The sequence below is a fragment of the Pseudomonas sp. AP3_22 TE3818 genome (genome assembly GCF_053628995.1).
Genome location: NZ_JBRJHL010000001.1, coordinates 5,130,361 through 5,242,916, shown reverse-complemented (window position 1 = coordinate 5,242,916; position 112,556 = coordinate 5,130,361). Strand labels below are relative to the sequence as shown.

Here is a 112,556-nt window from a genome sequence, read left to right as displayed (position 1 = left end):
CGCTTACTCGATTGCCAGCCCGAACTGGGAAGAGCATCTCGAGTTCTTCAGCATCAAGGTGCCTGATGGTCCGCTGACTTCGCAGTTGCAGCATCTGAAGGAAGGCGACGAGATCATCATAAGCAAGAAGCCTACCGGCACGCTGGTGCTGGATGACTTGAAGCCTGGCAAACATTTGTACCTGCTCAGCACCGGTACCGGTCTGGCGCCGTTCATGAGCGTTATCCAGGACCCGGAAACCTACGAGCGTTTCGAAAAAGTGATCCTGTGCCACGGCGTGCGTTACGTCAACGAAGTCGCTTACCGCGAGTTCATCACCGAGCACCTGCCGCAGAACGAATTCTTCGGCGAAGCCCTGCGTGACAAGTTGATCTACTACCCGACCGTGACCCGCGAGCCGTTCGAGAACGAAGGTCGCCTGACCGACCTGATGCGCAGTGGCAAGCTGTTCAGCGATATTGGTCTGCCTCCGATCAACCCGCAGGACGACCGCGCCATGCTGTGCGGCAGCCCGAGCATGCTCGACGAGACCAGCGAAGTGCTGAACAGCTTCGGCCTGAAGGTTTCGCCGCGGATGCGCGAGCCGGGTGATTACCTGATCGAGCGTGCGTTCGTCGAGAAGTGACCGCAGGTCACGTGTAGGAGCGAGCCTGCTCGCGATGGAGGTCAACGATAACGCGGGAAGCTTGATACCCAGCGGCGTCCTCAGGTTTTTCGCGAGCAGGCTCGCTCCTACAGTAGATTTGCAGCGCATCTGAAAAGCCCGCATGACTTGGGAAGGTCATGCGGGCTTATTCGTTTCCGGCGTTCAGCCCTTTGCAGGAATGACTTCCAGCACGCGGATCAGCTCCGGTGTCGGGTAATGCCAACGCACATCCAGATCCCAGAACTGCGCTCCGTATTCCCGCTCGGGTGCAGGTGTTTGATAGGCCGGGCGTGGATCCTGCGCCAGGCATTGCTCGATCAACTCAACCAAAGGCTCATCAAGGCGCCGGGCATGCTCGTGAGCCTGCAGCAGCGCTGAGTCCGTCCACTGCACGGGAATCAGCTGCGGCGCAGCGCTGGCGATGCTGTTGGCGGCTGTATCGATGATGTCGGCGTAGGGCACGTAGGGCTTGATATCGAGAATCGGCGTGCCATCCAGCAGATCGATGCCCGAGATCCACAGGCGGTTGGCTTCGACCCTGTCCAGTTTCACCACTGATTGCCCGATGCCATTGGGGCGGTGGGTGGCGCGGGTGGCGAACACGCCCATGGATTTGTTACCGCCGAGGCGAGGAGGGCGGACCTTCAGGCGAGGCTTTTCCTCCAGGGCCTGGTGGAACAGGAACAGCAGCCACACGTGGCTGACTTGCTCCAAGCCCTGCACCGCGTCCCCTTGATCGAACGGTGCCACCAGTTCCAGCACCCCACGGGCGGCGGGGGCCAGTTGTGGCTGGCGCGGAATGGCGAACTTCTCCTTGAAGCAGGAGCGCACGAAGCCGATGGGGGAAACGCTGTAGGTCATGGTTTGCGGTCGAGGCGGGAAGAGGGTGGGCATGATAACCCGATCAACCATTGCTTAGGCGGTGCCTGTCATTCCGTCATCGCGGGCAAGCCACGCTCCCACAGGTTTTATATTGGGCACAAATTTTGTTTGCGCTCCAGAACCCTGTGGGAGCGGGCTTGCTCGCGAAGACCGCGCCGCCGATTTCAGAGACTGAACCCGCCATCCAGCGGAATGATATTCCCGGTCATATAGGCTCCGGCAGTGCTCGCCAGACTGATCGCCAGCGCCGCCATCTCTTCCTCGCGGCCCCAACGCTTCATTGGAATCAGCGCCGTATCCTCAGCCAGTGCCTGTTCATCATCGCCAATGTGCCGGGTCATTTTGCTCGGAAAGCGACCCGGGGCGATCACATTGACGTTGATGTGCTGGCTCACCAGTTCGCGCGCCAGAATCCTCGACAGTTGATGCAGTGCCGCCTTGCTCGGCCCGTAGGCATACGCCTGTTCGCCGAAGGATGAAATCCCGGCCACCGAACCAATGTTGATGATCCGCGCGGGATTCTGCGCTGAACCGGCCTTGCGCAGCAGGGGCAGGAATTGCTGGATACAGTTGAATACCGATGTCACGTTGAGCTGCATGACTTTTTCCCAGCCCTTGATCGGGTAGCTCTCCAGTGGTGCACCCCAGGTGGTGCCGGCATTGTTCACCAGGATGTCCAGATGGGAAATCTGCTCGCCCAGGCGTGTGGCCAGTTGCAGGACGCCCTCTTCGGTGGCGAGGTTGGCCACCATGGCGTGGCAGTGTCCAAGCGCTCCGAGTTCGTCGGCGGTTTGCCGGCAGGCTTCGGCGTCGCGGGCGCAGACGTACACGGTGGCGCCCGCCTCGACGTAGGCCTTGGCGATCATCTTGCCGATACCACGGGTGCCGCCGGTCACCAGGGCGGTGCGGCCTTGCAGGGAAAAGTAGGGATGCATGGCGAATCCTGAAAACTGAGGTCTTTACACCCTAGTCGTCAGCCGTTCGAAACGGAGCCACTATTTTTGCGCGGAATGGGGGGTTATTCGGCCCTGTAGGAGCTGGCTTGCCAGCGATGGTCGCTAACGTTGACGCGTATCAACTGGATCAACGCGGCGTTGTTGAGTCCTTCGCTGGCAAGCCAGCTCCTACAGGGGTAGCAATCAGCCTGGAGGTTTACTGCGGGCGTACGCGCAGGGTCAGGCCCTTGAGGAAATTGCGCAGCAACTGGTCGCCGCACGGGCGATAGTTGGTGTGGCCGAATTTGCGGAACAGCGCGCTCAGCTCAGGCTTGGACACCGGGAACTCGGCAGCCTTGAGGATCGCGTGCATGTCGTCCTCTTTCAGCTCGAACGCCACCCGCAGTTTTTTCAGGATGATGTTGTTGGTCACCGGCACTTCGATCGGCTGCGGCGGACGGCTTTCGTCCTTGCCGCGCTTGAAGATCACCAGGCCATCGAGGAAATGCGCCATGACTTCGTCGGGGCAGCGTACAAAGCCTTCCTCGTCTTCCTCTTTCTTGTCGAGATAGGTCACCAGGTCTGCCAGGGTCACGTCCAGGCCACCGAGCTTGATGATCTCGATGACTTTCTTGTCGCTGATGTCGAGCATGTAGCGCACGCTGCGCAGTACGTCGTTATGAATCATGTGTGCAGTCCTGATAATTCAGCTATGGGTGCTGCCGAAAACAGCAGCACCGAAAAGTGTGGCGGTGCGCAAAGCCTTAGAACTTCTCTTTGCCGGACAAGTAGCGCCATTGCCCCACGGGCACTTTGCCGATGGACACGCCGCCGATGCGGATGCGGCGGATGGCGACGACCTTCAGGCCGACGGCCTGGCACAGCAGGGCGATGATGCCCGGTTGCGGGTTCTTCATGGCAAAGCGCAGGCGGTTTTCGTTCTGCCAACTGGCCTTGACCGCCGGCAACTCCTTGCCCTTGTAGGTCAGGCCATGGTTCAGGCGGTTGAGGCCGTGAGCCACCATCTCGCCTTCAACCTCGACCACATACTCTTGCTCGATCTTGCTGGAGTCAGCGGTGAGCTTGCGCAGGATTTTCCAGTCCTGGGTGAACACCAGCAGACCGCTGGCGTTGGCCTGCAGGTCGGTGCTGGCGGTCAGGCGCAGGAAGTGCCCGCGCAACGGACGCTTACCGTAGCGGTGTTCTTCGCTCAGGGTCTCGGCGCCGAGGGTGGCCATGGCGGTGTCTGCGTCCATGCCGGCCGGCACGTTGAGCAGCAAGGTCACCGGTTCCGGCGCGGAGGCCTTGGCTTCTGGATCAAGCTCGACTTTCTGGGTGTCGACCTTGAATTGCGGCTCGTCGATGACCACGCCGTCGACGGTGACCCAGCCGCCCTCGATGAACAGCTCAGCCTCCCGACGGGAACAGCCGACGAGTTCGATGAGACGTTTGGAGAGACGAATCGGGTCAGTCATGTCAGGGCCGTAACAAAAAGGGGGTGGGCATTGTACCTGCCTGGCGCCGGTTAATCCCGGTTCCATTTGCACCGTGTGGCTTTTACTGTAGGAGCTGGCTTGCCAGCGATGGATTCAAGTGCGCCGCTTTTTTCCTGAGACGGCGCGTTATCGTTAGCCACCATCGCTGGCAAGCCAGCTCCTACAGTTGTCGGTGTTGTGTCAGCCATGTCGGGAGTGTTGCTGGTTTTGACGCATACGCATGTGCAACAACGGATACGGCTGCCCCATGCCATCGACTTCCGAGCGACCGATGACCTCGAAACCCTGCTTGAAGTAAAAACCGAGGGCTTGCGGGTTCTGTTCGTTGACGTCCAGTTCATCGGCGTTCAGGTGTTCCAGGGCATAGCGCAACAATTTCTTGCCCAGGCCCTGGCCGCGATGGTCGGGGTCGATGAAGAGCATTTCGATCTTGCCTGCCGCGACGCCGGCGAATCCGGTGATGCGCTGGCTCGAATCCTTGGTGCAGATCAGCATCACCGAGTCGAGGTAGCGGGTCAGCACCAGGTTTTTCAGCAGTTCGATGTAGCTGTCGGGCAGGAAGTCGTGGGTGGCGCGCACCGAGGCCTCCCAGACCCGGGTCAATTCTTCGTAGTCGCCGAGTTTCGGCGTGTGGATGACCGAATGCTGACGCATGCCCGTCTGCCTCTTATGCAGTGGTTGATAGGAATCCTTCCATGTGCAAACGATAGCCGTAAAAAAGCCCCGCATCTCGTCAAGAGAGCGGGGCTTTTTGTATTTTTTGCGTTTAGATCTGTTCAGCCCACAGGTCGTATTCGTCGGCGTCGGTCACTTTGCACCAGACCTTGTCGCCTGGCTTGAGGTTGCTGCCGTTGTCGATGAATACGTTGCCGTCGATTTCCGGGGCGTCGAAGAAGCAGCGGCCCACGGCGCCTTGCTCGTCGACTTCATCGACCAGCACTTCGATCTCGCGGCCGATGCGCATTTGCAGGCGCGCCGAGCTGATGGCCTGCTGGTGCGCCATGAAGCGCTCCCAACGGTCCTGCTTGACGTCGTCCGGGACGACTTCCAGATCCAGGTCATTGGCCGGTGCGCCTTCGACCGGCGAGTACTGGAAGCAGCCGACACGGTCGAGCTGGGCTTCGGTCAGCCAGTTCAGCAGGTACTGGAAGTCCTCTTCGGTTTCGCCCGGGAAGCCGACGATGAAGGTCGAACGGATGATCAGGTCCGGGCAGATTTCGCGCCAGTTCTTGATGCGTGCCAGGGTCTTGTCTTCGAAGGCGGGGCGCTTCATCGACTTCAACACCTTCGGGCTGGCGTGCTGGAACGGGATGTCCAGGTACGGCAGGATCTTGCCGGCGGCCATCAGCGGGATCAGCTCGTCAACGTGCGGGTACGGGTAAACGTAGTGCAGGCGAACCCAGACGCCGAGGGTGCTGAGGGCTTCGCAGAGTTCGGTCATGCGGGTTTTCACCGGCGCACCGTTCCAGAAACCGGTGCGGTATTTCACGTCGACGCCGTAGGCGCTGGTGTCCTGGGAGATCACCAACAGCTCCTTGACGCCGGACTTGACCAGGCGCTGGGCCTCGTCGAGCACGTCGCCCACCGGACGGCTGACCAGTTTGCCGCGCATCGACGGGATGATGCAGAAGCTGCAGCTGTGGTTGCAGCCTTCGGAGATCTTCAGGTAGGCGTAGTGGCGCGGAGTCAACTTGATGCCTTGTGGCGGCACCAGGTCGATCAGCGGGTTGTGGTCCTGGCGTGGCGGCACGACTTCGTGCACGGCGTTGACCACTTGCTCGTACTGCTGCGGACCGGTCACGGCCAGCACGCTCGGGTGTACGTCGCGAATGTTGCCTTCTTCGACGCCCATGCAGCCGGTCACGATGACCTTGCCGTTTTCCTTGATGGCTTCGCCGATCACTTCCAGGGACTCGGCCTTGGCCGAATCGATGAAGCCGCAGGTGTTGACCACCACGACATCGGCGTCCTGGTAAGTGGAGACAACGTCATAGCCTTCCATGCGCAGCTGGGTAAGGATGCGCTCGGAGTCGACCAGTGCTTTGGGGCAGCCCAAGGAAACGAAGCCAACCTTTGGATTGGCCGACGCAGGAGTGGTGGACATGTCTAACCTCGGTATTTTGTGACGCCTCGTGCCGAGTGCGGCAAGACGACGGACGGGCGCTTATTTGGCGCCTCTGGTCAAAAAGTGCGCAATTCTAGCGATGGTAAGCCCACTTGACCAGCTTTATGCAGGGAAATACGACGAGTGCTGCGCTATGCTTCGCGCCGTTACGCTTTACTGGTTTTTTACAGTCAACAAAACGTCTGTAACCTGATGTAAAACAGCGCATGCTGCACGACAAAGCATAGTGCTTCTTTCAAAGAAGCCCGGGTCTGAGAAGTAGGAGTGGTGGATGGGTCAGGCAAGTAGTCAGGCTGCCGGTGCCGAGCATTCGGCGGTGAAGCCGATCGGTATGCTGGTCGCGGCAGTCGGGGTGGTTTATGGCGATATCGGCACCAGTCCGTTGTACACCCTCAAGGAAGTGTTTTCCGGAGGCTATGGCGTGCCGGTCAACCATGACGGGGTGCTGGGGATTCTGGCACTCATTTTCTGGTCGCTGATCTGGGTCGTGTCGATCAAGTACATGATGTTCGTACTGCGCGCTGACAACCAGGGCGAAGGCGGGATCATGGCCCTGACCGCACTGGCCCGGCGGGCGGCGGCGGGCCACGCGAAGTTGCGCACGTTGTTGGTGGTTTGCGGGCTGATCGGTGCGGCGCTGTTCTATGGCGACAGCATGATTACCCCGGCGATTTCCGTACTGTCGGCGATTGAAGGCCTGGGGCTGGCCTTCGAAGGCATCGACCATTGGGTAGTGCCATTGTCGCTGGTGGTGCTGGTCGCGCTGTTTCTGATCCAGCGTCACGGCACGGCGCGCATCGGCATTCTGTTCGGGCCGATCATGGTCACCTGGTTCCTTGTGCTGGGTGCACTGGGCGTCTATGGCATCAGCCAGCATCCGGAAGTCCTGGAAGCGATGAACCCGGTGTGGGGCGTACGTTTCTTCATGGACCATCCGGGCATGGGCGTGACGATTCTCGGCGCCGTGGTGCTCGCACTGACCGGTGCCGAAGCGTTGTACGCGGACATGGGCCACTTCGGTCGCAAGCCGATCGCTCGTGCCTGGTTCATCCTCGTGCTGCCGGCGCTGGTGCTGAACTACTTCGGCCAGGGCGCGCTCCTGCTGGGTGATCCGGAAGCTGCCCGTAACCCGTTCTACCTGCTGGCACCGAGCTGGGCATTGATCCCGCTGGTCGGCCTGTCGACCCTGGCCACGGTGATTGCCTCGCAAGCGGTGATTTCCGGTGCGTTCTCCCTGACCCGTCAGGCGATCCAGCTCGGTTACATTCCGCGCATGCATATCCAGCACACTTCCAGTGCCGAACAGGGCCAGATCTACATCGGCGCGGTGAACTGGGCGTTGATGGTCGGCGTGGTGCTGTTGGTGATTGGTTTCGAATCCTCCGGCGCCCTGGCCTCGGCCTACGGTGTAGCCGTGACCGGGACCATGCTGATGACCAGTATCCTGGTGTCCGCGGTGATCCTGTTGCTATGGAAGTGGCCGCCGGTGCTTGTGGTGCCGATCCTGTTGGGCTTCCTCTTGGTAGACGGTGTGTACTTCGCCGCCAACGTGCCGAAAATCGTTCAGGGCGGTGCATTTCCGGTGATCGCCGGTTTCGCGCTGTTTGTGCTGATGACCACCTGGAAACGCGGCAAGCAGTTGCTGGTCGAGCGCATCGATGAGGGTGGTTTGCCGCTGCCTATCTTTATCAGCAGCATCGCGGTACAACCGCCCCATCGCGTTCAGGGGACTGCCGTGTTCCTCACGGCGCGGCCAGATGCCGTGCCCCACGCGCTATTGCACAACCTGCTGCATAATCAGGTGCTGCACGAGCAAGTGGTGCTGCTGACGGTGGTGTACGAAGACATCCCGCGGGTGCCGCCGACGCGGCGCTTCGAGGTGGATTCCTACGGCGAAGGTTTCTTCCGGGTGATCCTGCACTTCGGCTTCACCGACGAGCCGGACGTACCGAAGGCGCTGAAGCTGTGTCACCTCGATGAACTGGACTTCAACCCGATGCGCACGACGTACTTCCTCAGCCGCGAAACGGTCATCGCTTCCAAACTCGAAGGCATGTCTCGTTGGCGCGAGGCGCTGTTTGCCTTCATGTTGCAGAACGCCAATGGCAATTTGCGCTTCTTCAATCTGCCGCTGAACCGGGTGATTGAGTTGGGTACTCAGGTCGAGATGTAAGCCTCATCAAAAAGCCCCCGTTGCCATTGCGGTAGCGGGGGCTTTTTTGTGGGCGATTGCGAAACTGGAAGGCTATGAAGATCCAGTGTGGGAGCGGGCTTGCTCGCGAAAAGGTATGTCAGATACATCTATGTCACCTGACACGCCCCCTTCGCGAGCAAGCCCGCTCCCACAGGGGATCTGTGGTATTCCAGAATGAGAAAGCCCCCGGAACTGTAAGTAGCGGGGGCTTTTTTGTGGGCGATTGCGAAACTGGAAGGCTATGCAGATCCAGTGTGGGCTTGCTCGCGAAAGCGGTGGGGCAGATACATCTACGTCGCCTGACACGCCCCCTTCGCGAGCAAGCCCGCTCCCGCAGGATCTGTGGTATTCCAGAATGAGAAAGCCCCCGGAACCGTAAGGCAGCGGGGGCTTTTTGCAGGCTGTCAGATCACTCTGCAGCCGCCGTTTCCTTCGGCTGGCGCTTCTCGATCACCTCCACCAGGCGCTTGGCCAGCGCCGGGTAGTTCTCGTCGAAGTGGTGGCCGCCAGGCAGTTTGATGGCTTCGCCCACCGCCGTCTTGTCGGTGCAGCCACTCTCGTCGGTTTCTTCTTCGCCGTAGATGCACACCACTTTGGCGGCTGGCAGCTTGGCCATTTCCGGGCCGGTGGCGGCTTCCTTGCCGGCGTTGCCGAGCCAGCCTTCGACTTCGATCTCGAAGCTGCCGGTGCGGGCGAAGGCCAGCAGGATGATCGCGTCGACGCGTTGCTGTTCCGATTCGGCCAGGCGGTTATAGATCGCCGGCAGAACGTCGGCACCGAACGAGTAACCGGTCAGGATGAAGCGCTTGGTGCCCCATTTCTGCCGGTAGTGCTGCATCAGTTCGGCCAGGTCCAGCGCGCTTTGCTCAGGGCTCTTGTGCTGCCAGTAGTAGCGCAGGGTATCGATGCCGACCACCGGGTAGCCGATCTTGGCCATCTCGCCCGCCACGTCGCGGTCGAGGTCGCGCCAGCCGCCGTCACCGGACAGGAACAGGGTCACGGTGTCCCTGGCCTGACCGGCGGGCACTTCGACCACCGGAATCTGCAGGCCGCCAGCCGCTTTGTCGCCGCCGACGAGGATCTTGCGCAGTTCGTTGTTCAGCACTTGCGGCAGGTTGATGTCGTAGTCGCTGATGCTGGTTTCGGCGTTCGGTTGATCGCGCACGAAACCGGCACTGGTGTCATCCGGGTTGTCGTTCCAAGCGACCAGCCAGTGACCATGGGCAGCGCTTTTGGGCAACAGGTGAGTACAGCCACCCTTTTCCAGGGCCAGGTCGACCGAAACGGCCTGGGCCTTGTCATTCTTCTGCTCGGACAACCAGCGCCAGGCCAGCACGGCACCCGGGCCGATGCCGCTGACCAGGGTCGCCGGGCCTTTGAGTTCTCTCAGGCCCGATTGCAGGGCGCGGCTTTGCAGCAGGCAGTCCTTGGGCAGGATCACCTGGACAATCTGCGCCGAACCACTGCGGCTCAGGGTCATCAATTGCTTGTCGCTGAGTTTCTGGTCTTCGTTGACCGCCACCAGCACCTGGGCGCGTGGCGTGGTGCCGGGGATGACACGGGTCATCGCCGCACCGTCGGCCGGGGTCAGGGATTCGAGGGTCGGTTCCGGCGCCGGACGTTTCAGGTACCAGAAACCGCCACCGAGAATCAGGGCCACTATCACCAGTGTGCCCAATACATACCGCAAGGAGCGTTGAATCATCAGCGTTTCACCAATCCGGTCAAGCCGCCCGCGATCAGGGCAGCAGTGTCGGCCAGCGCAACCAGCGGATCGAGTCCGGCGGGCACGGCCATATAACGGGGTTCCCAATCAGGCTGGAACTTGTCTTTGAAGCGGCGCAAGCCTTGGAAGTTGTACAGCTGCTCACCACGGCGGAATACCATCGAGCCCAGGCGCTGGGTCAATGGCGCGCCGCGACGGGGTTGCAACCCCGACAATGGCACCATGCCCAGGCTGAAACGCGCGTATCCATGGTTTTTATAATGTTGAATCAGGCCGACCATCATGAATTCCATGGTCAGCTTCGGGGCGTCCGGGTGCGCGCGCATCAGGTCGAGGCTGGCCAGGTCGTGGCCGTAGGTCTCGAGCAAGTTGGCGAACGCGACCGGGCGTCCTTCGAAACGAATCACTGCGATGCGGAAATACTTCAGGTAGTCGTCGCTGAAGCGGCCCAGCGAAAAACCTTTCTCGCGGACGTTCTTGCCGGTCAGCCAGGCATCGGAAATCACCTTGAGGTCATCCATTGGCGCCTGGCCCGGTTCGAAGATTTCCAGCGACAGGCCATCGCGGGTGCCACGGTTCCAGGTGTAGCGCAGGTCTTTCATCTCTTTGCCCTTGGCTTCGAGATCAAAACGCTTGAGATCGACCCGGGCTTCTTCGCCGAGCTTGATCGCGGTCAGGCCGATGTCCATGTAGTACGGCAGGTTCTCTGCGCGTACCTGATAGAACACGGGGCGGGCGTGGTGGATGTCGCACAGGTCGCGGAACTGCCAGATCATTTCCGCCCGTTGCTGGCCCGGGCCGATCGGATCATACAGCGCCACCAGGCTGCGGCCGCGACGGGCGTACATCAGGAACGCCTCGTCGTTGGGGTGGAACAGCAGCGCCTTGTCACCGGTCAGGGCCAGGCCGCCATCGGGTTGCGCGGAGGCCATGAGGATCTTGCTGGCGCGCTCCAGCTCCTCGGGGGTCGGCAGGTGAATGACCGGGCGCGCGGTGCGCAGCAACCAGGTCAGCGACACCACTACCAGCAGCACGGCAGCCCCGAGCAGCGAACGCAGGCCGCGAGGGGCATCGGCGTCCAGAGTGAATTGCCACCAGAGTTGATGGCTGTACGGAACGTCCTGATAGGCGAACAGCAGCAACCAGATCGACGCCCCGAGCACGCACAGGCTGGACACCAGGTACAGCGGCGAGAACGGTACTTCGGTCAGGCGGCTGGGGCGGTAGAACGAGCGACGGAATACCCCGAGCAGGCTCGCCGTCAGCACCATCAGGCTGGCTTCTTCCCAGTCGAACCCCTTGAGCAGTGAGAGCAGGGCGCCGACCAGCAACAGGATGGTGGTCAGCATCCACGCGGCCGACAACCGGCGGCGCAGGCCCTGGGCCAGCAACAGGCAAAGCACGCCGACCAGGCTGGCGCCAAAGTGCGAAGCATCGACCAGACGATGGGGGATCAGAAAACCGATGTGTTCCAGGCGGGTGTCGATTTCCGGGGTGGCGCCGGAGAACAACAGGACAACACCGGACAGAAACACCAGCACCGCCAGTATCGGCGCCGCCAGGCCCGAGGCTGCGCGCAATGTCTGGCGTGTCTGGAACAGGCGCTGACCTTCGTTGACCAGCAACAGCAGGCAGGCCACCAGCAACGGCAGGACCACGTAGATCAAGCGATAGAGCAGCAGGGCGGCCGCCAGCGGCGCAGCACCCAGGGTGTCGGAAAAGGCCGCCAGCAAGATCGCCTCGAACACCCCGACACCGCCCGGCACATGACTGAGCACGCCAGCGGCCAGTGCCAGCAGGTAAACCAGAAGAAACGCACCGAAGGGCGGCGTTTCCGGCAGCAGCAGATAGAGCACCGTTGCGGCGGCGGCAACGTCCAGGGCGGTGATGATCAATTGCAGGAACGTCAGGCGAGTCCCGGGTAGGCGCAGGGTGCGGCGCCCGATCCTGACCAGCAGGTTGTCCGGGTAAGGCTGTTCCGGCAGTCGGCGACGGTAGATACCGATGGCCAGCACCGAAAACAGCACGAGCACGGCGCTCGCCACTACGCCAAGCAATGTTTCGGAGAGTCCCAGGGCGGTGGCGGCGGCAGGCAGGTCGCTGAGCGTCGCCAGGGCGGCCAGCGGCGGCAGGGCGCAACCCAGCGAGAGGCTGGCGAACAGCGTCATGCGGGCGACTTCGGCCGCTCCCAGGCCATGACGGGCATAGAGGCGATAGCGCACCGAGCCGCCCGACAACATTGAAAGGCCGATGGCGTTGCCGATGGCAAAGGCCGTGAAACCGCCCAGTGCCAGCGTGCGTGGCGCCAGGCTCACCCCGGCATAGCGGCTGGCCGACCATTCGTAGCCGAGCAGAATGATGAAGCCCACCACGGTTGCACCCAGCGCGCCCAACAAGGCAGGTTTCGGAACTTCGAGGATCGAGTCGTGCAGCGCGTAAAGGTCGAGCTCGCTCAGCAGGTGGCGACAGGCAATCAGCGCGATCGCGAACAACAGCAGGGTGACCGCCAGGCCAATGGGTTGACGGTATTTGCTCAATCGATCAAGCAGGCGCAAACGCTCAGCCTTGATCGGTTGTGTCGCTGTGACAGTGTCTTGTGAATCAGACGAGTTGGCGCGCATCAATCACCTCTTGGATTGTGCGCGACAGGATGGGGGTATCCAGCCAAGTTACCAATCCCTGTAGAAAAAAATAATCACAAATATTAACGCCTATCACCGGGCGGCGGAGACGGCGCGACATCAGTCGTGAGGGCTTCAGCCTGCGATAGAGCATAGTCTGAACCCGGCGCATGGATGGCCCCAAACGGCTTGCTGCACAGTGACAGATCATTGTTGCGAAAGGACTTTTTCAACAGATACAAAAAAGGCCACTCTTTCGAGTAGCCTTTTTTGATGTTTGGTTGCGGGAGCCGGATTTGAACCGACGACCTTCGGGTTATGAGCCCGACGAGCTACCAGACTGCTCCATCCCGCGTCTGTGTGGCGGCATTCTATAGAGAATCGTCAGGGTGTCAACCGTTAATCCAGAACCAGGTCAAATAAACGTTAAGGCGCGGCAAACGGTCGCAGCCTTTGCCTAAGTTTCGGAATCAGAACGATTTCTGCTGATAGCTCGGGCCAGTAGGGATGGTGGGTTTCGGTGCCGGCGCTACAAAACAGGCACACACAAAAAAGGCCACTCTTTCGAGTAGCCTTTTTTGATGTTTGGTTGCGGGAGCCGGATTTGAACCGACGACCTTCGGGTTATGAGCCCGACGAGCTACCAGACTGCTCCATCCCGCGTCTGTGTGTCGGCATTCTATAGAGATACGCGGGGGTGTCAACCTTCAATTCAGATAAAACCTGTTCATCTTCAATCGGTTAGCTTGCCGATGAGCGGATTGGTCAGCCTGTGAGGCAGACGGGGCAAGGCCTGCAGCTCTATCGGGAATGTTTTTCTGATTGAAAAAATAAATTTACCAACGACATTTCCCACGCCTCGAAAAGAACATTCAGACTACTGGTGCTATATACAGGTGTCAGTGAGATACTGGATGTCCGTCACACCAACACGCCTTTTCCTTGCCATGAACTCTGCGTTGCCATGACTCAGCGAAAGATCATCCACGTCGATTGCGACTGCTTCTACGCCGCCATTGAGATGCGTGACGACCCACGTCTGGCCGGCAAGCCATTGGCGGTGGGCGGGTCGGCGGACCGACGCGGGGTGATCGCCACCTGCAATTATGAGGCGCGGGCTTACGGGGTGCGTTCGGCGATGTCCTCGGGGCATGCCTTGAAGCTGTGCCCGGACCTGACCATCGTCAAGCCACGTATGGATGCCTATCGAGAAGCATCCAGGGAAATCCACACGATCTTTCGCGATTACACCGAGATCATCGAGCCGCTCTCGCTCGATGAGGCCTACCTCGATGTGTCGGACAGCGCGCATTTCGCTGGCAGTGCAACGCGAATTGCCCAGGACATCCGACGCCGGGTCTCCAATCAGTTGCACATCACCGTGTCGGCGGGCGTGGCGCCGAACAAGTTTCTGGCCAAGATCGCCAGTGACTGGAAAAAGCCCAACGGGCTGTTCGTCATCACTCCGGACCAGGTCGAGGACTTTGTCAGTGGTTTGCCGGTGAGCAAGCTGCACGGGGTCGGCAAAGTCACTGCCGACAAGCTTGGCAAGCTGGGTATCACTGATTGTCTGCAATTGCGCGAGTGGGACAAGTTGGCGCTGGTGCGTGAGTTCGGCAGCTTTGGCGAACGACTCTGGAGCCTGGCCCGTGGGATTGATGAGCGTGTGGTGCACAACGACAGTCGTCGTCAGTCAATCAGTGTCGAAAATACCTACGACATAGACCTACCGGACCTGAAGAGTTGCCTGGATAAGTTGCCCGAGCTGCTGGAGACCCTCGCCGGTCGCATGGCGCGAATCGACAGCAGTTATCGTCCGGGCAAGCCATTCGTCAAAGTGAAATTTCACGACTTCACGCAGACGACATTGGAGCAGGCCGGAGCAGGGCGGGATCTGGGAAGTTATCAGTTGATGCTGACCCAGGCCTTCAATCGTGGCGGTAAACCGGTGCGGTTGTTGGGCGTGGGCGTGCGGCTGGAGGACTTGCGGGGCGGGTTCGAGCAGATGGAGTTGTTTGAGAGGTAGTGGAAGATTGAGGTTGGGCGGTGAATGTCTGGCCGCCTTCGCGAGCAAGCCCGCTCCCACATCGGATTAATGTGGGAGCGGGCTTGCTCGCGAAGCTTTTTGGCTTTAATTGAGTCCCGGATTCGCCACCAGTCGCTCGCCATTGCGGGCCAGCGACTTCAGGAACTCGGTCTGCAATTCCGGATCGTTGCGCGTCAGCTCGATCAGGCTCTGTTCCAGCTCACTGGCTTCTTCTTCAAGACCCAACTCCGACAGGCGTTTGACCCGGTGGACCCACTGGCTGACTTCGTCGCCTTCGAGATCGTCATAAATCAGCCCGTGGGCCTCATAGAGCTTGCTGCGCAAAGTGCTGCTGACGGCCAGGGTGGAATCGGTGTGCACGTTGTCCTGGGCAGCCTCAACACGAATCAGCAGGCGGCTCAGATGATTGATGTCATGTTCGGCGAACGGGTTATCCAACAGATTCAGGCGCAACACGCCGTTTTTGTCGGTGGTCAGTTCGAAGGTTTCCTTGCCGGCCTTGACCTCGACCGGGCGCTCGCTCCAGGGCAGGCTTGAGTACTCCGTGCGTTTGTCGCGCTGGACTTCATCAATACCGGCCAGGTTCTGCTGCGCGCGGCCATGGGACTGCACGTTCATGAACGGGTTGAGCCCGGCGAAACCGTAGCTCAGCCAGTCCTTGGTCACGCTGTCCGGCAGATTGCCGAGGGCGAACACATTGACCACGTTGGCACCGACACCCGCCACCACGGCCACCGCGCCCAGCGGGATTTCGTAGATCTCCCGCCAGGGCTGGTACGGCGTATAGCGGTCATAGTGACGCGTGACTTCGTACTCGGTGACTTCGAAAGTCTTCTGCTCGTGGATTTTCACCCGCCGTTGCGGCAGCTCAAGCACCTTGGGCTCACCGACATCGATCTGCAGGCTGTGATCGAGCAGTTTGCGCTCGACCCGTTCCTCGTGCTCGCTGCGTTGCGACATGTGGTTGGCACAGCCGCTGACCAGCAGGGTGCCGCACAGGGCGGCACCACCGAGGCCTAAGGTGTTTCGCTTGAACATGACGTCTCTATATCTGCTATCAGCGGCGGATGCGGGCCTGAAGGAAGGACAGCACGTCGGCGACCGGCAGCGCTTGTGCGTCGGCCTCGGTACGGCTCTTGTATTCCAGGTTGCCTTCGGCCAGACCGCGGTCGCTGACCACGATCCGGTGTGGAATGCCGATCAGTTCCATGTCCGCGAACTTGATGCCCGGGCTGGTTTTCTTGTCACGGTCGTCCAGCAGCACTTCGAAGCCGGCAGCGGTCAGTTCCGCGTACAGCTTGTCGGTGGCTTCGCGAACCTGCTCGGTTTCGTAGCGCAGCGGCACCAGGGCAATCTGGAACGGCGCCAGGGTGTCGCTCCAGATGATCCCGTTTTCGTCGTTGTTCTGCTCGATGGCCGCCGCCACCACGCGGGACACGCCAATGCCGTAGCAGCCCATTTCCAGGGTGACCGGCTTGCCGTTCTCGCCCAGTACTTCGCACTTCATCGCTTTGCTGTACTTGTTGCCCAGCTGGAAGATGTGCCCGACTTCGATGCCGCGCTTGATTTCCAGGGTGCCTTTGCCGTCCGGGCTCGGGTCACCGGCCACGACATTGCGCAGGTCGGCAACGGTCGGAACAGGCAGGTCGCGCTCCCAGTTCACGCCGAAGTAGTGTTTGTCGTCGATGTTGGCACCGATGCCGAAGTCGCTCATGAGTTCGACCGAGCGGTCGATGATGATCGGCAGCGGCAGGTTCAGCGGGCCGAGGGAACCGGCACCGGCGCCAATGGCTTCGCGCAGTTCGCTTTCCGAGGCCATGACCAGGGGGCTGGCCACGCCTGGCTGGTTGGCGGCCTTGATTTCGTTCAGCTCATGGTCGCCACGGATGATCAGGGCGATCAGCTTGCCTTTCTCCTCGGCGTGCACCACGAGGGTCTTGATGGTTTTCTCGATCGGCAGGTTGAAGCCTTCGACCAGTTGCGCAATGGTCTTGGCGTTCGGCGTGTCGACCAGGCGCAGTTCTTCGGTCGCAGCGGCGCGCGAGGTTTCCCGTGGCACGGCTTCGGCTTTCTCTATGTTCGCGGCGTAGTCGGAGCCGTTGCTGAACACGATGTCGTCTTCACCGGACTCGGCCAGCACGTGGAACTCGTGGGAGCCGGCACCGCCGATGGAGCCGTTGTCGGCTTCAACAGGGCGGAACTTCAGGCCCAGACGGGTGAACACGTTGCAGTAGGCCTGGTGCATGCGGTCGTAGGTGATCTGCAGCGAAGCCTGGTCAGCGTGGAACGAGTAGGCGTCCTTCATGATGAATTCGCGGCCGCGCATCAAGCCGAAGCGTGGGCGGATTTCGTCACGGAATTTGGTCTGGATCTGGTACAGGTTGATCGGCAGCTGCTTGTAGCTGCTCAACTCGTTGCGCATCAGATCGGTGATCACTTCTTCGTGGGTCGGGCCGGCGCAGAAGTCGCGGCCGTGGCGATCCTTGAAGCGCAGCAATTCAGGGCCGTACTCTTCCCAGCGCCCGGATTCCTGCCACAGCTCGGCCGGTTGCGTGCTCGGCATCAACACTTCGAGAGAGCCGGCGGCGTTCATTTCTTCACGAACGACGGCTTCGACCTTGCGCATTACCCGCAAGCCCATCGGCAGCCAGGTGTACAGGCCAGAGGCAAGCTTGCGGATCATGCCGGCGCGCAGCATCAGCTGGTGGCTGATCACGACCGCGTCGGAAGGCGTTTCTTTTTGTGTGGCGAGCAAAAATTGACTGGTGCGCATGGTTGGCCGTTATCGATTGCTGATGACGAGAAATGACGGAGCATTGTACGGGCGAGATCCGCTGGCGTACAGGCGTGCGGTCGGTGGTGTGGCAGGAGGGCGCGATTGACTCGGCCCTCCGCGATGCTTCCTGCGTAAAAAAACCTACGATTCTTCGGTGACTGGGGTCTGCAGCGGTTCCGGGGTGGGTGTCGGACCTGCGCGGCGGCTCTCCTGGAACCAGTGCAGGGCGATCAGCAGCAGGGTCGGGACGCCCAGCAGGGCGGTAATCAGGAAGAAATCGTGATAACCGAACTTCTCCACCATGACCCCTGAGTAGCCGCCGATCAGGCGTGGCAGCAACAGCATGATCGAGCTGAGCAGGGCGTACTGGGTGGCGGAGAACTTGAGGTTGGTCAGGCTCGACAGGTAGGCCACGAAGGCCGAGGTGGCCAGGCCTGAACTGAAGTTGTCCAGGGAGATGGTCAGTACCAGCATGTTCAGGTTGGGGCCCATGTCGGCGAGCATCAGGAACAGGATGTTGGTCGCCGCGGATGCGATGCCGCCGATGAACAGGATTGGCAGGATGCCGAAACGCACGATCAGCAGGCCGCCCATGCCGGCGCCGACCAGGGTCATGATCAGGCCGAAGATTTTGCTCACGCTGGCGATCTGGTCCTTGGTGAAGCCCTGATCGATGTAGAACACGTTGGCCATCACGCCCATGACCGTATCGGACATCCGATAGGTGGCGATCAGGCCGAGCAACAGCAGCGCTTGCCAGCGGTATCGCAGGATGAAGTCGTTGACCGGCGTCAGCACTGGCGCCAGGCCGCGACGGCCCATGGCCGAGAGGCACAGGGCGGTCAGCGTGATGTAGAGGATGGCTCGCAGGAATGCGCGGTCTTCGAGCAGCAGGTCGAGCAGGCTCACGCCTTCGAACAGTACGCTGGCGAAGTCGGTGTTGTAGAGCTGGGTGAACATGGCCGGCACGGACACCAGCAAGATGATCAGCACGAACACCGAGGCCAGTTGATGCATGAAGCTGTAGCGCCCGGCCTGCAGTTGCGTGCGCAACGGAACGGGTGGTTCACGCATGAACAGGGACGTCAGCAGTGCCGGGACCATCAGCGCGCCGAACAGGATGTAAGTGCCGGCCCAGGCCGAATGTTTGTAGTTGAAGCCGGTGGAGCCAAAGCCTTCGGCGAAGTACAGCGCGCCTGCGGTAGCCAGCAGCGCAGCGACCCGGTAACCGGACATGTAGCTGGCGGCCAGGGCGGCCTGGCGATTGTCTTCGGCGATTTCCAGGCGGTAGGCGTCCACTGCAATGTCTTGCGTCGCTGATGCGAAAGCGACGACCACGGCAATGGCGATCAGCCAGGACAAATGCTTTTGCGGGTCGCAGAAACCCATCCCGATCAGGCCCAGGACGACCAGTGCCTGGGACAATACGAGCCAGGATCGTCGTCGGCCGAGTTTGCCGAGCAATGGCAGTCGCCATTGGTCGAGCAAGGGCGACCAGACCCATTTGAAGGCATAGGCCAGGCCGATCAGGCTTGCATAGCCAATGGTTTCACGAGCCACGCCGGCTTCACGGAGCCAGACCGAAAGAGTCGAAAACACCAGCATGTAGGGCAGGCCGGCGGCGAAGCCAAGCAGCAACAGCACGAGTGTCGAGGGGCTGGCATAAGCGGCGAGCGCGGCGCGCCAGGTTTTACGGGGCATGGGCTGGAGTCTGCCTCAAGAAATACGGAAACAAAGCGCGCACTCTAACCGCTGTGCTCTACCGGACGCCAGCCATGGCGCTGAATATCAACACGATTATTCAGGACACTGATGCCCTCCATGCGTAATCGTGCGCGCTGCTCATCGCCTGAAGGGCTGCCCACCGGCAGGCTGATACGCCCGTTTGCGCCCAGAACGCGATGCCAGGGCAGCTTGCTGTCGCTCGGCAATTGGCTGAGTGTGCGGCCCACCCAGCGAGCGGCGCGACCCAATCCTGCAAGTTCGGCCAACTGGCCGTAGCTGACGACTTTGCCCTCGGGAACTTGCGCCAGAGTCAGATACAGCGCCGTGCGTCGGATTTGCGCTGCGCTCTCGGGTTCATCGGTTGGATCGGTCACGTCCGTCAGTCCTGAAGAAGTCTGCTTTACCGTCTGTAGAGTAATTCCTGCACGGGCGCTTGAGAAATGAACTCAACAGAAATAGTCGGGTCACTCCTTGTCAGGGCCTTATTCCTACGGATAATGCCGATTTTTTTCGCAATCCCGAGCCTGTATTTTGCTTATGTTTTGCAGATCCCTGCTATGTCTCGCTGTCCTTGGCGCCTCCACTCCCTTGCTAGCCGATACCGTGTGGTTGAAGAACGGTGACAAGCTCAGTGGCAAGATCACGCTGTTCGATGGCGGCAAGCTGCTGATCCAGACCGAGTATGCCGGTGCGGTGACGATCGACTGGAAGCAGGTCAAGACCCTCGACAGCGATCAGGAGTTGCTGGTCAAGCAGGATGCCTACACGGGCGAGAAAGCCAAGTCGCTGAAAGCGGCAGGCGCCGGCAAGGTCACGCTGGCCAACGGCGAGGCACCGAAGACGGTCGAACTGGCGAGCATTCAGCAGATTCTCAAGCCAAAACCGGTGGTCGAGGATCTGGTGTGGAAAGGCAATGTCGATGTCGCGCTGGATTATCAGCGGGCGGAAAACGACACCGATGACTACGACATCGATTTCAAGACCACTGCGCGCCACGGGCGCTGGCGGCATACCGCCGAAGGCGAATACAACCGCGAGTTCCAGGACGGCGTGGTGACCACGGACAACTGGCGGGCCGAGTACTCCATCGACCGGTTCCTGACCGAGCAATGGTTCTGGCAGGGGCGCCTGGTGTACAAGCGCGACAAGGTCGAAGACCTTTCCCGTCAGCGCACCGTTGGTACGGGCCCCGGCTATCAGTTCTGGGATAACGAACTCGGGGCGTTCTCCCTGGGTTCGCTGGTCAACCGTACGGACTATGAGTTCGCCGATGGCAGCAAGGAAAATTTCTACGCCCTGGCCATGACGTGGGACTACAACCGCTACCTGGTCGGCAAGCGTGTCGAGTTCTTCACCAATGGTGAGGTCGGCAAGCCGCTGTCGGGTGTGGCCGACTACGCGCTCGATGCAGAGATGGGGTTGCGCTACAAGGTGACTGACTGGGCGTCGCTTAACCTGAAGGCGGAGCGGGACATCATCAGCGGCACCGACGATGCGGATCTGGACAAGACACGCTACACCGCAGGGTTTGGCGTGACCTGGTAAGACGCTGAAAGATCGCAGCCTGCGGCAGCTCTGTAGGAGCTGCCGCAGGCTGCGATCTTTTTTACCTGTGAAAAACACACAGGCACAAAAAAGCCCCGCTGTTGAGGGCGGGGCTTTTTACTAAAGCAAGTACAAGTTAGATAACTTGTACTTCTTCAGCTTGCATGCCTTTCTGACCGCGGGTAGCGATGAAAGAAACCTGTTGGCCTTCTTTCAGGCTTTTGAAGCCGTCGGACTGGATAGCTTTGAAGTGAACGAACAGGTCGTCACCGGATTGTGGGGTGATGAAGCCGAAGCCTTTTTCATCGTTGAACCACTTAACGGTACCGGTTTGGCGATTAGACATGGTGTAACTCCTTGAACAAAGATAACTGCGACTCAGGAAGAACCCTGGCCGAGACTGAGTGCAAAGAGCAGGAAAAATTCTTGTAGATGGTTGGATCGAAATTCAACATATCGTGTAGAGATTCTCAGTGACACAAGCAGCACAGTGACGCCACCTTAACCCTTTTTCCGGGACGTGCCAATGCTTCTTGCGAAGGTTTCTCTGTTTTAAGGATCGGCGGTGTGACGGTTCGTCGCCAACGCGCGTAATTCCTGCCTGTTCGGCGAGAATTGCACCCCGGACTTTGAACCCGGCGGCGCGCCCGGTAAGATGCCGGACAGAATTTTTCGACCTCGCAATTCAGGACACCCGCCATGAGCATCAAATCGGACAAGTGGATTCGCCGCATGGCGCAGGAACACGGCATGATCGAGCCTTTCGTCGAGCGCCAGATGCGCGGCAGCGACGATAGTCGTGTGATCTCCTACGGCGTGTCGAGCTACGGCTACGACGTGCGTTGCACCAATCATTTCAAGGTGTTCACCAACATCAATTCGGCCATCGTCGACCCGAAAAACTTCGATGCCGGCAGCTTCGTCGACATCCACAGCGACGTGTGCATCATTCCGCCGAACTCCTTCGCCCTGGCCAGCACCGTCGAATACTTCCGCATTCCGCGCAATGTATTGACCATTTGCCTGGGTAAAAGCACTTACGCGCGCTGCGGCATCATCGTCAACGTCACGCCGCTCGAGCCTGAGTGGGAAGGTCACGTGACCCTGGAGTTCTCCAACACCACCAATCTGCCGGCGAAAATCTACGCCAACGAAGGCGTGGCGCAGATGCTGTTCCTCGAGTCGGACGAAGAGTGTGAAGTGTCCTACAAGGACCGTGGCGGCAAGTATCAGGGCCAGCGTGGCGTGACCCTGCCGCGCACCTGAGTCAACCGTCCGACAAATGTCGGGAATTCCTGAGCGGGCGTACACTCTATGGAGTGTACTGTTCCGATCCGCGCAAGGCGGGTCGGACCATCGCCCAGGAGTGCCGAATGAAGATCGATCCGCGAATCAGTGCCGAACTGGCAAGGCTTGAACCCAATCAGGTTGGCGTTCTGGCCTGGTCGTTGCTGGCACATCCGCCCGTCAGCATGGCAGGGGGCATTCCCGGCCAGCCTGATCCTGATACCCCTAACGAACAGCCTAACGAGCCAGGTGAGCCTACTCTGCCGGATGAGCCACCGCCTGCGCCTGTTGCCTGATTTTCGATGTCCGCCATTCATGGCCGGTGAACGGGGGTAGCAGGCCTGTGTCTGTTGTTGCCGTTCACGAACCTGGCGTCTGAATCAGCCTGCACATATTCGGAAGTAACTGTGTCTGTCGTCGAAACCAATCGACGGGTATGGCCGTGGTTCTATCTGTGAGCCGCGTGCCCTGTGGCCGTTGGCAATGGGGGCGCCAGTCAGTTAACGACGAATATGAAAAGGAACATTCAGATGAGTGCAAATCGATCGGGACATATGCGTGCCGAGGTCATCACGACAGACGGCTCCATGCAGTTTCGCGTAACGGATGGACTCGATTTTTACCAGCAGTCAAACATTCATTGCATTGAGGCGGATAACGGTCAGGGGACAGCGTTTTTAGTGTACTTGCCGATAGGCATCCAGAGTGGCAGCTTCAGCTTGGAGCTCAACGGGACAACTCCCATGGTCATCCATGTGAGCGGCAACTCGGAGGCAGAGCTTTATCCGGGAACGCTTGAGTTGACGGTGGGCGGTGACGCGCAGTTTGCCGGGCGCTTCAGCGGGACGGACGCTAATGGTCTGCAAGTGAGTAATGGCAGTTTCAGGTTGGAAAACGAAGCGGGGGCATAACGGTTGATGGATGGTGGAAGCCGGGCCAGCCGGCTTCCACTCTTGCTGCCGGTGGTTATTTCAGGTTACCACTGAGGAACTGCTTCAACCGCTCGCTTTTCGGGTTGCCCAGCACGTCTTCCGGCGCGCCTTCTTCCTCCACCAGGCCCTGGTGCAGAAACAGCACCTGGCTCGATACTTTGCGGGCAAAGCTCATTTCGTGGGTCACCATGATCATGGTCCGGCCCTCTTCGGCCAGGCCCTGGATCACCTTGAGCACTTCGCCCACCAGTTCCGGGTCCAGCGCCGAGGTCGGTTCGTCGAACAGCATGACTTCCGGTTCCATGGCCAGTGCGCGGGCAATCGCCACCCGTTGTTGCTGGCCGCCGGACAGGAATGCCGGGTACTGGTCCGCCACACGGGAGGCCAGCCCCACCTTGTCGAGGTAGCGGCGGGCGCGGTCCTCGGCTTCTTTCCTGTCGCAGCCCAGCACCCGGCGCGGCGCCATGGTGATGTTTTCCAGCACCGTCATGTGGCTCCACAGGTTGAAGTGCTGGAACACCATGGCCAGGCGGGTGCGAATCCGCTGCAGTTCATCGGCATCGGCCACATGCATGCCGTGGCGATCCTTGATCATGCGGATGTTCTGCCCGTCGAGGCTCATGGCGCCGTCATTGGGTTGTTCCAGGAAGTTGATGCAACGCAGAAAGGTACTTTTACCCGAGCCGCTGGCGCCGATCAGGCTGATGACGTCGCCGGTACTGGCCTTGAGCGAAACACCTTTGAGGACTTCATGGTCGCCATAGCTTTTATGCAGGCCTTCGATGGTCAATTTGTACATGGGGCGTGCATCCTCAAGGCGAAAGTAGATAGCCGCTGCGATAGGCTTCGGTGCCCGCGACGTGGGCGATCACCATGCCTGCAGTGGCCATGCGGCGCAGCGAGCGGGCGTACATCAGCCCGGCGGCGGAGCAGTGGACGGGAGTGACGCGATCGTTGAGCGGATCAATGACCTCGGCGATCAATTGCCCGGCTTCCAGGTATTGCCCCGGCAGCGCGGTGAACACCAGCAGCCCGCCGGCAGGCGTGGCTACCGGTTCTACACCGGCCAGCGGTGTCGCCGGATAGGGCAGGTCGGGCAGGGGCGCGTATTCGCCGGCGATCGCGCCGAAATGGATCAGGTAATCGATCAGTGCCTGGCAATCGCGGCTCGCCAGCGGATGATTGACGTCGCCCTGACCGCGCAATTCGACGGTCACCGAAAAACTGCCCGGCGGAATGTCGAAGTGTTCGCCGAAGCGCTCTTTCAACTGCCACCACAGCAGGGTGAAGCATTCATCGAACGACTGACCGCCAGAGTCCGTCGCCAGCAGGCTGGCTTCGGCGCCGATGTAACGGGCCAGCGGCTCGACCTGCGGCCAGGCATCCGGGGTGGTGTACAGATGCGCGACCGCTTCGAAGTCGCAATGCAGGTCGAGCACCATGTCGGCGTCGCAGGCCAGTCGTTGCAGGGTCAGGCGCTGGGATTGCAATTGGGTGTCGGCAGTCTGCCGGGCCAGCGCTTCGCGCAGGCTGCTGCGGATCAGTTGCTGGTTGCGCTGCGGATCGTCACCGAGCTTGCCCTCGATCGCATTGCCGACTTCTTCACTGAGGTCGACGAACCAGCGGTTGAAGTTCTGACCGCTTTCCAGCTCGTAGCGGCCCAGCGGCACATCCATCAGCACCTGTTCCAGGCCCACCGGGTTGGCGATGGGCACGAGCACGATTTCGCTGCGCAGGCGACCGGCGGCTTCCAGCTCTGCCAGGCGTTGCTTGAGGTGCCAGGCCACCAGCATGCCGGGCATTTCGTCGGCGTGCAGGGAGGCCTGGATGTAGATCTTGCCGTTGGCCGGTTGTGGGCCGAAGTGAAAACTGTGGATCTGTCGTGCGGTCCCCGGCAGCGGGGCCAGCAGGTCATGTTTCTGGTGGCGCATCTGTTGTTCCTGAAGCAGGTTGAGACCTAGTGGGTCGGCCCGAGGAAGGCCAGCCATCGGCGTTCGGCAAGGCGGAACAGGCCGACCAGCGCAAAAGTGACGGTCAGGTAGATCAGCGCGGCGATGCCGAACGACTGGAAGGTCAGGAATGTCGCCGAGTTGGCGTCCCGCGCGACTTTCAGGATGTCCGGGATGGTCGCGGTGAAGGCCACGGTGGTCGAGTGCAGCATCAGAATCACTTCGTTGCTGTAGTACGGCAACGAGCGACGCAGGGCCGACGGCATGATCACGTAGGCATACAGCTTCCAGCCTGTCAGGCCGTAAGCCTTGGCCGCTTCCACTTCACCGTGGGCCATGCTGCGGATTGCCCCGGCGAAAATCTCCGTGGTGTAGGCGCAGGTGTTCAGGGCGAAGGCCAGGATCGTGCAGTTCATCGCATCGCGAAAGAATGCGTCCAGTACCGGCTGGGCCCGAATGGCGGCCAGGCTGTAGATCCCCGTGTAACAGATCAACAACTGGATATAGAGCGGCGTACCACGGAACAGGTAGGTATAGAACTGCACCGGCCAACGGATGTAGAAGTGCGGCGATACACGGGCGATGGACAGCGGGATCGACACGAGAAAACCGAAGAAGATCGACGCGCTGAGCAGCCACATGGTCATGGCCAGGCCGGTGATGTTGTTGCCGTCGCTATAGAGGAAGGGTTTCCAGTATTCCTGCAGAAGTTCGATCATCGTACGGCCTCCCGGGTACCGGCGGAGTAACGACGCTCAAGCCAGCGCAGAATGAAGTTGGACGCGCTGGTGATCACCAGGTAGATCAATGCGGCAAGCACCAGGAAGTAAAACAGCTGATAGGTGCTTTTACCGGCGTCCTGGGCTGCCTTGACCAGGTCGGCAAGGCCGATGATCGACACCAGGGCGGTGGCCTTGAGCATCACCATCCAGTTGTTGCCGATCCCCGGCAGGGCATAACGCATCATCTGCGGGAACACCACGATCCAGAAACGCTGGCCGCGCTTGAGGCCATAGGCGGTGGCCGCTTCGACCTGGCCCCGCGGGACGGCGAGGATCGCACCACGAAAGGTTTCGGTGAAATACGCACCGTAGATGAAGCCCAGGGTAATGACGCCGGCACTGAACGGGTTGATCTCGATGTATTCCCATTCCATGTAATCGGTAAAGGAGGTCAGCCAGGTTTGCAGGCTGTAGAAGATCAACAGCATCAGGACCAGGTCCGGAACGCCGCGAATGAGGGTGGTGTAGAGCTGGGCAGGCACGCGCATCAGTTTGACTTTTGACAGCTTGGCACTGGCACCGAGCAGCCCGAGCAACACGGCCACCAACAGCGACAACGCCGACAACTTGATCGTCATCCAGGTGCCTTGCATCAGCAGCGGACCGAAGCCCTTGAGGCTGAAGGCAGAGAGCCCCAGATTTTCTAATAGGTTTTCGAACATAAATCAGCAACCTGATCGGATGAAAAAAGCGCCCATCGCGAGATGGGCGCCGGGCATTATTTGCCGCTGTACAGATTCAGATCGCCAAAGTGTTTCTTCTGAATGGTGGCGTAGGTGCCATCATCGTGTAACGCTTTGATACCTTTATCCAAAAGTGCTTTCAGCTCGGTGTTACCTTTCTTAATGCCGATGGCTGTCTTGGCGGGCAGCAAAGCGTTGTCGACCGGCTTGCTGACATCGTAGTCGGCGCCCTGTGGCGACTTCAGGAAGCCCAGTTCGGCTTGCAGCATGTCCTGGATCCCTGCATCGAGACGACCGGAAGTCAAGTCGGCGTAGACCTGATCCTGGTTGGCGTAGGCCTGGGTTTTCACGCCGGCCTTGTCCAGAACGGCTTTGGCATAGGCTTCCTGAATGGTGCCTTGTTCGTAGCCGACGGTCTTGCCCTTGAGCGAGGCGACGTCTTCAGTCACGCCAGAACCTTTCTTGGACACGTAGGCGGTTGGGCCGGAGAACAGCTCGCTGGAGAAGTCGATGACTTTTTCACGGGCCTCGGTAACGGTCATCGACGAGATCACGCCGTCGAATTTGTTGGCTTTGAGGCCAGGGATCATGCCATCGAAGTCACTTTCGACCCACTTGCACTTGACCTTCAGTTCGGCGCAGATCGCGTTCCCCAGATCGATGTCGAAGCCTACCAGGCTGCCGTCGGCTGCCTTCGACTCGAACGGTGCGTAGGAAGGGTCAACGCCGAAACGCAGTTCTTTGTATTCTTTCGCCATGGCGGAGCCAGCAGCCATGCACAACGCCAGTGCAGAAAGGGTCAGCAATGCTTTTTTCATTATTCAATCCCTAAAACCAATATGAGCGCTCGTGGCGCAGAATTATTGTTACTGGAAAGCGTAAGACCTGTTGAAAGTAGCAATTTCCGAACCAGAGTGCCGAACAAGCGTTTTAAAAGGTGTCTGGAAATAGCCGGAGACAGATTTATGCACGAAAACGGGCGCAGGGAAATGGCCGCACCAGCTCGACTCAAAAAGAAAAATATTTGAGGATGGGTTGAGGGGTTAGCTGAGCAGATTTTGCAGGGTCGTCAAACTGTCGGCTTCGTCGACCGGCTTATCCTTGCGCCAACGCAACATACGCGGAAAGCGCACGGCAATGCCACTCTTGTGGCGACGGGAGAGGGCGATTCCCTCAAAGCCCAATTCAAACACCAGGCTTGGCTGGACGCTGCTCACGGGGCCGAATTTTTCCACTGTGGTCTTGCGTACGATGCTGTCGACCTGGCGGATTTCGTCATCGCTGAGCCCTGAGTAAGCCTTGGCAATCGGCACCAGGGTGCGTTCACTGGCTTCTGGCGGGCCGTCCCAGACGGCGAACGTATAGTCGCTGTAGAGGCTGGCCCGGCGCCCTTGCCCCCGTTGCGCATAGATCAGCACGGCGTCAACGCTGAACGGGTCGACTTTCCATTTCCACCACACACCCATGTCCTTGGTCCGGCCGACGCCATACAGGGCATCGCGCGCCTTGAGCATCAGGCCTTCGACACCGAGGGCGCGGGATGCCTCGCGCTGGCGGGCGAGGTCGAGCCAGGTGTCGCCGGTCAACAATGGCGAGAGACGTAACCGTGGGTTGGCGCAGTCACCGGCCACCCGTTCCAGTTGTGCACGACGCTCGGCCTGACTCCGGTTGCGCCAGTCTTCCCCCTGCCATTCGAGCAAATCGAAGGCGAGCAGCACCACCGGCACTTCATCGAGGATTTTCCGGTCCAGGGTTTTGCGACCGATTCGTTGTTGCAGGAGGGCGAAAGGTTGCACTGCGGGTTCAGAAGCCGTTTCGACGCCGGTTGGCGCAGACTTCCAGGCGACGATCTCGCCGTCGATCACTGTCCCGTCGGGAAGGCCCAGAATCAAACTTTCCAGTTCAGGGAAGCGTTCGGTGACCAACTCTTCACCGCGCGACCAGATCCACAGTCGTCCGCCGCGCTTGATCACCTGGGCGCGGATGCCATCCCATTTCCATTCCGCCTGCCAGTGCCGGGCAGGACCGAGCAGCGCTTCGAATTGTTCCACGGACGACGACAAGGCATGGGCGAGAAAAAACGGGTAGGGCTGGCCGCCACGCTGGGCATGTTCATCCGGGGATTCGGCGGCGATCAGTTTCAGGTAGCTGGCGGCACTGGGGCGGTGGGCCTGATCGGTGTAACCCACCAGCCGCTGCGCCACGCGTTTGCTGTCGAGACGGGCCATGGCTGCCAGGGCGCGGGTGACCAGTAATTTGGACACCCCGACGCGAAAGCTGCCGGTGATCAGTTTGATGCAGACCATCAGGCTCACCGGGTCCAGTTGCGCCCACAGCACCGGTAACCTTTGCGCGAGGGCTTGCGGTGTTTCGCCGCGCAGTGGTAGCAGTTTGTCCTCGACCCACGTGGCCAGCCCGTCGGTTGAACGGTGCGGCGCTTGCGGCAAGACCAGCGAAATGGTTTCCGCGAGGTCACCGACAGCCTGGTAACTCTCTTCGAACAGCCATTGCGGCAAACCGGAAAGCGCCACCGCCAGTTCGCGCAGTACCCGCACGGGTACCAATTGCCGGGGACGTCCTCCCGACAGGAAGTACACCGCCCATGCGGCATCTTCCGGTGCAGCCTCGGCGAAGTAGTTTTGCATCGCCGCCAGTTTCGCATTGTTCGATGTCGAGGCGTCGAGCCTGGCATACAGCTCAGCGAATGCTTTCATGGCAGCACCGCAGCCAGTTCGGCCTCGGCGAGGGCGCGGTCTTCTTCGTCTTCACCGTATCGGGTATCGAACGCCATGGCATCAAGCTCCTGCTCGCGCAGATAACGTACCAGGGCGCCGGTCGATCCATGGGTCACCATGACCCGTTCGGCACCGGTCTGTTTGATGGCCCACAGCAAACCTGGCCAGTCGGCGTGGTCGGACAGGACGAAGCCTCGGTCTACACCGAGCCGCCGACGTGTTCCGCGCAAACGCATCCAGCCACTGGCGAAACCATCGCTGTAATCGACAAAGCGACGCATCCAGCTGCTGTTCGCCGCCGAAGGCGGTGCGAGCACCAGCGCCTTGCGCATCATCGGGTCGCTCTTATTGATGTCGGCGGCATCAATCGTGGGCGGCAAATGAACCCCCGCTTCGCGGTAGATCCGGTTGATGGGTTCCACGGCGCCATGCACGAGAATGGGGCCCAGTCGTGCGTCGATGCCATGGAGAATGCGCTGGGCCTTGCCAAGGGAATAACAGAACAGCACGCTGGTTTTTTCGACCGCCGCGTTGGCTTGCCACCATTGATTGATCTCGGCAAACACTTGCAGCTGGGGTTGCCAGCGGTAGATCGGCAGGGCAAAGGTCGACTCGGTGATGAAGGTGTCGCAGCGTAGCGGTTCAAACGCTGCACAAGTGCCATCGGGCTCGGTCTTGTAGTCCCCGGAGACTACCCAGACTTCTCCACCGTATTCCAGTCGTACCTGTGCCGAGCCGAGTACGTGGCCGGCGGGATGAAAACTGAGGAACACGCCGTGATGCAGCAGGCGTTCGCCGTAGCGCAGGGTTTGCAGGTTGATGTCCTGGCCCAGTCGCACGCGCAGAATGGCCTCGCCGGGCGCTGCCGCCAGGTAGTGCTGATTGCCGGCGCGGGCATGGTCACCGTGGGCGTGGGTGATCACGGCGCGCTCGACCGGTCGCCACGGATCGATATAGAAGTCGCCGGCAGGGCAGTACAAACCTTCGGGACGCGAGATAACAAGGTCCATGGCGTTGCCAGATTGGAGAGACTTGTTAGCTATGAGGTTGGCGCGGGGCGAGAAGTTCTATTTGATTTAGGGGGACCAATAACAGCTCCTGTAGGAGCGAGCTTGCTCGCGATGGCGATTCAACAATCAACATTCATTTTGAATGTCAGACCGCTTTCGCGAGCAGGCTCGCTCCCACAGGCAGGGGGCCTGGTTATTTTCCTGGTGTCAGCGTCAGTCGATTCTTGCCATAGGCGTTGTCGAAGTTCTGCGGCTGTATCGGCAGGCTCATGTACTGGCCCTTGAGCCAGGGTTCGATGCTGTTGAGGTAGTTCGCACTGGCCGGGTTGCCGGACTGACCGGTACCGTTCTGCGCCATCAGCGGTTCGGACTGGCCGAAATCGACGATAAAGCGCATGGCGGGCGCCAGCGTGGTGTTGAAGTCCTGGCCCCAGGCGAAGGCGGCGGTGTTGAGTGTGGTGTGATCGCCACCGGCCGGCAGCGGACCTCGTACCGTCTGGCCGCTGCTGTTCTTCCATTCATAGCGATGCAGTTTGCCCCACTGCCAGGCCTTGTGATCGCCGCCCAACTGACTGTCGCCGGCGCTGATCGCTGCGGCGAGGCTGCGCGCGAGGATCGCCGGTTTGTCTTCTTTTTGCGCGGTGCGCACGTCATCCCAGAACGGGCTGTCCTCACGCCCGAGCAAGTGATCGGCCTGGGCCGCGTAGGACAACTTGCCATCGGTGACAAAGGCCTTCCACGCCGGGCTGCTATCCGGGCCCAGTTCGTCGAGGAAGATCTGCCGGGTGCTTTCCTGCAGGAACAGTTCGTAGATGGCCGCATCGGTGGATGTCGGGATGAGCTTGCCATCGAACGCCATCAAGCGGCTGTAGGCTTCGTGTGCCTTGGCGCGATCGGCCGCCGGCAAGCCGTCGATGGCTTGTTTGAGTGGCTGGGCCATGCCCGGCGCTTCGAACATTTTCTTCAGCTTGGCCGCGAAGGTCGTGGTCTGGTCGTACTGCATGGCGATCAGGCTGCGGCTGTCGTGTTTGCCTGCGCCGGCCAGTTCGGCCAGACGCTCGCCGCGCTCCGGAGCGGCCCAGGAATTGGACAACTGCATGCCGTAGCCATGAGGGATGACCCGCTGATTGGCGGTGCCGAGCCAGCCTTGGGCCGGGTCCTGGTCGTATGGGTGCAACATCGGGTCGGCATAACCGTCCCAGTCGTAGCGACCTTCCCAACCCGGCGAGGGCAGCAGGCCTTCGCCTTCGCGGCGGTTCGGGTAGCGGCCGGTGACCTGCCAGCCGATGTGGCTGGCGTCAGCAAACACCAGGTTCAGTGCGATGGCGCGGATTTCGCGGCTGGCATCCGACGCTCTCTCGGCGCTCTGGGCGCGGGACAGGTCGAAGAACGCGTCCAGGGTCTTGTCGTCGGTGAAGTTCGGCATCTGCAAGGCCAGGCCGAAACCATTGGCCAGCGTGGTGCCTTGGGCGCTGTTGAGCAGCGGGCCATGGCGGGTTTCGTACACCGCCTCGCGAATCGGCCGCTGGCCTTTGACGAAATAGGTTTCGTTGCGCACGATCGCCGGCTGCCACTTCCCGGCGTTTTCGTAGGTAAGCCCGTTGCCCTGGCGCTTGATCTTCTCCAGGAACAGGTCCTGGTTGTCGCCCATCACGGACGCCATGCTCCACGCCACTTTACCGTTGAAGCCACCGAGCACCATCGGCAGGCCCGCGATGGTCACGCCGGACGCCTGATACTTCGGCGCGCGAATCTGCACGTAACTGAACAATGAAGGCACGCCCAGCGGGCCGTGACTGTCACTGGCCAACAGGCTCTTGCCGCTGCGGCTGCGTTGCGCGGCAATGGCCCAGTTGTTCGACGAGGTGGCGCCCAGCAGGCTCCGGTCCGACAGTTGTCCCGTGGCTTTGCTGAGTTCGGCCAGGCCCGGTACTTGCCCGTTTAGCTTGAGGCCTTGGAGTTTTTCGCTCTCGGCGACCGGCAGTTTTTCGTCGGGGGCGGACGGCGTCAGCCACGCCAGTTTGTCGGTGGTGACGGTCTGGGCTAGTACCAGCGAGGAAATCTCTTCCGGCAGGTTGGTCGACTGGCTGAAGTTCAACAGGCAGAAAATCAGCGCCGAATCTTCCGGCTGCCAGTATTCAGGCTGGTAGCCGGTGGCCGCGAGGTCCGCCGGCAGTTTGTCGCGGTAGCGGAACAGGTAGGCATTGACGCCCCGCGCATAGACTTCGAAGAAGCGCTTGAGGCGCGGCGAAGAGGCCTTGTACAACTCGCCGGCACTTTTCTTCAGGTTGACCGCTCGCATGTAGCGGTCGACATCCAGCAGGTCCGCACCGTGCATCTCGGCCAATCGGCCCTGGGCCAGCAGGCGCAGGGTGACCATCTGCGTGATGCGGTCGCTGGCATGCACGTAACCGAGGGTGAACAGCGCGTCGTGGAAGCTGTTGCTTTCGATCAGCGGCATGCCCATGGCATTGCGGCGCACCGAAACGTTCTGCGCCAGGCCCTTGAGCGGCTGCACGCCGAAGGTCGGCGGGAGGGTGTCCTGGGCATTGAAGTTCTGACAACCGGTCAGGCTCAAGACGCCCGCCACTGCTGCGGCAACGCCGAACCGGGGTAGAAAATGAGTAAGGGCTGGCGAGGCCATGGCAAAGCTCCTGCGGGGGGTAGAGGCGGTGGGGCGCAATAAAGGCGCTACGTTAGTGAGCGGGAGGTGGCCGCGCAAGCGGGGTACAAGGTTATTTCGGGATTTGTCTGATAAACCGAAAGATCGCTGCCTTGCCAGTCGCCATGGGTGATGTTGAAGTGCGACACGGTCAACAATCCTGGAGAACGGGTGGTATGGAGCTAAAGGCAAACGCGGCACTGATCATCATCGATCAACAAAAAGGCGTCCTTCACCCCAGGCTTGGCCGCAGGAATAATCCTCAGGCCGAAGAGCGCATCCTGGAATTGCTCGGTCATTGGCGGCGCACCGCTCGGCCGGTGATCCATGTGCAGCACCTGTCCCGCTCGGAGGACTCGGTGTTCTGGCCGCAGCAGTCAGGAGTGGAGTTTCAGGAGCGGTTCGCGCCAATGACCGGTGAACGCTTGATCCAGAAGCAGGTGCCGGATGCGTTTTGTTCGACGGGGCTGGAGACGCAGTTGCGCGAGGCGGGGATCGGGCAGTTGATCATCGTGGGCGTCGCGACCCACAACTCGGTGGAGTCCACGGCGCGCACCGCGGGCAACCTGGGATTTGATACCTGGGTGGCCGAGGATGCGTGCTTTACGTTCGACAAGGCTGATTTTTTCGGTCATGCCCATAGCGCCGAAGAGGTGCATGCGATGTCGCTGGGGAATCTGCACGGCGAGTATGCGACGGTGGTCAGCACTGCCACCCTTTTAATGGATGACTGACAACTATTGTGGGAGCGGGCTTGCTCGCGAAGAGGGCCTCAGCTTCAACATCGTTTTTGCCTGACACACCGCTTTCGCGAGCAAGCCCGCTCCCACAAGGGAACTGCATTCACAGCACAGGTCTGCTCGCGAAGACGATTCAACAGGCGAAGCTAATCTTCGCCCGAATCATCAAGCGCCGTGGCACTTCTTGAATTTCTTGCCGTTGCCGCATGGGCACGGATCGTTGCGGCCGACGTCTTTCAGGGCATTGCGCACCGGTTCCTGGTGAGCGTGGCCACAGTTCGGACCGTGGACATGGCCGTGGTCGTGATCATGGTGGTCATGATCGTGATCGTGGTTGCAGTCAGGGCCGTGGACATGAGGTTGCTGGGTCATCGGTGTTGCTCCGGAATTAAATCGGCAGCGATTATCACGCCATTGCGCGTCAGGTGCACGTAGTGGGCGATGAATATACCGGTTTCCAGTTCACCTTCCAGACGATAGGGAATGGGTTGATCGGATTTTTTCAGCAGTTTGGCCAGATCCCGGACCTTGGACCACAGGTTGGTGCGGATCGGCACCTTGAAGTAGGCACTGTGCCTGGGGCTGATGGTGAACCAGTGTTCGTACTCGCCGTCGGCCAGCAGTATGTCACCCAGGTGAACGCGGTACTCCAGACTGCGCACCGTCAGGTCGCTGTCGTTGGGGTTGTCGATGCGAAAATGCAGGAGGAATTTCTGTTCCAGCAGTTTGGCGCTGACCACCTCGACCTTCACCAGATGGACCTCGGGGTCCGGCAAGTCGTCGTCGAACCACGACGCACAGCCGCCGAGTCCCAGTGTCAGGAATACGGTGAGCAGACAGCGTGTGCAGCAGCGGATGATCATCGAGGTGTTTCCCCCTTGAGTTCCAGTCTAGACCCAAAGGATCGCAGCCTTCGACAGCTCCTGCGTGGTGGGCAGTCATTCCATGTATTAGCTGCTGAAGTAACCCGCACAACATTTCTTGAACTTCTGTCCACTGGCACACGGGCAGGGGTCATTGCGCCCGAGTTTGAGTTGCACGGTCGGGTCGATGAAATACCAGCGCCCGGTGTTCTGTACGAACGATGAGCGCTCTCTATGACTGTGCTCGCCACTGCTGTCGTGCCACCGCGCGGTGAAGGTCACGAAAGCGTGTTCAGGCTGACCACCCAGCACTTCGGAGCTTTCCACCTCAAGCCCCAGCCACGTACTTTGCGCGCTCCAGTCGCTGATCGATTGACGGTCCAGGCCGGCCTGTTGGGCGGGCAGGGTGGTGGCTACCAGATAGTCGACCAACCCCAGCACGTAGGCGCTGTAGCGCGAGCGCATCAAGGCTTCGGCGCATGGCGCCGGGTGTCCGGCATGGTAGTGGCCGCAGCAGGCGTCAAGCAGGGTGCCGCTGCCGCAAGGGCAAATGGATGTACTCATTGCATTACCACCAGTATTTCCCGAAGTTTTCCGGATTGGCCCAGAAGCGCGAATTGAGCCAGTCAGGGACTTGTTTGTATTCAAGCAGATCGTAGGTAAACAGGGTCAAGACCTGTTCGTCCCGTTGAAAGCGTTCGCTGGCTTGCAGGGCCAGGGAGAAAAAGTCCGTTTCCTGCCAGCCACAGGCCGGCAGATCCGCCAGCACGGCGATGCGGCTGGCATTGAGGTTGCGGATGCCGCCCAACAGGTTCAGGCCGTCGCGCTTGGGCAAATGCTCCAGGCAATCGACCACCAGGGCCAGGTCGAACCGGCGGGCCGCCAACTCGTCGGGCAAGGGGCCAGGGGCCGCGAAAGCCACGCAGCTGTCCGGGTGCGCGAGTTTGAATGCTTCCAGTGCCGGGAACTCGCTGGCACCGATCAACAACAGGCGCGCGGGGGCATATCGGTCAAGTAATGCGGCCAGTGCCTGCTGCGGCGTGCGTGAAGAAATACCTGCAATCATCGAAGATCCTCAATCAGATCTGCCAAGACTAGCCTGCCCGGCCGTTCGGGCCTAGAGCGGCTTGACGACAAATGCGCCAAGCTGCCGTTAATGCCTGAATAAACAGCATGGCCTATTGCTGGCGGAGATTAATACTCGGGTCTTTACTACCTGAATCGGTTCTAAGCCGATCCTTCAGGAGAAAACTAGATGAGCATAGTTCGGACAGCATTACCCTTGGTTCTGCTAACCAGTGTGTTGACTGGTTGCGCAGGTTTGCAGAAAACCGACTGGCCGACCTGTGCGGCGGTTGGTGGTGTCGTGGGTGCGGGCCTCGGTGCGACCGAAAGCTCGGCATGGGCAGGGTATGGTGCTCTGCTCGTTGGCGGTACGGCAGCGGCTTATTGCTGGGTGCACGGTGATGGCGACGAAGACGGCGACGGTGTGCCGGATAGTCGCGACAAGTGCCCGGGCACGCCTAAAGGCGTTCATGTCGATGCCAATGGTTGCCCACCACCAGCGCCTGTGGTCGAAGAGGCGGTTGTGGTCAAGGAAGAAACCATCGTCATCCGCGACGTTCACTTCCAGTTTGATAAAGCCACGCTTACCTCGTCCGATAAACAGGTCCTCGACAAGATTGCCACTCGCCTGAAAGCTGAAGCCCCGACTGCTCAACTGACCGTAACCGGTCATACCGACAGCGTGGGCAGCGACGCCTACAACCAGAAACTGTCGGATAAACGCGCCCACTCGGTGGTTGAATACCTCATCGAGCAAGGCGTACCTCGCAGCAACTTCGTATCGGTGGTCGGTGCCGGTGAAAGCCAGCCGGTTGCGGACAACAAAACCGCTGATGGCCGCGCACAAAACCGTCGTACGGAAATCAAAATCCAGCGTTAACGCCCCCTCGCATCCGCGCCTTGTGCAGTCGCGGATGCAGGTCTTTACTCCTGTGTAACCGGTATGGGCCGGTGACACAGGAGCTTTCAATATGATCGTTCTCACAAGGACCGTCTTGCCGGTTCTGCTACTTGGCAGCCTCTTGACCGGCTGCGCGACCCACAGCGATGGCACTGCCCCCCTCAATCAACGCACCTGGCCTATCTGCAGCCTCATCGGCGGCCTGGTCGGCGGTGGCCTGGGCGCAATCGAGAGTGGCGCCTGGGCCGCGGGTGGGGCGGCGTTGGGTATCTTGTCCGGCGGCTTGATCTGCTATGCCCAGGATGGTGACGAAGACGGCGACGGCGTTTTCGACCGGCGCGACCGTTGCGCTGATACTCCCGCCAATACCCCGGTCGACCATCGCGGTTGCCCGGTGCCGCAGTACCCGGACCGCGTCCAGACCGAGCCTGCGCAAACCGAAGTCATTACGCTGAGCGATGTACTGTTTGTCTTCAATCAATCCGACCTGACCCCGAGGGCCAAGAGTGAACTGGATGCGTTGATGAGCCAGTTCGAGGATGCCGATGTGGTCAGCATCAAGGTGGTCGGCCATACCGACAGCGTGGGGTCGGATGCCTATAACCAGGCCTTGTCTGAGCGACGCGCCAGCAGCGTGGCGGAATACCTGATCAGCCAGGGTGTGGCGCCGAACAAAGTCACCAGCGAAGGCAAGGGCGAAAGTCAGCCGATTGCCGACAATGAAACGGACGAAGGTCGTGCGAAAAACCGTCGCGTGGAACTGCATATAAATCGCTGAGCCAAGAGATAGAGCCGTCGAGCGACAGTTGTGAACGCTGCGACGGCCGTTCGGCGGCCTTCATGAAGATTTTTCCGTTGCCCTCTGGCTTATCCCGCGCGGAAGCCGTTACTGTGCGCCCAAACAATAATTCTCATCGGGGGAGCGTATGAAGGTCTTATGGGGGCTGGGGCGGTTATTGACCCTGCTGTTCTGGTTGGTGCTGCTGGTCAACCAGCTCACGCCATTTGTCTTTCCGCTGCACCTGTTGGTCAATCTGGCCGGCGGTCTGTTGGGGGTCATCCATCTTCTGGAAGCACTGTTGTGCTATCGCAGCCTGCGAGGTCGCGCCCATCCCTGGCTTGACCGCCTGAAGATCGTCATTTTCGGTGTATTCCACCTGCAAACCATTCCAGCCCCCAGCGCTTCGAAGGCTTCCCATGCGTAAACTCTGTCTGCTCGCCGCACTCATCAGTCCATTGGCCAGCGCACAGGTGGTGAGTGTCGAACCCAACTCGCTGATGCGCTTGCCCAACACCGCCAGCACCCTGCAACTGGAACGCCTGGAAGTAGCCGATTACGGCACCTTGCTGATTCCTTCGAACGTCACCGAAGTCACCGTGGGGGAGTTGCATCTGGGGCGTGAAGCGCGCATCGCCATTGTGCCGGGAGAGCAGGCACTGGCGCTGAAGGTCCGTCGCGCTGATTTGTCCGAAGGCAGCCAGATCACCGCGCGTGGCGCGCCCGGGACCTATCAGAAGGCCGCGCGATCCGGGCGCAATCTTGATTTGCAGATCAAAACTCTGAATGCGCCGCAATTGTTGGTGGACGCACGAGGCGGCGCAGGCGCACCGGGATTTGTCGGCCTGGATGGCGCCAACGGTCAGGACCCTGGCTGTACCTGGGGCCAGGCCGGTCGCGGTGCCGATGGCAGTGATGGCAGCAATGGTCAACCAGGCGCGCCGGGTGCGCTGGTCAAGCTGGCAGTGCCGCACGACTTTCCGGCAGACCGGATCAAAGTGCAGGTGGCTGGCGGTGCCGGTGGCCTGGCCGGCCCCGGCGGCAAGCCGGGTGCTGGCGGCAAGGCCAAGGGCTGCCTCGTCTACAAGGCCGATGGTGGCAAGAGCGGCAAACCTGGCGCCGACGGACAGCCTGGGTCTGAAGGTGCGGCGGGTTCGGTGACTGTGCAGCGGTTGTAAAGTTAACCAGGAACTACTGTGGCGAGGGAGCTTGCCTGTGGCGAGGGGGCTTGCCCCCGTTGGGCCGCGAAGCGGCCCCAATTCCGGCAATCACAATACTGCTGAAGGTTAGCGGTGTCTGGTTTTACGACTGCTTCGTAGCCGAGCGGGGCGGTACGGCGATCCGACAAGCCCCCTCGCCACAAAAACTCGGCAGATTCAAAACATCGGCCGAGCCGCCGCAATCGCCACCACAGCCAACCCCACCAACAGATTGATCCCCACCAACCGGCGAATCCGCCCCAGCACACTGGCACCCACCGGCCAATCCTGTTCGGCCACGGCGGTACGCAGCTCCGGCAGCATCAGCGCCTGAATGCGGATAAACAGCGCGGTCATCACCACATACAGGCCCATCATCACTTGCACATAGCGCGGTGCGGCTTCAAAGCCGTTGAAGTGCATATGCAGCATGCCCACGCCGCTGACCGGCAACAGCACCACCGCGACCCAGACCCAGCGGAAAAAACCTTGAAACACTTCTACCCACAACTTCAGCCGGGCAGGTCCTTCAAGGGCCGTGATCGCGGCGGGGCGCAGGACCATCCAGGCGAAAAACATGCCGCCGACCCAGACCAGGGCCGCCAGTACATGCAGGCTATATATGAGGCTAAAAGGTGTCATTCGGGTACTCCGTTCTGCGCAGGATTCATTAGCGGGGTATGATAGCCGTCGATCCGAACCACTGAAAATTTATCCAGCGTTTTTTGCGCCCGACAATCCATGATCAGCACCGAACTCAAAACCACGATCCAGGGCGCCTACTCGCGTTTTCTCGAAGCCAAGAGCCTCAAGCCGCGCTACGGCCAACGCCTGATGATCGCCGAAATCGCCAAGGTCCTGGGTGACATCGACACCGACGACGAAGGCCGGCGCAGTGGCGACCCCGCGATTGTCGCGGTGGAAGCCGGCACCGGTACCGGCAAGACCGTGGCCTACAGCCTGGCGGCGATTCCCACGGCCAAGGCCGCTGGCAAGCGCCTGGTGATCGCCACGGCCACCGTGGCCCTGCAGGAGCAGATCGTCTACAAGGACTTGCCCGACCTGATGCGCAACAGCGGGCTGAACTTCAGCTTCGCCCTGGCCAAGGGGCGCGGGCGCTACATGTGCCTGTCCAAGCTCGACATGTTGCTCCAGGAAGGCCACGCGCAGACCGCCACTGCGCAACTGTTCGAAGAAGAAGGCTTCAAGATCGAGGTCGACGAGGCCAGCCAGAAGCTGTTCACCAGCATGATCGAGAAGCTCGCCGGCAATAAGTGGGACGGCGACCGCGACAGTTGGTCCACCGCCCTGGAAGACGCCGACTGGGCGCGCCTGACCACCGATCACAGCCAGTGCACCAACCGTCATTGCCCGAACTTCGGCCAGTGCGCTTTCTACAAGGCCCGAGAAGGCATGGGCAAGGTCGACGTGATCGTCACCAACCACGACATGGTCCTGGCTGACCTGGCCCTGGGGGGCGGCGCCGTACTGCCGGACCCGCGCGATACCATCTACGTGTTCGACGAAGGCCATCACCTGCCGGACAAGGCCATCGGCCATTTCGCCCATTACACGCGCCTGCGCTCCACCGCCGACTGGCTGGAAACCACCGCCAAGAACCTCACCAAATTGCTCGCCCAACACCCGTTGCCGGGCGACCTGGGCAAGTTGATCGAGCAGGTGCCGGAGCTGGCGCGGGAGATCAAGACCCAGCAGCAGTTCATGTTCACCGCGTGCGAGCAGATTGCCGATTTCAAACCCGGCGAAGACGTCGAAGGCCGCGAGCGCCCGCGTCACCGATTCGTCGGCGGGGTGATTCCCGAGCACATGCGTGAAATGGGCATTGAGCTGAAGAAAGGCTTCGCACGGCTGACCGACTTGTTCACCCGCCTGACCGACCTGCTCAAGGAGGGCATGGACGGCGAGGTCAACATTGGCATCGCCAGCAACCAGGCTGAAGAGTGGTACCCGCTGTTCGGCAGCCTGCTGTCGCGCTCTTCCGGCAACTGGGAGCTGTGGACCGCCTTCACCGTCGAAGATCCGGAAGACAACCCGCCCATGGCTCGCTGGCTGACCCTGGCCGAAAGCGGGTCGCTGTTCGACATCGAGGTCAACGCCAGTCCCATCCTCGCGGCGGAAATGCTTCGGCGCAACCTGTGGAACGTGGCGTATGGCTGCCTGGTGACGTCGGCGACCTTGACTGCCCTCGGCACCTTCGATCGCTTCCGCATGCGTGCCGGCCTGCCGAAAAAAGCCGTGACGGCCGTGGTGCCAAGCCCGTTCCATCACGCCGACGCCGGTGTGCTGCGGGTGCCGAACCTGAACGCCGATCCCCGAGATGCTGCGGCGCATACTGCCGCGATCATTCGAGATCTGCCGGAACTGGTCGAGGGCTCGCGGGGCACACTGGTGCTGTTTTCCTCGCGCAAACAGATGCAGGACGTGTTCGATGGCCTGGACCGCGACTGGCGCAAGCAAGTGTTCATTCAGGGCAATCTGTCGAAGCAGGAAACCCTGAACAAGCACAAGGCGCGGGTCGATGGCGGGGACTCCAGCGTGCTGTTCGGCCTGGCCAGCTTCGCCGAAGGGGTCGACTTGCCCGGTGCCTATTGCGAGCACGTGGTCATTGCCAAGATTCCATTCTCGGTACCCGATGATCCCGTCGAAGCGGCGCTGTCGGAATGGATCGAAGCCCGGGGCGGCAATCCGTTCATGGAAATCTCCGTACCGGACGCCTCGCTGAAACTGGTCCAGGCCTGTGGTCGCTTGCTGCGCACCGAAGAAGACCGCGGCACCATCACCTTGCTCGACCGGCGCCTGGTGACCCAGCGCTATGGCAAAGCCATCCTCAACGCGTTGCCGCCGTTCCGTCGAGAAATTTCCTGAAGCACCGGTGGGCAGTTTTGCCCACCGCGTTGTCTATCTCTCTGCCACCGCTTTTTCACTGGCCTGTTGAAGGTCGTTAGGGAGAATTTCGTTCTCATGATTTGCCGTTCGTTGCCTGCCGTATTTGCCCTGTTGTTCGCAACACCGCTGTTGGCCGCACCTGCCAGCCAGCAGACGCTGTTCAACTTCGTGCGCCCCGCCGACGTGGTCCAGGTGGCGACACAGGACGCCAGCCTGCCGCAATCCAACGCCGAGCAAACCCCTGAAGGCGAAGTGCTGCGCCGGGTGACCTTCAACCCGGTCGCCCGGCCGACGTTGCGCCTGGCCCCGCAAACCGGTGCCTGGGACTGGTCGCAGTCGGGTGTGATGAGCCTGCGGATCCAGAGTGCGATGAACTGGGCGTTGACCCTGTACGTGACCATCCAGAGCAACGACGGCAAGACCCTGGTCAGTCGCGTCGATCTGCCGGCCGGGCCTGCGCAAACCCTGTTGGTGCCGCTGCAAGCGACATCGCCGCTGAGCCAGGGCATGAAGGCCGGCCCGCCGATGCCGATGACCGTTGAGGGCCAGCGTGTGTTGCTGGCCAGCAGCGCTGGTGAGCTGGATCGCAGCCAGGTAGTGTCCGTGACGTTGTCGATGGACCAGCCCAAAGCCGCGCAAAGCATCCTGCTGGAGCGCTTTGGGGTGCAGGACGTCGAGTCGGTCAGCCAAGCCGTGTATGGCGGCTTGGTGGATGCGTATGGCCAGTCGACCCGGGCCAGATGGCCGGAAAAAGTCAGCAGCGACGAGCAGTTGAAAAGCGCCGCCGCCAAGGAACAGCAACAACTGAAAACCTGGCTGGCTGAGCGCGAGAAGTCTTCCCTGGACAAGTTCGGTGGTTTGAGCAAAGGCCCGTCATTCAAGGCCAGCGGATTTTTCCGCACGGAGAAGCGCAACGGTCGCTGGTATCTGGTGACGCCTGAAGGCCACCCGTTCTATTCCCTTGGGGTCAACACCGTGGCCCCGGATGTCAACCAGACCTATGTGGCCGGTCGCGAGTGGATGTTCGAATCCCTGCCCAAGGCTGACGAGGCGCTGGCCGGCCACTACGGCGAAGGCGACAACCGTGGCGGCAATGGTGCCGATCAAGGGCGCGGCTACAATGCCGGGCGCTGGTACGACTTCTACGGTGCCAACCTGCAACGTCTGTATGGCGATCCTTGCGCGTTGGGCAGCGAAACCAAAGCGGGCGTCGCTGCGGCGGCCAAGGCGGATGCGGTTGAAGCGACAGCGACCAAGGCTGCGGAGCAACCTGTCGCTCCTGCTACCGCCGAGTCTGGTGTCGCTGAATCCGCCAAGACTGAAGCGACGATAGCAACAGCGGCACAGCCAACATCGGTCGAACCGTGCAAAGCGTTGTTCGACGAGCAGCGCTGGGCCAGTCACACCCTTGATCGCCTGCAGGCCTGGGGCTTCAACACCATCGGCAACTGGAGCGCCCCGGTACTGGGCAACGCCGATCGCGTGCCCTACACCTTGCCGCTGTCGATCGTCGGCGACTACGCCAGCATCAGCACCGGTACCGACTGGTGGGGCGGCATGCCCGACCCGTTCGACCCGCGTTTTGCCATGGCCACCGAGCGTGCAGTGGCGATTGCCGCCCGCGACCATCGTGACGATCCGTGGCTGATCGGTTACTACGCCGACAACGAACTGGCCTGGGCCGGTCCCGGGGATGATCCGAAAGCCCGTTATGCCCTGGCCTACGGCACCTTGAAAATGACCACCGACGTGCCTGCCAAGCGTGCATTTCTCAAGCAACTGCGTGACAAGTACCGCAATCAGGCGGGCCTGTCGAAAGCCTGGGGCATTGATCTGCCCGCCTGGGAATTGATGGAGGATCCGGGATTCGTGCCACCGCTCCCGAGCGCCGAGCACCCGGAAATCGAAGCCGACTTCAAATACTTCCAGAAGGTCTTCGCCGACACTTACTTCAAGACCATTTCCGACTCACTCAAGTGGCACGCGCCAAACCAGCTGCTGCTCGGTGGCCGTTTCGCCATCAGCACGCCGGAAGCCGTGGAGTCCTGCGCCCAGTATTGCGACGTGCTGAGCTTCAACATGTACACCCTGCAACCCCAGGATGGTTACGACTTCGCCAAGTTGCGCAGTCTCGACAAACCGGTGCTGATCACCGAGTTCAATGTCGGTTCGGCTGATCGTGGGCCGTTCTGGGGCGGCGTCACGCCGTTGGCGAAAGAGGAGGACCGTGGTACGGCGTATGCCAACTTCCTCAAGCAGGCAATGAGCGAGCCGTCGATTGTCGGTGTGCATTGGTTCCAGTACCTCGATCAACCGGTCACCGGGCGCTTGCTTGACGGTGAAAACGGTCACTTCGGGTTGGTTGGCATCACGGATCTGCCGTTCCAGGGCTTTGTCGACAGCGTGCGCAAGAGCAACCTGGTGACAGTCGAACAATTGGGCAAAGAGGCCGGGAAGGCTACGGCTGACGCCGACAAAGCCAGCCACGATGCGGAGGGCGGTCGCAAGGCCGAGGCCGGCAAGGGGCCGGGGAAGGGCGCGGGTGGGCATTCCGGCAAAGGTCATTAAAAGCTGAAACCCTGTGGCGAGGGGGCTTGCCCCCGTTGGAGCGCGCAGCGCTCCTACATTTTTCGGCCGCGGCGAAACAACCGCCCGGCCCGCCCCTGTTCCCAAAACCCTCAAGGGCTGGAACAATGCCCGCCACTTTGTAGAGCGTTAATCCGGAGAGTTGCGGGTGCAGATTCAGGGTCATTACGAGCTTAAGTTCGAAGCGGTGCGAGAGGCTTTCGCGGCGCTGTTCGACGATCCCCAGGAGCGTGGCGCAGCATTGTGCATTCAGATTGGTGGTGAAACCGTCCTCGATCTGTGGGCCGGCACCGCCGACAAGGACGGGGCCGAGGCCTGGCACAGCGACACCATCGCCAACCTGTTCTCCTGCACCAAGACCTTTACCGCCGTCACCGCGCTGCAACTGGTGGCCGAAGGCAAGCTGCAACTGGATGCGCCGGTGGCGCGCTACTGGCCCGAATTTGCCGCTGCCGGCAAAGCGTCCGTCACCTTGCGTCAACTGCTCTGCCATCAAGCCGGCCTTCCGGCATTGCGTGAGTTGCTGGCCCCCGAAGCCCTCTACGACTGGCAAACCATGGTCGACGCCCTGGCTGGCGAAACACCGTGGTGGACGCCGGGCGAAGGCCACGGGTACGCGGCGATCACTTATGGCTGGCTGGTCGGCGAATTGCTGCGCCGTGCCGACGGTCGTGGGCCGGGGGAATCCATTGTCGCGCGGGTTGCCAAACCTCTGGGCCTGGACTTCCATGTGGGGCTGGCCGACGAAGAGTTCTATCGCGTGGCCCACATTGCGCGGGGCAAGGGCAATGTCGGCGATGCCGCCGCCCAGCGCCTGCTGCAGGTGACCATGCGTGAGCCAACGGCCATGACGACCCGGGCGTTCACCAACCCGCCCTCGATCATGACCAGCACCAACAAACCCGAGTGGCGACGCATGCAGCAGCCGGCCGCCAATGGCCATGGCAATGCCCGTAGCCTGGCCGGTTTCTACGCCGGCCTGCTCGACGGCAGCCTGCTGGAAAGCGAAATGCTCGATGAGTTGACGCGTGAGCACAGCCTCGGCGAGGACAAGACTTTACTGACCCGAACCCGTTTCGGCCTGGGTTGCATGCTTGATCAACCGGACGTTGCCAATGCCACCTTCGGCCTTGGTCCGCGGGCGTTTGGTCATCCGGGTGCCGGCGGCTCCATCGGCTTTGCCGACCCGGAGCACGATGTAGCCTTCGGATTTGTGACAAATACCCTGGGCCCCTACGTCTTGATGGACCCGCGCGCGCAAAAGCTGGTGCGGGTTCTGGCCACTTGTCTGTAAAAGCGGCTGTCGGTCTCCAGGGCTGGAACCCGATAGCCTTTTCAGTTTCAAAACGTCAGTTTGTGCGGGCCGACGTGGCCTGATTTTTTTGACTTCATTTTTGTGGATATCCAATGTCATCCAATAAAACCCTCGCTTTGGCCCTGTGCTTCGCCATTACCGGTTGCGCACAGACTCCACAGAAAGACGCGACGGCACCTGTCGCCAAGACTGAAAGCGCCAGCCACTGGTACTGGCCGTTCGGTTCCGACGACAGCGCCGGCAAGCCCGTGGCCAAGCCGGAGGTGAAACCTGAGGTCAAACCCGTGGCGGTGGCCAAGGCCGAAACCGATAGTGGCAGCAAGTGGTGGTGGCCGTTCGGCGGTAACGAGCAGAGTACCGCCAAGGCCGTGCCGATGCCGGACCCGAAAGTCACCCAGGCCTGGCTTGACGACTACGAACCGCGTCTGCGCGAGGCGGTCAAGGACAGCAACCTGCAACTCGAGCGCCGCGAAAACGTGCTGGTGGTGACTGCGCCGGTCGAAGGCTCGTTCAACCCTGATCGTCCGGCCATGCTGCTGCCGGTCACGCTCGGTCCGTTTACCCGCGTTGCCAAGATCCTTGAAGCCGATCCAAAGACCGCTGTGTTGATCCTCGGCCACAGCGATACGTCCGGTGCGGCGCCTGCCAACGTCAAATTGAGCCAGGAACGCGCCCAGGCCGTTGCGGCGATTTTCCGTCTCAGTGGTTTGCAGCGTGATCGCCTGATGCTGCGTGGCCTGGGCGGTGATGCGCCGCGTGCTGCCAACGACAGCGTGCAAGGGCGTGCGCTGAACCGCCGCGTGGAACTGCTGGTGACCCCGCAAAACACCATGGTCGCGCTGCTGAGCAAGTACAACATGCCGGCCCCAGCCCCTGTGAGCATGGTTGCAGCCGCTGACGTCAAGCCGGTCGCCAAGCCGGTGACACCAGCCCCGGCGACTAAAAAGGCTGCTGTTCCAGCGACGAAAAAAGCCCCGGCGAAAAAAGCGGCGGCCAAGAAAGCACCTGCGAAAACCGCAACGCCGGCGAAGAAAACCACGCCAGCCAAAGCCTCCACGGCTGACAAGAAAGTCGCCGCCACTGATACTGCAAAGCAGTGATTCGTTAACCAAAAGGAATGCGCCATGACCCAGGGCCTGGCTGATATGCGTCGTGACTACACCCGTGACGGCCTGACCGAGGCACAAGCCCCGGCCGAGCCGTTTGCGCTGTTCCACCAGTGGTTCGCCGACGCGGTGAAAACCGAGCAGGCGCCGGTGGAAGCCAACGCCATGACCCTGGCCACCGTCGACCAGGACGGTCGACCGCACTGTCGCATTCTGTTGCTCAAGGGCCTGGACGAGCAGGGCTTCACCTTTTTCACCAACTACGAAAGCGCCAAGGGCCAGCACCTGGCCGCGAATCCGTTCGCGGCCATGACGTTTTTCTGGCCGGCGCTGGAGCGCCAGGTGCGCATCGAAGGGCGGGTGGTGAAAGTGACGCCCGAGGAGTCCGACGCCTATTATCAGGTCCGTCCATTGGGCAGTCGCCTGGGGGCCTGGGCATCGCCGCAGAGCCGGGTGATCGCCGATCGTGGCGAGCTCCAAGCGCTGCTCAAGGACACCGAGCAACGTTTCAGCGACACACAGCCCCATTGCCCGGAACACTGGGGCGGTTATCGCCTGTTGCCGGAGCGCATCGAGTTCTGGCAGGGCCGCCCAAGCCGCCTGCACGACCGCCTCAATTACCGCCAGCAGGGCGCCGACTGGATTCTTGAACGTCTGGCACCCTGAGCAGTCTACCGATCGGGATAGCCTGCCGCAGCGGCCTCCAGCCACTTCGGCAGGTCTCGACGCTTGATTTTCTGCGCCTGGGCACTCGCCAACCGTTCGAGCATGAAGGCTTTTTTCTGCTCGTCCTTGCCCGCCAGCGCTAGCGCCAGGTCGCGGTCCATCCAGCGTTTGATCCGCACGTACAGCCACCAATGGAAGTACAGTCCAGCGACGGTAGTAACGAAAATGATAAAGTAGTCCATGAAAATCCTTGGCCGGTGGGGCGGTTTTCCGATTTTGCCGCTACTGTGTGAGTTCGTGGAGGCACCTTAACGGAGCCTGAATCAAAGCAATTTTACCCGGGCGGTGCCGTGACAGGCGTCAAGCTGCGGGGTTTAATGAACATCTGTTTCTTTGGAGTTGATGCTATGCGTAAGTCTGTTCTGCTGGTTGCTTCCTTTTCCACGATGGCGATGTTGCTCACTGGTTGCCAATCGAACCTGACCGGCGACTCCTACTCCCGTGACGAGGCGCGTCGCGTGCAGACCGTTCGCATGGGTACCATCGAAGCATTGCGTCCGGTGAAAATCGAAGGCACCAAAACCCCGATCGGCGGCGCTGCAGGCGCAGTGGTTGGCGGCGTTGGCGGCAGCGCCATCGGTGGCGGCAAAGGCAGTATCGTTGCTGCGGTCATCGGCGCAGTCGCTGGCGGCCTGATCGGTTCGGCCGCAGAAGAGGGCATGACCCGCACCCAGGGCGTGGAAATCACCGTGCGCGAAGACGATGGCAGCATGCGCGCCTACGTTCAGGAAGTTCAGCCGAACGAAGTGTTCCGTGTTGGCGAGCGTGTGCGCATCGCCAGTGTGAATGGCACCAGCCGCGTTTCGCACTAAGCGGCAAGACGCTTAAAAGGAAACCCCCGATCAGGCGACTGGTCGGGGGTTTGTCTTTTAGGGAGGGACCACGCTATCTTGGGGGGCTGAGATGTCGCCATCCTGCCAGTTTCAGTTTTTATGTAGATGGAAGCGTCAATCTGCGAAATCGCTATTTCTCAGGGCTATCTTGATAATCTGCTCCGCTGTGAGTTCGCGAGAATTGTCCCCATCGCCAAAATACTCCCCCCCGGCCAGAAAAAAAGATCGGATATGCGCGCATCTGGAATATTGAGTTCCAACATCTTTAACCAGAAATACTGGGCATGCTCCGGTATTTCGGCATCCATGACCCGTCCGGCCATTTCGATCAGTTCAGATTGAGTAATATCTGTCAGCCGGTACTCATACGGTCCTGCCAACACCTTGCGAACCCACGTATCGTGATCCTGGCCACCGTAAATGCCTTGAAAATCGAGAAACGTCAGATTTGTCATGGCTTCGCGATTAAACTCAGCCAACTGACTCGCGGTCCCATCCCTCTCTCCACCATCAATTTCGGCTGCGAGAGCTGCAAGTCGAACAACCCTCGTTTCGTCGAGTTGCGGGGGCATCAATTCTTGGCGTAGCTCCATCATTTTCTCCCTAACTGTTTTGCTGTCGATCTGTCCCGAGTCACAGGGGCCGGAACGCAAAGTTAGCCTGGAGATTTGGAGGTTGATGCCAGCAGCGTCCGAAATGACTGCAGTACGAATCCGACAATCCTGTAGGTAACGACAGAAAGAAAAAGAGGGAGCCAATAGCTCCCTCTTTTTCCAGACATACTGATGAAGCGATTCAAGATTATGCGGTTTGCAACTCACGCTTGCGACTCGCCATCGCCGTCACCGCATAACCGATCAGCGCGGCGAGAATCGAACCGGTCAGGATTCCCATGCGGTCCATCCCGGCGAAATCACTTACGCCCGGCTCGAAGGCCAGTGAGCCGACAAACAGACTCATGGTGAAACCGATACCGCAGAGAATCGCCACGCCCAGTATCTGGCCCCAATTGGCGCCTTGGGGCAGGGCGGCGATACCGGTTTTCACGGCCAGCCAGGTCAGGCCGAAAACACCGACAGTCTTGCCCAGCAGCAGCCCGATGGCGATGCCCATGGGAACGTGATGAGTGAAGCTTTCGACGGTGACGCCGCTCAGGGACAGGCCGGCGTTGGCGAAGGCGAACAGCGGCAGGATGCCGTAGGCGACCCACGGGTGCAGGGCATGTTCCAGGGTCAGCAGTGGCGAAGGTTCGGCATTTTTTGTGCGCAGCGGAATGCAGAACGCCAGGGTCACGCCGGCCAGGGTGGCGTGGACACCGCTCTTGAGCACGCAGACCCAGAGGATCAGGCCAATGATCATGTACGGCCCGAGCTTGACTACGCCAAGCCGGTTCATCCCGATCAGCGCCGCAATACAGGCTGCGGCCAGCGCCAGGGACAGGGTCGACAGGGCACCGGAATAGAAGATCGCAATGATGATGATCGCGCCGAGGTCGTCGATGATCGCCAGGGTCATCAGGAACAGTTTCAGCGAGACCGGAACCCGTTTGCCAAGCAACGCCAGTACGCCAAGGGCGAAGGCAATGTCGGTCGCGGTCGGGATCGCCCAGCCGTTGAGGGCCGGCGGCGTGTCGCGGTTGAGGTACCAGTAGATCAGCGCCGGCACCACCATGCCGCCAATGGCCGCCGCGCCCGGCAGGACGATTTGCGATGGCTTGGACAACTGGCCGTCGAGGACTTCGCGCTTCACCTCCAGGCCGATCAGCAGGAAAAAAAGCGCCATCAGGCCGTCGTTGATCCATAGCAGCAAGGGCTTGGCGATTTTCAGTGCGCCGATCTGGGCCACCACCGGAGTGTCCAGCAGGCCGTTGTACAACCACGACAGCGGTGAGTTGTTGATGATCAGAGCCAGAACGGCAGCGGCGATCAGTAACAGACCGCTGGCAGCTTCCAACTGAAAGAAACGCGTGAAAGTGCTACGCAGAGGCAAGGTCGCTCTCCATCTGTGAATTCAAAAGGTGTTACACCCTAACAAGTACTGTTAGTTGTTAAAACAAAAGTTATATTCTTTTTTGTTATATCCCGTTACAGAGTGATCCGTCGCCAGCGAGCTGAGCCTAGCAGTTGTCGGACGTATTGGATCTCAGCTGTACCTGTGCCGGATGCAGGATTTTTCCTAAGCTTGTGGGATGGGCCTCGTACAAAGGCCAACTCCTGCCCGATTCAACGAGAAAACCATCATGAGCGACAACCGACAGTGGTCCCGCGAGGCGATCCGGATCATCGAAGCCGATTTCCAGCGCAGCGCCGACACCCACTTGATCCCCTTGCCGCTCCCGGGTTTTCCCGGCATCGAGTTGTATTTCAAGGATGAGTCCAGCCACCCCACGGGCAGCCTCAAGCACCGCCTAGCCCGTTCGCTGTTCCTGTATGCGCTGTGTAACGGCTGGCTCAAACCCGGTGCGCCGGTCATTGAAGCTTCCAGCGGTTCCACCGCGATTTCCGAAGCGTACTTTGCGCGAATGCTGGGCTTGCCGTTCATTGCGGTGATGCCGGCGACGACCTCAAAGGAAAAGATCGCGCAGATCGCCTTCTACGGGGGCCAAAGTCATCTGGTCGACGACCCGACCCAGATCTACGCCGAATCCGAGCGTCTGGCTCGTGAGCACGACGGGCACTTCATCGATCAGTTCACCTACGCCGAGCGCGCCACCGACTGGCGAGCGAACAACAACATTGCCGAGTCGATTTTTCAGCAGATGCGATTCGAGCAGCATCCCGAGCCGAGCTGGCTGATTTCCAGCCCCGGTACCGGCGGCACCACGGCCACACTGGGCCGATACGTGCGTTATCGCCAGCATTGCACCCGCGTGCTGTGTGCCGATGCCGAGCGCTCGGTGTTCTTCGATTACTACCAGACCGGCGATGCGAGCCTGCGACTGGACCACGGTTCGCGCATCGAAGGCATCGGCCGGCCGCGTGTGGAAGCGTCGTTTCTGCCCAAGGTGATCGACGCCATGGTCAAGGTGCCGGATGCCCTGTCACTGGCGGCCATGCACTACCTGGCGGAGCGCTTGGGGCGCCATGTGGGCGGGTCGAGTGGGACCAACCTGATCGGCGCCTTGATGGCCGCTCAGCACATGAAAGCGGCAGGGGAGACGGGGTCGATGGTGGCGATTCTGTGTGACAGCGGCGAACGCTACGCCACGACCTATTACGATCCGCAGTGGCTCAAGGCCCAGGGCTATGAGTTGAGTGGTTTGATGGCTGCGGTCGCGGCGACGGTGGAGCGGGGTGAGCCGCTGCCGGACTCGGTTCTGCGCGCCAATATCTGACACCCATTACCTGTAGGAGCTGGCTTGCCGGCGAGACGGGTTCGGATTCAGCATGAATGTTGGCTGATCCACCGCTATCGCTGGCAAGCCAGCTCCTACAGGGTTCCGGTCAGGCCTCGAGACCGAGGATGTCGCGGGCAACGGCTTCTGCAATCCGAATCCCGTCCACACCCGCCGACAGAATCCCGCCCGCATAACCGGCACCTTCACCGGCCGGGAACAAGCCTTTCACGTTCAGGCTCTGCATCGACTCGTTGCGGGTAATGCGCAGCGGCGAGGAGGTACGGGTCTCGATGCCGGTCAATACCGCGTCGTGCAGCGAGTAACCACGAATCTGCTTCTCGAATGCCGGTAGGGCTTCGCGAATCGCTTCGATGGCGAACGCCGGCAGTGCCAGGGCCAGATCACCCAGGGCAACGCCAGGCTTGTAGGACGGCTCGACGCTGCCCAATTCGGTGGACGGTTTGCCCGCGATAAAATCGCCGACCAGTTGCGCCGGGGCTTCGTAGTTGCTGCCGCCCAGCACAAAGGCGTGGGATTCCAGGCGTTCCTGCAGTTCGATACCGGCCAGCGGGCCGCCCGGATAATCGACTTCCGGCGTGATGCCGACAACGATCCCGGAGTTGGCATTGCGCTCGTTACGCGAGTACTGGCTCATGCCATTGGTCACCACACGATTCGGCTCGGACGTCGCCGCCACCACAGTGCCGCCCGGGCACATGCAGAAGCTGTAGACCGAACGGCCGTTCTTGGCGTGGTGCACCAGTTTGTAGTCGGCGGCGCCGAGTTTCGGGTGTCCGGCGTACTTGCCCAGCCGCGCGCGGTCAATCAGCGACTGCGGGTGCTCGATACGGAAACCCACCGAGAAAGGCTTGGCCTCCATGTACACGCCACGGCCGTGGAGCATGCGGAAGGTGTCGCGTGCACTGTGGCCGAGGGCCAGAATCACGTGCTTCGAATGGATCTGTTCGCCGCCATTGAGCTCGACGCCGACCAGTTGGCCGTCTTCGATCAACACATCGGTGACACGCTGCTGGAAGCGCACTTCGCCGCCCAGGGCGCGAATCTGCTCACGCATGTTTTCCACCACGCCGGTCAGGCGGAACGTACCGATGTGTGGTTTGCTGACGTAGAGGATTTCTTCCGGTGCGCCGGCCTTGACGAACTCGTGCAGGACCTTGCGACCGAGGAACTTCGGATCCTTGATCTGGCTGTACAGCTTGCCGTCGGAGAATGTCCCCGCGCCGCCTTCGCCGAATTGTACGTTGGATTCCGGGTTGAGCACGCTTTTGCGCCACAGGCCCCAGGTGTCCTTGGTGCGCTGGCGCACTTCGGTGCCGCGTTCGAGGATGATCGGCTTGAAACCCATTTGCGCCAGCAGCAGCCCGGCGAAAATCCCGCACGGACCGAAGCCGACGACGATCGGACGTGCGCTCAGGTCGGCCGGTGCCTGACCAACCATTTTATAGCTGACATCCGGCGCCACGTTGACGTTACGGTCATCGGCGAACCTGTGCAGCACCGCCGCCTCGTCGCGAACTTCAAGGTCGATGGTGTAGATGAAGCACAGCTCGGAGGACTTTTTACGCGCATCGTAGCTGCGCTTGAACAAGGTGAAGTCGAGCAGGTCATCGCTGGTGATACCCAGGCGCTGCACGATGGCAGGGCGCAGGTCTTCATCGGGATGGTCGATCGGCAACTTGAGTTCGGTGATTCGTAACATGGCGGGATCCGGTTCGCGGGGCGCACAACTGCGCCAGGGCGTTTGAAACCCGCGATTATAAGCCGCAAAGGCGCAGGCCCGTGAGGCTTAAACGATCAGTCGTCGCGCGATCCGCCGAAATACCCGCAGCCGCGCTGTACCTGGCCGTCGATGCGCAGCTCGGCGCTCATGTGCTGGATGCTGCCGGTGCTGCTGTCGACGCAGCGTTGCGGTGCAACCCACAGTTCAATGTGCTGGTTGTTGGCTTCGGTGCTGAGGTTGAAACGACCATCGCCCAGTTGCTCTTCGACGTAAGGCACGGCCAGCGGCGGCTGGCCGGCCCGGTCGAGGACCATGCCTTTGCCGCTGACTTTCACGCTCCACTCCGGGGTGTGGCCGGCGGCGCGCAGGATCAGCAGCTTGAAATTCGGATCCTCACACGCGTTGCTCGAGCGCTCGACGCGGTACAACTGCTCCAGATCGAGCTGGCCGTCACCACCGCTGCCCGCCACAACCCGCCCGCGCACGTCGGCAAACAGCTTGCCTTGCTTGTCCGCCAGGCTGGCCGCCTGCTGCAGGACGCTGGTACCGCCGGTGTCGTTGACCACGTAGCGGGTTGCCTGGTTGCACGGCTGGAACAGCAGTTTGCCGTCTGCCGCGGTCAACTGGCCTTGCATGCGTGTCTGGCCGACATGGGAGGCGTTCTGCTGCTCACCCTCGAACAACTGGCAAGCGGCGAACAGCGGAAGCAGGGCAACGAGGACTAAGGAACGGGCAACACGCATCTTGGGGTCTCCTGACAAGTGCCGCCACGTTACTCAGGCTGACCGTTGATCACAACCCTGCATTGCCTCGCTTTATGTAGGAACTGGCGCAGGCTGCGATCTTTTGCTCCTGATCTTGTTTGTACCTCTGAGGATCAAAGGCCAGATCAAAAGATCGCAGCCTGCGCCAGCTCCTACATTAACCGACGTGAAAGGTCTGACCTGTCTGCAGGCCTTCCACACTCTTGGCATAGGCCAAGGCCACATCCGCCGCAGGCACCGGCTTGAAGCCACGGAAGTACGGCGCGTATTTGCCCATGGCTTCGACGAGGACGTTGGGGCTGATCGAATTCACCCGCAGGCCGCGCGGCAGTTCGATGGCGGCGGCGCGAACGAAACTGTCCAGTGCACCGTTGACCAGCGCCGCCGAGGCGCCACTGCGAATCGGGTCGTGGCTGAGTACGCCGGTAGTGAAGGTGAACGACGCGCCGTCATTGGCGAAGTCGCGGCCGATCAACAGCAAATTGACCTGGCCCATGAGCTTGTCTTTCAGGCCCAGGGCAAAGCTTTCTTCGGTCATCTCGTTGAGCGGTGCGAAGGTCACGTTGCCGGCGGCACACACCAGGGCATCGAACTTGCCGGTCTGCTCGAACAATTTGCGAATCGAGGCGCTGTCACTGATGTCCACCTGAAAATCGCCGCTGTTGCGGCCAATCCGGATGATTTCGTGGCGTTGCGACAGTTCCTTGTCGACTGCCGAACCGATGGTGCCGTTTGCGCCGATCAAAAGAATTTTCATGGGGGCTGATCCTCGTATGGGTTGAACGAGGTATCAGTTTAGGGTGGTTTTTTCCGTAGATAAGCGCACTAATAGGCAACCTTTGGTTTTCAAATGGAAACAATCCATGAGCGAGATGGATGACCTGGCCGCGTTCGCCGTATTGATCGAAGCGGGAAGTTTCACCCTGGCGGCGCAGCAGCTCGGTTGCAGCAAAGGCCAGCTGTCCAAGCGTATCAGCCAGCTGGAAGCGCAGTTTTCCGTGGTGCTGTTGCAACGTACCACTCGCCGCTTGAGCCTGACCGCCGCCGGTGCTGCGTTGTTGCCCCAGGCCCAGGCGCTGGTGGTGCAAGTCGAGCGGGCGCGTCAGGCCCTGGCGCGTTTGAAGGACGACATGGCCGGGCCGGTGCGGATGACGGTGCCGGTGTCGCTCGGGGAAACCTTCTTCGATGGCCTGTTGCTGGAGTTCTCGACCCAGTATCCCCAGGTGCAGATCGAGCTGGAGCTCAATAACAACTACCGCGAATTGTCCCGGGACGGATTCGACCTGGCGATTCGCTCTGACGTGGCCCTTGACCAGAGACTGGTGGCGCGCCCGTTGCTGGCGTGGCAGGAACTGACCTGTGCCAGCCCGGCTTATCTGGAACAATACGGTGAACCGCAAACTCCCCAGGCGCTGGCCGAACATCGCTGCCTGCTCAACAGCCATTACAGCGGTCGCGAAGAATGGCTGTATCACCAGCAGCATGAGTTATTGCGGGTTCGGGTGTCGGGGCCGTTCGCCAGCAACCACTACAACCTGTTGAAGAAAGCCGCGCTGGTCGGCGCCGGTATTGCGCGCCTGCCGTCCTACTGTTTGCCAGCGGAGCTGGCGGACGGGCGTTTGCGATGGCTGCTGCGCGACTATCAGACCCGCAGCATGCCGATGTACCTGGTGCATCCGTATCAGGGCGGATTGCCCAAGCGTACGCAGGTGCTGGCGGATTATTTGATCGGCTGGTTCAAGCGCAGTGGGGAAGCGTTGGACAGGCTTTGAACCTCCACACGGATCCTGTAGGAGCTGGCTTGCCAGCGATAGCGGTATGCCGTTCAACATCTCTGTTGAATGTTTAAATGCCATCGCTGGCAAGCCAGCTCCTACAGGGACTCGTTGTTTTTTCAGGCATAAAAAAACGGCCCGAAGGCCGTTTTTTTGTTTACCGCAAAGACTCAGCCACCGAGGTACGCTTCGCGCACTTTCGGGTCGGTCAGCAGCGCTTCACCAGTGCCTTGCATCACTACCCGGCCGTTCTCCAGAACGTAGGCGCGGTCAGCGATTTTCAGTGCCTGGTTGGCGTTCTGCTCGACCAGGAACACCGTCACACCGTCCTTGCGCAGCTGTTCGATGATGTCGAAGATCTGCTGGATGATGATCGGTGCCAGACCCAGCGACGGCTCGTCGAGCAGCAACAGCTTGGGCTTGCTCATCAGTGCACGGCCGATGGCGAGCATTTGCTGTTCGCCGCCGGACATGGTGCCGCCACGCTGGTTGAAGCGCTCTTTCAGGCGTGGGAAAAGTCCGAGGACCTTGTCCATCTGTTCCTGATAGTCGCCCTTGGCGGTGAAGAAACCGCCCATCGACAGGTTTTCTTCCACGGTCAGCCGGGAAAACACCCGACGACCTTCCGGCACCACGGCAATGCTCTTGCGCATGATCTGCGAAGAGTCCTGGCCGACCAGTTCCTCACCCATGTAGCGGATGCTGCCGCTGTGGGCGCGCGGCGAACCGCAAAGGGTCATCAGCAGCGTGGACTTGCCGGCACCGTTGGCGCCGATCAGGGTCACGATCTCGCCCTGGCGGACTTCGACGTTGACGCTGTGCAGGGCCTGGATCTTGCCGTAGAAGGTGGAAACGTTTTCGAACTGCAGCATTTACGCTTCCCCCAGGTAGGCTTTGATCACTTCAGGATTGTCGCGGATCTGTTCCGGCGTGCCGTTGGCCAGGGGCGTACCCTGGTTGATCACGACGATGTGGTCGGAAATGCTCATGACCAGTTTCATGTCGTGTTCGATCAGCAGCACGGTCACGTTGTGCTCTTCACGCAGCACACTGATCAGCGCCTTGAGGTCTTCGGTTTCCTTCGGGTTCAGGCCGGCGGCCGGTTCGTCGAGCATGAGGATCCGCGGACGGGTCATCATGCAGCGGGCGATTTCCAGGCGACGTTGCTGACCGTAGGCCAGGGTGCCGGCCGGACGGTTGGCGAACTCACGCAGATTGACCTTGTCCAGCCAATACTCGGCGTACTCCATGGCCTCGCGCTCGCTCTTGCGGAACGACGGGGTCTTGAACAGGCCGGACAGGAAGTTGGTGTTCAGGTGACGGTGCTGGGCGATCAAGAGGTTCTCGACCGCGGTCATGTCCTTGAACAACCGTACGTTCTGGAAGGTGCGCACCACGCCTTTGAGGGCGATCTTGTGACCCGGCAGGCCTTCGATCGGCTCGCCGTCCAGCAGGATGCTGCCGCCGCTTGGCTTGTAGAAGCCGGTCAGGCAGTTGAACACGGTGGTCTTGCCGGCGCCGTTAGGGCCGATCAATGCCACCACTTGTTTCTCTTTCACGCTCAAGGCCACGCCATTGACCGCCAGCAAGCCGCCGAAGCGCATGCTCAGGTTTTCTACTTTAAGGATCTCGCGGCTCATTTGCGCAGCTCCATGTGAGGACGTTGCATGGGCAGCAGACCCTGAGGGCGCCAGATCATCATCAGTACCATCAAGGCACCGAACATCAACATGCGGTACTCACTGAACTCACGCATCATTTCCGGCAACAGGATCATCACCGTGGCTGCGAGCACTACGCCCAATTGCGAGCCCATGCCGCCCAACACAACGATGGCGAGAATCGTCGCCGACTCGATGAAAGTGAAGGACTCGGGTGTCACCAGGCCCTGACGCGCGGCGAAGAAGCTGCCGGCGAAACCGGCGAAGCAGGCGCCCAGGGTGAAGGCTGAAAGCTTGATGATCGTCGGGTTCAGACCCAACGCACGGCAGGCGATTTCATCTTCACGTAGCGCTTCCCAGGCACGACCCAGGGGCATGCGCAGCAAGCGATTGATGACGAACAGTGCGAACAGCGCCAGGAACAATGCGACCAGGTAAAGGAAAATCACCTTGTTGATCGAGTTGTATTCCAGGCCGAAGTACTCGTGGAACGTCTGCAGGCCTTCAGCGGCTTTACGTTCGAAGGTCAGGCCGAAGAACGTCGGCTTTTCGATATTGCTGATGCCGTTCGGGCCGCCGGTGATGTCGGTCAGGTTACGCAGGAACAGGCGGATGATTTCACCGAAGCCCAGGGTCACGATCGCCAGGTAGTCACCACGCAAGCGCAACACCGGGAAGCCCAGCAGGAAGCCAAAAGTGGCCGCCATCAGACCGGCAATCGGCAGGCAGATCCAGAAGCTCAGGCCGTAGTAATGCGACAACAGCGCGTAGCTGTAGGCGCCGACGGCATAGAAACCGACGTAACCGAGGTCGAGCAGACCGGCCAGGCCGACCACGATGTTCAGGCCGAGGCCGAGCATCACATAGATCAACACCAGCGTGGCGATATCCACCGCACCGCGAGAGCCGAAGAACGGCCAGACCAGGGCACCGGCGATCAGCGCGATGATGATCCAGCGCTGAGTGGTCGGCAGGGTCAGGAAGTTACTGGCCTTGGCCGGCATAAGGGGCATGCTTGGCGAAGAACGCCAGGCCGAGCTGATCTGCTGGTCGAACAATACCCGCAGAAACATCAGTACCGAGCACACCGCGATGGTGATCAGGGTGGCGTCGCTGGTGCCATGAACTTCGAGATTGATGCCGACGATGGTCAGCTTCAGACCGAGTACCGGGTAGGCCACGGCCCACACCAGCAAAGCGCTGAACAGCGCTTGTTTAAGATTCCTAGTCATACCTTCTCAACCTCCGGACGGCCCAGCAGGCCGGTTGGCCGGAACAACAACACCAGAACCAGCAGGCCGAACGCCACGACGTCCTTGTACTGGTCGCCGAAGATATCGGCACCAAAGGCTTCCGCCACACCCAAAACGAGCCCGCCGAGCATGGCGCCCGGAATGCTGCCGATACCGCCCAGTACTGCTGCGGTGAAGGCCTTGAGGCCGACCAGGAAACCGGCGTTCGGGTTGATCACGCCGTATTGCATGCTCAGCAGCACGGCTGCGATGGCCGCCAGCGCGGCACCGATGACGAAGGTCAGGGCGATGATGTTGTTGGTGTTGATACCCAGCAGGTTGGCCATCTTGATGTCTTCGGCACAGGCGCGGCAGGCGCGACCCAGGCGAGAACGGGAGATGAACAGCGTCAGGCCGAGCATGGCGACAAAGGTCACCACGAACACCACGATTTGCATGTAGGAAATCAGCACTTCATGTGCACCACCTGGCCCAAAGGCAAAGTTGCCCGGAATCAGGTTGGAGATGGATTTGTCCTTGGAGTCTTGCGCCAGCAGAACGGTGTTCTGCAGGAAGATCGACATGCCGATGGCAGAAATCAGCGGGATCAGACGGTTGCTGCCGCGCAGGGGGCGGTAAGCGATCCGTTCGATGCTGTAACCGTAGGCACTGGTGACGACGATGGTCGCCAGGAAAGCGGCGGTCATCAACAGCGGAACACTGTCGAGTCCCAGCATGGCCAGCCCGGCGATGGCGATGAACGCCACGTAGGAGCCAATCATGTACACCTCGCCGTGGGCGAAGTTGATCATTCCAATGATGCCGTAAACCATCGTATAGCCGATGGCGATCAGGGCATACGTGCTGCCAATGGTCATGCCATTAACCAGCTGTTGGAAAAAGTGATAGATGTCAGGCATTACAGCGCTCCTAAAAACCTGATACGCATTTCACTGGTGGAGTCATTTTCCCGCCCGAGCCCCGTGGATCTGCATCCACTTCGAATTCGGGGTTTGCCAGCGAACCGCTGATGACGGTTTTGAGATTTTCAGGTGGGGAGACTGGCGGATCACGCCAGCGCGGCCCAATACGTTCGTAAAACAAAGCCCACGGCACGCCGTGGGCTTTATTGGCAGTCAGTCAGGCAACGCCTTACTGAGGCTTGGCTTCAGTTTTAGGTTTGCCGAAGTGCCACTCGTAAACCACAAATTTGAAGTCTTTCAGGTCGCCTTTCTCGTCGAAGCTCAGGTCGCCGGTAGGGGTCTTGAAGGTGCCTTTGTGGATGGCTTCAGCCACTTTGGCGGAGTCTTCGGACTTGGCCGCCTTGATGCCCTCGGCGATCACTTCCACAGCCGAGTAGGCCGGGAACACGAACGGACCGCTCGGGTCTTCTTTCTTGGCTTTGAACGCGTCAGCCAGGGCAATGTTGGCCGGATCCTGGTCGAAGGATTTCGGCAGGGTCACCAGCAGGCCTTCGGAAGCCTCCTTGGCGATCTGCGAAATGGAGTCGTTACCCACGCCTTCCGGACCCATGAATTTGGCTTTCAGGCCTTTTTCCTGGGATTGACGCAGGATCAGACCCAGCTCAGGGTGGTAGCCGCCGTAGTAAACGAAGTCGACGTTGGCTTGCTTGAGCTTGGCGATCATCGAGGAGAAGTCTTTGTCGCCGGCGTTGATGCCTTCGAACACAGCGACTTTCACGCCTTTGCCTTCCAGAGTTTTCTTCACGGCAGTGGCGATGCCTTCACCGTATTGCTGTTTGTCGTGCAGGACAGCAACGATCTTCGGTTTTACGAAGTCGGCAATGTAGTTACCGGCGGCAGGGCCCTGGGCGCTGTCCAGACCGATGGTGCGGAAGACCATTTTGTAACCACGGGCGGTGATGTCCGGGCTGGTGGCAGCCGGGGTGATCATGATCACGCCTTCGTCTTCGTAGATGTCCGAAGCCGGTTGAGTGGAGCTGGAGCACAGGTGGCCAACCACGAACTTGACGCCGTCGTTGACGACTTTGTTCGCGACCGCTACCGCTTGTTTTGGATCACAGGCGTCATCGTATTCAACGGCTTCGAGTTTCTTGCCGTCTACGCCGCCCTTGGCGTTGATCTGTTCAATGGCCATTTTGGCGCCGCTGAACTGCATGTCGCCGTATTGGGCTACAGGACCGGTTTTAGGGCCGGCGATGCCGATCTTGATGGTGTCAGCTGCGAACGAATGGCTGGCAACCCCGGCCAGAACCATAGCGGCAAACAGTTTGGAAATCTGCTTAGTAGCCTTAGTCATAGTGCTCCACTCTTACTGTTGTAGTTTTTATAGTCCTGGCGCCGAAAGCAGCAGAACCGGGTCAGATATCTACGACATTCCCCGGAAAAGCCCCTCGGCAACTGTACCGGTACAGTGTAGAGCGCCGATTGTCAGCCTGGGAAGGCAGCGCCGAGGGGCAAAACCTGCAAGTGTCGCTTTATTGAAAGAAAAAGACAGAATTGCGGCGGGGCGTTGAGGGGCTTATAGCCGTATTCAGTGCATTCCCTGGCTTTCCTGCGCTTTTCATTTCGGTCACTCAATTGCAACCGGGTTTTTCTGCCAGTCCACCGACGTTATCATCTGCGTCGATTTCTTTTCCGGACAGTCCCATGAATCAAGAACCTAGCACCCTCTATGCCAAACTGCTTGGTGAAACCGCATCTATTACCTGGAAAGAGTTGGAACCGTTCTTTGCCAAGGGTGCCCTATTGTGGGTCGATCCTGGCCTGGATCTGATTGCCGCCGCCGAAGCCGTGGCCCAGGATGAAGGGGAGAAGGTGGCTGCCTGGCTGGCTGCCGACAAGCTCGCCAAGCTGTCTGAAACGCGGGCGCTGGATCTTTTTGAACGTGATCCGTCGTTGTGGGCGGTGGTTGTTTCACCGTGGATTCTGATCCAGGAAAGGGCGCAGGTTTAAAAGGTTGCACCGGCTTGGTGCGCTCCTTTCCCGCAGGAAAGTGTGTAGCCGAGTAGCGTGATGGCATGTTGCCGTAGAGAAAGGCCACAGCCTCACGGTGACGTAAACGTAACGGGAACAGTTGGGAGGGCAACTGAACGGCTGCTCAATTGTTACTGGATGTTGAAATGTACTGAATTCACGGCCGCCATCGCTGGCAAGCCAGCTCCCACAGTGTGCGTAACGTGACCAAATATCGTGATCACCACGAAACCTGTGGGAGCTGGCTTGCCAGCGATTGGGCGCGCCGCTTAGTAAGCCGTCTTGCCCGTATGGTTATTCAGCGAAATAACCTTGGTCTTGCCGATGCGGTGACGATAGATCTCGCGCAGGTACTTGATCGATTTCTTCACGCAGTCCCGGGACAGGCGGATGTCGTTGATCGAAACGAACTTGTCCTTGTCGTTGATCAGTTCACGGTATTTCTTCTCGTACATGGGCTTGATCGCGTACCAATTGGTATCAAGGATCTTCGCCGGATTCTCGAATTCGTTGAGCAACTCGTCGATCCGGTCTTCATCGAACTGTTCGTTGATGATGAAGTCCAGGATCGAATTATCCAGAGTCTCGTCGAAGCGGTACGGATTCTTCGCAAAGCAGCGTTTGATAAAGGCCACGATCAGCGTCAGGAAATCGTCCGACAGGCACGGGCTCTTGGCGATCAGGGTGGTCAGGGACAGGTTGGCCGAGGCACCGATCACCAGCGCGTAGCGCTTGAGCGTGGTGTTGGGGAACAGGCTGTTGAGGTGGGTCTTCAACCGGTTCAGGTCCATGTAGGACAGCTTGTAGTCCTTCGGCAAGGAAACAATCGACACCACCGACGAGCAATTCTTGAAGAAGTGCAGGTCGTGCAGGGCCGCCGCGTCGTACCCCGAGTTCTTGTACTGCTCCAGCGACGCGCGATAGCGCTTGGACTCGATCGGCAACAGGCTGATGCCTTCGATGGCCTGGGTGACCTTGTTGAAGTGCGGCAGGTCGATCGAACGGAAAAACAGGTCGTCGATGTTCAGGCGCGCCGGCTCTTTCTCGAACACCTTGAACTTGTCGCTGCTTGGCGGCGGGGTTTCCGGCACCACGGACTCGGCGTAGGCAATCGCTACCGGGCCTGCCAGGCTCATGAACAGGTCGTTGGCGTCCAGGCGAATGGTTTCGCCGATGTCGATGCCGGCCCGACGGAAGTAGTTCTGGTCGTAGTCGGTGGTGACCGCCTGAGCCGTCAGAATGTTGAATATCTGCTGCGAGATGTACTGGTTGGCGTGCTTTTCCATGGCATTGACATCAATGTTCTGGATATTGCCGTCATCGTTCTCTTCGGCGTAACGCATGATGTCGTTGGAAATCAGCATCATCGCATTCCATGGGCGGATGCGACCCATGACGCTGGCTTCGCTGCTGTCTTCGTTGGCGAAGTTGTAGGAGAAGTCCCACTCTTCCGAGAGGTATTTGCATAGCAGGCGACCGGCGTTGATGTGCAGCGCCTCGGACATTTCACTGCGGTGGTCGGAAATGTTCGGCAGTACACAGATGCCGCTGGTGAAGATCGGTTCGAAGACGAAGGAGTGGCCGCTCTTGCTGTCGTGCTCGTCCATCGGTTTGGTGTCGAACGTCTTGTTCATGTACGAGTGCTGCTGGGCCAGGCCGAATTCCGAGGCCATGCCCGAGCCGGTGCCGCCGCCGGCACTGAAGATCGAGAAATACAGGCGCGACTGGTTGGCCTTGATGCCGCAGCTGTCGATCAGGTACGAGTGAATCATTTTCCAGTCAGGGCTGGAGAAACGCTGGGTGTCCTTGTTCAGGATGATCTTGGCCAGGTATTGGCCGAGGATCGGCGCGTTACCGGCGCCACCGGCGTGGACTTCCGACAAGTCCATGATTTTCATTTTGCTGTAGTCGCGCAGGAAGCCGCTTTTTTCGCCCTTGCGCGAGAAGCGGATGCGTCCGGCGATGTCCTTGTCCAGGTCGCCGAGCATCACCAGCGGCTCGACCAGAAACACCGGTTTGGTGTTCTTGTTCTGACCCAGGCGCAAGTTGTTGCGGATCCACTGGGCCGGGCTGTAGCCCTTTTCGGCAAAGCGCTTGTCCGGTGACAGGCGATCTTCGTTGTTGAATTCGTTGAGGTAGAACTTGCGCGCGTTGTACACCAACTCTGCCACGTCCAGCGCAATGTTCGAGCCGCAGCGGCCCAGGCCGATCAGGCACACCGAGGGGAATTCCTGGTCGCTGTGCTGTTCGCTGTCGCCTTCCAGGTGCGGTGGGCGCGGGAACACCATGTCGCGCAGGCCGTCGAGGTTATCGAGGATGCGGTCGGTGTTGGTTTCGGTGAAGTAGAGGTATTGCTGGGTCGCCAACGGGCGGGATTGAACCAATGGCTTCGGTGATGACGGGCTGTTGGCCGCGGGGCTCAACGTCAGATCGGTTACCGCAGTGGCCGGGTTGTTTTTAGAAGTCATTGTTCGCCATCTACCTGGGCTGATTGGTTGGCCGACTCACTGGCGTCGACCCGTCACGGAATGGAATCGCGTCTTTTTTCAGCGCGCACCTGGACCATGCCTTGGTCTTTGGCCTGAGCATTGCTCGGGGGAATCCTTTCCCAAGTCATGATGAATCGGCCAGTATTTGGCGATCTTTAATCAAAAGGAGGCTAAATGATGTCAATGCTACCTTCGCTGGGGTTTGCCGGGATCGGCCTGATGGGGTTGCCCATGTGCCGGCGACTGCTGGCCGCGGGTTATCCGCTGGCGGTATGGAATCGCAATCCGGACAAGTGCAAACCACTGGTCGAGGCTGGCGCACGCCAGGTCGCCAGCCCTGCCGAACTGTGCCAGCACGCTGACGTGGTGATGTTGTGCCTGGCGGATACGGCGGTCGTGCGCGAGGTAGTGTTTGGTCCGGCAGGCATTGTCGAGGGGGCAAGAAAAGGCCAGCTGCTGGTGGACTTTTCCAGCCTGGAGCCTAACGCCACGCGGGAGATGGCCGCAGACCTCGCCGGTAGAACCGGCATGGGCTGGCTCGACACGCCGGTGTCCGGTGGCGTGGTCGGTGCAGAAGCCGGAAGCCTGGCGATCATGGCCGGTGGTGACGCACAGGATCTGGAGCGGGTTCGGCCTGTCCTGTCGATCCTGGGGCAACGTGTGACGCACATGGGCGGTGTCGGGGCAGGGCAGGTGACCAAGGCGTGCAATCAGATGATCGTCGCCTGCAATGCATTGGTGATTGCCGAAGTGGTCGCGCTGGCGGAACGTTCCGGGGTTGATGCAAGCCTGATCGCCGAAGCGCTGGCCGGCGGCTTTGCCGATTCGAAACCCTTGCAGTTCCTGGCTCCGCAAATGGCTGAAAACCGCTTCGAACCGATCAAGTGGCACGTGCGCACCTTGCTCAAGGATCTGGATGCCGCGGTGAAGTTTTCCCGTGAACAGGGCTCGGCGACACCGATCAGCGGTCTGGCCGCACAGTTGATGCGCCTGCACGGGAGTCAGGGATTTCTTGAAAAAGACCCGTCTACATTAGTGCAGATGTACCGTGCGCCAGACTCAGCGCCGTGACCGTGTAGGTGTGTTTGCGCTGGTTGATTTCGTTCAGCACCGGGAGTAACTCGGTCAGCGGCACTGGCCGACTGAGCAAATAGCCCTGAACGAAGTCACAGCCATGGTCCTCCAGGAACTGGTATTGCTCGAAGGTTTCGACCCCTTCGGTGACCACTTGCAGTTGCAGGGTATGGGCCATGACGATAATGGCCTGGACAATTTCCATGTCCTGGGTCGCCTTGGGAATGTCCTGGATGAACGAACGGTCGATTTTCAGCGTGTTGAGCGGCAAGCGCTTGAGGTAGGCCAGGGATGAATAGCCGGTGCCGAAGTCATCGATCGACAGCGATACGCCGAGGGCGCGTATCTGCTGCAGCAACACCAGTGTGTTGGCGATATTGCCCATCAAGGCGTTTTCCGTGACTTCCAGCTCCAGCCGATGGGGCTCGACACCGGCGGTCCGCAACGCGTACTCGATCTCATCGGCCAGTTCTTCGCGCGCCAGGTTCAGGGGCGAACAATTCACGGCAATCTTGAGGTCTTCACAACCTTGGCGCGACAACTCGCCCAGATCCTCGCAGGCTTTGCGCAGCACCCAGTTGTCCAGCTCGGCGATCAGGCCATTGGCCTCGGCGATGGCGATAAAGCGATCCGGCACGAGGAATCCGTGGACCGGGTGTTGCCAGCGGATCAAGGCTTCGAGCTTGCTGACCTGACCGGTCTTGAGGTCATAGATCGGTTGGTAATAGAGCATCAGGCCGGTGTCTTCACGCAGGGCGTGGCGCAACTCTTCTTCCAGTTGCAGCTCGAGCGTGGCGCGGGTTTTCAGGTTGGCGCTGAAAAAATTCAACCCGTTGCGGCCGCTGCCCTTGGACTGGTACAGCGCGAGGTCGGCGTTCTTCAACAGTTCCTCACAGGTCTTGCCGTCTTCCGGAAACAGGCTGATGCCGATGCTGGTGGTCATCACCATGCGCCTGCCGGCCAGTTCGATGGGCTCCTTCATTTTCAGCATGATGCGTTGGGCCAACTGTCGCGCTTCGTCACGATCATGCAGGTCGATGAGCAGGCAGAACTCGTCGCCGCCGAAGCGTGCGACCACATCCTCGTGACTGCGAACCGAGCTCTTGATGTGTGCGGCAAGCACTTTGAGCAGTTCGTCTCCGGCATCGTGGCCAAGGCTGTCGTTGATCCGCTTGAAATGGTCGATGTCCAGGAACAGGACTGCCAGCATCCCGCCTTCGTTGGTTTTCTCGATGAGTTTTTCGGCAAAGATCTGGTTGAACCCGCGACGGTTGATCAGGTTGGTCAGCGCGTCGTAGTGCGCCACCTGCTGCAGCGACATGCGCGCCTGGTCCAGTTGGCTGAGCAGGGAGTTGACCCGCTGCAGGTCGTGGTCCTTGTGTTGCAGTTTCTTGTCCGCCAGTGCCGCGCTGATGCTGCTCCCGATGATCAGCAAGGTCATGACCGTCACGGTCAGCGCCAGTTGCAGATGGCTGTGTTCGCCGGTTTGCACGGGCAGGCTGCCGTTGGGCAACACCAGATTGAAGGCGGCCATGGCCGTGAGGTGCATGCTCAGGATGCCTGCCCCGAGCAGCAGGCTGGAGCAGTATTTGAAGAGCTGATGCAGCATCCCGGCGCCGTTGCGCAGATACCATGCCAGCAACAGGGCTGCCAGCGCGGCACCGATCGCGATCGCGATGGAAAGGGCAAACAGGCCCGGATGGTAATAGACCGAAGCGTTGGAGTGCATGGCCGTCATGCCCACGTAATGCATGGTCGTGATACCCAGGCCGATCCCGATCGATGACGTGAGGCACTGTCGAAAACTCAGCTCGGGAAGGCTGAGGGTGTGCATGGCCAGCCACGCGGCGAGCAGCGCGATGGTGAGCGAGAACACCGTGACAGGCAGTTGGTAGTGAAGGTCGACAGGCGCCTGGAATGCCAGCATCCCGACGAAGTGCATGGCCCAGATACCGCCCGCCAGGCAGCCGCTGCCCACCCAGCGCCAGCGCGTTTGGGACGCGGTTTTTTCAGCGTGGGCCACCCGTTCGGCCATGTCCAGTGTCGCGAAACAGCCGACACAGGCGACCAGATAAGCCAGCAGCACCAGAAAAGGGTCATGTGTGCAATTGAGTATGACCTGCCCACTCTCTGGTAGCTCGGTAATGAAATGCAGACCAAGCCACTCCATAGCATGCCCCATCGTTATCCCTCGGGCCGGTGCAAGAGCGCCAGCGAATGTCATGGAGTATAGAGGGCATGGATGGAGCGCAAGCGGTAGTGGCACATTGGCGCCAAACATTTTGGCATTAACCTGATAGCGATTGGTGCTATTAGTCAGGCAATCTGCTTCTGAGGCGTCGCGAACACCGGTTGCAGGGCCGGCAAGCCGAATGCGGCACGGGCCGCGTCGCAATCGGGATTGGCCTGGCCATCGACCCATGAAGCGTCGAACTCCCGGCAGGTGCTGGAGCGTTTTTCGTAAATCGAGCACTGCACCGTACTGCCTACGTCTCCGACCAGGCTGGTGCAGCGCACGGGTTTGCAGCCGGTGCCGATCATCGCGACCCGGCTGGGGCTGATCTGCTCGACAAGTTCATCGGGTACCGTCCCCCCGGACGAGGCGCACTCACCCCAGAAAAATGACACGCGAAAATGAGAACAGCAGGCACCGCAATTCAGACACGGACTGGCTTCGGACATGGGCGATCATCGTAAGGAGGAGTGGAGACACAGGAGGGAATCAAGGCCGCTATTCTAGGCTTCGGCAACGGCTTGGGAAGGGGGGGCGAGCGGTATTTTTCATCGGCCGGACGAGCTGCGAAATACCCGCCCTGCGAAAGCTCCTACGGGTTGTGCACCATGGGCAGGTATCAACCTGGCGAATAATGAAAGACAGGTGTGGCCGGCCTGTCTAGATTGCAAAGTCCGGGGGCAGTGACGCCCCAAAAACAATAAAAGAGACGGACCCATGCAGAACTCGACCCAAGCGGCCAATGCCTGGCGCATCCTGTTCCTGTTGTTCCTGGCCAACCTGTTCAATTTTTTCGATCGCACCATCCCGGCCATCATCATCGAACCCATTCGCATGGAATGGCACCTCAGTGATTTCCAGTTGGGGATCATCGGTACGGCATTCACCATCGTCTACGCCATTGCCGGCTTGCCGCTGGGGCGCATGGCCGATACCGGCTCGCGCAGCAAGCTGATGGGCTGGGGGCTCGCGGTGTGGAGCGGGTTGACGGCCGTCAACGGCATGGTGGGCAGTTTCTGGAGCTTCCTGATCGTGCGCATGGGCGTTGGCATCGGTGAGGCCAGTTACGCGCCAGCCGCCAACTCGCTGATCGGCGATTTGTTTCCGGCGCACCGACGGGCACGGGCCATGGGCATCTTCATGCTGGGGCTGCCGTTGGGGCTGTTGCTGGCGTTCTTCACCATCGGCGCGATGGTCAAGGCTTTCGATAGCTGGCGCGCGCCGTTCTTTATCGCGGCGGTGCCCGGGTTGATCCTGGCGATCTTCATGTTTTTCATCAGGGAACCGAAACGCGGCGCCGCCGAGAGCGTTCAGGTGTCACAGGCAAAGATCGATCGACCGATTCGTCGGGTACTGGCCGTACCAACCTTCCTGTGGTTGGTGATGGCGGGCCTGTGTTTCAACTTCGCCACCTATGCCTGCAATTCGTTTCTGGTGCCGATGCTGCAACGCTACTTCCTCATGCCGTTGCAGGAAGCCGCAGTGGCGACCGGGGTTGTTGTCGGTGTGACCGGTTTGGTCGGCCTGACCCTCGGTGGCTGGATCGCGGACAAGATTCACCAGCGGGTCGCCAACGGGCGGCTATTGTTTGCCGCCTTCAGCCTGGTGATTTCGACGATCTGCACCGCGTGGGCGCTGCATTCCGGGCGAATCGAGATCGGTGTGTTCGTCGCCGTATTCAGTGTCGGTTGGCTGTTCGCCTACAACTTCTACACCTGCGTGTACACGGCGATTCAGGACGTGGTCGAACCGCGCTTGCGGGCGACGGCCATGGCGCTGTTCTTTGCCGGGCTGTACCTGTTGGGCGGTGGCCTGGGGCCGGTGGTGGTCGGGGCCTTGTCCGATCACTTCGCCCACACGGCGATGCTCGCCGCCGGCGCCGAGCAGATGACCGAAGCGTTCAAGGCGGTTGGCCTGCATGACGCGATGTACCTGATTCCGGTGGCGCTGTTGTTCACCGTCGTGTTTCTGTTCCTGGCTTCGCGGTGTTTTGTGCGCGATGCCAAGCGGATGAAGGAAGGGTTGGTGGCGGTGGTTGAGCCTGGCGTTACTGCGGCGACTGCATAATCGCTTTCGCGGGCAAGCCCGCTCCCACAGGGGATTTGTGAACGACGCAAAACCAATGTGGGAGCGGGCTTGCCCGCGAAGAGGCCATCAACAGCGCTACAAAATTCAATTAAATAAAAAGGCCCGCATCGCTGCGGGCCTTCTTTTTAAGCAGGGTGGATCAGGGGATTAACCCGCCACCAATACCCGAATCGCTTCCAGTCGCAACGCAGCCTTGTCGAGCATGGCCAGGCCTTGCTCGCGTTGTTTGCGCAGGGCCACCAGTTCGCTGTCGCGCACGGTCGGGTTGACCGCTTGCAAGGCGGTCAGGCGCGCCAGTTCTTCGTCGGTATCGGCGGCCAGGCGACGTTGCGCCTCGGCGACACGTTCAGTGTGGCGCGGCAGGATCTTCGCTTCACCGGCGTTGATCCGTGGCGTCAACTGGTCGCGCTGGGCCTGGATGAACTTGTTGGCGCTGGCACGCGGCACGCTTTCGAGCTGGTCGTTCAGGGTTTCGAACGACACGCGGGCCGACAGGTCGTTGCCATTGGTGTCGAGCAGGCAGCGCAGGGCGGCCGGCGGCAGGTAGCGGCCCAGTTGCAGCGAGCGCGGGGCAACCACTTCGCTGACGTACAGCAGTTCCAGCAACACGGTGCCCGGCTTCAGCGCCTTGTTCTTGATCAGCGCCACGGCGGTGTTGCCCATGGACCCGGACAGCACCAGATCCATGCCGCCCTGCACCATCGGGTGCTCCCAGGTAATGAATTGCATGTCTTCGCGAGACAACGCCTGGTTGCGGTCGTAAGTAATGGTCACGCCTTCGTCGTCACCCAGCGGGAAGCTGGCGTCGAGCATTTTTTCGCTCGGCTTGAGGATCAGGGCGTTTTCCGAATGGTCTTCGCTGTCGATGCCAAAGGCGTCAAACAGGGTTTCCATATAGATCGGCAGCGCGAACTGGTCGTCCTGCTCGAGGATATCTTCCACCAGTGCATCGCCTTCGCCCGCGCCACCGGAGTTCAACTCCAGCAAACGGTCACGGCCGGTGTGCAGTTCGGCTTCCAGGCGCTCACGCTCGGTGCGGGCTTCGTCGATCAGCGCTTGCCACTCGCCATCGTCGGCTTCTTCGAGCAGCGGCAGCAGGCGCGGGCCGAACTGGTGTTGCAAGGCGTTGCCGGTCGGGCAGGTGTTGAGGAATGCGTTCAGCGCTTCGTGGTACCACTGGAACAGGCGCTCTTGCGGGCTGGTTTCCAGGTACGGCACGTGCAGTTCGATGATGTGCTTCTGGCCGATCCGGTCCAGTCGACCGATACGTTGTTCCAGCAGGTCCGGGTGGGACGGCAGGTCGAACAGCACCAGGTGATGGGAGAACTGGAAGTTGCGGCCCTCACTGCCGATTTCCGAGCAGATCAGCACTTGCGCGCCAAACTCTTCGTCGGCGAAGTAGGCAGCGGCGCGGTCACGCTCGAGGATGTTCATGCCTTCGTGGAACACCGTGGCCGGGATGCCGGAACGCACGCGCAGGGCGTCTTCCAGGTCCATGGCGGTTTCGGCGTGGGCGCAGATCACCAGCACTTTGGTGCGCTTGAGCATCTTCAACTGGTCGATCAGCCACTCGACGCGCGGGTCGAACTTCCACCAGCGCTCTTCTTCGCTGGCGTCCGGCTGGGCCTGGAAGCTGACTTCCGGGTACAGCTCGGCGTGATCGCCCAGCGGCAGTTCGAGGTATTCGTCCGGGCACGGCAGCGGGTACGGGTGCAGCTTGCGCTCCGGGAAACCTTGTACCGCGGCGCGGGTGTTGCGGAACAGCACGCGGCCGGTGCCGTGACGGTCAAGCAGTTCGCGCACCAGGCGCGCGCTGGCTTCGGTGTCGCCATCGTTGACGGCGGCCAGCAGGGCTTCGCCTTCGTTGCCGAGGAAACCGTGGATGGTCTCGTGGGCTTGCGGCGACAGGCGTCCCTGATCCAGCAACTCCTGAACGGCTTCGGCCACCGGGCGATAGTTTTCGCTCTCGGCGCGGAAGGCTTGCAAGTCATGGAAACGGTTCGGGTCGAGCAGGCGCAGACGGGCGAAGTGGCTGTCCTGGCCCAGTTGTTCCGGGGTGGCGGTCAACAGCAGTACGCCAGGAATGGTTTCGGCGAGTTGCTCGACCAGCGAGTATTCAGGGCTGACCTGATCTTCGTGCCATACCAGGTGATGAGCCTCGTCGACCACCAGCAAGTCCCAGCCTGCCGCGAACAGCGCGTCCTGGGCTTTCTCGTCGTCCACCAGCCACTCAAGCGCGACCAGCGCGAGTTGGGTGTCTTCGAACGGGTTGCTGGCATCGCTTTCGATGAAGCGCTCTTCGTCGAACAGCGCGACCTGCAGGTTGAAACGGCGACGCATCTCGACCAGCCACTGGTGCTGCAGGTTCTCCGGAACCAGGATCAGCACACGGCTGGCGCGGCCCGAGAGCAACTGACGATGGATCACCAGACCGGCTTCGATGGTTTTGCCCAGGCCCACTTCGTCAGCCAGCAGAACCCGCGGTGCGATACGGTCGGCGACTTCGCGGGCAATGTGCAACTGGTGCGCGATCGGTTGCGCACGCACACCGCCCAGGCCCCAAAGGGAGGACTGCAACTGACGGCTGGTGTGTTCCAGGGTGTGATAGCGCAGGGAGAACCAGGCCAGCGGGTCGATCTGGCCGGCGAACAGACGGTCGCTGGCCAGGCGGAACTGGATGAAGTTCGACAGTTGGGTTTCCGGCAGAGTGACCACTTCGTTCTGCCCGTTGAGGCCGTGGTAAACCAGCAGGCCATCAATGTCATCGACTTCGCGGACGGTCAGCTTCCAGCCTTCGAAGTGAGTGATGGTGTCACCCGGCGAAAACCGCACGCGGGTCAGAGGCGCATTCCGTAGCGCGTACTGGCGGGTGTCGCCAGTGGCCGGGTAGAGCACGGTCAACAAGCGGCCGTCCTGTGCCAGAACGGTGCCTAAACCCAGCTCGGCTTCGCTGTCACTGATCCAGCGTTGCCCCGGTTGATACTGCTGCGCCATGCTGCCTGACTCCCACCTTGAAAAAGCGGGCTATCTTAACGGAATGAGGGCTCCAGGGCCAAAGGACTCTCAGAAAAACTCACAGTCTTACGTTAGCCCACCTGTGCAGGGATCGCCGTTGACTGCACCTATGAGTGCCAATTGAGTCACAGTTTGCGACCGATGGCTCAAGTCGCCATCCCCGCAGCCGACAGCCTGCTGACAGGAGACTGAAAACCATGCTGCCACCGATGCTCCCCTTGAGTGCCGTGCCGATCACTTCACAGACTGATCCGATCCGCCAGCGCCCGGATATTCCACCGGTGGTGCCGGTGCAGGAAAGCTCCAGTGAAAGCACCATCGACCTGCAAAAGCGCAATCCTGAAGAGGACGGGCTGTTGCTGCGCGAGGAACAGCGCCGCAGGCAGGAGCAGCAACGGCGTCGCCACGAGGCTGATAATGATCCCGAGGCGCACCTGGCGATTCCCGGGGATGAACTCAATGCCGACAACACCGTGCCGGTGGCGCCGCTGATGGAGGATCAGCCACGACAGGGGCTGTGGGTCGACATCGAGATTTGAGCACACGGCTGGTCAGCACGGCCGTCAGGCCGCATTATTGGCGCAGGGTTGCCGAACGCTACGGCGGCTGAAACTCATTTCAAGCGATGCACTGACTGCCATGAGCCAAGACGACAAACTGATTGACCTCAACGCTGAACGCGCCAAGCGTGTTCATGACCTCAATGACAAACGGCTCAATGAAGTTCGCCAGGCGTTCGAACAAGCCATGCCGTTGGGCAAGGTGAAGAAAAAGCCGAAAAACAAACCGAAAAAACGCTGACCCTCCCCCCGCATTCATTGATGCGGGTCAAACTTTCCCCTTCCTCTTGCCCCGTCTCGGGCGACATTGATCCCGGTCAATATTCTCTCCTGCCCGTTTGGTTAACTTAACCCTATCGCAACAGGGCAAGTGCAGGAGACGCGTCATGTTTTTCGACAACGTGGTGATCGCCGGAGTGCTGACTGTCAGCCTCATGTTTGTGTTTTTTGCAGGATTCGGACTTTTTATCTGGAAGGATTCGCACAAGCGGAAATAACCGTAGTTCTTTCTGGATGTAATGAGCACGCAAGGCATTTTGGGCAACTTCGGTTGCCCTTTTTTTTGCCTGTAAAACTCTATCGATACACGCAAACCCTGTGGGAGCGAGCTTGCTCGCGATGAGGCCATAACATTCAGCATCTATATTGACTGCAAGGCCGCTATCGCGAGCAAGCTCGCTCCCACAATGATTTGTGGTGTGGCGACAATTATGGCAATAAAAAAGGCGCGTTCCATGCGGAGCGCGCCTTTTTTGGTTTGGCTGCTTGTCAGCTGCCAAGCGCCTTCGAAGCGAGCCAGAACAACCCGGCCGACAGGGCCACGGTGGCTGGCAGGGTCAATACCCAGGCCAGCAGGATGGTTCTGACGGTGCCGCCTTGCAGGCCGCTTTTATTGGCAACCATGGTGCCCGCCACGCCCGAGGACAGCACGTGGGTGGTGGAAACCGGCAGGCTGAAGATGTTCGCCATGCCGATCAGGCTGGCGGTGGTGATCTGCGCCGACATACCTTGAGAGTAAGTCATGCCTTGTTTGCCGATCTTCTCGCCAATGGTCAGTACCACGCGTTTCCAGCCAACCATGGTGCCCAGGCCCAGGGCCAGTGCAACCGCCAGAATCACCCAGAACGGAGCGTATTCAGTGGTCGTCGTCAGGTCTTTGCGCAGCTTGTCCAGGTCGGCCTTTTCACGGGCGCCGAGGGTTGGCAATTTGCTGACTTTCTTCGCCGTGTCGTCCAGGCAGAGCAGATAACGACGTACTTCGATGCGGCTTTCCGACGGCAGCGAGTGGTAGTCGGCTACACCCTTGAGGGTACCGAGCAGGGCGGCAATGGTCGGCTCGGTCTGTTGCGGGTTGCAACGGAATTTCTCCGGCAGATCGCCTTCCACGCTCTTGCCCAGGGCCAGGAAATCGCCCAGGGTTTCCGAGTTGCGCTGGTAGAACTGGCTCAGGTGCAGCGTGGCGTCGCGGGTGCGCTCGATCTGATAGGTCGTGCTGTTCAGGTCGAGGACGAACTGCGCCGGCACGATACCGATCAGGACCAGCATGATCAGGCCGATACCCTTCTGGCCATCGTTGGAGCCGTGCACGAAACTCACGGCCATGGCCGAAATCACCAGTACCAGGCGATTCCAGAACGGCGGATGCTTCTTGTCGTCGATCTTGCGGCGCTGTTCCGGCGTCTTGTGCATCTTCGACAGCGGACGCCACCATTTAAGGCCGATCAGGATCAGCGCAGCGATCAGGAAACCGGCCATTGGCGAGAACACCAGGGAGGCACCGATATCGATCGCTTTCTGCCAGTTCACGCCGTCAGCCAGCGGAATATCGTTGATCAGGGCGTTGGCCAGGCCGACACCGAGGATCGAACCGATCAGCGTGTGGGAACTGGAAGCCGGAATACCGAAGTACCAGGTGCCCAGGTTCCAGGTAATGGCGGCGGCGAGCAACGAGAACACCATGGCCAGTCCGTGACCGGTGTTCACATTGATCAGCAGTTCTACCGGCAGCAAGTGGACGATGGCATACGCCACGCCGACCCCGCCCAGCAGCACGCCGAGGAAGTTGAACACCCCGGAGAAAAACACCGCCAGGTGAGGCGGCATGGCTTTGGTGTAGATAACGGTGGCCACCGCGTTAGCGGTGTCATGAAAGCCGTTGATGAACTCGAAGGCGAGGACAAAGGCCAGGGCGAGCAAGAGGCTCACAAGCACCCAAGCATCCAGTCCGCTGAATAAATCGATCATGAAGGTTTTCTGACCCGGTCATAAGGGGGCGCGATTATGCCAGAAAAGACTGCTAATCAATGCACTAGCTGCTCATCGGTAACATTCTTCAACGAATTTTTTTGCCGCAACACCCAAAGCCCAAGGGTTTTGCTGTGTTTTTTAACTTATTGATTTTGCTTGAAAAGATCGCTGCGGCGAGGGATTCGTACCGCTGAAGGATGAGGGCGAATGCCTGTACGAAATATCTGAGAAATACGTCAGATATCAAAATCTGCCTTCATCCGGGGGAGGGCAGTGGCCGCTGCCCGCTTGTAGCGGGCGCGCAAGGCGACCTCCATGCATCCCGCTTTTAACAGGTGCAGAGGCAGGTCCTTGTAAGGATCAGGCCGAAGCAGTCATGGCTCTTCGGCTTTGAGTTCCTTTTCCATTTTTTCAAGTTCTTGCTGGAAAACCTGATCCTGAACGGTGGCGCGTTTACGCCAGGGTTTGCGTTCCGGTTCGGGTTGAGCGGCGTAAGTGGTGACTTCTCCGCCGTAAACTTCCTTGTAGCGTTGTTCCTGGCGCTCTAGTTCCGCGCGCAGTTCGTCTTTCGTCACAGTGCTACCTGATTGAGTTGGGATAAATTCTGGTGAAAACGCGCTGCATCAAATCGATTGATCACGTTCGTCGAAAGGGCAATGCCCGCCAAGGCATCGTTTTGGCAACAACCGGGATCAATACTTCCATGTCACAGGCGGCCACGGCACCAGAGATAAACAGCTGACGTAGCTTCAGTTTCCTGTTTCAGCAAGCGCACTGGCAAGGCAGTGCAATGCAGATCTGGCGCTTGCAATGGGCAACGGAGATGGAACATCGCATTGCCGGGTAGCAGGTCCGGCAAGTAAAAAAACCGGAGTGCTACTGAATTGTATTATAGCGACCTATTTGAAGAACACTATCTCCAAAGAGTTAAAAGCGGGTCTTGTAGGGGCCGTTTTGTTGTGCGGAACTTTACGCTCCACTAGAACGTCGACTGATCCCTGATTGCTGCGATGCCTTTCTGACGCCATTAAGTCGAACAAGTTACGGTATTTAGAATGCCTTATTAAGGCCTGGATCGATCAGCTGTAAACGAGTTCGTGATTCAGCAAAAAACCGGACATCAGCGGACTGGCTGATTGACACGGCTGATTGCGATTATCGGTCGAGCGTTCGATAATCGCCCGGAGTTGACGGGCCGGGCTTGAGCGTCAGGCGGTAGCCCTTTGTAATAGTCGCTGATCCGAGTGGGTAAAAGGACCTTGTATGAACGATCAAATGCGTAATTCCTTCGCTTCAGTGGCTCCCCCCATCGTTGCTTCACCGGCCAAACGGATCCAGGCACTGACCGGCGACCCGGATTTCATGACGTCCCTGGCCCGTGGCCTGGCCGTGGTGCAGGCGTTCCAGGAGCGCAAACGGCACCTGACCATCGCCCAGATCAGCCACCGCACGGAAATTCCCCGCGCCGCCGTGCGCCGTTGCCTGCACACCCTGATCAAACTCGGCTACGCCACCACCGACGGCCGCACCTATTCGTTGCTGCCCAAAGTGCTGACCCTCGGCCATGCCTATGTGTCATCAACGCCGCTGGCGGTTTCCGCCCAGCCTTACCTGGACCGCATGAGCGAGCAGCTGCACGAGGCCTGCAACATGGCCACGCTGGAAGGTGATGACATTCTGTACATCGCCCGCTCCGCGACCACCCAGCGCCTGATTTCGGTGGACCTGTCGGTGGGTGGGCGCCTGCCGGCCTATTGCACGTCGATGGGACGGATCCTGCTGGCCGCGCTGGATGACACGTCGCTGGGCGAATACCTGGATCACGCCGAACTGCAGGCCAAGACGAGTCGCACGATTCACACCCCCGAAGCATTGCTCGAATGCCTGCAGGAGGTGCGACAGCAAGGCTGGTGCATCGTCGACCAGGAACTCGAGCAGGGGCTGCGCTCGATTGCCGTCCCGGTGTACGACGCCTCCGGCCAGGTGGTCGCGGCCCTCAATGTCAGCACCCACGCCGGGCGAGTCAGTCGCAACGAGCTGGAACAACGCTTCCTGCCCGGCCTGCTGAGTGCCAGCCGCGACCTCAGTACCCAATTGTTCACCTAAGCTGTTCGATAAACGCACAGAGTCGCGTTTGGCGAATTGACGCTGTTTCCTGTGGATCATTAATGTCGCGTCTGCGTCAGCCCCGGCTGGCCCCTTTTCGACTGTGATCCATGGAATAAAAATAATGAACCAGCCCCAGTCTGCTGTAGGAAACTGCCTTGACGTGCAGTCCTTCATCAATGCTCAACCTATTTCGCGCTACCAGTGGCGGGTAGTCATCCTGTGTTTCCTGATTGTCTTTCTCGACGGCCTCGATACCGCGGCCATGGGGTTCATTGCGCCGGCTCTGTCGCAGGATTGGGGAATCGATCGCGCCAGCCTCGGGTCGGTGATGAGCGCGGCTCTGATCGGCATGGTCTTTGGTGCACTGGGCTCCGGGCCATTGGCTGACCGCTTTGGGCGAAAAGTCGTACTGGTCGGAGCGGTGTTGTTGTTCGGTGCCTTCAGCCTGGCTTCGGCCTACAGCACCAACGTCGAGCAATTGCTGGTGTTGCGCTTTTTAACCGGGTTGGGCCTGGGCGCCGGCATGCCGAACGCCACGACCCTGCTGTCGGAGTACACCCCGGAGCGCAAGAAGTCCCTGCTGGTGACCAGCATGTTCTGCGGTTTCAACCTAGGCATGGCCGGCGGCGGATTTATCTCGGCCAAGCTCATTCCGGCCTTTGGCTGGCACAGCCTGCTGCTGATCGGCGGAGTCCTGCCGCTGATCCTCGCCGTCGTTTTGCTGTTCTGGCTGCCGGAGTCGGCGCGTTACCTGGTGGTGCGTAACCGCGGTACGGACAAAGTGCGCAAGGCACTGGCGCCGATTGACCCGACGGTGGTGGCCCAGGCGTCCAGTTTCAGCGTGCCGGAACAGAAGACCGTGAAGGCGCGCAATGTGTTTGCGGTGATCTTCTCCGGCACCTACAGCGTCGGCACCTTGTTGCTGTGGCTGACCTACTTCATGGGCCTGGTGATCGTCTACCTGCTGACCAGCTGGCTGCCGACGCTGATGCGTGACAGTGGCGCGAGCATGGAACAGGCCGCCTTCATCGGCGCGCTGTTCCAGTTCGGTGGCGTGTTGAGTGCGGTGGGCGTGGGCTGGGCGATGGACCGGTTCAATCCGCACAAGGTCATCGGCACTTTCTACCTGCTGGCCGGGGTGTTTGCCTACGCGGTGGGGCAGAGCCTGGGCAACATCACAATACTGGCGACGCTGGTGCTGGTGGCGGGGATGTGTGTCAACGGTGCGCAATCGGCGATGCCGTCGCTGGCGGCACGGTTTTACCCGACTCAGGGGCGGGCCACCGGAGTGTCGTGGATGCTCGGGATCGGCCGCTTCGGCGCCATCCTCGGGGCGTGGATGGGCGCGACGCTGCTGGGGCTGGGCTGGAACTTCGAGCAAGTGCTGACGGCGCTGGTGATTCCGGCGGCGCTGGCGACCGCGGCCGTTGTGATCAAGGGCATGGTCAGTCATGCGGATGCGACCTGAGTTCAGGCTTCGGAACCTTCACTAGGTCTGATGGCCTCTTCGCGGGCAAGCCCGCTTTTGGGGATCGGTAGTTAGGCAACAATGTGTTCGATAATCGAACGGTTAGTCGATTATCGGATTGTTTGGCGTATATCCCAGGCTTAACCTTCAGTCATTCCGGCGCTGCGCATCGGCGCCTTCTTCCACTGTCGGTTAACAACAAACGGGAGCCTGCCCCAATGGCTGAAATTCTTTCGCTGCACGACGCGGTGAAGCAATTCGTGAACGACGGCGATACGGTCGCGCTCGAAGGCTTCACCCATCTGATCCCGACGGCTGCGGGTCACGAAATCATTCGCCAGGGCAAGAAAGACCTGACCCTGGTGCGGATGACCCCTGACCTGATCTACGACCAGTTGATCGGTGCCGGTTGTGCCCGCAAGCTGATTTTCTCCTGGGGCGGCAACCCGGGTGTCGGCTCCCTGCATCGCCTGCGTGACGCCGTCGAGAAGCAGTGGCCGCACCCGCTGGAAATCGAAGAGCATAGCCACGCCGACCTGGCCAATGCCTACGTCGCCGGCGCTTCCGGCCTGCCGTTCGCGGTGCTGCGAGCCTACGCCGGTTCCGACCTGCCGAAGGTCAACCCGCTCATCAAGTCCGTTACCTGCCCGTTCACCGGCGAAGTGCTCGCCGCCGTGCCTTCGGTGCGTCCGGACATCACCGTGATCCATGCGCAGAAAGCCGACCGTAAAGGCAACGTACTGCTCTGGGGCATTCTCGGCGTGCAGAAAGAAGCCGCACTGGCCGCCAAGCGCTGCATCGTCACCGTCGAGGAAATCGTCGACGACCTCAATGCACCGATGAACTCTTGCGTGCTGCCGACCTGGGCCTTGAGCGCGGTCTGCCACGTCCCTGGCGGCGCGCATCCGTCCTACGCCCACGGTTACAACGAACGCGACAACCGCTTCTATCAAGCCTGGGACCCGATTGCCCGCGACCGTGAAACCTTCACCGCGTGGATCAACGAATACATCCACGGCAGCGCTGACTTCAGCGAGTTCCAGGCCAAACTGGCCGCCGCTTCGGAGGCGAAGTAATGACTTACACCACCAATGAAATGATGACCGTCGCCGCCGCTCGCCGCCTGAAGAACGGTTCTGTGTGCTTCGTGGGCATCGGCCTGCCGTCGAAAGCGGCCAACCTGGCGCGCCTGACGTCTTCGCCTGATGTGGTGTTGATCTACGAGTCGGGTCCGATCGGTGCCAAGCCGAGCGTATTGCCACTGTCGATCGGTGACGGTGAATTGGCGGAAACAGCCGACACCGTGGTCCCGACCGGCGAGATTTTCCGCTACTGGCTGCAGGGCGGACGCATCGACGTCGGCTTCCTCGGGGCGGCGCAGGTTGACCGCTTCGGCAACATCAACACCACCGTGGTCGGCGATTACCACGCGCCGAAAGTGCGTCTTCCGGGCGCCGGTGGCGCGCCGGAGATTGCCGGTTCCGCCAAGAGCGTGTTGATTATCCTCAAGCAGTCGGCGCGCTCCTTTGTCGACAAACTCGACTTCATTACCTCGGTCGGCCACGGCGAGGGCGGCGATTCGCGCAAACGTCTCGGCCTGCCTGGCGCCGGTCCGGTCGGCATCATTACTGACCTGTGCATCATGGAGCCGGAAGCCGGCACCCATGAGTTCGTCGTCACTGCCTTGCACCCGGGCGTGACCCGCGAGCAAGTGGTTGCTGCCACCGGTTGGGCAATTCGCTTTGCCGACCATGTCGAGCAAACCGCCGAGCCGACTGAAGTCGAACTGACCGCGCTGCGCGATCTCGAAGCCCGTACCGCAGCGGCACACGGCCAAGCCCCCGGAGAAGCGTGATGCGTGACGTTTATATCTGCGACGCGATTCGTACCCCCATCGGCCGTTTCGGCGGCGGTCTGTCGACGGTGCGTGCCGACGACCTGGCCGCCGTGCCGATCAAGGCCTTGATGGAACGCAACCCGTCGGTGGACTGGAGTGCCGTGGACGAGGTGTTCCTCGGCTGCGCCAACCAGGCCGGCGAAGACAACCGCAACGTCGCGCGCATGGCGCTGCTGTTGGCGGGGCTGCCGGAAAGCATTCCCGGCGTGACCCTCAACCGCCTCTGCGCTTCGGGCATGGATGCCATCGGCACCGCGTTCCGCGCCATCGCCAGCGGCGAGATGGAGCTGGCGATTGCCGGCGGCGTCGAGTCGATGTCCCGTGCGCCGTTCGTGATGGGCAAGGCAGACGCTGCGTTCTCGCGCAACATGAAACTTGAAGACACCACCATCGGCTGGCGCTTCATCAACCCGTTGATGAAAGCCCAATACGGTGTGGATGCGATGCCGCAGACCGGTGATAACGTGGCCGACGATTACAAAGTCTCCCGCGAAGATCAGGACGCCTTTGCCCTGCGCAGCCAGCAGCGCACCGCCGTCGCGCAAGCTGCCGGGTTCTTCGCCGAAGAAATCGTCGAAGTGCGCATTGCCCACAAGAAAGGCGAAACCGTGGTCAGCCAGGACGAACATCCTCGCGCCGACACCACCCTGGAAGCCCTGGCCAAACTGAAACCGGTCAACGGCCCGGACAAGACCGTCACCGCCGGTAATGCGTCGGGTGTAAACGACGGTGCAGCCGCATTGATCCTGGCCTCGGCCGAAGCCGTGAAGAAACACGGCCTGACCGCTCGCGCCAAAGTGCTGGGCATGGCCAGCGCCGGTGTTGCACCGCGGGTGATGGGCATCGGCCCGGTGCCGGCGGTGCGCAAACTGACCGAGCGCCTCGGCGTGGCAGTCAGCGATTTCGATGTGATCGAACTCAACGAAGCCTTCGCCAGCCAGGGCTTGGCGGTGCTGCGTGAACTGGGGATCGCCGACGACGCGGCCCAGGTCAACCCGAACGGTGGTGCGATTGCCCTGGGCCATCCGTTGGGCATGAGCGGTGCGCGTCTGGTGCTGACGGCGTTGCATCAGCTGGAAAAGACCGGTGGCAAGAAAGGTCTGGCGACCATGTGCGTCGGTGTCGGCCAAGGTCTGGCTTTGGCAATCGAACGGGTCTGACACACCCTGTCGGCTAATAAGAACTGAGGAAAGAGTAATGACTGACAAGCCTGGTTACCGTCGCCCGCAGGAGGGTACTCAGCCGGAGTACCTGCACCCGACCTATCAATCCACCAACCTGCGCTCGCCGTCCAAGCCGTTGGTGTTTCTACCCCATTCGTTGTCGGAAATCACCGGGCCAACCGTCGGCGCCGAGCGCGTCAACGAGAAGGACAATGACCTCACCGCTCAGCACGAAGGTCAGCCACAGGGCGAGCGCATCATCATTCACGGCCGCGTGCTGGACGAAAACGGTCTGCCGGTTCCGGGGATTCTGGTGGAGATCTGGCAGGCCAACGCCGCCGGTCGCTATGCCCATGCCCGTGACCTGCACGACGCGCCGCTGGACCCGAACTTCACCGGCACCGGCCGTACCGTGACTGACGCCGATGGCTGGTACCAGTTCCAGACCATCAAGCCCGGTGCGTATCCGTGGGGCAACCACCACAACGCCTGGCGCCCGGCGCACATCCATTTCTCGCTGTTCGGGCCGAGCATCCTGACGCGTCTGGTGACGCAAATGTATTTCCCGGGCGACCCGCTGCTGGCGTACGACCCGATCTACAACTGCGTGCCCGATACCCGCGCCAAAGAGCGCTTGATCGCCTCGTTCGATCTGGAAAAAACCATCCCGTCCTATGCCCTCGGTTATCGCTGGGACATCGTTTTGCGCGGCCGCGACGCCACGCCGATGGAGAAATAAGATGACGCTGACTGCGACCACGTCCCACACCGTCGGGCCGTACTACCACATCGGCCTGACCTGGCTGAACCGCGAAGACCTGACCGTCGAACAAACCCTGGGCGAGCGTGTGGCGATCACCGGGCAAGTGCTCGACGGCAATGGCGACATCGTCAACGACGCGATGCTGGAAGTCTGGCAGGCCAACGCCGCCGGTAAGTATGACCATCCGGAGGACGACCAGGAAAAACCCCTGGACCCGAATTTCGAAGGCTTTGGCCGGGTGCCGGTGGATGCCGAAGGGCGCTTCCGGTTCACCACCATCAAGCCGGGAACGGTCGAGGGACTCAAAGGCACGACTCAGGCACCGCACCTGGTGGTACTGGTGTTTGCCCGTGGTCTGGTGAAGCACCTGCTGACACGGATCTACTTTGAGGATGAGGCGGCCAACGTCAACGATCCGTTGCTGGAATGTGTGCCGGCCGAGCGTCGCGGTACCTTGTTGGCGAAAAAGGACGCGTCAGGTGTGTACCAGTGGAATGTGATTCTGCAGGGCACTGATGCGGAGACGGTGTTCTTCGATTATTAAGTGAACACCGAAATCCCTGTAGGAGCTGGCTTGCCAGCGATGGTCGTTAACGATTACGCGGATTGACTGGTTAACCGGGTCGCTTTTGCGTCTTTCGCTGGCAAGCCAGCTCCTACAGGGGATCTACGTCGCTGATGCATCTGTGGAACGGGACTGTTGCAAAGTATGTCTAGACTCTCACTGTCCCCATTGAGTGAAAAACAATGACAACGACCACCGCTACACAACCGCTATACACCGGTGAGGAGCGCAGCAAGCGGATCTTCGCCATTGTCGGTGCCTCGTCCGGCAACCTGGTCGAATGGTTCGACTTTTATGTCTACGCCTTCAGTGCGCTCTATTTCGCGCCGGCCTTTTTCCCCTCCGACAACCCCACGGTGCAGTTGGTCAATACCGCGGGCGTGTTTGCCGCCGGGTTCCTGATGCGACCGATCGGTGGCTGGATTTTCGGTCGGTTGGCAGACAAGCACGGGCGCAAGAATTCGATGTTGATCTCGATTCTGATGATGTGTTTCGGCTCGTTGCTTATCGCTTGCCTGCCGACCTACAGCAGCATCGGGATCTGGGCGCCAATCCTGTTGCTGTTTGCGCGTTTGCTCCAGGGCCTGTCGGTAGGTGGCGAGTACGGCACCACCGCCACCTACATGAGTGAAGTCGCCCTCAAGGGGCAGCGCGGTTTCTTCGCATCGTTCCAGTACGTGACGCTGATTGGCGGGCAACTGCTGGCGGTATTGGTGGTGGTGATCCTGCAACAGTTCCTCAGTGAAGAGGAGTTGCGTGCCTACGGTTGGCGGATTCCCTTCGTGGTTGGTGCGATGGCGGCGTTGGTTTCGCTGTATCTGCGTCGTTCGTTGAAAGAAACCTCCAGCAAGGAAATGCGCGAAAACAAGGACGCGGGCAGCATCAGCGCGTTATTTCGCGACCATAAGGCTGCGTTCATCACCGTGCTTGGCTACACCGCCGGTGGCTCGTTGATTTTCTACACCTTCACCACCTACATGCAGAAGTACCTGGTGAACACCGCCGGCATGCCGGCCAAGACCGCCAGCTACATCATGACCGGCGCGCTGTTCCTCTACATGTGCATGCAACCGGTTTTCGGCATGCTCGCCGACAAGATCGGGCGGCGTAACTCGATGCTCTGGTTCGGCGCCCTCGGCACGCTGTGCACCGTGCCGATCCTGTTGAGCCTGAAAAGTGTCAGCAGTCCGTTCCTGGCCTTCGTGCTGATTACCCTGGCGCTGGCAATCGTCAGTTTCTACACCTCCATCAGCGGCCTGGTGAAAGCCGAGATGTTTCCGCCGGAAGTGCGTGCATTGGGTGTCGGCCTGGCGTATGCGGTGGCGAATGCGATCTTCGGCGGTTCGGCTGAGTATGTGGCCTTGAGCCTCAAGGCCGTGGGCATGGAAAACTCCTTCTACTGGTACGTGACGGTGATGATGGCGATAGCCTTCCTGTTCAGCCTGCGTCTGCCGAAACAGGCCGCGTATCTGCATCACGATCTTTGATCTTCGCGCGCGGGTCGCAAAGGCCCGCGCCTTCAGGAACTGTTTATGAACCAGCGACCGGGCAATCAATTGTTCGATGCCTATTTCACTGCCCGCGATATGCGTGAGGTGTTCTGCGATCAGGGGCGGGTCCAGGCCATGCTCGATTTCGAAGCGGCATTGGCCCGGGCCGAAGCGCGGGTCGGGTTGATTCCGACGAGTGCTGTCGCGCCGATTCAAGCGGCTTGCAGCGCCGGGCTTTACGACTTTGCGGCGTTGGGCGAGGCGATTGCCACGGCGGGTAATTCAGCCATTCCGCTGGTCAAGGCGTTGGGCAAACAGATCGCTGCGCAGAATGCCGAGGCCGAGCGTTACGTGCATCTGGGCGCGACCAGCCAGGATGTGATGGACAGCGGCCTGGTGCTGCAATTGCGTCGTGCGCTGGCGCTGATCGAAAGCGATCTGGCGCAACTTGGGCAAACCCTTGCGACGCAGGCCGAACGATATGTGGCTACGCCATTGGCCGGACGCACCTGGTTGCAGCATGCGACGCCGGTCACCCTGGGCATGAAAATCGCCGGTTGGCTGGGGGCGGTGACGCGCAGTCGGCAGCGTCTGGCCGAACTCAAACCGCGTTTGCTGGTGCTGCAATTCGGTGGTGCGTCCGGCACCCTCGCGGCACTTGGCGAGCAGGCCATGCCGATTGCCCAGGCGCTGGCCGAAGAGCTGCAACTGAGCTTGCCCGAGCAACCGTGGCACACCCAGCGCGATCGTGTGGTGGAGTTCGGCGCGGTGCTCGGGTTGATCGCCGGCAGTCTCGGCAAGCTGGGTCGTGACGTCAGCCTGCTGATGCAAACCGAAGCCGCCGAAGTGTTCGAACCTTCGGCGCCGGGCAAGGGCGGTTCCTCGACCATGCCGCACAAGCGCAATCCGGTGGGCGCGGCGGTATTGATCGGCGCGGCGACGCGTGTACCCGGTTTGCTCTCGACGCTGTTCAGCGCCATGCCCCAGGAACACGAGCGCAGTCTCGGCCTGTGGCATGCCGAGTGGGAAACCCTGCCGGAGATTTGCTGCCTGGTGTCGGGCAGCCTGCAGCAAGCGTTGCTGATCGCCCAGGGACTGGAAGTGGATGCCGGGCGCATGGCGCACAACCTCGACCTGACCCAGGGCCTGGTGCTCGCCGAAGCGGTGAGCATCGTCCTCGCCCAACGGGTCGGCCGCGATACCGCACACCATCTGCTCGAACGCTGCTGCAAACGCGCGGTGGCCGAACAACGTCACCTGCGTGCGGTGCTCGGCGACGAACTGCAAGTGACCGCCGAACTGTCGGCGGCTGAACTCGATCATCTGCTGGACCCTGCCCATTACCTCGGCCAGGCCCAAACCTGGGTCGAGCGGGCGGTGGCCGAACATTCTGCATTGACTGCCTGAAGGAGAATTGCTGTGGCTTTTGTACAACTCGCCGAGGGCGAACTGCATTATCAACTGGATGGACCGGTCGATGCGCCGGTGCTGGTGCTGTCCAACTCTTTGGGCACCGACCTGCACATGTGGGACGCGCAAATCCCGGCGTTCGCCAAACATTTTCGTGTGTTGCGTTTTGACACTCGCGGCCATGGCCAGTCATTGGTGACACCGGGGCCTTACAGCATCGAGCAACTGGGCCACGACGTGCTCGCTTTGCTGGATGCCTTGCACATCGAGCGCGCGCATTTCTGCGGCTTGTCCATGGGCGGGTTGATTGGCCAGTGGCTGGGGATCAATGCCGGCGAGCGCCTGAACAAGCTGATCGTGTGCAACACCGCGGCGAAAATCGGCGATCCGTCCGTGTGGAACCCGCGTATCGAAATGGTCCTGCGTGATGGTCAGGCGGCCATGGTTGCCTTGCGCGATGCCTCGATTGCCCGCTGGTTCACTCCGGACTTCTCTGCCGCCAACCCGGCGGCGGCCAAGCAGATTACCGACATGCTCGCGGCCACTTCACCCGAAGGCTATGCGGCCAATTGCGCGGCGGTGCGTGATGCCGATTTCCGCGAGCGGTTGTCCTCGATCAAGGCGCCGTTGCTGGTGATTGCCGGGACCGAAGACGCGGTGACGCCGCCATCCGGTGGGCATTTCATTCAGGAGCATGTGCGCGGGGCCGAGTACGCCGAGTTCTACGCCGCGCATTTGTCCAACGTCCAGGCAGGCGATGCGTTCAGCGAGCGCGTGCTGGCGTTTCTGTCGGCTGATTGAGGGGATTTTCGTGGACGAAAAACAACGTTATGACGAGGGCCTGAAGGTCCGTCGCGCGGTCCTTGGAGACGCGCATGTCGACCGCAGCCTGACGACCCTGACCGAGTTCAACTCGGAGTTTCAGGAGATGATCACCCGCCACGCCTGGGGCGACATCTGGACCCGTCCGGGCCTGCCGCGCCATACCCGCAGCCTGATCACCATCGCCATGCTGATCGGCATGAACCGCGAGGGCGAGCTCAAACTGCACCTGCGCGCCGCCGCCAACAACGGCGTGAGCCGTGGCGAGATCAAGGAAGTGATCATGCAGAGCGCCATCTACTGCGGCATTCCGGCGGCCAATGCGACCTTCCACCTGGCCGAAGCGGTGTGGGATGAGTTGGGGGTCGAGTCGCGGGAATAGAATGATCGCATGACACCTGTAGGAGCCGGCTTGCCGGCGAAGGGGCCTCTGGATGATGCGTTGTTTTCGAGGACGCCTTCGCTGGCAAGCCAGCTCCTACAGGGTTTACAGCAAACTGATCGGATAGCTGATGATCAACCGGTTCTCGTCGAACTCGTTATTGCTGTAATCCCGGCGCATGGTCGAGTTGCGCCATTTCAGGTTCAGGTCCTTCAGCGCACCGCTCTGCACGGTGTAGCCCAGTTCCGATTCACGCCCCCATTCCTTGCCGTCGGTGATGTTGCCGGTGTGCACATTGTCGCCGCTGATGTAGCGGTTCATCAGGGTCAGGCCCGGTACGCCAAGGGCGACGAAGTTGTAGTCGTGGCGTACCTGCCAGGATTTCTCCCGGGCATTGTCGTAGCTGGAGTTGTAGCTGTCGTTGGCCAGGGTGCCGCCGCTGGTGCCGTTGACCCGCATCCAGGCGCTGTCGCCGGTGAGTTTCTGCAGGCCGACGTAGAAGGTGTTGCCGCCGTATTTGGCCGAGAACAAACCGTACAGGGTTTTGTTGTCCAGCTCACCGGCCCGGGCGCTGCCGTCATCCTTGCCGTAGAAGAAACCCAGGTTGGCGCCCAGGGTCCAGTCGCCGACGGGCTGGCTGTGGATCAGGTTGACGAATTGCTGGCTGTAGATGTCCTTGAGCTCGGCGTTCCACAGACCTATCTGAGTGCGCTTGTCATTGAACACGTACTCGCCGCCCTCGAAGTTGAAACGATCGGAGGTGAACGCGGCTTTGCCGGTCATCGACATGTCGCTCATGCTGCTGTCGTCGCGCGGGCTGTTCTGACGGAACTGGCCGCCGTAGAGCGTCAAACCATCGATTTCCTTCGAGGTGATCTGGCCGCCACGGAAGGTTTGCGGCAGCGAACGACCGTCGTCGGAGCGCAGGATCGGCAGTACCGGCATCCATTCCCCAACCTTGACTTCGGTCTGTGACAGCTTCGCTTTGAACGCCACGTTGGTGCGGCCGAAGTTGTCTGCAGGGCGGCCGTCATGGTCCAGCGGCAGCAGTTGCGTACCGCCGGTGCCTTTGCCGCCGTCGAGCTTCACCGAATACAAACCCAGCACATCCATGCCGAAGCCGACAGTGCCCTGGGTGAACCCGGACTTGGCGTCGAGGATGAAACTTTGCGTCCACTCTTCAGCCTTGCCTTGAGCCTTGGTCGGGTTGGTGAAGTTGCGATTGATGTAGAAGTTGCGCAGGTTCAGGTTGACCTTGGCGCCCTCGACAAAGCCCGACTCCTCGGCGCTGGCGGGCAGGGCCGCGCAGGCCAGGGCAATGGCGATCAGGCTGGGAACGAAGTACGGCGCGGGAGAAGGCGTCATGGGCTCAGGTCTCTCTAATTCTTGGGGATGAAACGGGGTGATGCCGCAACCCGGGGGTTGCAGACGAACAGTCAAAATCATGAAAAACGAAGCGGATCAGCCGGAGGGGGCAGGGCGCGGGGGCATGGTGTCGAACCTGTTGTTATTGGTTTTGTGGTTCGGATGGTGCGTGGAATGTACTGGATGGTTCAATCGTAAAAAGCGGGTTCTGGGCGGTTATCGAACATTAGATTGACTGTGATTTTTGTGCTGTTTTTGCGCGCCTCATCGCTGGCAAGCCAGCTCCCACAGTGTCCGTGTCGTACACAAAATTTGTGGATCACAGTGACCCTGTGGGAGCGGGCTTGCTCGCGAAGAGGCCATGCCTGACTACACATCTTTTCCCGCAGCCAACAAAAAGCCCACCAATCGGTGGGCTTCGTGTTTTCAGAGCACTATCAGAAATACTTCATCTTCGGCGCTTGTTCCTTCAACGGCTCGTTCTTCGCCGTCTGTTCGTTCCAGCCACCACCCAGTGCCTTGTACAGGTTGACCTGACTGATCAGCTGCGCCAGGCGATCGGTAATCAGATTCTGTTCGGAGTTGAACAGCTGACGCTGGGCATCGAGGAACGTCAGGTTGCTGTCGACACCGATGCGATAACGACGCTCGGCCAGGCGGTAGTAGTCCTGGTTGGCGCTGACCAGATTACGCTGTGCCTGTACCTGATCGGTGTAGGTCCCGCGTGCGGCCAGGCCGTCGGCGACTTCCTGGAAGGCCGTTTGAATGGACTTCTCGTAGTTCGCCACACCAATGTCTTTCTGGATCTTCGAGTAATCCAGGCTGGCGCGCAGGCTGCCGGCGTTGAAGATCGGCAGGTTGATCTGCGGCTGGAACAGCCAGGTACCCGAACCGCCCTTGAACAGGCCGGACAGGTCCGGGCTCAGGGTCCCTGCGTTGGCGGTCAGGCTGATGCTCGGGAAGAACGCTGCCCGCGCCGCGCCGATGTTGGCGTTGGCCGCCTTGAGGTTGTGCTCGGCCTGGAGGATGTCCGGACGACGTTGCAGCAAGTCTGATGGCAGGCCGGCCGGTACTTCGGCCAACAGATCGTCGTTCAACGGTTTGGCCGCTGGCAGGTTGGCTGGGACACCGGCACCCAACAGCAGTACCAGGCTGTTTTCATCCTGGGCGACCTGGCGGGTGTAACGGGCCAGTTGCGCACGGGCGTTTTCTACCGAGGTCCGCGACTGCGCCAGGTCCAGGGCCGAGGCGACCCCCACTTCGTTGCTGCGCGCGGTGAGCTTGTAGCTCTCCTCGAACGCGGCGAGGGTGTCCTGGGTGACTTTCAGCAGTTCCTTGTCGGCCTGCCAGGTCAGGTAGGCGTTGGCGACGCTGGCCACCAGGCTGAGTTGCGTGCTGCGCCGGCCTTCTTCGGTGGCGAAGTACTTCTGCAACGCTTCCTCGTTCAGGCTGCGAACCCGACCGAACAGGTCGAGTTCGTAGGCGTTGACGCCAACCGTTGCCGAGTAGGAACTGGTGATGCCGGCTTCGCCGGTCTGCGAGGCGTTAGCCGGAAGGCGCTGACGGCTGCCGGTGCCGTTGGCCGATACAGCCGGGAACAGGTCGGCGCGGGAGATGCGGTACTGAGCCGCAAAGGCGTCGATGTTCAGGGCCGCGACACGCAGGTCACGGTTGTTTTCCAGGGCAACCTGGATCAGCTGTTGCAGCGCCGGGTCATGGAAAAACTGCTTCCAGCCCTGCTCGGCTGCCGCTTGCGCCGGTGCCTGGGCCGGCGAATATGCCGGGCCCTGCGGGTATTGCCCCGCCACCGGTGCTTCGGGCTGCTGATAATCAGGTATCAGCGAGCAGCCACCGAGCACGAAGGCGGCGACTGCCAGGGAGAGTAGCGACTTGCTCATTAGCCAGCCTCTTTAGGAGTTTCAGTAGCGTCATCCGGGTTGGCAATCTTACGCTGGCCAAGGGACGACACGGTGACGAAGAACAGCGGGACCCAGAAGATCGCCAGCACAGTGGCCGTGATCATACCGCCGATCACGCCGGTACCGATTGCATGCTGGCTACCCGAACCTGCGCCCGTGGATATCGCCAGTGGTACCACACCCAGAACGAAGGCGAGGGAGGTCATGATGATCGGTCGCAGACGCATGCGGCAGGCTTCGATTGCCGCGTCGCGCAGGCTACGCCCCTGTTCGTGCAGTTCCTTGGCAAATTCGACAATCAGAATGGCGTTTTTCGCCGCCAGACCGATAGTCGTCAACAGGCCTACCTGGAAATACACGTCGTTGGACAAACCGCGCAGGCTGGTGGCCATCAGTGCACCGATGATCCCCAGCGGTACCACCAACATCACCGCGATCGGAATCGACCAGCTTTCATACAACGCCGCCAGGCACAGGAACACCATCAGCAGCGACAGGGCGTACAGCGCCGGCGCTTGCGAACCGGACAGACGTTCTTCGTACGACAGGCCGGTCCAGGAAATACCGACACCGGCCGGCAGTTTCTTGGCAATGGCTTCGACTTCGAGCATGGCTTCACCGGTGGAGTAACCCGGTGCCGGGGCGCCGAGGATTTCCATCGCTTCCACGCCGTTGTAACGGGCCAGTTTCGGCGAACCGTAGATCCACTCGCCCTTGGCGAATGCCGAGAACGGCACCATGGTTCCCTGGGCGTTGCGCACGTACCACTTCTGCAAGTCTTCGGGGCCCATTCGAGAGCCTGGCTGGCCTTGCACGTAAACCTTCTTCACCCGACCACGGTCGATGAAGTCGTTGACGTAGCTGCTGCCCAGGGCAATCGACAGGGTGTTGTTGATGTCGGCGATGGTAATGCCCAGGGCACTGGCCTTCTCGTCATCGATTTCCAGTTGGTATTGCGGTTCGTCGTTCAGGCCGTTCGGACGCACCTGAGAGAGGATCTTGCTTTGTGCGGCCATGCCCAGGAACTGGTTGCGCGCTTCCATCAGTTTTTCGTGGCCGATACCGGCGCGGTCCTGCAGGAACACGTCGAAACCGGTGGCGTTACCCAACTCCAGTACCGCCGGTGGTGCAAAGGCGAACACCATGGCATCGCGGAAGGTGAAGAAGTGCTGCTGGGCACGGGCCGCCACCTTGAACACGTTGTTGTCGGCGTTACGTTCGTCCCACGGACGCAGCATGATGAACGCCATGCCCGAACTCTGGCCACGACCGGCGAAGTTGAAACCGGTCACGGTAAACACCGAGTTCACCGCATCGCCTTCGCCGCCATCCTTGCCCGGGCGCAGCAGGAATTCACGCATTTCATCCACGACCACCTGGGTACGCTGGGCTGTGGAGCCGGCCGGGGTTTGCACCTGGGCAAACAGTACACCCTGGTCTTCTTCCGGCAGGAACGCCGTCGGAATGCGGGTGAACAGCCAGATCATGCCCACCACGATCAGCAGATACGCCAGCAGATACGGGATCTTGCGCTGCAGGATATTGCCGACACCACGTTCGTAGCCGCGAACGCCGCGGTCGAAATTGCGGTTGAACCAGCCAAAGAAACCACGCTTGGGTACGCCGTGCTCGCCTTTCGGAATCGGCTTGAGCATGGTGGCGCAAAGCGCCGGAGTGAAGATCAGCGCAACCAGTACCGACAGGGCCATGGCCGAGACGATGGTGATCGAGAACTGCTTGTAGATCACACCGGTGGAACCGCTGAAGAACGCCATTGGCAGCAGAACCGCCGACAACACCAGGGCGATACCGACCAGTGCGCCCTGGATCTGGCCCATGGACTTCTTGGTGGCTTCCTTCGGTGACAGGCCTTCTTCGCTCATCACCCGTTCGACGTTTTCCACCACGACGATGGCGTCGTCCACCAGCAAGCCGATGGCCAGTACCATACCGAACATGGTCAGGGTGTTGATGCTGAAACCGGCGGCCGCGAGGATCCCGAATGTACCGAGCAATACCACCGGCACGGTCATCGTGGTGATCACGGTGGCGCGGAAGTTTTGCAGGAACAGGAACATCACCAGGAACACCAGCGCGATCGCTTCGACCAGGGTGTGAACCACACCTTTGATCGACTCGGTCACCACCGGCGTGGTGTCGTACGGGAACACCACTTCCATTCCTTGCGGGAAGAACGGCTTGAGGCTGTCGATGGTCGTGCGCAGGGCCTTGGCGGTATCGAGCGCGTTGGCACCGGTGGCCAGTTTCACCGCCAGGCCGGAAGCCGGGGCGCCGTTGAACTGGGCGTTGATGCTGTAGTTCTCGCCACCCAGGCCGACTTCGGCAACATCTTTGAGGCGAACCTGGGAGCCGTCCTTGTTGACCTTGAGCAGGATCTTGTCGAATTGCTCCGCGGTCTGCAGGCGGGTCTTGCCGATGATCGTCGCGTTCAACTGGGTGCCGGGCAGGGCAGGCAGGCCGCCGAGCTGACCGGACGACACCTGGACGTTTTGCGCCGCGATGGCGGTCTTGACGTCGATCGGGGTCAGGTTGTAGTTGTTCAACTTGGCCGGGTCGAGCCAGATACGCATGGCGTACTGCGAACCGAACACCTGGAAGTCGCCGACACCCGCGGTCCGCGAGATCGGATCTTGCATGTTCGACACGATGTAGTTGGACAAGTCGTCCTTGGTCATGCTGCCGTCACGCGACACCACGCCGATCACCAGCAGGAAGTTCTTCACCGCCTTGGTGACGCGGATACCTTGCTGTTGCACTTCCTGCGGCAGCAGCGGGGTGGCCAGGTTCAACTTGTTCTGCACCTGAACCTGCGCGGTGTCGGAGTTGGTGCCTTGCTCGAAGGTCGCGGTAATGGTCATGGTGCCGTCGGAGTTACTTTCCGACGAGACATAACGCAGGTTGTCGATACCGTTGAGCTGTTGCTCGATCACCTGAACCACGGTGTCCTGTACCGTTTGTGCCGAAGCACCCGGGTAGGTCACGGAAATGGCGATCGCCGGAGGCGCAATGCTCGGGTACTGGTTGATCGGCAACCGCAGGATCGATAGTGCCCCGACCAACATGATCACCAGGGCAATCACCCAGGCGAAAATCGGACGGTCGATAAAAAATCTCGACATGGTTTACTCCCCTTTTCCGCCAGAGGCTTTATCAGCTGTCTGAGCGGGGGCCGGGTTCTTTGCGGCTACGTTGGTCGCTTCACTGGCCTTGACTTCGATGCCGGGTTTGACGAATTGCAGACCTTCGGTGATCAGGCGATCGCCGGCCTTCAGGCCGTCTTCGATCAGCCACTGGTTGCCGACGGTGCGGTTGGCCTTGAGATGACGCAGTTCGACCTTGTTGTCCGGGCCGACAACCAGAGCGGTCGGGGTACCCTTGAGGTCGCGGGTCACGCCTTGCTGCGGGGCCAGGATCGCCGCGCTGTTCACACCGGCCAGCAACTTGGCGTGCACGAACATGCCAGGCAGAAGGGTGTGGTCAGGGTTCGGGAAAATGGCGCGCAGGGTGACGGAACCGGTGGTCTGGTCAACCGAGATTTCGGAGAACTCCAGCTTGCCGTCCTGCTTGTACTCGCTGCCGTCTTCCAGGGTCAGCTTGACCGAGGCCGCGTTGTCGCCGGCTTTTTGCAGGCGACCGCTTTCCAGCTCGCGGCGCAGTTGCAGCAGCTCGACCGAAGACTGCGTCACGTCGACGTAGATCGGGTCGATTTGCTGAATCACCGCCATCGCGTCAACCTGGGCATTGCTGACCAGCGCGCCTTCGGTCACCGAGGAGCGGCCGATGCGGCCGGTCAGCGGGGCATAGACCTTGGTGTAGCGCACGTTGATCTGTGCGGTTTGCAGTGCGGCTTCCGATTGCAGGCGGTTGGCCACGGCGGTGTCGTATTCCTGACGGCTTACAGCCTGCTCGTCGACCAGTTGCTTGTAGCGGTCGGAAATCGACTTGGTCGAGCGCAGGTTGGCTTCGGCGCTTTTCAATGTCGCTTCATAGACCGACGGATCGATCTGATAGAGCTGCTGGCCGGCCTTGACGTCGCTGCCTTCCTTGAACAGGCGCTTGAGAATGATGCCGTTGACCTGAGGACGGACTTCGGCAATGCGGAACGCACTGGTACGGCCAGGCAGATCGGATGTCAGGGTGAACGCTTGCGGTTGCAGAGTCACGACGCCGACCTGAGGCGGTGGGGCGGCCGGTGCTGCCTCTTCCTTTTTGCATCCGCTGAGCAGCGATGCCAGGGCGACGGCGGCGACCAGAGCGGTAACAGCTGGCTTGAATTGCATGAAAATCCTCGGGTCAGGCGCGCAACGTGCGCACTAGAAAGGTGGAAGGTTGAAATATGGTTGCCGAGTGGATAAGTAGCTTGCTAAGTAATATACTTACGTACATGGTTGTTTGTAAATACCCAGGCGGCGTATCAAGGTCGTTACACAAGCCGTTGAAAGGTTGGAATTGTAGGCCGGGGACGAACCCCCAGAACGTTCGCCCCACTTTTATTCAGCTGATATTCAGACATCGCTGAAGCACCCTGATTGAGGTTGTACTGCCATGGTCCGTCGTACCAAAGAGGAAGCTCAGGAAACCCGCGCGCAAATTCTCGTGGCGGCCGAAAAGGCCTTTTACGAGCGAGGCGTGGCGCGTACGACCCTGGCGGATATCGCCACTCTGGCCGGCGTCACTCGTGGGGCCATCTACTGGCATTTCAGCAACAAGGCGGATCTGGTGCAGGCCATGCTCGACACCTTGCATGAGCCGCTCGAAGAAATGGCCAAGGCCAGCGAGAGTGAAGACGAACTCGATCCCCTGGGCTGCATGCGCAAGCTGCTGATTCATTTGTTTCATCAAATTGCGCTGGACCCGAAAACCCGGCGCATCAATGAGATTCTTTTTCATAAGTGCGAATTCACCGATGAAATGTGCGACCTGCGCCAACAGCGGGTGTCGGCCAGCCTCGAATGCAACGTGCGAATCGGTCTGGCCCTGAGCAATGCCGTCAATCGAGGGCAGTTGCCGGAAAACCTCGACACCGCCCGCGCCGCGATCAGCTTGCATGCTTATATTGACGGCATCCTGTACCAGTGGTTGCTGGCCCCCGACAGTTTTGAATTGCATACCGAAGCCGAACGATGGGTCGATACCGGGCTGGACATGCTGCGCTTGAGCCCCAGCCTGCGCAAATGAAACAAAATTCGTAATCGGGCCCGCGTGTGTCAGCGCTCGATGTTTATTAATGGGGTGCTTTTATATACGTACCCTTGGCAGGATGACAGGTAGCAAGCTCAGTATTTTGTAGGGAATTTGTGTCGAGATGGTGAGAAACCTATCCATACCTTGTGGGAGTGCTGAACCATCAGGTACAAAAAAGCCCCGGCTCTTTCGAGTCGGGGCTTTTGCGTTTCAATGGCTGCCGCTTACAGCGTCGGGTAGTCGATGTAGCCGACCGGGCCCTTGGCGTAGAACAACTCCGGGCGCGCTTCGTTAAGCGGTGCGTCGGCCTTCAAGCGTGCCGGCAGGTCCGGGTTGGCGATGAAGGGGACGCCGAAGGCGACCGCATCGGCCTTGCCGCTGGTGAGCAACGCGTTGGCGCTGTCCTTGGTGAAACGCTCGTTGGCAATGTAGGGGCCGCCGAAGGCTTCCTTGAGTTGCGGGCCGAGGCTGTCGGCACCTTCTTTCTCGCGCGAGCAGATGAAGGCGATGCCACGCTTGCCCAGTTCGCGAGCGACGTAGGTGAAGGTTTCAGCCAGGTTGTCGTCGCCCATGTCATGCAGGTCGGCGCGTGGCGACAGGTGCACACCTACACGGCCTGCGCCCCAGACTTCGATGGCGGCGTCAGTCACTTCCAGCAGCAGGCGGGCACGGTTTTCCAGGGAACCGCCATAGTTGTCGGTGCGCTGGTTGGTGCTGCTTTGCAGGAACTGGTCGAGCAGGTATCCGTTGGCGGCGTGGATTTCCACACCGTCGAAGCCGGCGGCCTTGGCGTTCTCGGCACCGACGCGGTAAGCGTCGACGATGTCGGCGATTTCAGCGGTTTCCAGGGCGCGCGGAACCGGGAAGTCGGCCAGCGGACGAACCAGGCTGACGTGACCCTTGGGCTGGATGGCACTCGGGGCGACCGGGGCTTCATCGTTCAGGTACAAGCCGTGGGAAATGCGACCCACGTGCCACAACTGCAGGAAAATCTTGCCGCCCGCGCCATGGATGGCCTTGGTCACGTTGGACCAGCCACGTACCTGATCGTTGGACCAGATGCCCGGGGTGTCCGGGTAGCCGACGCCCATCGGTGTCACCGAAGTCGCCTCGCTGAGGATCAGCCCGGCGGACGCACGCTGCACGTAGTACTCGGCCATCAGCGCGTTGGGTACGCGGCCTTCATCGGCGCGGCAGCGGGTCAGGGGCGCCATGATGATGCGGTTGGCCAACTCAAGGTCGCCCAGTTTGATCGGATCGAAAATAGACGTCATTTATTGCAGCCCTCGTGAGGTAGTGGTTGATCAGTTGGTAGCCGGTGCCAGATCGGGATTGCCGCTCTGACGGAAAGTAATCAGGGTGACCAGCAGGGCGAGTACCGCCAGTACGGCTGCGGCGAGCGGCACGCTGGTCAGGCCGAAGCCATGGGCGATCACACTGCCGCCGACCCAGGCACCCAGGGCGTTGCCGATGTTGAAAGCGCCGATGTTCAGGGTCGATACCAGGTTCGGTGCGGCTTTGCCGAACGTCACCACGTTCACTTGCAGCGCCGGCACGGCGGCGAAGCACGCGGTGGCCCAGAGGAACAGGGTGATTTCGGTCGGGATCAGCGCGACGCTGGTCCAGGTCAGCACGGTGGACACCACGGCCATGGTCACGAATACACCGATCAGGGTCGCGGCCATGCCTTTATCGGCCAGCTTGCCGCCGATGATGTTGCCCACCGTCAGGCCCAGGCCGATGAGCATCAGGGTCCAGGTCACGCCACGGGGCGAGACACCGGTGACTTCGCCCAGCAGCGGCGCGACGTAGGTAAACAGGGTGAACACCGAGGCGGCGAACAGTGCCGTCATGCTCAGGGACAGCCAGATGCCGGCGCCCTTGAGTGCGGCCAGTTCGGCGCGCATGTCGAGTTTTTCTTCATCGCGCTTGGCCGGCAGGAAACGGATCAGACCGATCAGTGCAATCACACCGATCACGGTCACCGCCCAGAAGGTCGAACGCCAGCCGGCTTCCTGACCGAGGGCGGTGCCCAGCGGTACGCCGAGGACGTTGGCCAGGGTCAGGCCGGTGAACATCAGGGCCACGGCCGAGGCGCGTTTGTTCGCAGGCACCAGGCCGGCAGCCACCACCGAACCGATACCGAAGAAGGCTCCGTGGCACAGCGCGGTGACCACTCGGGCAAACATCAGCACGTTGTAGTCGCCCGCTACTGCGCAGAGCAGGTTGCCGATAATGAAGATGCCCATCAACGCCACCAGGGCGGCCTTGCGCGGCAGCCTGGCGGTGGCCAGCGCCATGAACGGCGCACCGATGGCCACGCCCAGGGCGTAACCGGTCACCAGCCAGCCGGCACCGGGAATCGACACACCGAGGTCGGCCGCCACGTTGGGCAGAAGGCCCATGATGACGAACTCGGTGGTGCCGATGGCGAAGGCGCTCAAGGCCAGGATGAGTAGCGAGAGGGGCATGTCTAATTCCTTTTCGGCTGACTGACTTTAAGGGTCAGAGCTCTTTACTGAAGGTCTTGAGGAACTCCTGAATGGTTTCCTCATTGCGTTTGAAAAAATGCCACTGGCCGACTTTGCGGCTGCTGATCAGGCCGGCGCGTTGCAGGGTCGCCAGGTGTGCGGACACCGTGGACTGCGACAGGCCGCAACGTTGATCGATCTGCCCGGCGCAAACGCCGTGCTCGTTGCTGTGGGACTGGTCGGGAAATTCGACGGTCGGGTCCTTGAGCCAGTGCAGGATTTCTCGCCGTACTGGGTGTGCCAGGGCTTTTATTATTTCGTCGAGATTGATGGTCATGATGTGGGCTCGTGATGTTTAAAACGCTATATCGCGATGAGGCGAACTTTAAATCGGTATTTCGCGATATACAAATATGATTTGGCTCTGACCCGCTCACATTTCGGTATATCGAGTTATAACGATACGTTGAGTGTAACAAGACAAGGGGGCAGTGCTAAGCTGCGCCCATGAACTATCTCGCACATCTTCACCTCGGTGGCCAGCGTCCCGGCCAATTGCTCGGCAGCCTGTATGGCGATTTCGTCAAGGGACGCCTGCAAGGGCAATTCGCTCCGGACATCGAAGGGGCTATCCAGTTGCACCGCAGCATCGACGTGTTCACCGATCGCCATCCTCTTGTGGATGTCGCGTTGTCGCGTTTCTCCCTGACCCGTCGTCGCTATGCGGGGATCGTGCTCGACGTGTTTTTCGACCATTGCCTGGCGCGGGACTGGAGGCTGTATGCCGACCGGCCGCTGGAACTGTTCACTTCGGACGTGTACCGCGTGCTGTCCAGCGAGCGGCAACTGCCGGAGCGGCTGGCGAAGATTGCGCCGCACATGGTGGCCAATGACTGGTTGGGCTCGTATCAGGAATTTGAAGTGCTGGAGCAGGTGTTGCGCGGGATCTCGCGGCGCCTGACCCGGCCGGAGGAACTGGCGGCGGCGATGCAGGAGTTGCGGCAGTTGTATGAACCGTTGAGCGAGGACTTTCGGCTGTTCTATCCGCAGTTGCAGGATTTTGCGCGGAACTATCCAACGCCCTAAAACCCATGTGGGAGCGGCGGTTCGGCGCTCCGACTTGCTCGCGAAGGCGTAGTGTCAGGCGACATTGATATCGGCTGAGACTACGCCTTCGCGAGCAAGCCCGCTCCCACAGGGGATCTGCGTTTATGCTGCGATAGCAGGGCGCATCGGTGCTCGCTGAGGTTCAATGACAGCGCCAAACAACGCCTTCTGCACCGCCTGCTGCGCCTCGAACGCCAGTGCCGCGCGTTCCCGACCTTCACACGCGATTGGCTTGAGCAGATGAATCTCCACGCCGCCACGGTCATTGGCGAACAGACGCATCAGGTGCGACAACAGATCATCGTCGCCAATGAACGGCGCCAGTGCGCAAGGCTCGCCGTCACGCACATAACGGATCGCCACCGGCTGCAGCGCCACTTCGGAGTCGATGGCGGCAGACAGCAGGCGACCATGGAAGGTGCGCAGCGAACGGCCATCGGTGGTGGTGCCTTCCGGGAACATCAACAGCGGATTGGCCTGTTCCAGATGACGGGTCATCTGCTTGCGGATCAACTGGCTGTCACCCGAGCCGCGACGGATGAACAGGCTGCCGGCCTTGGCCGCCAACCAGCCGGCCACCGGCCAGGTGCGCACTTCGGCCTTGGACAGGAACGACAGCGGCGTGAGCATGCCCAGCAGCGGAATGTCGGTCCAGGACACATGGTTGCTGACCCAGAGCATCGGTGTCTTCGGCAGCTCGCCGTGGACGGTCACGTCAAAGGGCAGGGCGTTGCCCAGGCGGGCCATGAAAAATCGCGACCAGCGCTGACGACGCGCCATCGAGTGGGCCAGGCCCAGGCGTTCGAACACGCCGAACACACTGGCCATGCCCAGGCCCAGCGTCACCACCATCAGCACTCGCGCGATTCGCGCGTACACCCGCAACCGGCTCATTACACAGCCGCCTTGAAGTGTTTGGCGTAGCGCGGGCAGAGTTCGTCGCGCTTGAGCAGGATGAACACGTCGGCGACCTGGAAGTCTTCGTCCCAGCACGGCTCGCCGCAGATCTTCGCGCCGAGGCGCATATAGGCCTTGAGCAGCGGTGGCATTTCGGCAATCACGTTGGACGGGATGTCCAGGCTTGGCAGCGGGTTTTTCGGCTCGGCGCGCAGGTGTTCGGTGCACAGGTAGCGTTCGCGCAGACGCTGCATGATCGCATGGGCCTGCACGCCGCCATCCTGCATCGGAATGCTCGCGCAACCCATCAGGTAGCTGTAGCCGCCCTGGTTCAGGACTTCGGCCAGTTCGCCCCAGAGCACGGCGATGGTGCCGCCATTGCGGTAGGCCGGGTCGACGCAGGTACGACCGATTTCCAGGATCGGGCCTTGCAGGTGCACCAGGCCGTGGAGGCTGAATTCTTCTTCGCTGTAGAACTTGCCCAGGCTGCTGGCAGCCGTGTGGTCGAGCAAACGGGTGGTCGCCACCAGGCGCCCGGTGTTCAAGTCACGCACGCCGATGTGGGCGCAGTGAACGTCGTAGTCATCCATGTCCAGACCCAGTTCAGCGCCCTTGAGCTTGGCGTTGAATTCGCCGCTGAACACGTTGAAACGCAAGGCCTGGGCTTCCTGCAACGCCTCGGCGCCCACCAGGCGTTCGGCTTGCAGGCGGCGTTCGTTGGCGGTGTCGCTGATGCGGGCGATCTGAGTCATGGCGATTCTCCGTGCGGGCTGCTCACCCGTCTTTGGGTTACAGCGGATCGACTTTCTTTATCTAGCCGTGTTGTGCAAAGTCAGGCTATGTAGCCCCGGTGTCATCGCCATTAAGCTTTGGTGATGCTTATATGACAGCCCTCGAGGAGCCTCTTATGCCCTGGCAAACCCTGTTGAACAGCCGTGATCGCTTGCCCGCCAACCCGGACCTGGCCGAAGGTTTCGCGACTTTGTTGCAGCAGTTGGGCACGGTCACGCCGTTTGAATTGGCCGTGCTGGGCGGGCGGCTGATGGCGACGCCGGGATTGGCGTTTCTGGTGGGGTATCAAGCGGCATTGCGCATGCTCTGGCCGAGCGCGCCACTGAGCCTCGGCGCGCTGTGCGCCACCGAACAGCGCAGCCTGCGCCCGGCCGACATGCAAACCCGCCTGAGCGGTTTGCGTCTGAGCGGACGCAAGGATTTCGTCACCGCCGGCGATGCCGCCGACTGGCTGCTGGTGGCGGCGCGCTGCGAGGAACCCGGCGCCGACCCGCGCTTGAGCCTGGCGGTGATCTATTGCGATGAGCCGGGTGTGAGGGTGGAAAAACTGGCGCCGATCCCGTTGATGCCGGACATCAGCCACGGCCGGTTGTTTCTGGATAATGCCTTGTGCGAATTGCTCGCCGGGGACGGTTGGGATGCGTACGTCAAACCGTTCCGCACGCTGGAAGACATCTATGTACTGAGCGCCATGACGGCGTGGCTGTATGGGGTCGGTCAGGACTGTGCCTGGCCGCCATCCTTGCAAATGCGTCTGCTGGGGCTGTTGGCAGGGTGCGCGGAAACCAGTCGCCAGCCACCGACCAGTCTGGCCGGGCATGTGGTGCTTGGCGGGGTGTTCGCGCAGTTTGACGCGCTCAAGACTGAAGTGAATGAGGCACTGGCCGGTGGGCCCCCGGAGTGGGTGGCGATGTGGCAGCGCGATCAAGCGGTGATGGATCTGGCGGCGGGAGCCCGGGGGAAGAGGTTGGCCAAGGCATTGGCGGTGCATTGACGGGCCTCATCGCTGGCAAGCCAGCTCCCACAGGGATCTCTGGCGCACACAAAATCATGTAAGACACAGAACTTGTGGGAGCTGGCTTGCCAGCGAAGACGTCTTTATTGGCGCTACAAATTTCAGAACTGTCATTAACCTCGACTAGGCTCAGCAGGTTCAATCTCCGAGCCCCCGCCATGCCCAAAGGCTTGTCCCTGATTTTCCTGCTGTTGCTCAGCGTCACGGCCCAGGCCGAGTACTGGCCCGCCGAGCAATGGCCAACCGCCCCGACGCCGACCGGCCCGGCGCTTCAAGCTTTGGAGGCCTACGCCTTCCCGTCCCGCGATGACGGCACTCGCCAGGGCATTCGCACCGATGCCTTGCTGGTGATTCGCGACGGCCAGTTGCTCTACGAACGCTATGCCGGCCCGACGACGGCCGAGACGCCGCACCTGACCTGGTCGATCAGCAAGAGCCTGATGGCCGCCGTCCTCGGCGTGGCCTATGGCAAAGGCTTGTTCAAACTCGGTGACCCGGTGGCGAAGTTTTATCCGCCCCTGCAAAAACATCCCGACATGACCATGGCCGACTTGCTGCACTGGGCCTCGGGCCTGGACTGGCAAGAAGACTACGAGTACGCGCCGCTGAAATCTTCGGTGGTGGCCATGCTCTACACCCGCGGGCACCACGACATGGCCGCGTTCACTGCGGCGCATGAAGCGTACGCCGCGCCGGGTCAGGCATTCCGCTACTCCAGCGGCGACAGCAACCTGTTGTCCGCCGCGCTGAAAACCATCGTCGGCCCCGACCGTTATCCCGACTATCCATGGACTGCAGTGTTCGAACCGCTGGGCATTCGCCACGCCGTTTGGGAAACCGATGCCACCGGGACGTTCGTCGCGTCGTCCTATGCCTACCTGACGGCACGGGATCTGGCCCGGGTCGGTCTGTTGATGGCCCGCGAGGGGCGCTGGGGAGACAGGCAACTGCTGCCCAAGGACTGGGTGGCGTTCAACCGCGAGCCGTTCGCTCACTATCATGCCCATGAAGACGATGCCGTCCCCGGCGGCCAGTGGTGGCTCAATCGAGCGGTCGAGGGCGCGGCACAACCCTGGCCCGATGCCCCCGCCGATACCTTCGCGGCACTGGGGCATTGGGGGCAGGCGATGTATGTGGTTCCCAGCGAACAGCTGGTGATCGTCCGCTACGGCGATGACCGCGACGGCAGTTACCGGCACAACGAATTGCTCAAGCTCGCGCTCAAGGCCTTTGCCGGGAAGGTGCAGCCATGACCGGGTTCATCCGTCGTCGACCGGTCAGTTCGCTATTGCTGATTGTGCTGATCGCCTTGCTCGGCTGGATCTGGCACGAGCGTGAGGCGCTGTGGGCGTTCCCCGACATCATCAGCGCCTACACCGCCAAGGAATATTGTTCGTGCCGCTATGTGATGGGTAACGATACCCAGTACTGCCACGGCTATGTGAAGCAATGGCTGCCCGCCAGCGGCTTTACCGATGACCCGAGCGCCAAGCGCGTAACGGTCAGCGGCATGGGCCGCAGCAACAGCGCCGTGTGGATCGGCGAGCGCCAGGGCTGTCGCCTGCAACCTTGATCGCAATGAAATGGTGAGGCCTTGCGAGGGCTCCTGTGGCGAGGGGGCTTGCCCCCGTTGGGTCGCGAAGCGGCCCCAAAACCTGCAACTTCGGTAAACCAGAAAAACCGCGATCACCGAGTTTACGACTGCTTCGCAGTCGAGCGGGGGCAAGCCCCCTCGCCACAAAAAGCGGGTTTGGTGCAGTAGACGGCTTGCAATGCGCTGAGGGCCGGTTAAGGTTCAGCACAGGTTTATCTGCCCCACGAGTTTCTATGTTCAAGCGCTCCACCCTTCAAACCCTCGCTTTCCTGCTGCTGACCGGTGCCGCGTTGTCGGCCCGTGCCGATTGGTACCTGGATGGCGAATCTTCACGCCTGTCGTTTGTCAGCACCAAAAACGCCAATGTTTCCGAGGTGCAGCGTTTTCTGGTGCTGCATGGCAAGGTCGATCCCCAGGGGCTGGCGCAGGTGGAAGTCGAACTGGAGTCGATCAACAGCGGCATCCCGTTGCGCGATGAGCGCATGCGCAAGGAGCTGTTCCAGGTCGAGCGGTTCCCCGACGCCTTGATCACCACGAAAATCGATCTGCGCCCGATCAACGACCTCGCTCCCGGTGCGCAGCTGGAATTGCGTCTGCCGCTGATGGTCGACCTGCACGGCAAACAGCACGAATACCAGGCCGAACTGTTGGCCACCCGTCTCGATGACCGGCGCTTCCAGGTAGTGACCCTTGAACCGCTGGTGGTCAACGCCGAGGATTTCGATCTGGCACCGGAACTGGAAACGTTGCGCAAAATGGCCGGTCTCTCGGCCATCAATCTTTCGGTGCCGGTGGGTGCGGTGCTGATTTTCACGGCGCGTTGACATGGCCGGAGCGATTTTTCCCTGGCGTGAAGGCAACCACTTCGAACTGCTGATCGATGGCCCACAGTTTTTTCCTCGCATGCTGGTGGCGATTGCGCGGGCTGAAGAACAGGTGGAGCTGGAGCTGTATCTGGTGGAGGCGGGTGCCTGTGCCGAGGCCATGGTCCAGGCATTGGTGCAGGCCGCCGAGCGCGGTGTACGGGTGCGCTGCCTGTTCGATGATTACGGCAGCCTCGCCTTCACCCTGGCCTTGCGTCAGCGGCTGATGGCCGCCGGGGTGGAGCTGCGTTTCTACAATCGCCTGAGCTGGCGACGCTGGGTCGGCAACTTCTACCGCGATCACCGCAAGCTGCTACTGGTGGACCAGAGCCTGGCCGTGGTCGGCGGCACGGGCGTCACCGATGAGTTCTGGACGCCGGGCGAAGACGTCAGCGAATGGCACGAAGTGATGGTGGAAATCACCGGCCCGCTGGTGCTCGATTGGCAGCTGCTGTTCGATCGTCAGTGGATCGCCAACCGCCATCGTCGCGCCTGGCGACCGGCCTCGCATTTCGGCTTGCCACGGTTACCCCGTGTACCGTCCAGTGGCGAGGGGATGGGCCGGGTGGCCTATGCCGACGCCCGTCAACACCGGGACATTCTGCAATCGCTGGTGCGCGCCCTGAACAGCGGTCAACGACGGATCTGGCTGGCTACGCCGTACTTTCTGCCGACCTGGAAAGTCCGCCGCTCCCTGCGCCGGGCGGCTGCCCGCGGCGTGGATGTGCGCTTGCTGCTCACCGGCCCGCGTACCGATCACCCCTCTGTGCGCTACGCCGGGCATCGCTACTACCCGCGGCTGCTCAAGGCCGGGGTGAAGATCTACGAATACCAGCCGTGTTTTCTGCACTTGAAAATGGTCCTGATCGACGACTGGGTGAGCATCGGTTCGTGCAACTTCGATCATTGGAACCTGCGCTTCAACCTGGAAGCCAACCTGGAAGCTCTGGACCCCGGATTGACTCGAGCGGTAGCGGCGAGCTTCGAGCACGACTTCGCTCTGAGCCAGCAAGTCAGCCTGGAGGAGTGGAAGCGTCGGCCGTTGTGGCGGCGGGTCAAGCAGCGGATGTGGGGATGGGTGGATCGGGTGGTGGTGAATCTGCTGGATCGACGCGGCTGAACCAACGAAGCCTTTGTAGGAGCTGGCTTGCCAGCGATGAGGCCATCACATTCAACATATCCGTTGACTGTCAGGCCGCCATCGCTGGCAAGCCAGCTCCTACAGAGGGCTGCGCTGCTTTAGGGATTACAGCAACTCAAAACTCTGCTGCGTCACGTCCTCTGAATCCAGGCCGATCTGCACGTTGAACTTACCCGGTTCTGCTGCGTACTTGAGCTGGGTGTTGTAGAACTTCAGGTCATCCTCGGTGATGGTGAAGTGCACGACCTTCTGTTCGCCGGCCTTGATCATCACTTTCTGGAAGTTCTTCAGTTCCTTGATCGGGCGGATCATCGAGCCTGCCACGTCCTGGATGTACAACTGCACCACGGTTTCGCCGTCGCGCTTGCCGGTGTTTTTCACGGTGACACTGGCGTCGAGCTTGCCGGTCTTGTTCAGCGTGGTCGACGACAGCGCCATGTCGCTCAGGCTGAACTCGGTGTAGCTCAGGCCGTAACCGAACGGGTAGAGGGGACCTGTGGTGTCATCGAAGTACTGCGAGGTGTAGTTGCCTGGCTTGCCCGGGGTGAACGGCCGGCCAATGGTCAGGTGGTTGTAGTAGGTCGGAATCTGGCCGACCGAACGCGGGATGCTGATCGGCAGTTTGCCCGACGGGTTGTAGTCGCCGAACAGCACATCGGCGATGGCGTTGCCGCCTTCGGTGCCGGTGAACCAGGTTTCGAGGATCGCGTCAGCCTGTTCCTTTTCTTCGAGGATCGTCAGTGGACGACCGTTCATCAACACCAGCACCAGCGGTTTGCCGGTGGCTTTCAGGGCACGGATCAGCTCGCGCTGGTTTTCCGGGATGTTCAGGTCGGTGCGGCTCGACGATTCGTGGGACATGCCACGGGATTCGCCAACGGCGGCAACGACGACATCCGCATCCTTGGCCGCTTTCACCGCTTCGTCGATCAGCACGTTCGCCGGGCGCGGATCATCCACCACTTCCGGGGCGTCGAAGTTGAGGAAGTTCAGGTAACCGAGGATTTTCGGGTCGCTGGTGATGTTGGCGCCACGGGCATAGATCAGTGTCGATTTATCGCCCAGGGCGTTGGTCATGCCGTCGAACAGGGTGACGGACTGCGCAGGCCTGCCCGCGGCGGCCCAGCTACCCATCATGTCGATGGGCGCCTTGGCCAGCGGACCGACCAGGGCGATTTTCGCGGTCTTCTTCAGCGGCAGGATCTCGTTCCGGTTCTTCAATAGCACCTGGCTGCGGCGTGCCACATCACGGGCTTCGGCGCGGTGCAGGCGGCTGTCGGCGTAGGTGTCGACCGGATCATCCTCGGCCTTGCCGATGCGCAGGTACGGGTCCTTGAACAGGCCCATGTCGTACTTGGCGTCGAGCACCGCACGCACGGCGTTGTCGATGTCGCTCTGCTGGATCTCGCCGGACTTCAACAGCCCTGGCAGCTCTTTGCCGTACAGGGTGTCGTTCATGCTCATATGGATACCGGCCTTGATCGCCAGCTTCGCCGCTTCGCGACCGTCGGCGGCAACGCCGTGCTTGATCAACTCGAAAATCGCCCCATGGTCGCTCACGGCCAGGCCCTTGAAGCCCCACTCCTTGCGCAGCAGGTCGTTCATCAGCCAGGTGTTGGCGGTGGCCGGCACGCCGTTGATCGAGTTCAGCGCGACCATGACCCCGCCAGCACCGGCATCGATGGCGGCGCGGTACGGTGGCAGGTAGTCCTGGTACATCTTGACCGGGCTCATGTCGACCACGTTGTAGTCGCGGCCACCCTCGACCGCGCCGTACAGGGCGAAGTGCTTGACGCTGGCCATGATGCTGTCGGCCGCGTTCGCGCCAGTACCCTGGAACGCCTTGACCATCACGCCGGCAATGCGCGACACCAGGTAGGTGTCTTCGCCGAAGCCTTCGGAGGTACGGCCCCAACGCGGGTCACGGGAGATGTCGACCATCGGCGCGAAGGTGATGTCGAGGCTGTCAGCCGCGGCTTCCTTGGCGGCGATGCGCCCGGACAGGCCGATGGCATCCATGTCCCAGCTCGAGGCCAGGGCCAGCGGGATCGGGAAAATGGTGCGGTGGCCGTGGATCACGTCGTAGGCGAAGAACATCGGGATCTTCAGGCGGCTGCGCATGGCGGCGTCCTGCATCGGCCGGTTTTCCGGACGGGTGATCGAGTTGAACGTACCGCCGATGTTGCCTGCTGCGATTTCCTTGCGGATCATTTCGCGAGGCATTTCCGGGCCGATGCTGATCAGGCGCAGCTGGCCGATTTTTTCATCGAGGGTCATTTGCTTCATCAGGTTGCTGACGAAGGCTTCCTTGTTCTCCAGGGGTGCGGGCGTCGTGGCGGCCAATACGTTATGACTGGCCAGGCTGACGAACAGGCCCAGCAAACACAGCTTCTTCATGAATAGTTTTCTCAAGGGCCCAAACGGCGATATGCACGCCGGCCAGCCAAAATTTAGGGAGCGTCTATTGTTGTTCGGGTGCCGGCTCAAAAAAACAGAGCCAAAAAACGACAGCCGGGTGGCGGATGCGTTTTCGCGCAGGGCCTCTTTTTAGCCCATCGGCCCGTTGCAATCCAGAGGCGCGGGCGATTATGCCCCAAGAGCCGGTCCAGAAGGTTTCACGGTCGGTTTTTTCATGAATGTACAAGGGAGCGACATCCTGATGAATGCAAGTCCAACCTACCGCTCGCGTTTGCAGGTCGTCACGCTGCTGATGCTGGCCACGTTGCTGACCGCCTGCGGCATCAACAACATCCCGACCCTCGACGAACAGGCCAAGGCCGCCTGGGGCCAGGTGCAGAACCAGTATCAGCGGCGCGCCGACCTGATTCCCAACCTGGTGGAAACGGTCAAGGGCTACGCAAAACATGAAGAAGAGACACTGACCGCGGTCATTGAGGCCCGGGCCAAGGCCACGTCGATCCAGGTGGATGCCTCGACCCTCGACAATCCGGAAAAACTCAAGCAGTACCAACAGGCCCAGGATCAGCTCAGCGGCGCCTTGAGCCGCTTGATGGTGGTCTCCGAGCGTTATCCGGACCTCAAGGCCAACCAGAACTTCCTCGCCCTGCAATCGCAGCTCGAAGGCACCGAGAACCGCATCAGCGTGGCCCGGCGCGATTTCATCCTCGCGGTGCAGAAATACAACACCGAGATCCGCACCTTTCCCGGTCGCCTGTGGCACACGGTGATGTACAGCGACCTGCCGGTGCGTGAGACCTTCGACGCCACGCCGGGTTCGGAAAAGGCCCCTGAGGTCAAGTTCTGAGTGCAGCTTGTGCGTCACCACGGAAGAGGTTGCCAATGCGCGTGTTGAAAACGGGCCTGATGCTGTTGTTGTGGGTGGTGACGATCACGGCCCGGGCCGAACTGAGTTTTCCGGCACTGACCGGGCGCGTGGTCGACAACGCGCAGATGATCGAGCCTGCGGTGCGCGAGCAGCTCACTCAGCAGCTTCAGGCCCATGAACAGGCCACCGGCGAGCAGCTTGTGGTCGTGACGTTGCCGGACTTGCAGGGCACCGACATCGCCGACTTCGGTTACCAGCTCGGCCGACACTGGGGTATCGGGCAGAAGGACAAGAACAACGGCGCCTTGCTGATCGTCGCCCGGAACGAGCGCCGGTTGCGTATTGAAGTCGGGTATGGCCTGGAGGATCGCCTGACCGATGCCCAGAGTTCAGTGATCATCAACCAGGTCATCACCCCGGCATTCAAGACCGGCAACTTCAGTAAAGGCATCAGTGACGGCGTGGCGGCGATGCTGGTGGTGCTGGGCGGCAACCCCTTGGATGAACCCTCCACGGCGTATGAATCCAGAGGCGATCCGGGGGACGATTTCGTCTCGCGACATCCCGGGTTGTTGGTGTTTTTGGTGATGCTGTTCATCCTGACTGTTTTTGTGTGTCAGATGCTCGGTATCCTTCCCGCCGGCCGTGGCGGCTCCGGAGGATCCGGGGGCGGCTTTGGCGGTGGTGGATTTGGCGGCGGCGGTGGAGGCGGAGGCTTCAGCGGCGGTGGAGGCAGTTTCGGCGGGGGCGGTTCGTCCGGCGGCTGGTGATCATAAAAATGAGCAGGCATTTCACGACATGGCATTACTGACTGAACACGAACAACGCAAAGTCGCCGAGGCAATCGCCCGGGTCGAGCGCGACACCGACGCAGAGTTGGTGACTGTGCTCGCGGCCCGCGCCGACGACTATGCGTACATCCCGTTGCTGTGGGCCAGTCTGCTGGCGCTGCTGGTGCCGGGCATCGTGCATTACCTCACCGGCTGGCTGACCATGCACAGCCTGCTGCTGGTGCAATGGGCCATCTTCATCGTCCTGTGCCTGGTGTTTCGTCTGCCGAAAGTCACTACCCATCTGATCCCGCGCTCGGTGCGCCACTGGCGCGCCTCGAACCTGGCGCGCCGGCAGTTCCTGGAGCAGAACCTGCACCACACCGAAGGCAGCACCGGTGTACTGATTTTCGTCTCCGAAGCCGAGCGTTATGTGGAGATTCTGGTGGATGAAGGCATTTCCAGTCGCCTGGACAACAAGAACTGGGAGGCCATCGTCGCCACCTTCACCCAACAGGTGAAGCAGGGGCAGACGTTGCAAGGTTTTGTCAGCTGCGTCGAAGCCTGCGGCGAGTTGCTCAAGGTGCACGTGCCCGTGACCCATGTGCGCAATGAACTGCCGAACCGCCTGGTGGTACTCGGCTAAATCCTCCCTGGCGTTGTGTAACGCTCGCCGCTACAACTCCCGTCAATTGTCCGGGTTCGGCCTTGTCGTCAGTATTTCTCTCCAACAGTGGACGCCCAGCGACGGGCGTTCCCGCGAAGAGGGATTCTTATGGCAACCCGACAATCGATTGACTCTTTGGCACAGGCAGCCAATGGCGCTGAGGGAAGCAAGCCCAAGGCGAAACTGACGGCGAAAGAAACGCAAATCCTGATGTGGTGTTTCAAGGGTAAAACTTCCTGGGAAATCGCCAGGATCGAGAATTGCACGGAATCTACCGTCAATTTTCACTTCGCCAATATTCGCCGAAAGTTCGACGTCAGCTCTCGCACCTGCGCATTGCTCAGGGCGATCGAGTCTGGAGCGATCCAGGTGGATTCGGTCGTTGCGCGAGGTGCACATGAGCCTGACTGATTCGACCTACAACGGTATCGGTGCGCTCATGTTGGGAATGGGAATTGCGACGTTGCCGGCTGTCGATGGCGAGGTCCTGTTCGGTGCAATGCTCGGCGCGTGGCTGGTCACGACCACTCGCACCAGCTTCAAGGCCTGGCAGCGCATCGGTTCCTGGTTGCTGTCTGCAGGTGTCGGTTACCTCTTCACGCCTGTCGCACATCCGCTGGCGCCTTTTCTGACGGGTGGAGTAACAGCCTTTCTATGCGCGATGATCGTTATTCCCATCAGCATCAAGCTCATGCAATGGGTCGATGGTGCCGGTATCGGCGAAATCATTCGACACCTGAGAGGACGAAGATGAGGGGACGTGAATGGGATTGCCCTGATAGCCGGGACGGGCGTTTCTTGAAGCATGCAACTTCGGATGACAGCGTTCATCAGGTTTCATTCGAAGGTTTGAGTGTTGCCAGGATAGCGGCCATTTCGGAAAGCCTGAGTTCCATATCGCGCAGTCGTTGCTTTTCCTCGAGTGTGTTTTGTATGGCGCAGCGATCATTTTCGTCGAGCAACCGCCAGAGCGCGAGAATGGTGTTTTCCCGTGTTGTGCTTTCCTGACCGGTATCCGAAGAATCAGTAATTGTTTGTCTCAGAATCGGCCCTTCGCCCAGCAACAGCCAGTCAAGGGATATTCCCCGAGTTTGCGCGATTTCTACGCATAATGAGTAAGGTGTGCTGTCGCGGCCTCGCCAGCTACTAAGGGTTTGCGGGCTGATCTGTAGCGCGGAAGATAAAGAAGCATCGGTTTTTGTACCGGTAACTTGCTTTAGACGAGCTAGAACAGCTTGTGATTTTTTGCTACGCAATTTGAGCCGCTTCCTTTTGACATATGCTTTTTGAGTGCCTAATTTATGCGTAATGAGTACTTTTTTTCTTGTAAGTAATCAATCATCAAAGATGAGTCAGAAGAATACGATGTCGAAACTTCCTAATGGTATCAGGGTGATTTCCTACGAGCATGGCTCGACCCCATTACGCGTCTGCCCGAAGCAGTTCCTTATGCCTGGCAGACACTGTTCGCAAGCCCGGAGCGCCGCGATGAACGCCTCAAGCAGTATTGCGTTTGATCAGGTTGATTGCCACCCAATGACCCTCGGGATCCAAGCATGAGTACTTATAAAATGGTGTGCCCGCACTGCTTGAGCCGGATGCGCATCCGCACCAGCGAAGGCCGGCATATTTTCCTGCGGGTGGCGTATCTGCAATGCACGTCGGAAGCTTGCGGTTGGTCTGTACGTGCCGAATTTGAAATGACCCATGAGCTTTCGCCCAGTGGCATGCCCAATCCGGCCGTACGCCTGCCTTGCGCCGGGCCCGATTTGCGCCGTGCCTCCCGGCCTGTTGCCGTCAGTCCCGACACGACAGAAGTGTCGCAGGAGACGTGAGCATGAAGGTCATCGATGAACATGCAGATTTGAATGAGGAGCTATTGGCCATTGCCCAGGCGTTTCTGGGGCGTCATGAAAGTGACGGGGGGATCGATGATCAAGTCCTGTTTTGTCGCGCGGTGAAGCATCTGCAGAGTATGGATGTACCGATGTTCCTGGCCGAAAGGCTGGTCAGCCGTGCCTATGGCGTACTCAAGTCGTGCAACGACCGTCGGCGCCTGGACATCGATGCGAGTTCCGAAACGGTCGCCGTGGTGACTGACCCTGCCAATGGCCTGACCTGGGCAGTGCCAGTGGGACTGATCGTCAAACACATCATCAATTCACCGAACAATCGCAAGCTTCGCCTGGTGGAACCCTGAGGCTTCAACGGTTTATCGAGGTCCTGGACTGCGTGACTGGGACCTGCCACAAAATAACCCCGTGCCCAAAGTCCTCGTCCCCCTTAAAATACCGACATTCTCCGATTTGCATCGCCTGAGGCCGTTTTTCCATGTCCGTCACCGCCACTCCCGCCAGCCTCGCGCCGGATCATCACGCCCAGTTCATCGAGCTGCTGCAAGCCAGCCTCGAGCACAATGCGTTCATTAAACTGGTGCTGGCCAAG

General features: G+C 60.5%; 106 protein-coding genes and 2 tRNA genes (2 of these 108 only partly in view). 52 read left to right on the top strand and 56 right to left on the bottom strand.

Annotated features, from left to right (window positions below; translation table 11 throughout):
- Positions 1–625, top strand: partial view of a ferredoxin-NADP reductase gene (gene fpr, locus AB7M25_RS23960; RefSeq protein WP_003443014.1) — the 3' portion only. 155 nt of this gene lie to the left of the window's left edge; the window shows 625 of its 780 coding nt (coding positions 156–780); the start codon falls outside the window, past its left edge; it ends in the stop codon at positions 623–625.
- 183 nt (positions 626–808) lie between these two features.
- Here fpr and tsaA read toward each other — a convergent pair whose 3' ends face one another.
- The 6 genes from tsaA to rimO all read right to left on the bottom strand — a co-directional run bounded on the left by tsaA (position 809) and on the right by rimO (position 6,063).
- Positions 809–1,507 carry a tRNA (N6-threonylcarbamoyladenosine(37)-N6)-methyltransferase TrmO gene (gene tsaA / locus AB7M25_RS23955; protein ID WP_258684446.1) on the bottom strand — a complete coding sequence of 233 codons (699 nt, stop codon included), beginning with the start codon at positions 1,505–1,507 and terminating at the stop codon, positions 809–811.
- Positions 1,508–1,692: 185 nt separating this feature from the next.
- Positions 1,693–2,463, bottom strand: a complete 771-nt coding sequence (locus AB7M25_RS23950) for an SDR family oxidoreductase (RefSeq protein ID WP_258684448.1) — start codon at positions 2,461–2,463, stop codon at positions 1,693–1,695.
- A gap of 217 nt (positions 2,464–2,680) precedes the next feature.
- Entirely contained in the window at positions 2,681–3,151 is a 471-nt protein-coding gene (locus tag AB7M25_RS23945) for a YehS family protein (RefSeq protein ID WP_007971161.1), read from the bottom strand.
- Positions 3,152–3,227: 76 nt separating this feature from the next.
- Positions 3,228–3,938 (bottom strand): rRNA pseudouridine synthase, encoded by a 711-nt coding sequence (locus AB7M25_RS23940; protein ID WP_429516931.1) that lies wholly within the window; start codon positions 3,936–3,938, stop codon positions 3,228–3,230.
- Positions 3,939–4,139: 201 nt separating this feature from the next.
- Positions 4,140–4,613, bottom strand: a complete 474-nt coding sequence (locus AB7M25_RS23935; RefSeq protein WP_104450656.1) for a GNAT family N-acetyltransferase — start codon at positions 4,611–4,613, stop codon at positions 4,140–4,142.
- Positions 4,614–4,725: 112 nt separating this feature from the next.
- Complete coding sequence (rimO, locus tag AB7M25_RS23930) at positions 4,726–6,063, bottom strand: 30S ribosomal protein S12 methylthiotransferase RimO (RefSeq protein WP_007971167.1); 1,338 nt, start codon at positions 6,061–6,063, stop codon at positions 4,726–4,728.
- 292 nt (positions 6,064–6,355) lie between these two features.
- On the opposite strand from rimO, the gene AB7M25_RS23925 reads away from it, so the two are divergent.
- A complete protein-coding gene (locus tag AB7M25_RS23925) occupies positions 6,356–8,257 on the top strand; it encodes a potassium transporter Kup (protein ID WP_429387306.1) in 1,902 nt (633 codons plus the stop codon).
- 430 nt (positions 8,258–8,687) lie between these two features.
- On the opposite strand, the gene AB7M25_RS23920 is transcribed toward AB7M25_RS23925, so the two are convergent.
- The 4 genes from AB7M25_RS23920 to AB7M25_RS23905 form a co-directional block, all read right to left on the bottom strand.
- Positions 8,688–9,983: a virulence factor family protein gene (locus AB7M25_RS23920; protein WP_429387303.1), complete on the bottom strand. Its 1,296-nt coding sequence runs from the start codon at positions 9,981–9,983 to the stop codon at positions 8,688–8,690.
- Complete coding sequence (mprF, locus tag AB7M25_RS23915) at positions 9,983–12,625, bottom strand: bifunctional lysylphosphatidylglycerol flippase/synthetase MprF (RefSeq protein ID WP_104450653.1); 2,643 nt, start codon at positions 12,623–12,625, stop codon at positions 9,983–9,985. Before mprF ends, AB7M25_RS23920 begins: the two co-directional genes overlap by 1 nt.
- A 278-nt stretch (positions 12,626–12,903) precedes the next feature.
- Positions 12,904–12,980, bottom strand: a tRNA-Met gene (locus AB7M25_RS23910).
- Between the two features lie 231 nt (positions 12,981–13,211).
- Positions 13,212–13,288 (bottom strand) — tRNA-Met (locus tag AB7M25_RS23905).
- Between the two features lie 301 nt (positions 13,289–13,589).
- Here AB7M25_RS23905 and dinB point away from each other — a divergent pair.
- Positions 13,590–14,651 (top strand): DNA polymerase IV, encoded by a 1,062-nt coding sequence (gene dinB / locus AB7M25_RS23900; protein WP_429387300.1) that lies wholly within the window; start codon positions 13,590–13,592, stop codon positions 14,649–14,651.
- Between the two features lie 105 nt (positions 14,652–14,756).
- On the opposite strand, the gene AB7M25_RS23895 is transcribed toward dinB, so the two are convergent.
- From AB7M25_RS23895 to AB7M25_RS23880, 4 genes are all read right to left on the bottom strand, one after another.
- Positions 14,757–15,710: a hypothetical protein gene (locus AB7M25_RS23895; protein ID WP_429387297.1), complete on the bottom strand. Its 954-nt coding sequence runs from the start codon at positions 15,708–15,710 to the stop codon at positions 14,757–14,759.
- 19 nt (positions 15,711–15,729) lie between these two features.
- Positions 15,730–17,445: a proline--tRNA ligase gene (locus tag AB7M25_RS23890; protein WP_429387295.1), complete on the bottom strand. Its 1,716-nt coding sequence runs from the start codon at positions 17,443–17,445 to the stop codon at positions 15,730–15,732.
- A gap of 144 nt (positions 17,446–17,589) precedes the next feature.
- Positions 17,590–19,149, bottom strand: a complete 1,560-nt coding sequence (locus AB7M25_RS23885) for an AmpG family muropeptide MFS transporter (protein ID WP_429387293.1) — start codon at positions 19,147–19,149, stop codon at positions 17,590–17,592.
- A 44-nt stretch (positions 19,150–19,193) separates the two neighbouring features.
- Positions 19,194–19,547, bottom strand: a complete 354-nt coding sequence (locus AB7M25_RS23880) for an MGMT family protein (protein WP_007971652.1) — start codon at positions 19,545–19,547, stop codon at positions 19,194–19,196.
- Positions 19,548–19,710: 163 nt separating this feature from the next.
- On the opposite strand from AB7M25_RS23880, the gene AB7M25_RS23875 reads away from it, so the two are divergent.
- Complete coding sequence (locus AB7M25_RS23875; RefSeq protein WP_429387290.1) at positions 19,711–20,718, top strand: DUF481 domain-containing protein; 1,008 nt, start codon at positions 19,711–19,713, stop codon at positions 20,716–20,718.
- A 136-nt stretch (positions 20,719–20,854) separates the two neighbouring features.
- Here AB7M25_RS23875 and AB7M25_RS23870 read toward each other — a convergent pair whose 3' ends face one another.
- The gene (locus AB7M25_RS23870) at positions 20,855–21,064 is read right to left on the bottom strand and encodes a cold-shock protein (protein WP_002554837.1); all 210 of its coding nucleotides are present in this window, start codon (positions 21,062–21,064) and stop codon (positions 20,855–20,857) included.
- Positions 21,065–21,417: 353 nt separating this feature from the next.
- On the opposite strand from AB7M25_RS23870, the gene dcd reads away from it, so the two are divergent.
- From dcd to AB7M25_RS23855, 3 genes are all read left to right on the top strand, one after another.
- Entirely contained in the window at positions 21,418–21,984 is a 567-nt protein-coding gene (gene dcd / locus AB7M25_RS23865; protein WP_007940589.1) for a dCTP deaminase, read from the top strand.
- Positions 21,985–22,091: 107 nt separating this feature from the next.
- Entirely contained in the window at positions 22,092–22,301 is a 210-nt protein-coding gene (locus tag AB7M25_RS23860; RefSeq protein ID WP_033047523.1) for a hypothetical protein, read from the top strand.
- 234 nt (positions 22,302–22,535) lie between these two features.
- The gene (locus AB7M25_RS23855; protein ID WP_429560228.1) at positions 22,536–22,916 is read left to right on the top strand and encodes a hypothetical protein; all 381 of its coding nucleotides are present in this window, start codon (positions 22,536–22,538) and stop codon (positions 22,914–22,916) included.
- Between the two features lie 55 nt (positions 22,917–22,971).
- On the opposite strand, the gene AB7M25_RS23850 is transcribed toward AB7M25_RS23855, so the two are convergent.
- The 8 genes from AB7M25_RS23850 to AB7M25_RS23815 form a co-directional block, all read right to left on the bottom strand.
- Positions 22,972–23,736: an ABC transporter ATP-binding protein gene (locus AB7M25_RS23850; RefSeq protein WP_015093807.1), complete on the bottom strand. Its 765-nt coding sequence runs from the start codon at positions 23,734–23,736 to the stop codon at positions 22,972–22,974.
- Positions 23,737–23,749: 13 nt separating this feature from the next.
- Positions 23,750–24,868 carry a succinylglutamate desuccinylase/aspartoacylase family protein gene (locus tag AB7M25_RS23845; protein WP_429387284.1) on the bottom strand — a complete coding sequence of 373 codons (1,119 nt, stop codon included), beginning with the start codon at positions 24,866–24,868 and terminating at the stop codon, positions 23,750–23,752.
- Positions 24,869–24,894: 26 nt separating this feature from the next.
- A complete protein-coding gene (locus AB7M25_RS23840; protein ID WP_007971647.1) occupies positions 24,895–25,605 on the bottom strand; it encodes an ABC transporter permease in 711 nt (236 codons plus the stop codon).
- Complete coding sequence (locus AB7M25_RS23835; protein ID WP_007971646.1) at positions 25,602–26,330, bottom strand: ABC transporter permease; 729 nt, start codon at positions 26,328–26,330, stop codon at positions 25,602–25,604. The genes AB7M25_RS23840 and AB7M25_RS23835 overlap by 4 nt, the downstream gene beginning before the upstream one ends.
- A 56-nt stretch (positions 26,331–26,386) precedes the next feature.
- Positions 26,387–27,169: a transporter substrate-binding domain-containing protein gene (locus AB7M25_RS23830; protein ID WP_056720873.1), complete on the bottom strand. Its 783-nt coding sequence runs from the start codon at positions 27,167–27,169 to the stop codon at positions 26,387–26,389.
- 225 nt (positions 27,170–27,394) lie between these two features.
- Positions 27,395–29,065: an ATP-dependent DNA ligase gene (locus AB7M25_RS23825; RefSeq protein WP_454238065.1), complete on the bottom strand. Its 1,671-nt coding sequence runs from the start codon at positions 29,063–29,065 to the stop codon at positions 27,395–27,397.
- Positions 29,062–30,096: a ligase-associated DNA damage response exonuclease gene (locus tag AB7M25_RS23820; RefSeq protein WP_429387278.1), complete on the bottom strand. Its 1,035-nt coding sequence runs from the start codon at positions 30,094–30,096 to the stop codon at positions 29,062–29,064. Before AB7M25_RS23820 ends, AB7M25_RS23825 begins: the two co-directional genes overlap by 4 nt.
- 193 nt (positions 30,097–30,289) lie before the next feature.
- A complete protein-coding gene (locus AB7M25_RS23815; protein WP_429560226.1) occupies positions 30,290–32,740 on the bottom strand; it encodes a penicillin acylase family protein in 2,451 nt (816 codons plus the stop codon).
- Positions 32,741–32,934: 194 nt separating this feature from the next.
- On the opposite strand from AB7M25_RS23815, the gene AB7M25_RS23810 reads away from it, so the two are divergent.
- Positions 32,935–33,492 (top strand): cysteine hydrolase family protein, encoded by a 558-nt coding sequence (locus AB7M25_RS23810; RefSeq protein ID WP_429560263.1) that lies wholly within the window; start codon positions 32,935–32,937, stop codon positions 33,490–33,492.
- A 171-nt stretch (positions 33,493–33,663) separates the two neighbouring features.
- Here AB7M25_RS23810 and AB7M25_RS23805 read toward each other — a convergent pair whose 3' ends face one another.
- The 4 genes from AB7M25_RS23805 to AB7M25_RS23790 form a co-directional block, all read right to left on the bottom strand.
- Positions 33,664–33,870, bottom strand: coding sequence for an SEC-C metal-binding domain-containing protein (locus AB7M25_RS23805; protein ID WP_007918601.1), 207 nt, complete (start codon positions 33,868–33,870; stop codon positions 33,664–33,666).
- Positions 33,867–34,361, bottom strand: coding sequence for an LEA type 2 family protein (locus AB7M25_RS23800; RefSeq protein ID WP_429387274.1), 495 nt, complete (start codon positions 34,359–34,361; stop codon positions 33,867–33,869). The genes AB7M25_RS23805 and AB7M25_RS23800 overlap by 4 nt, the downstream gene beginning before the upstream one ends.
- An 87-nt stretch (positions 34,362–34,448) precedes the next feature.
- Entirely contained in the window at positions 34,449–34,925 is a 477-nt protein-coding gene (locus AB7M25_RS23795) for a YchJ family protein (RefSeq protein WP_104450640.1), read from the bottom strand.
- A 4-nt stretch (positions 34,926–34,929) separates the two neighbouring features.
- Positions 34,930–35,427 (bottom strand): DUF6231 family protein, encoded by a 498-nt coding sequence (locus tag AB7M25_RS23790; RefSeq protein ID WP_007971634.1) that lies wholly within the window; start codon positions 35,425–35,427, stop codon positions 34,930–34,932.
- 189 nt (positions 35,428–35,616) lie between these two features.
- Here AB7M25_RS23790 and AB7M25_RS23785 point away from each other — a divergent pair, with 189 nt between their 5' ends.
- The 4 genes from AB7M25_RS23785 to AB7M25_RS23770 all read left to right on the top strand — a co-directional run bounded on the left by AB7M25_RS23785 (position 35,617) and on the right by AB7M25_RS23770 (position 38,283).
- The gene (locus AB7M25_RS23785) at positions 35,617–36,306 is read left to right on the top strand and encodes an OmpA family protein (protein WP_007971631.1); all 690 of its coding nucleotides are present in this window, start codon (positions 35,617–35,619) and stop codon (positions 36,304–36,306) included.
- 91 nt (positions 36,307–36,397) lie between these two features.
- Positions 36,398–37,105: an OmpA family protein gene (locus tag AB7M25_RS23780; protein ID WP_429387269.1), complete on the top strand. Its 708-nt coding sequence runs from the start codon at positions 36,398–36,400 to the stop codon at positions 37,103–37,105.
- Between the two features lie 148 nt (positions 37,106–37,253).
- On the top strand, positions 37,254–37,532 hold the full coding sequence (locus tag AB7M25_RS23775; RefSeq protein ID WP_429516941.1) for a DUF1145 domain-containing protein: 279 nt from the start codon (positions 37,254–37,256) through the stop codon (positions 37,530–37,532).
- The gene (locus AB7M25_RS23770) at positions 37,525–38,283 is read left to right on the top strand and encodes a hypothetical protein (RefSeq protein ID WP_104450634.1); all 759 of its coding nucleotides are present in this window, start codon (positions 37,525–37,527) and stop codon (positions 38,281–38,283) included. The genes AB7M25_RS23775 and AB7M25_RS23770 overlap by 8 nt, the downstream gene beginning before the upstream one ends.
- A 198-nt stretch (positions 38,284–38,481) precedes the next feature.
- On the opposite strand, the gene AB7M25_RS23765 is transcribed toward AB7M25_RS23770, so the two are convergent.
- A complete protein-coding gene (locus AB7M25_RS23765; RefSeq protein WP_429387266.1) occupies positions 38,482–38,946 on the bottom strand; it encodes a CopD family protein in 465 nt (154 codons plus the stop codon).
- Between the two features lie 99 nt (positions 38,947–39,045).
- Between AB7M25_RS23765 and dinG the strand changes: the two genes are divergently transcribed.
- The 5 genes from dinG (at position 39,046) to pdxH (ending at position 46,884) form a co-directional block, all read left to right on the top strand.
- Positions 39,046–41,190 (top strand): ATP-dependent DNA helicase DinG, encoded by a 2,145-nt coding sequence (gene dinG / locus AB7M25_RS23760; protein WP_007971623.1) that lies wholly within the window; start codon positions 39,046–39,048, stop codon positions 41,188–41,190.
- A 96-nt stretch (positions 41,191–41,286) separates the two neighbouring features.
- Entirely contained in the window at positions 41,287–43,779 is a 2,493-nt protein-coding gene (locus AB7M25_RS23755; protein WP_454238064.1) for a beta-galactosidase, read from the top strand.
- Positions 43,780–43,945: 166 nt separating this feature from the next.
- The gene (locus AB7M25_RS23750) at positions 43,946–45,091 is read left to right on the top strand and encodes a serine hydrolase domain-containing protein (protein ID WP_429387260.1); all 1,146 of its coding nucleotides are present in this window, start codon (positions 43,946–43,948) and stop codon (positions 45,089–45,091) included.
- A 113-nt stretch (positions 45,092–45,204) separates the two neighbouring features.
- Positions 45,205–46,212: an OmpA family protein gene (locus AB7M25_RS23745; protein ID WP_429387257.1), complete on the top strand. Its 1,008-nt coding sequence runs from the start codon at positions 45,205–45,207 to the stop codon at positions 46,210–46,212.
- 24 nt (positions 46,213–46,236) lie between these two features.
- A complete protein-coding gene (pdxH, locus tag AB7M25_RS23740; RefSeq protein ID WP_429387255.1) occupies positions 46,237–46,884 on the top strand; it encodes a pyridoxamine 5'-phosphate oxidase in 648 nt (215 codons plus the stop codon).
- Between the two features lie 5 nt (positions 46,885–46,889).
- Here pdxH and AB7M25_RS23735 read toward each other — a convergent pair whose 3' ends face one another.
- Positions 46,890–47,126, bottom strand: a complete 237-nt coding sequence (locus AB7M25_RS23735) for a hypothetical protein (protein ID WP_429387253.1) — start codon at positions 47,124–47,126, stop codon at positions 46,890–46,892.
- A 165-nt stretch (positions 47,127–47,291) separates the two neighbouring features.
- On the opposite strand from AB7M25_RS23735, the gene AB7M25_RS23730 reads away from it, so the two are divergent.
- The gene (locus AB7M25_RS23730) at positions 47,292–47,756 is read left to right on the top strand and encodes an outer membrane lipoprotein (RefSeq protein WP_429387251.1); all 465 of its coding nucleotides are present in this window, start codon (positions 47,292–47,294) and stop codon (positions 47,754–47,756) included.
- 164 nt (positions 47,757–47,920) lie between these two features.
- Here the strand turns inward: AB7M25_RS23730 and AB7M25_RS23725 are convergent, their stop codons facing one another.
- Positions 47,921–48,370 carry a hypothetical protein gene (locus tag AB7M25_RS23725; protein WP_429516945.1) on the bottom strand — a complete coding sequence of 150 codons (450 nt, stop codon included), beginning with the start codon at positions 48,368–48,370 and terminating at the stop codon, positions 47,921–47,923.
- A gap of 208 nt (positions 48,371–48,578) precedes the next feature.
- Positions 48,579–49,766: a Na+/H+ antiporter NhaA gene (gene nhaA, locus AB7M25_RS23720; RefSeq protein WP_258684486.1), complete on the bottom strand. Its 1,188-nt coding sequence runs from the start codon at positions 49,764–49,766 to the stop codon at positions 48,579–48,581.
- 247 nt (positions 49,767–50,013) lie between these two features.
- On the opposite strand from nhaA, the gene AB7M25_RS23715 reads away from it, so the two are divergent.
- Complete coding sequence (locus tag AB7M25_RS23715) at positions 50,014–51,111, top strand: PLP-dependent cysteine synthase family protein (protein WP_429387335.1); 1,098 nt, start codon at positions 50,014–50,016, stop codon at positions 51,109–51,111.
- Positions 51,112–51,220: 109 nt separating this feature from the next.
- Here AB7M25_RS23715 and AB7M25_RS23710 read toward each other — a convergent pair whose 3' ends face one another.
- The 3 genes from AB7M25_RS23710 to AB7M25_RS23700 form a co-directional block, all read right to left on the bottom strand.
- Positions 51,221–52,834: an NAD(P)/FAD-dependent oxidoreductase gene (locus AB7M25_RS23710; RefSeq protein ID WP_454238063.1), complete on the bottom strand. Its 1,614-nt coding sequence runs from the start codon at positions 52,832–52,834 to the stop codon at positions 51,221–51,223.
- 95 nt (positions 52,835–52,929) lie between these two features.
- A complete protein-coding gene (locus AB7M25_RS23705; protein WP_429387245.1) occupies positions 52,930–53,598 on the bottom strand; it encodes a COG3650 family protein in 669 nt (222 codons plus the stop codon).
- Positions 53,599–53,776: 178 nt separating this feature from the next.
- Positions 53,777–54,376 carry a short chain dehydrogenase gene (locus AB7M25_RS23700; protein WP_429516947.1) on the bottom strand — a complete coding sequence of 200 codons (600 nt, stop codon included), beginning with the start codon at positions 54,374–54,376 and terminating at the stop codon, positions 53,777–53,779.
- 106 nt (positions 54,377–54,482) lie between these two features.
- Here AB7M25_RS23700 and AB7M25_RS23695 point away from each other — a divergent pair, with 106 nt between their 5' ends.
- Positions 54,483–55,391, top strand: a complete 909-nt coding sequence (locus AB7M25_RS23695; RefSeq protein WP_429387242.1) for a LysR family transcriptional regulator — start codon at positions 54,483–54,485, stop codon at positions 55,389–55,391.
- A 173-nt stretch (positions 55,392–55,564) separates the two neighbouring features.
- On the opposite strand, the gene AB7M25_RS23690 is transcribed toward AB7M25_RS23695, so the two are convergent.
- From AB7M25_RS23690 to AB7M25_RS23670, 5 genes are all read right to left on the bottom strand, one after another.
- The gene (locus tag AB7M25_RS23690; RefSeq protein WP_015093834.1) at positions 55,565–56,266 is read right to left on the bottom strand and encodes an ABC transporter ATP-binding protein; all 702 of its coding nucleotides are present in this window, start codon (positions 56,264–56,266) and stop codon (positions 55,565–55,567) included.
- Positions 56,267–57,034 (bottom strand): high-affinity branched-chain amino acid ABC transporter ATP-binding protein LivG, encoded by a 768-nt coding sequence (livG, locus tag AB7M25_RS23685; protein WP_007976644.1) that lies wholly within the window; start codon positions 57,032–57,034, stop codon positions 56,267–56,269. It abuts the gene before it with no gap.
- A complete protein-coding gene (locus tag AB7M25_RS23680; protein ID WP_104450618.1) occupies positions 57,031–58,287 on the bottom strand; it encodes a high-affinity branched-chain amino acid ABC transporter permease LivM in 1,257 nt (418 codons plus the stop codon). Before AB7M25_RS23680 ends, livG begins: the two co-directional genes overlap by 4 nt.
- Entirely contained in the window at positions 58,284–59,207 is a 924-nt protein-coding gene (gene livH, locus AB7M25_RS23675) for a high-affinity branched-chain amino acid ABC transporter permease LivH (protein WP_104450617.1), read from the bottom strand. The genes AB7M25_RS23680 and livH overlap by 4 nt, the downstream gene beginning before the upstream one ends.
- A gap of 232 nt (positions 59,208–59,439) precedes the next feature.
- Complete coding sequence (locus AB7M25_RS23670; protein ID WP_428608270.1) at positions 59,440–60,567, bottom strand: branched-chain amino acid ABC transporter substrate-binding protein; 1,128 nt, start codon at positions 60,565–60,567, stop codon at positions 59,440–59,442.
- Positions 60,568–60,917: 350 nt separating this feature from the next.
- Here AB7M25_RS23670 and AB7M25_RS23665 point away from each other — a divergent pair, with 350 nt between their 5' ends.
- Positions 60,918–61,223 carry a DUF2288 domain-containing protein gene (locus tag AB7M25_RS23665; RefSeq protein WP_429387239.1) on the top strand — a complete coding sequence of 102 codons (306 nt, stop codon included), beginning with the start codon at positions 60,918–60,920 and terminating at the stop codon, positions 61,221–61,223.
- A gap of 290 nt (positions 61,224–61,513) precedes the next feature.
- Here AB7M25_RS23665 and AB7M25_RS23660 read toward each other — a convergent pair whose 3' ends face one another.
- Positions 61,514–63,712: a hypothetical protein gene (locus AB7M25_RS23660; RefSeq protein WP_429387238.1), complete on the bottom strand. Its 2,199-nt coding sequence runs from the start codon at positions 63,710–63,712 to the stop codon at positions 61,514–61,516.
- Positions 63,713–63,907: 195 nt separating this feature from the next.
- Between AB7M25_RS23660 and AB7M25_RS23655 the strand changes: the two genes are divergently transcribed.
- The gene (locus tag AB7M25_RS23655) at positions 63,908–64,804 is read left to right on the top strand and encodes an NAD(P)-dependent oxidoreductase (RefSeq protein WP_429387236.1); all 897 of its coding nucleotides are present in this window, start codon (positions 63,908–63,910) and stop codon (positions 64,802–64,804) included.
- Here the strand turns inward: AB7M25_RS23655 and AB7M25_RS23650 are convergent.
- Entirely contained in the window at positions 64,761–66,977 is a 2,217-nt protein-coding gene (locus AB7M25_RS23650) for a putative bifunctional diguanylate cyclase/phosphodiesterase (protein WP_429387234.1), read from the bottom strand. The two genes, AB7M25_RS23655 and AB7M25_RS23650, sit on opposite strands and share 44 nt — an antisense overlap.
- Positions 66,978–67,123: 146 nt before the next feature.
- Positions 67,124–67,489 carry a YkgJ family cysteine cluster protein gene (locus AB7M25_RS23645; RefSeq protein WP_429387232.1) on the bottom strand — a complete coding sequence of 122 codons (366 nt, stop codon included), beginning with the start codon at positions 67,487–67,489 and terminating at the stop codon, positions 67,124–67,126.
- Between the two features lie 268 nt (positions 67,490–67,757).
- Here AB7M25_RS23645 and AB7M25_RS23640 point away from each other — a divergent pair, with 268 nt between their 5' ends.
- Complete coding sequence (locus AB7M25_RS23640) at positions 67,758–69,107, top strand: MFS transporter (RefSeq protein WP_429387230.1); 1,350 nt, start codon at positions 67,758–67,760, stop codon at positions 69,105–69,107.
- Between the two features lie 168 nt (positions 69,108–69,275).
- Here AB7M25_RS23640 and rapA read toward each other — a convergent pair whose 3' ends face one another.
- The gene (rapA, locus tag AB7M25_RS23635) at positions 69,276–72,122 is read right to left on the bottom strand and encodes an RNA polymerase-associated protein RapA (RefSeq protein WP_218476821.1); all 2,847 of its coding nucleotides are present in this window, start codon (positions 72,120–72,122) and stop codon (positions 69,276–69,278) included.
- 218 nt (positions 72,123–72,340) lie between these two features.
- Between rapA and AB7M25_RS23630 the strand changes: the two genes are divergently transcribed.
- The 3 genes from AB7M25_RS23630 (at position 72,341) to ccoM (ending at position 73,200) form a co-directional block, all read left to right on the top strand.
- The gene (locus AB7M25_RS23630; protein WP_429387228.1) at positions 72,341–72,682 is read left to right on the top strand and encodes an aspartate-semialdehyde dehydrogenase; all 342 of its coding nucleotides are present in this window, start codon (positions 72,341–72,343) and stop codon (positions 72,680–72,682) included.
- Positions 72,683–72,782: 100 nt separating this feature from the next.
- The gene (locus AB7M25_RS23625) at positions 72,783–72,944 is read left to right on the top strand and encodes a hypothetical protein (protein WP_086776977.1); all 162 of its coding nucleotides are present in this window, start codon (positions 72,783–72,785) and stop codon (positions 72,942–72,944) included.
- Positions 72,945–73,089: 145 nt separating this feature from the next.
- Positions 73,090–73,200 (top strand): cytochrome c oxidase subunit CcoM, encoded by a 111-nt coding sequence (gene ccoM / locus AB7M25_RS23620; RefSeq protein ID WP_007976669.1) that lies wholly within the window; start codon positions 73,090–73,092, stop codon positions 73,198–73,200.
- Between the two features lie 271 nt (positions 73,201–73,471).
- On the opposite strand, the gene AB7M25_RS23615 is transcribed toward ccoM, so the two are convergent.
- Together AB7M25_RS23615 and AB7M25_RS23610 are read right to left on the bottom strand one after the other, a co-directional pair.
- Positions 73,472–74,947: an inorganic phosphate transporter gene (locus tag AB7M25_RS23615; RefSeq protein WP_429387225.1), complete on the bottom strand. Its 1,476-nt coding sequence runs from the start codon at positions 74,945–74,947 to the stop codon at positions 73,472–73,474.
- Between the two features lie 377 nt (positions 74,948–75,324).
- Complete coding sequence (locus AB7M25_RS23610) at positions 75,325–75,525, bottom strand: hypothetical protein (RefSeq protein ID WP_007976673.1); 201 nt, start codon at positions 75,523–75,525, stop codon at positions 75,325–75,327.
- 688 nt (positions 75,526–76,213) lie between these two features.
- On the opposite strand from AB7M25_RS23610, the gene pcaR reads away from it, so the two are divergent.
- The 11 genes from pcaR (at position 76,214) to pcaC (ending at position 87,019) form a co-directional block, all read left to right on the top strand.
- Positions 76,214–77,056, top strand: coding sequence for a pca regulon transcriptional regulator PcaR (gene pcaR, locus AB7M25_RS23605; RefSeq protein WP_007986334.1), 843 nt, complete (start codon positions 76,214–76,216; stop codon positions 77,054–77,056).
- A 124-nt stretch (positions 77,057–77,180) separates the two neighbouring features.
- Positions 77,181–78,527: an aromatic acid/H+ symport family MFS transporter gene (locus tag AB7M25_RS23600; protein ID WP_454238062.1), complete on the top strand. Its 1,347-nt coding sequence runs from the start codon at positions 77,181–77,183 to the stop codon at positions 78,525–78,527.
- A 218-nt stretch (positions 78,528–78,745) separates the two neighbouring features.
- Positions 78,746–79,603 carry a CoA transferase subunit A gene (locus AB7M25_RS23595; RefSeq protein ID WP_020798340.1) on the top strand — a complete coding sequence of 286 codons (858 nt, stop codon included), beginning with the start codon at positions 78,746–78,748 and terminating at the stop codon, positions 79,601–79,603.
- Positions 79,603–80,382 (top strand): CoA-transferase subunit beta, encoded by a 780-nt coding sequence (locus AB7M25_RS23590; RefSeq protein ID WP_429391115.1) that lies wholly within the window; start codon positions 79,603–79,605, stop codon positions 80,380–80,382. Before AB7M25_RS23595 ends, AB7M25_RS23590 begins: the two co-directional genes overlap by 1 nt.
- Complete coding sequence (gene pcaF / locus AB7M25_RS23585; protein WP_454238061.1) at positions 80,379–81,584, top strand: 3-oxoadipyl-CoA thiolase; 1,206 nt, start codon at positions 80,379–80,381, stop codon at positions 81,582–81,584. Before AB7M25_RS23590 ends, pcaF begins: the two co-directional genes overlap by 4 nt.
- A gap of 37 nt (positions 81,585–81,621) precedes the next feature.
- The gene (pcaH, locus tag AB7M25_RS23580; protein WP_007976686.1) at positions 81,622–82,326 is read left to right on the top strand and encodes a protocatechuate 3,4-dioxygenase subunit beta; all 705 of its coding nucleotides are present in this window, start codon (positions 81,622–81,624) and stop codon (positions 82,324–82,326) included.
- Between the two features lies 1 nt (position 82,327).
- The gene (gene pcaG, locus AB7M25_RS23575) at positions 82,328–82,894 is read left to right on the top strand and encodes a protocatechuate 3,4-dioxygenase subunit alpha (protein WP_454238060.1); all 567 of its coding nucleotides are present in this window, start codon (positions 82,328–82,330) and stop codon (positions 82,892–82,894) included.
- Positions 82,895–83,097: 203 nt separating this feature from the next.
- On the top strand, positions 83,098–84,402 hold the full coding sequence (locus tag AB7M25_RS23570) for an MFS family transporter (RefSeq protein ID WP_104450604.1): 1,305 nt from the start codon (positions 83,098–83,100) through the stop codon (positions 84,400–84,402).
- 45 nt (positions 84,403–84,447) lie between these two features.
- A complete protein-coding gene (locus tag AB7M25_RS23565; RefSeq protein ID WP_454238059.1) occupies positions 84,448–85,812 on the top strand; it encodes a 3-carboxy-cis,cis-muconate cycloisomerase in 1,365 nt (454 codons plus the stop codon).
- A gap of 12 nt (positions 85,813–85,824) precedes the next feature.
- A complete protein-coding gene (gene pcaD / locus AB7M25_RS23560; RefSeq protein ID WP_429387213.1) occupies positions 85,825–86,616 on the top strand; it encodes a 3-oxoadipate enol-lactonase in 792 nt (263 codons plus the stop codon).
- Positions 86,617–86,626: 10 nt separating this feature from the next.
- Positions 86,627–87,019 carry a 4-carboxymuconolactone decarboxylase gene (gene pcaC / locus AB7M25_RS23555; protein ID WP_454238058.1) on the top strand — a complete coding sequence of 131 codons (393 nt, stop codon included), beginning with the start codon at positions 86,627–86,629 and terminating at the stop codon, positions 87,017–87,019.
- 105 nt (positions 87,020–87,124) lie between these two features.
- On the opposite strand, the gene AB7M25_RS23550 is transcribed toward pcaC, so the two are convergent.
- The 4 genes from AB7M25_RS23550 to AB7M25_RS23535 form a co-directional block, all read right to left on the bottom strand.
- Complete coding sequence (locus AB7M25_RS23550; protein WP_429516961.1) at positions 87,125–88,384, bottom strand: OprD family porin; 1,260 nt, start codon at positions 88,382–88,384, stop codon at positions 87,125–87,127.
- A 437-nt stretch (positions 88,385–88,821) separates the two neighbouring features.
- Positions 88,822–90,282, bottom strand: a complete 1,461-nt coding sequence (emhC, locus tag AB7M25_RS23545) for an efflux RND transporter outer membrane subunit EmhC (protein ID WP_429516962.1) — start codon at positions 90,280–90,282, stop codon at positions 88,822–88,824.
- Positions 90,282–93,443, bottom strand: a complete 3,162-nt coding sequence (gene emhB / locus AB7M25_RS23540) for an efflux RND transporter permease subunit EmhB (RefSeq protein WP_454238057.1) — start codon at positions 93,441–93,443, stop codon at positions 90,282–90,284. The genes emhC and emhB overlap by 1 nt, the downstream gene beginning before the upstream one ends.
- A gap of 3 nt (positions 93,444–93,446) precedes the next feature.
- The gene (locus AB7M25_RS23535; RefSeq protein ID WP_429387207.1) at positions 93,447–94,604 is read right to left on the bottom strand and encodes an efflux RND transporter periplasmic adaptor subunit; all 1,158 of its coding nucleotides are present in this window, start codon (positions 94,602–94,604) and stop codon (positions 93,447–93,449) included.
- A gap of 265 nt (positions 94,605–94,869) precedes the next feature.
- Between AB7M25_RS23535 and emhR the strand changes: the two genes are divergently transcribed.
- Complete coding sequence (emhR, locus tag AB7M25_RS23530; RefSeq protein WP_015093857.1) at positions 94,870–95,502, top strand: efflux system transcriptional repressor EmhR; 633 nt, start codon at positions 94,870–94,872, stop codon at positions 95,500–95,502.
- Positions 95,503–95,732: 230 nt separating this feature from the next.
- On the opposite strand, the gene AB7M25_RS23525 is transcribed toward emhR, so the two are convergent.
- From AB7M25_RS23525 to AB7M25_RS23515, 3 genes are read right to left on the bottom strand one after another with little or no spacing between them, the layout of a single operon-like run.
- Entirely contained in the window at positions 95,733–96,782 is a 1,050-nt protein-coding gene (locus AB7M25_RS23525) for an alkene reductase (protein ID WP_429387205.1), read from the bottom strand.
- 30 nt (positions 96,783–96,812) lie between these two features.
- Entirely contained in the window at positions 96,813–97,979 is a 1,167-nt protein-coding gene (locus AB7M25_RS23520) for an MFS transporter (protein WP_217837427.1), read from the bottom strand.
- A gap of 34 nt (positions 97,980–98,013) precedes the next feature.
- The gene (locus AB7M25_RS23515) at positions 98,014–98,316 is read right to left on the bottom strand and encodes an ArsR/SmtB family transcription factor (RefSeq protein WP_007983055.1); all 303 of its coding nucleotides are present in this window, start codon (positions 98,314–98,316) and stop codon (positions 98,014–98,016) included.
- Positions 98,317–98,486: 170 nt separating this feature from the next.
- Here AB7M25_RS23515 and AB7M25_RS23510 point away from each other — a divergent pair, with 170 nt between their 5' ends.
- Entirely contained in the window at positions 98,487–99,065 is a 579-nt protein-coding gene (locus tag AB7M25_RS23510) for an acyl carrier protein phosphodiesterase (RefSeq protein WP_429516966.1), read from the top strand.
- 123 nt (positions 99,066–99,188) lie between these two features.
- On the opposite strand, the gene AB7M25_RS23505 is transcribed toward AB7M25_RS23510, so the two are convergent.
- Positions 99,189–99,980 carry a lysophospholipid acyltransferase family protein gene (locus tag AB7M25_RS23505; RefSeq protein ID WP_429387202.1) on the bottom strand — a complete coding sequence of 264 codons (792 nt, stop codon included), beginning with the start codon at positions 99,978–99,980 and terminating at the stop codon, positions 99,189–99,191.
- Entirely contained in the window at positions 99,980–100,735 is a 756-nt protein-coding gene (gene olsB / locus AB7M25_RS23500; protein WP_007976720.1) for an L-ornithine N(alpha)-acyltransferase, read from the bottom strand. The genes AB7M25_RS23505 and olsB overlap by 1 nt, the downstream gene beginning before the upstream one ends.
- A gap of 155 nt (positions 100,736–100,890) precedes the next feature.
- Here olsB and AB7M25_RS23495 point away from each other — a divergent pair, with 155 nt between their 5' ends.
- The 5 genes from AB7M25_RS23495 to AB7M25_RS23475 all read left to right on the top strand — a co-directional run bounded on the left by AB7M25_RS23495 (position 100,891) and on the right by AB7M25_RS23475 (position 105,367).
- Positions 100,891–101,769 carry an acyl-CoA dehydrogenase family protein gene (locus tag AB7M25_RS23495; protein WP_429560222.1) on the top strand — a complete coding sequence of 293 codons (879 nt, stop codon included), beginning with the start codon at positions 100,891–100,893 and terminating at the stop codon, positions 101,767–101,769.
- Between the two features lie 179 nt (positions 101,770–101,948).
- Positions 101,949–103,043, top strand: a complete 1,095-nt coding sequence (locus AB7M25_RS23490; protein WP_429560221.1) for a serine hydrolase domain-containing protein — start codon at positions 101,949–101,951, stop codon at positions 103,041–103,043.
- A complete protein-coding gene (locus tag AB7M25_RS23485; RefSeq protein WP_429560220.1) occupies positions 103,040–103,363 on the top strand; it encodes an amidase in 324 nt (107 codons plus the stop codon). Before AB7M25_RS23490 ends, AB7M25_RS23485 begins: the two co-directional genes overlap by 4 nt.
- A 254-nt stretch (positions 103,364–103,617) precedes the next feature.
- Entirely contained in the window at positions 103,618–104,208 is a 591-nt protein-coding gene (locus AB7M25_RS23480) for a YceI family protein (RefSeq protein ID WP_454238056.1), read from the top strand.
- 1 nt (position 104,209) lies between these two features.
- Positions 104,210–105,367, top strand: a complete 1,158-nt coding sequence (locus tag AB7M25_RS23475) for a phospholipase D-like domain-containing protein (protein ID WP_429387192.1) — start codon at positions 104,210–104,212, stop codon at positions 105,365–105,367.
- A 126-nt stretch (positions 105,368–105,493) separates the two neighbouring features.
- On the opposite strand, the gene bglX is transcribed toward AB7M25_RS23475, so the two are convergent.
- A complete protein-coding gene (gene bglX, locus AB7M25_RS23470) occupies positions 105,494–107,785 on the bottom strand; it encodes a beta-glucosidase BglX (protein WP_454238055.1) in 2,292 nt (763 codons plus the stop codon).
- Positions 107,786–108,047: 262 nt separating this feature from the next.
- Here bglX and AB7M25_RS23465 point away from each other — a divergent pair, with 262 nt between their 5' ends.
- From AB7M25_RS23465 to AB7M25_RS23445, 5 genes are all read left to right on the top strand, one after another.
- Positions 108,048–108,653, top strand: a complete 606-nt coding sequence (locus AB7M25_RS23465; RefSeq protein WP_429387187.1) for a LemA family protein — start codon at positions 108,048–108,050, stop codon at positions 108,651–108,653.
- Positions 108,654–108,688: 35 nt separating this feature from the next.
- A complete protein-coding gene (locus tag AB7M25_RS23460) occupies positions 108,689–109,444 on the top strand; it encodes a TPM domain-containing protein (protein ID WP_429387185.1) in 756 nt (251 codons plus the stop codon).
- Positions 109,445–109,472: 28 nt separating this feature from the next.
- Positions 109,473–110,090 carry a TPM domain-containing protein gene (locus AB7M25_RS23455; RefSeq protein WP_104450585.1) on the top strand — a complete coding sequence of 206 codons (618 nt, stop codon included), beginning with the start codon at positions 109,473–109,475 and terminating at the stop codon, positions 110,088–110,090.
- A 129-nt stretch (positions 110,091–110,219) separates the two neighbouring features.
- A complete protein-coding gene (locus AB7M25_RS23450) occupies positions 110,220–110,522 on the top strand; it encodes a helix-turn-helix domain-containing protein (RefSeq protein ID WP_258684546.1) in 303 nt (100 codons plus the stop codon).
- A complete protein-coding gene (locus AB7M25_RS23445; RefSeq protein ID WP_429387183.1) occupies positions 110,509–110,865 on the top strand; it encodes a putative holin in 357 nt (118 codons plus the stop codon). The genes AB7M25_RS23450 and AB7M25_RS23445 overlap by 14 nt, the downstream gene beginning before the upstream one ends.
- Before the next feature lie 76 nt (positions 110,866–110,941).
- On the opposite strand, the gene AB7M25_RS23440 is transcribed toward AB7M25_RS23445, so the two are convergent.
- Entirely contained in the window at positions 110,942–111,367 is a 426-nt protein-coding gene (locus AB7M25_RS23440; protein ID WP_429387182.1) for a helix-turn-helix domain-containing protein, read from the bottom strand.
- 300 nt (positions 111,368–111,667) lie between these two features.
- Here AB7M25_RS23440 and AB7M25_RS23435 point away from each other — a divergent pair, with 300 nt between their 5' ends.
- The 3 genes from AB7M25_RS23435 to AB7M25_RS23425 form a co-directional block, all read left to right on the top strand.
- Positions 111,668–111,946 (top strand): ogr/Delta-like zinc finger family protein, encoded by a 279-nt coding sequence (locus tag AB7M25_RS23435; protein WP_104450581.1) that lies wholly within the window; start codon positions 111,668–111,670, stop codon positions 111,944–111,946.
- A 2-nt stretch (positions 111,947–111,948) separates the two neighbouring features.
- Entirely contained in the window at positions 111,949–112,311 is a 363-nt protein-coding gene (locus tag AB7M25_RS23430; protein WP_429391083.1) for a hypothetical protein, read from the top strand.
- Between the two features lie 131 nt (positions 112,312–112,442).
- Positions 112,443–112,556, top strand: the beginning of a protein-coding gene (locus tag AB7M25_RS23425; protein WP_454238054.1) for a class I SAM-dependent methyltransferase. It continues 1,101 nt past the right edge of the window; only the first 114 of its 1,215 coding nucleotides appear in the window; the start codon lies at positions 112,443–112,445; its stop codon lies off the right edge, out of view.

Excerpts from the sequence above, each read along its gene's own strand:
- AB7M25_RS23590 (WP_429391115.1), top strand. The coding sequence starts at position 79,603 with ATGACTTACACCACCAATGAAATGATGACCGTCGCCGCCGCTCGCCGC.
- olsB (WP_007976720.1), bottom strand. The coding sequence starts at position 100,735 with ATGACTCAGATCGCCCGCATCAGCGACACCGCCAACGAACGCCGCCTG.
- AB7M25_RS23510 (WP_429516966.1), top strand. The coding sequence starts at position 98,487 with ATGAACTATCTCGCACATCTTCACCTCGGTGGCCAGCGTCCCGGCCAA.
- AB7M25_RS23730 (WP_429387251.1), top strand. The coding sequence starts at position 47,292 with ATGCGTAAGTCTGTTCTGCTGGTTGCTTCCTTTTCCACGATGGCGATG.
- AB7M25_RS23840 (WP_007971647.1), bottom strand. The coding sequence starts at position 25,605 with ATGATCGAACTTCTGCAGGAATACTGGAAACCCTTCCTCTATAGCGAC.
- AB7M25_RS23690 (WP_015093834.1), bottom strand. The coding sequence starts at position 56,266 with ATGCTGCAGTTCGAAAACGTTTCCACCTTCTACGGCAAGATCCAGGCC.
- ccoM (WP_007976669.1), top strand. The coding sequence starts at position 73,090 with ATGTTTTTCGACAACGTGGTGATCGCCGGAGTGCTGACTGTCAGCCTC.
- AB7M25_RS23845 (WP_429387284.1), bottom strand. The coding sequence starts at position 24,868 with ATGCGCCACCAGAAACATGACCTGCTGGCCCCGCTGCCGGGGACCGCA.
- AB7M25_RS23815 (WP_429560226.1), bottom strand. The coding sequence starts at position 32,740 with ATGGCCTCGCCAGCCCTTACTCATTTTCTACCCCGGTTCGGCGTTGCC.
- livH (WP_104450617.1), bottom strand. The coding sequence starts at position 59,207 with ATGCCTGACATCTATCACTTTTTCCAACAGCTGGTTAATGGCATGACC.
- dinG (WP_007971623.1), top strand. The coding sequence starts at position 39,046 with ATGATCAGCACCGAACTCAAAACCACGATCCAGGGCGCCTACTCGCGT.
- AB7M25_RS23780 (WP_429387269.1), top strand. The coding sequence starts at position 36,398 with ATGATCGTTCTCACAAGGACCGTCTTGCCGGTTCTGCTACTTGGCAGC.
- AB7M25_RS23885 (WP_429387293.1), bottom strand. The coding sequence starts at position 19,149 with ATGCCCCGTAAAACCTGGCGCGCCGCGCTCGCCGCTTATGCCAGCCCC.
- AB7M25_RS23710 (WP_454238063.1), bottom strand. The coding sequence starts at position 52,834 with ATGTTACGAATCACCGAACTCAAGTTGCCGATCGACCATCCCGATGAA.
- AB7M25_RS23790 (WP_007971634.1), bottom strand. The coding sequence starts at position 35,427 with ATGATTGCAGGTATTTCTTCACGCACGCCGCAGCAGGCACTGGCCGCA.
- AB7M25_RS23775 (WP_429516941.1), top strand. The coding sequence starts at position 37,254 with ATGAAGGTCTTATGGGGGCTGGGGCGGTTATTGACCCTGCTGTTCTGG.
- AB7M25_RS23630 (WP_429387228.1), top strand. The coding sequence starts at position 72,341 with ATGCTGCCACCGATGCTCCCCTTGAGTGCCGTGCCGATCACTTCACAG.
- AB7M25_RS23435 (WP_104450581.1), top strand. The coding sequence starts at position 111,668 with ATGAGTACTTATAAAATGGTGTGCCCGCACTGCTTGAGCCGGATGCGC.
- AB7M25_RS23950 (WP_258684448.1), bottom strand. The coding sequence starts at position 2,463 with ATGCATCCCTACTTTTCCCTGCAAGGCCGCACCGCCCTGGTGACCGGC.
- AB7M25_RS23565 (WP_454238059.1), top strand. The coding sequence starts at position 84,448 with ATGAACCAGCGACCGGGCAATCAATTGTTCGATGCCTATTTCACTGCC.
- AB7M25_RS23485 (WP_429560220.1), top strand. The coding sequence starts at position 103,040 with ATGACCGGGTTCATCCGTCGTCGACCGGTCAGTTCGCTATTGCTGATT.
- AB7M25_RS23595 (WP_020798340.1), top strand. The coding sequence starts at position 78,746 with ATGGCTGAAATTCTTTCGCTGCACGACGCGGTGAAGCAATTCGTGAAC.
- pcaR (WP_007986334.1), top strand. The coding sequence starts at position 76,214 with ATGAACGATCAAATGCGTAATTCCTTCGCTTCAGTGGCTCCCCCCATC.
- AB7M25_RS23475 (WP_429387192.1), top strand. The coding sequence starts at position 104,210 with ATGGCCGGAGCGATTTTTCCCTGGCGTGAAGGCAACCACTTCGAACTG.
- AB7M25_RS23745 (WP_429387257.1), top strand. The coding sequence starts at position 45,205 with ATGTCATCCAATAAAACCCTCGCTTTGGCCCTGTGCTTCGCCATTACC.
- pcaG (WP_454238060.1), top strand. The coding sequence starts at position 82,328 with ATGACGCTGACTGCGACCACGTCCCACACCGTCGGGCCGTACTACCAC.
- AB7M25_RS23825 (WP_454238065.1), bottom strand. The coding sequence starts at position 29,065 with ATGAAAGCATTCGCTGAGCTGTATGCCAGGCTCGACGCCTCGACATCG.
- AB7M25_RS23525 (WP_429387205.1), bottom strand. The coding sequence starts at position 96,782 with ATGACGTCTATTTTCGATCCGATCAAACTGGGCGACCTTGAGTTGGCC.
- AB7M25_RS23445 (WP_429387183.1), top strand. The coding sequence starts at position 110,509 with ATGAGCCTGACTGATTCGACCTACAACGGTATCGGTGCGCTCATGTTG.
- AB7M25_RS23465 (WP_429387187.1), top strand. The coding sequence starts at position 108,048 with ATGAATGCAAGTCCAACCTACCGCTCGCGTTTGCAGGTCGTCACGCTG.
- AB7M25_RS23940 (WP_429516931.1), bottom strand. The coding sequence starts at position 3,938 with ATGACTGACCCGATTCGTCTCTCCAAACGTCTCATCGAACTCGTCGGC.
- AB7M25_RS23895 (WP_429387297.1), bottom strand. The coding sequence starts at position 15,710 with ATGTTCAAGCGAAACACCTTAGGCCTCGGTGGTGCCGCCCTGTGCGGC.
- AB7M25_RS23820 (WP_429387278.1), bottom strand. The coding sequence starts at position 30,096 with ATGGACCTTGTTATCTCGCGTCCCGAAGGTTTGTACTGCCCTGCCGGC.
- AB7M25_RS23935 (WP_104450656.1), bottom strand. The coding sequence starts at position 4,613 with ATGCGTCAGCATTCGGTCATCCACACGCCGAAACTCGGCGACTACGAA.
- bglX (WP_454238055.1), bottom strand. The coding sequence starts at position 107,785 with ATGAAGAAGCTGTGTTTGCTGGGCCTGTTCGTCAGCCTGGCCAGTCAT.
- AB7M25_RS23505 (WP_429387202.1), bottom strand. The coding sequence starts at position 99,980 with ATGAGCCGGTTGCGGGTGTACGCGCGAATCGCGCGAGTGCTGATGGTG.
- AB7M25_RS23705 (WP_429387245.1), bottom strand. The coding sequence starts at position 53,598 with ATGCGTGTTGCCCGTTCCTTAGTCCTCGTTGCCCTGCTTCCGCTGTTC.
- AB7M25_RS23640 (WP_429387230.1), top strand. The coding sequence starts at position 67,758 with ATGCAGAACTCGACCCAAGCGGCCAATGCCTGGCGCATCCTGTTCCTG.
- AB7M25_RS23535 (WP_429387207.1), bottom strand. The coding sequence starts at position 94,604 with ATGCAATTCAAGCCAGCTGTTACCGCTCTGGTCGCCGCCGTCGCCCTG.
- AB7M25_RS23735 (WP_429387253.1), bottom strand. The coding sequence starts at position 47,126 with ATGGACTACTTTATCATTTTCGTTACTACCGTCGCTGGACTGTACTTC.
- AB7M25_RS23770 (WP_104450634.1), top strand. The coding sequence starts at position 37,525 with ATGCGTAAACTCTGTCTGCTCGCCGCACTCATCAGTCCATTGGCCAGC.
- pcaH (WP_007976686.1), top strand. The coding sequence starts at position 81,622 with ATGACTGACAAGCCTGGTTACCGTCGCCCGCAGGAGGGTACTCAGCCG.
- AB7M25_RS23875 (WP_429387290.1), top strand. The coding sequence starts at position 19,711 with ATGTTTTGCAGATCCCTGCTATGTCTCGCTGTCCTTGGCGCCTCCACT.
- AB7M25_RS23490 (WP_429560221.1), top strand. The coding sequence starts at position 101,949 with ATGCCCAAAGGCTTGTCCCTGATTTTCCTGCTGTTGCTCAGCGTCACG.
- AB7M25_RS23765 (WP_429387266.1), bottom strand. The coding sequence starts at position 38,946 with ATGACACCTTTTAGCCTCATATATAGCCTGCATGTACTGGCGGCCCTG.
- AB7M25_RS23700 (WP_429516947.1), bottom strand. The coding sequence starts at position 54,376 with ATGAAAATTCTTTTGATCGGCGCAAACGGCACCATCGGTTCGGCAGTC.
- AB7M25_RS23600 (WP_454238062.1), top strand. The coding sequence starts at position 77,181 with ATGAACCAGCCCCAGTCTGCTGTAGGAAACTGCCTTGACGTGCAGTCC.
- dcd (WP_007940589.1), top strand. The coding sequence starts at position 21,418 with ATGAGCATCAAATCGGACAAGTGGATTCGCCGCATGGCGCAGGAACAC.
- mprF (WP_104450653.1), bottom strand. The coding sequence starts at position 12,625 with ATGCGCGCCAACTCGTCTGATTCACAAGACACTGTCACAGCGACACAA.
- AB7M25_RS23570 (WP_104450604.1), top strand. The coding sequence starts at position 83,098 with ATGACAACGACCACCGCTACACAACCGCTATACACCGGTGAGGAGCGC.
- AB7M25_RS23665 (WP_429387239.1), top strand. The coding sequence starts at position 60,918 with ATGAATCAAGAACCTAGCACCCTCTATGCCAAACTGCTTGGTGAAACC.
- rapA (WP_218476821.1), bottom strand. The coding sequence starts at position 72,122 with ATGGCGCAGCAGTATCAACCGGGGCAACGCTGGATCAGTGACAGCGAA.
- AB7M25_RS23695 (WP_429387242.1), top strand. The coding sequence starts at position 54,483 with ATGAGCGAGATGGATGACCTGGCCGCGTTCGCCGTATTGATCGAAGCG.
- AB7M25_RS23480 (WP_454238056.1), top strand. The coding sequence starts at position 103,618 with ATGTTCAAGCGCTCCACCCTTCAAACCCTCGCTTTCCTGCTGCTGACC.
- AB7M25_RS23625 (WP_086776977.1), top strand. The coding sequence starts at position 72,783 with ATGAGCCAAGACGACAAACTGATTGACCTCAACGCTGAACGCGCCAAG.
- emhB (WP_454238057.1), bottom strand. The coding sequence starts at position 93,443 with ATGTCGAGATTTTTTATCGACCGTCCGATTTTCGCCTGGGTGATTGCC.
- AB7M25_RS23680 (WP_104450618.1), bottom strand. The coding sequence starts at position 58,287 with ATGACTAGGAATCTTAAACAAGCGCTGTTCAGCGCTTTGCTGGTGTGG.
- AB7M25_RS23835 (WP_007971646.1), bottom strand. The coding sequence starts at position 26,330 with ATGTTCGAAAACCTATTAGAAAATCTGGGGCTCTCTGCCTTCAGCCTC.
- AB7M25_RS23850 (WP_015093807.1), bottom strand. The coding sequence starts at position 23,736 with ATGTACAAATTGACCATCGAAGGCCTGCATAAAAGCTATGGCGACCAT.
- AB7M25_RS23830 (WP_056720873.1), bottom strand. The coding sequence starts at position 27,169 with ATGAAAAAAGCATTGCTGACCCTTTCTGCACTGGCGTTGTGCATGGCT.
- AB7M25_RS23520 (WP_217837427.1), bottom strand. The coding sequence starts at position 97,979 with ATGCCCCTCTCGCTACTCATCCTGGCCTTGAGCGCCTTCGCCATCGGC.
- rimO (WP_007971167.1), bottom strand. The coding sequence starts at position 6,063 with ATGTCCACCACTCCTGCGTCGGCCAATCCAAAGGTTGGCTTCGTTTCC.
- AB7M25_RS23860 (WP_033047523.1), top strand. The coding sequence starts at position 22,092 with ATGAAGATCGATCCGCGAATCAGTGCCGAACTGGCAAGGCTTGAACCC.
- AB7M25_RS23670 (WP_428608270.1), bottom strand. The coding sequence starts at position 60,567 with ATGACTAAGGCTACTAAGCAGATTTCCAAACTGTTTGCCGCTATGGTT.
- AB7M25_RS23855 (WP_429560228.1), top strand. The coding sequence starts at position 22,536 with ATGAGTGCAAATCGATCGGGACATATGCGTGCCGAGGTCATCACGACA.
- AB7M25_RS23450 (WP_258684546.1), top strand. The coding sequence starts at position 110,220 with ATGGCAACCCGACAATCGATTGACTCTTTGGCACAGGCAGCCAATGGC.
- AB7M25_RS23890 (WP_429387295.1), bottom strand. The coding sequence starts at position 17,445 with ATGCGCACCAGTCAATTTTTGCTCGCCACACAAAAAGAAACGCCTTCC.
- AB7M25_RS23805 (WP_007918601.1), bottom strand. The coding sequence starts at position 33,870 with ATGACCCAGCAACCTCATGTCCACGGCCCTGACTGCAACCACGATCAC.
- AB7M25_RS23515 (WP_007983055.1), bottom strand. The coding sequence starts at position 98,316 with ATGACCATCAATCTCGACGAAATAATAAAAGCCCTGGCACACCCAGTA.
- AB7M25_RS23660 (WP_429387238.1), bottom strand. The coding sequence starts at position 63,712 with ATGACTTCTAAAAACAACCCGGCCACTGCGGTAACCGATCTGACGTTG.
- AB7M25_RS23810 (WP_429560263.1), top strand. The coding sequence starts at position 32,935 with ATGGAGCTAAAGGCAAACGCGGCACTGATCATCATCGATCAACAAAAA.
- AB7M25_RS23800 (WP_429387274.1), bottom strand. The coding sequence starts at position 34,361 with ATGATCATCCGCTGCTGCACACGCTGTCTGCTCACCGTATTCCTGACA.
- AB7M25_RS23655 (WP_429387236.1), top strand. The coding sequence starts at position 63,908 with ATGATGTCAATGCTACCTTCGCTGGGGTTTGCCGGGATCGGCCTGATG.
- dinB (WP_429387300.1), top strand. The coding sequence starts at position 13,590 with ATGACTCAGCGAAAGATCATCCACGTCGATTGCGACTGCTTCTACGCC.
- AB7M25_RS23645 (WP_429387232.1), bottom strand. The coding sequence starts at position 67,489 with ATGTCCGAAGCCAGTCCGTGTCTGAATTGCGGTGCCTGCTGTTCTCAT.
- livG (WP_007976644.1), bottom strand. The coding sequence starts at position 57,034 with ATGAGCCGCGAGATCCTTAAAGTAGAAAACCTGAGCATGCGCTTCGGC.
- emhC (WP_429516962.1), bottom strand. The coding sequence starts at position 90,282 with ATGAGCAAGTCGCTACTCTCCCTGGCAGTCGCCGCCTTCGTGCTCGGT.
- tsaA (WP_258684446.1), bottom strand. The coding sequence starts at position 1,507 with ATGACCTACAGCGTTTCCCCCATCGGCTTCGTGCGCTCCTGCTTCAAG.
- AB7M25_RS23785 (WP_007971631.1), top strand. The coding sequence starts at position 35,617 with ATGAGCATAGTTCGGACAGCATTACCCTTGGTTCTGCTAACCAGTGTG.
- pdxH (WP_429387255.1), top strand. The coding sequence starts at position 46,237 with ATGACCCAGGGCCTGGCTGATATGCGTCGTGACTACACCCGTGACGGC.
- AB7M25_RS23460 (WP_429387185.1), top strand. The coding sequence starts at position 108,689 with ATGCGCGTGTTGAAAACGGGCCTGATGCTGTTGTTGTGGGTGGTGACG.
- AB7M25_RS23650 (WP_429387234.1), bottom strand. The coding sequence starts at position 66,977 with ATGGAGTGGCTTGGTCTGCATTTCATTACCGAGCTACCAGAGAGTGGG.
- AB7M25_RS23615 (WP_429387225.1), bottom strand. The coding sequence starts at position 74,947 with ATGATCGATTTATTCAGCGGACTGGATGCTTGGGTGCTTGTGAGCCTC.
- AB7M25_RS23870 (WP_002554837.1), bottom strand. The coding sequence starts at position 21,064 with ATGTCTAATCGCCAAACCGGTACCGTTAAGTGGTTCAACGATGAAAAA.
- AB7M25_RS23430 (WP_429391083.1), top strand. The coding sequence starts at position 111,949 with ATGAAGGTCATCGATGAACATGCAGATTTGAATGAGGAGCTATTGGCC.
- AB7M25_RS23495 (WP_429560222.1), top strand. The coding sequence starts at position 100,891 with ATGCCCTGGCAAACCCTGTTGAACAGCCGTGATCGCTTGCCCGCCAAC.
- AB7M25_RS23725 (WP_429516945.1), bottom strand. The coding sequence starts at position 48,370 with ATGGAGCTACGCCAAGAATTGATGCCCCCGCAACTCGACGAAACGAGG.
- AB7M25_RS23795 (WP_104450640.1), bottom strand. The coding sequence starts at position 34,925 with ATGAGTACATCCATTTGCCCTTGCGGCAGCGGCACCCTGCTTGACGCC.
- AB7M25_RS23755 (WP_454238064.1), top strand. The coding sequence starts at position 41,287 with ATGATTTGCCGTTCGTTGCCTGCCGTATTTGCCCTGTTGTTCGCAACA.
- AB7M25_RS23925 (WP_429387306.1), top strand. The coding sequence starts at position 6,356 with ATGGGTCAGGCAAGTAGTCAGGCTGCCGGTGCCGAGCATTCGGCGGTG.
- emhR (WP_015093857.1), top strand. The coding sequence starts at position 94,870 with ATGGTCCGTCGTACCAAAGAGGAAGCTCAGGAAACCCGCGCGCAAATT.
- AB7M25_RS23920 (WP_429387303.1), bottom strand. The coding sequence starts at position 9,983 with ATGATTCAACGCTCCTTGCGGTATGTATTGGGCACACTGGTGATAGTG.
- AB7M25_RS23945 (WP_007971161.1), bottom strand. The coding sequence starts at position 3,151 with ATGATTCATAACGACGTACTGCGCAGCGTGCGCTACATGCTCGACATC.
- AB7M25_RS23550 (WP_429516961.1), bottom strand. The coding sequence starts at position 88,384 with ATGACGCCTTCTCCCGCGCCGTACTTCGTTCCCAGCCTGATCGCCATT.
- AB7M25_RS23455 (WP_104450585.1), top strand. The coding sequence starts at position 109,473 with ATGGCATTACTGACTGAACACGAACAACGCAAAGTCGCCGAGGCAATC.